This is a genomic window from Kitasatospora sp. SolWspMP-SS2h (assembly GCF_003259315.1).
Lineage (GTDB): Bacteria > Actinomycetota > Actinomycetes > Streptomycetales > Streptomycetaceae > Kitasatospora > Kitasatospora fiedleri.
Genome location: NZ_QLLT01000007.1, coordinates 43,281 through 158,623, shown reverse-complemented (window position 1 = coordinate 158,623; position 115,343 = coordinate 43,281). Strand labels below are relative to the sequence as shown.

86 protein-coding genes, 1 tRNA gene, 1 other RNA gene and 1 riboswitch (1 of these 89 only partly in view) are annotated in these 115,343 nt (G+C 74.2%); of the genes, 31 read left to right on the top strand and 57 right to left on the bottom strand.

Annotated elements, in window-relative coordinates; all coding sequences use genetic code 11:
- The 3 genes from K353_RS37150 to K353_RS10760 all read left to right on the top strand — a co-directional run.
- Nucleotides 1-194, top strand: the 3' portion of a protein-coding gene (locus K353_RS37150; RefSeq protein WP_370447585.1) for a hypothetical protein. The gene continues 352 nt to the left of window position 1, outside the view; 194 of the gene's 546 nt are visible here — the last part of the coding sequence; the start codon falls outside the window, past its left edge; its stop codon occupies nucleotides 192-194.
- 248 nt (nucleotides 195-442) lie between these two features.
- Entirely contained in the window at nucleotides 443-856 is a 414-nt protein-coding gene (locus tag K353_RS10765; RefSeq protein WP_111553358.1) for a hypothetical protein, read from the top strand.
- A 377-nt stretch (nucleotides 857-1,233) separates the two neighbouring features.
- Nucleotides 1,234-2,376, top strand: coding sequence for a DUF2332 domain-containing protein (locus K353_RS10760; protein ID WP_111553357.1), 1,143 nt, complete (start codon nucleotides 1,234-1,236; stop codon nucleotides 2,374-2,376).
- Nucleotides 2,377-2,383: 7 nt separating this feature from the next.
- Here the strand turns inward: K353_RS10760 and K353_RS10755 are convergent, their stop codons facing one another.
- The 7 genes from K353_RS10755 to K353_RS10725 form a co-directional block, all read right to left on the bottom strand.
- Nucleotides 2,384-2,932 carry a DinB family protein gene (locus K353_RS10755; protein WP_111553356.1) on the bottom strand — a complete coding sequence of 183 codons (549 nt, stop codon included), beginning with the start codon at nucleotides 2,930-2,932 and terminating at the stop codon, nucleotides 2,384-2,386.
- A gap of 82 nt (nucleotides 2,933-3,014) precedes the next feature.
- Nucleotides 3,015-3,197, bottom strand: coding sequence for a hypothetical protein (locus tag K353_RS10750; protein ID WP_199528062.1), 183 nt, complete (start codon nucleotides 3,195-3,197; stop codon nucleotides 3,015-3,017).
- A 44-nt stretch (nucleotides 3,198-3,241) separates the two neighbouring features.
- Nucleotides 3,242-3,385, bottom strand: coding sequence for a hypothetical protein (locus K353_RS34295; protein ID WP_158585389.1), 144 nt, complete (start codon nucleotides 3,383-3,385; stop codon nucleotides 3,242-3,244).
- Between the two features lie 240 nt (nucleotides 3,386-3,625).
- Complete coding sequence (locus K353_RS33745) at nucleotides 3,626-5,077, bottom strand: S8 family serine peptidase (RefSeq protein ID WP_146616441.1); 1,452 nt, start codon at nucleotides 5,075-5,077, stop codon at nucleotides 3,626-3,628.
- A 90-nt stretch (nucleotides 5,078-5,167) separates the two neighbouring features.
- Nucleotides 5,168-6,691 carry a WXG100 family type VII secretion target gene (locus K353_RS36500; RefSeq protein WP_158585388.1) on the bottom strand — a complete coding sequence of 508 codons (1,524 nt, stop codon included), beginning with the start codon at nucleotides 6,689-6,691 and terminating at the stop codon, nucleotides 5,168-5,170.
- Between the two features lie 55 nt (nucleotides 6,692-6,746).
- The gene (locus K353_RS10730; RefSeq protein ID WP_111553353.1) at nucleotides 6,747-7,175 is read right to left on the bottom strand and encodes a hypothetical protein; all 429 of its coding nucleotides are present in this window, start codon (nucleotides 7,173-7,175) and stop codon (nucleotides 6,747-6,749) included.
- Nucleotides 7,176-7,316: 141 nt separating this feature from the next.
- Nucleotides 7,317-7,994: an endonuclease V gene (locus K353_RS10725; protein ID WP_111553352.1), complete on the bottom strand. Its 678-nt coding sequence runs from the start codon at nucleotides 7,992-7,994 to the stop codon at nucleotides 7,317-7,319.
- Nucleotides 7,995-8,439: 445 nt separating this feature from the next.
- On the opposite strand from K353_RS10725, the gene K353_RS10720 reads away from it, so the two are divergent.
- Nucleotides 8,440-8,703: a hypothetical protein gene (locus tag K353_RS10720; RefSeq protein WP_111553351.1), complete on the top strand. Its 264-nt coding sequence runs from the start codon at nucleotides 8,440-8,442 to the stop codon at nucleotides 8,701-8,703.
- Nucleotides 8,704-8,859: 156 nt separating this feature from the next.
- On the opposite strand, the gene K353_RS36835 is transcribed toward K353_RS10720, so the two are convergent.
- A complete protein-coding gene (locus tag K353_RS36835) occupies nucleotides 8,860-9,564 on the bottom strand; it encodes an RDD family protein (RefSeq protein ID WP_111553350.1) in 705 nt (234 codons plus the stop codon).
- 132 nt (nucleotides 9,565-9,696) lie between these two features.
- The gene (locus tag K353_RS10710; RefSeq protein ID WP_111553349.1) at nucleotides 9,697-11,457 is read right to left on the bottom strand and encodes an RDD family protein; all 1,761 of its coding nucleotides are present in this window, start codon (nucleotides 11,455-11,457) and stop codon (nucleotides 9,697-9,699) included.
- A 405-nt stretch (nucleotides 11,458-11,862) separates the two neighbouring features.
- Here K353_RS10710 and K353_RS10705 point away from each other — a divergent pair, with 405 nt between their 5' ends.
- Nucleotides 11,863-12,282: an SsgA family sporulation/cell division regulator gene (locus K353_RS10705; RefSeq protein ID WP_111553348.1), complete on the top strand. Its 420-nt coding sequence runs from the start codon at nucleotides 11,863-11,865 to the stop codon at nucleotides 12,280-12,282.
- A 202-nt stretch (nucleotides 12,283-12,484) separates the two neighbouring features.
- On the opposite strand, the gene K353_RS10700 is transcribed toward K353_RS10705, so the two are convergent.
- From K353_RS10700 to K353_RS35480, 4 genes are all read right to left on the bottom strand, one after another.
- Entirely contained in the window at nucleotides 12,485-13,897 is a 1,413-nt protein-coding gene (locus K353_RS10700; RefSeq protein WP_111553347.1) for a glycosyltransferase 87 family protein, read from the bottom strand.
- A 328-nt stretch (nucleotides 13,898-14,225) separates the two neighbouring features.
- Nucleotides 14,226-15,614 carry a HAMP domain-containing sensor histidine kinase gene (locus tag K353_RS10695; RefSeq protein ID WP_111553450.1) on the bottom strand — a complete coding sequence of 463 codons (1,389 nt, stop codon included), beginning with the start codon at nucleotides 15,612-15,614 and terminating at the stop codon, nucleotides 14,226-14,228.
- Nucleotides 15,615-15,631: 17 nt separating this feature from the next.
- Nucleotides 15,632-16,336, bottom strand: a complete 705-nt coding sequence (locus K353_RS10690) for a response regulator transcription factor (protein ID WP_100838089.1) — start codon at nucleotides 16,334-16,336, stop codon at nucleotides 15,632-15,634.
- A 197-nt stretch (nucleotides 16,337-16,533) separates the two neighbouring features.
- Nucleotides 16,534-16,851 carry a hypothetical protein gene (locus K353_RS35480; protein ID WP_111553346.1) on the bottom strand — a complete coding sequence of 106 codons (318 nt, stop codon included), beginning with the start codon at nucleotides 16,849-16,851 and terminating at the stop codon, nucleotides 16,534-16,536.
- 1 nt (nucleotide 16,852) lies between these two features.
- Here K353_RS35480 and K353_RS35475 point away from each other — a divergent pair, with 1 nt between their 5' ends.
- On the top strand, nucleotides 16,853-17,074 hold the full coding sequence (locus tag K353_RS35475; RefSeq protein ID WP_111553345.1) for a hypothetical protein: 222 nt from the start codon (nucleotides 16,853-16,855) through the stop codon (nucleotides 17,072-17,074).
- A gap of 101 nt (nucleotides 17,075-17,175) precedes the next feature.
- Nucleotides 17,176-17,664, top strand: coding sequence for an Lrp/AsnC family transcriptional regulator (locus K353_RS10675; RefSeq protein WP_111553344.1), 489 nt, complete (start codon nucleotides 17,176-17,178; stop codon nucleotides 17,662-17,664).
- A gap of 46 nt (nucleotides 17,665-17,710) precedes the next feature.
- Here the strand turns inward: K353_RS10675 and K353_RS10670 are convergent, their stop codons facing one another.
- The 6 genes from K353_RS10670 to K353_RS10645 form a co-directional block, all read right to left on the bottom strand.
- Nucleotides 17,711-18,529 (bottom strand): hypothetical protein, encoded by an 819-nt coding sequence (locus K353_RS10670; RefSeq protein ID WP_199528060.1) that lies wholly within the window; start codon nucleotides 18,527-18,529, stop codon nucleotides 17,711-17,713.
- Nucleotides 18,530-18,608: 79 nt separating this feature from the next.
- On the bottom strand, nucleotides 18,609-19,259 hold the full coding sequence (locus tag K353_RS10665) for an IclR family transcriptional regulator (RefSeq protein ID WP_014135981.1): 651 nt from the start codon (nucleotides 19,257-19,259) through the stop codon (nucleotides 18,609-18,611).
- 388 nt (nucleotides 19,260-19,647) lie between these two features.
- Nucleotides 19,648-20,124, bottom strand: coding sequence for a DUF2752 domain-containing protein (locus K353_RS10660; protein ID WP_111553342.1), 477 nt, complete (start codon nucleotides 20,122-20,124; stop codon nucleotides 19,648-19,650).
- A gap of 1 nt (nucleotide 20,125) precedes the next feature.
- Nucleotides 20,126-20,362 carry a TM2 domain-containing protein gene (locus K353_RS10655; protein WP_233533498.1) on the bottom strand — a complete coding sequence of 79 codons (237 nt, stop codon included), beginning with the start codon at nucleotides 20,360-20,362 and terminating at the stop codon, nucleotides 20,126-20,128.
- Nucleotides 20,363-20,554: 192 nt separating this feature from the next.
- A complete protein-coding gene (locus K353_RS10650; protein WP_111553340.1) occupies nucleotides 20,555-22,378 on the bottom strand; it encodes a DEAD/DEAH box helicase in 1,824 nt (607 codons plus the stop codon).
- 251 nt (nucleotides 22,379-22,629) lie between these two features.
- Nucleotides 22,630-23,535, bottom strand: a complete 906-nt coding sequence (locus tag K353_RS10645; protein ID WP_146616439.1) for an RNA polymerase sigma factor — start codon at nucleotides 23,533-23,535, stop codon at nucleotides 22,630-22,632.
- A gap of 290 nt (nucleotides 23,536-23,825) precedes the next feature.
- Between K353_RS10645 and K353_RS10640 the strand changes: the two genes are divergently transcribed.
- Nucleotides 23,826-24,314: an SsgA family sporulation/cell division regulator gene (locus tag K353_RS10640; RefSeq protein WP_111553338.1), complete on the top strand. Its 489-nt coding sequence runs from the start codon at nucleotides 23,826-23,828 to the stop codon at nucleotides 24,312-24,314.
- A gap of 72 nt (nucleotides 24,315-24,386) precedes the next feature.
- Here K353_RS10640 and K353_RS10635 read toward each other — a convergent pair whose 3' ends face one another.
- Nucleotides 24,387-25,007 carry a class F sortase gene (locus K353_RS10635; RefSeq protein ID WP_111553337.1) on the bottom strand — a complete coding sequence of 207 codons (621 nt, stop codon included), beginning with the start codon at nucleotides 25,005-25,007 and terminating at the stop codon, nucleotides 24,387-24,389.
- 101 nt (nucleotides 25,008-25,108) lie between these two features.
- Nucleotides 25,109-27,664: a phosphatidylglycerol lysyltransferase domain-containing protein gene (locus tag K353_RS10630; protein ID WP_111553336.1), complete on the bottom strand. Its 2,556-nt coding sequence runs from the start codon at nucleotides 27,662-27,664 to the stop codon at nucleotides 25,109-25,111.
- Nucleotides 27,665-27,955: 291 nt separating this feature from the next.
- On the opposite strand from K353_RS10630, the gene K353_RS10625 reads away from it, so the two are divergent.
- Nucleotides 27,956-29,257: a hypothetical protein gene (locus K353_RS10625; RefSeq protein WP_111553335.1), complete on the top strand. Its 1,302-nt coding sequence runs from the start codon at nucleotides 27,956-27,958 to the stop codon at nucleotides 29,255-29,257.
- Between the two features lie 126 nt (nucleotides 29,258-29,383).
- Here the strand turns inward: K353_RS10625 and K353_RS10620 are convergent, their stop codons facing one another.
- The gene (locus tag K353_RS10620; RefSeq protein WP_111553334.1) at nucleotides 29,384-30,832 is read right to left on the bottom strand and encodes an MFS transporter; all 1,449 of its coding nucleotides are present in this window, start codon (nucleotides 30,830-30,832) and stop codon (nucleotides 29,384-29,386) included.
- Nucleotides 30,833-30,989: 157 nt separating this feature from the next.
- A complete protein-coding gene (locus K353_RS10615; protein WP_100838077.1) occupies nucleotides 30,990-31,304 on the bottom strand; it encodes a multidrug efflux SMR transporter in 315 nt (104 codons plus the stop codon).
- Nucleotides 31,305-31,338: 34 nt separating this feature from the next.
- A riboswitch (guanidine-III (ykkC-III) riboswitch) is annotated at nucleotides 31,339-31,406 on the bottom strand.
- Between the two features lie 294 nt (nucleotides 31,407-31,700).
- Between K353_RS10615 and K353_RS10610 the strand changes: the two genes are divergently transcribed.
- Together K353_RS10610 and K353_RS10605 are read left to right on the top strand one after the other, a co-directional pair.
- Nucleotides 31,701-31,775 (top strand) — tRNA-Cys (locus K353_RS10610).
- Between the two features lie 160 nt (nucleotides 31,776-31,935).
- On the top strand, nucleotides 31,936-32,658 hold the full coding sequence (locus K353_RS10605) for a DUF427 domain-containing protein (protein WP_111553333.1): 723 nt from the start codon (nucleotides 31,936-31,938) through the stop codon (nucleotides 32,656-32,658).
- A gap of 116 nt (nucleotides 32,659-32,774) precedes the next feature.
- On the opposite strand, the gene K353_RS10600 is transcribed toward K353_RS10605, so the two are convergent.
- From K353_RS10600 to K353_RS10590, 3 genes are all read right to left on the bottom strand, one after another.
- Entirely contained in the window at nucleotides 32,775-34,304 is a 1,530-nt protein-coding gene (locus tag K353_RS10600; RefSeq protein WP_111553332.1) for a WXG100 family type VII secretion target, read from the bottom strand.
- Between the two features lie 7 nt (nucleotides 34,305-34,311).
- A complete protein-coding gene (locus K353_RS10595; RefSeq protein ID WP_111553331.1) occupies nucleotides 34,312-34,635 on the bottom strand; it encodes a hypothetical protein in 324 nt (107 codons plus the stop codon).
- A 114-nt stretch (nucleotides 34,636-34,749) separates the two neighbouring features.
- The gene (locus K353_RS10590; protein WP_233533497.1) at nucleotides 34,750-36,165 is read right to left on the bottom strand and encodes a S8 family serine peptidase; all 1,416 of its coding nucleotides are present in this window, start codon (nucleotides 36,163-36,165) and stop codon (nucleotides 34,750-34,752) included.
- A gap of 290 nt (nucleotides 36,166-36,455) precedes the next feature.
- Between K353_RS10590 and K353_RS10585 the strand changes: the two genes are divergently transcribed.
- Nucleotides 36,456-37,982, top strand: a complete 1,527-nt coding sequence (locus K353_RS10585) for a hypothetical protein (RefSeq protein ID WP_111553329.1) — start codon at nucleotides 36,456-36,458, stop codon at nucleotides 37,980-37,982.
- Nucleotides 37,983-37,989: 7 nt separating this feature from the next.
- Here the strand turns inward: K353_RS10585 and K353_RS10580 are convergent, their stop codons facing one another.
- From K353_RS10580 to K353_RS10555, 6 genes are all read right to left on the bottom strand, one after another.
- Nucleotides 37,990-40,299, bottom strand: a complete 2,310-nt coding sequence (locus K353_RS10580; protein ID WP_111553328.1) for a xanthine dehydrogenase family protein molybdopterin-binding subunit — start codon at nucleotides 40,297-40,299, stop codon at nucleotides 37,990-37,992.
- The gene (locus tag K353_RS37145; protein WP_370447584.1) at nucleotides 40,296-41,288 is read right to left on the bottom strand and encodes a (2Fe-2S)-binding protein; all 993 of its coding nucleotides are present in this window, start codon (nucleotides 41,286-41,288) and stop codon (nucleotides 40,296-40,298) included. The genes K353_RS10580 and K353_RS37145 overlap by 4 nt, the downstream gene beginning before the upstream one ends.
- A complete protein-coding gene (locus tag K353_RS10570) occupies nucleotides 41,285-42,181 on the bottom strand; it encodes a xanthine dehydrogenase family protein subunit M (protein ID WP_111553327.1) in 897 nt (298 codons plus the stop codon). The genes K353_RS37145 and K353_RS10570 overlap by 4 nt, the downstream gene beginning before the upstream one ends.
- 229 nt (nucleotides 42,182-42,410) lie before the next feature.
- Nucleotides 42,411-44,048: a beta-N-acetylhexosaminidase gene (locus tag K353_RS10565; RefSeq protein WP_111553326.1), complete on the bottom strand. Its 1,638-nt coding sequence runs from the start codon at nucleotides 44,046-44,048 to the stop codon at nucleotides 42,411-42,413.
- Nucleotides 44,049-44,121: 73 nt separating this feature from the next.
- Nucleotides 44,122-44,397, bottom strand: coding sequence for a DUF3039 domain-containing protein (locus tag K353_RS10560; RefSeq protein ID WP_030459614.1), 276 nt, complete (start codon nucleotides 44,395-44,397; stop codon nucleotides 44,122-44,124).
- Between the two features lie 60 nt (nucleotides 44,398-44,457).
- Nucleotides 44,458-45,027 carry a YqgE/AlgH family protein gene (locus K353_RS10555; protein ID WP_111553325.1) on the bottom strand — a complete coding sequence of 190 codons (570 nt, stop codon included), beginning with the start codon at nucleotides 45,025-45,027 and terminating at the stop codon, nucleotides 44,458-44,460.
- Between the two features lie 226 nt (nucleotides 45,028-45,253).
- Here K353_RS10555 and murA point away from each other — a divergent pair, with 226 nt between their 5' ends.
- Nucleotides 45,254-46,609 (top strand): UDP-N-acetylglucosamine 1-carboxyvinyltransferase, encoded by a 1,356-nt coding sequence (murA, locus tag K353_RS10550; RefSeq protein WP_111553324.1) that lies wholly within the window; start codon nucleotides 45,254-45,256, stop codon nucleotides 46,607-46,609.
- 77 nt (nucleotides 46,610-46,686) lie between these two features.
- Here the strand turns inward: murA and K353_RS10545 are convergent, their stop codons facing one another.
- From K353_RS10545 to ftsE, 11 genes are all read right to left on the bottom strand, one after another.
- The gene (locus tag K353_RS10545; RefSeq protein ID WP_030459611.1) at nucleotides 46,687-46,968 is read right to left on the bottom strand and encodes an HU family DNA-binding protein; all 282 of its coding nucleotides are present in this window, start codon (nucleotides 46,966-46,968) and stop codon (nucleotides 46,687-46,689) included.
- A 441-nt stretch (nucleotides 46,969-47,409) separates the two neighbouring features.
- A complete protein-coding gene (locus tag K353_RS10540; protein ID WP_111553323.1) occupies nucleotides 47,410-48,885 on the bottom strand; it encodes an NAD-dependent malic enzyme in 1,476 nt (491 codons plus the stop codon).
- A 323-nt stretch (nucleotides 48,886-49,208) separates the two neighbouring features.
- Complete coding sequence (locus K353_RS10535; protein WP_111553322.1) at nucleotides 49,209-51,503, bottom strand: UvrD-helicase domain-containing protein; 2,295 nt, start codon at nucleotides 51,501-51,503, stop codon at nucleotides 49,209-49,211.
- 148 nt (nucleotides 51,504-51,651) lie between these two features.
- Nucleotides 51,652-52,824 (bottom strand): uroporphyrinogen-III synthase, encoded by a 1,173-nt coding sequence (locus K353_RS10530; protein ID WP_233533496.1) that lies wholly within the window; start codon nucleotides 52,822-52,824, stop codon nucleotides 51,652-51,654.
- Between the two features lie 206 nt (nucleotides 52,825-53,030).
- On the bottom strand, nucleotides 53,031-54,404 hold the full coding sequence (locus tag K353_RS10525; protein ID WP_111553321.1) for a NarK/NasA family nitrate transporter: 1,374 nt from the start codon (nucleotides 54,402-54,404) through the stop codon (nucleotides 53,031-53,033).
- Nucleotides 54,405-54,592: 188 nt separating this feature from the next.
- Nucleotides 54,593-54,971, bottom strand: a transfer-messenger RNA (tmRNA) gene (ssrA, locus tag K353_RS10520).
- Between the two features lie 127 nt (nucleotides 54,972-55,098).
- Complete coding sequence (locus K353_RS10515; protein ID WP_111553320.1) at nucleotides 55,099-56,364, bottom strand: alpha/beta hydrolase family protein; 1,266 nt, start codon at nucleotides 56,362-56,364, stop codon at nucleotides 55,099-55,101.
- A gap of 67 nt (nucleotides 56,365-56,431) precedes the next feature.
- On the bottom strand, nucleotides 56,432-56,914 hold the full coding sequence (gene smpB, locus K353_RS10510; protein WP_030911641.1) for an SsrA-binding protein SmpB: 483 nt from the start codon (nucleotides 56,912-56,914) through the stop codon (nucleotides 56,432-56,434).
- A 44-nt stretch (nucleotides 56,915-56,958) separates the two neighbouring features.
- Nucleotides 56,959-58,209: a S41 family peptidase gene (locus K353_RS10505; protein ID WP_111553319.1), complete on the bottom strand. Its 1,251-nt coding sequence runs from the start codon at nucleotides 58,207-58,209 to the stop codon at nucleotides 56,959-56,961.
- A gap of 54 nt (nucleotides 58,210-58,263) precedes the next feature.
- Nucleotides 58,264-59,169: a permease-like cell division protein FtsX gene (ftsX, locus tag K353_RS10500; RefSeq protein WP_111553318.1), complete on the bottom strand. Its 906-nt coding sequence runs from the start codon at nucleotides 59,167-59,169 to the stop codon at nucleotides 58,264-58,266.
- A gap of 11 nt (nucleotides 59,170-59,180) precedes the next feature.
- On the bottom strand, nucleotides 59,181-59,870 hold the full coding sequence (gene ftsE, locus K353_RS10495; protein ID WP_035863161.1) for a cell division ATP-binding protein FtsE: 690 nt from the start codon (nucleotides 59,868-59,870) through the stop codon (nucleotides 59,181-59,183).
- Nucleotides 59,871-60,131: 261 nt separating this feature from the next.
- On the opposite strand from ftsE, the gene K353_RS10490 reads away from it, so the two are divergent.
- Nucleotides 60,132-60,320 carry a hypothetical protein gene (locus K353_RS10490; protein ID WP_100838058.1) on the top strand — a complete coding sequence of 63 codons (189 nt, stop codon included), beginning with the start codon at nucleotides 60,132-60,134 and terminating at the stop codon, nucleotides 60,318-60,320.
- A gap of 78 nt (nucleotides 60,321-60,398) precedes the next feature.
- Here the strand turns inward: K353_RS10490 and prfB are convergent, their stop codons facing one another.
- The 3 genes from prfB to K353_RS10475 form a co-directional block, all read right to left on the bottom strand.
- Nucleotides 60,399-61,502 (bottom strand): peptide chain release factor 2, encoded by a 1,104-nt coding sequence (prfB, locus tag K353_RS10485; protein WP_100838057.1) that lies wholly within the window; start codon nucleotides 61,500-61,502, stop codon nucleotides 60,399-60,401.
- Between the two features lie 34 nt (nucleotides 61,503-61,536).
- Entirely contained in the window at nucleotides 61,537-62,790 is a 1,254-nt protein-coding gene (locus K353_RS10480) for a serine/threonine-protein kinase (protein ID WP_111553317.1), read from the bottom strand.
- A gap of 142 nt (nucleotides 62,791-62,932) precedes the next feature.
- The gene (locus K353_RS10475; protein ID WP_111553316.1) at nucleotides 62,933-64,708 is read right to left on the bottom strand and encodes a serine/threonine-protein kinase; all 1,776 of its coding nucleotides are present in this window, start codon (nucleotides 64,706-64,708) and stop codon (nucleotides 62,933-62,935) included.
- 343 nt (nucleotides 64,709-65,051) lie between these two features.
- Here K353_RS10475 and K353_RS10470 point away from each other — a divergent pair, with 343 nt between their 5' ends.
- Complete coding sequence (locus K353_RS10470; RefSeq protein WP_111553315.1) at nucleotides 65,052-67,787, top strand: FHA domain-containing protein; 2,736 nt, start codon at nucleotides 65,052-65,054, stop codon at nucleotides 67,785-67,787.
- 79 nt (nucleotides 67,788-67,866) lie between these two features.
- Here K353_RS10470 and K353_RS10465 read toward each other — a convergent pair whose 3' ends face one another.
- The 7 genes from K353_RS10465 to K353_RS10435 form a co-directional block, all read right to left on the bottom strand.
- On the bottom strand, nucleotides 67,867-72,804 hold the full coding sequence (locus K353_RS10465) for an NAD-glutamate dehydrogenase (protein WP_111553314.1): 4,938 nt from the start codon (nucleotides 72,802-72,804) through the stop codon (nucleotides 67,867-67,869).
- A gap of 293 nt (nucleotides 72,805-73,097) precedes the next feature.
- Nucleotides 73,098-74,729, bottom strand: coding sequence for an L-glutamate gamma-semialdehyde dehydrogenase (gene pruA / locus K353_RS10460; protein WP_111553447.1), 1,632 nt, complete (start codon nucleotides 74,727-74,729; stop codon nucleotides 73,098-73,100).
- Nucleotides 74,730-74,823: 94 nt separating this feature from the next.
- Nucleotides 74,824-75,489 carry an HAD family hydrolase gene (locus tag K353_RS10455; RefSeq protein WP_255410714.1) on the bottom strand — a complete coding sequence of 222 codons (666 nt, stop codon included), beginning with the start codon at nucleotides 75,487-75,489 and terminating at the stop codon, nucleotides 74,824-74,826.
- A 76-nt stretch (nucleotides 75,490-75,565) separates the two neighbouring features.
- Nucleotides 75,566-76,933 carry an aldehyde dehydrogenase family protein gene (locus K353_RS10450; RefSeq protein ID WP_111553312.1) on the bottom strand — a complete coding sequence of 456 codons (1,368 nt, stop codon included), beginning with the start codon at nucleotides 76,931-76,933 and terminating at the stop codon, nucleotides 75,566-75,568.
- Nucleotides 76,933-78,033: a phenazine antibiotic biosynthesis protein gene (locus K353_RS10445; protein WP_158585387.1), complete on the bottom strand. Its 1,101-nt coding sequence runs from the start codon at nucleotides 78,031-78,033 to the stop codon at nucleotides 76,933-76,935. The genes K353_RS10450 and K353_RS10445 overlap by 1 nt, the downstream gene beginning before the upstream one ends.
- Nucleotides 78,034-78,088: 55 nt before the next feature.
- Nucleotides 78,089-78,403 carry a hypothetical protein gene (locus K353_RS10440; protein ID WP_146616438.1) on the bottom strand — a complete coding sequence of 105 codons (315 nt, stop codon included), beginning with the start codon at nucleotides 78,401-78,403 and terminating at the stop codon, nucleotides 78,089-78,091.
- 33 nt (nucleotides 78,404-78,436) lie between these two features.
- Nucleotides 78,437-78,634, bottom strand: coding sequence for a hypothetical protein (locus K353_RS10435; RefSeq protein WP_111553309.1), 198 nt, complete (start codon nucleotides 78,632-78,634; stop codon nucleotides 78,437-78,439).
- A 274-nt stretch (nucleotides 78,635-78,908) separates the two neighbouring features.
- On the opposite strand from K353_RS10435, the gene K353_RS10430 reads away from it, so the two are divergent.
- From K353_RS10430 to K353_RS10400, 7 genes are all read left to right on the top strand, one after another.
- Nucleotides 78,909-80,879, top strand: coding sequence for a carbamoyltransferase C-terminal domain-containing protein (locus K353_RS10430; RefSeq protein ID WP_111553308.1), 1,971 nt, complete (start codon nucleotides 78,909-78,911; stop codon nucleotides 80,877-80,879).
- A gap of 34 nt (nucleotides 80,880-80,913) precedes the next feature.
- Nucleotides 80,914-82,494, top strand: a complete 1,581-nt coding sequence (locus K353_RS10425; RefSeq protein WP_111553307.1) for an AMP-binding protein — start codon at nucleotides 80,914-80,916, stop codon at nucleotides 82,492-82,494.
- A gap of 70 nt (nucleotides 82,495-82,564) precedes the next feature.
- The gene (locus tag K353_RS10420) at nucleotides 82,565-83,029 is read left to right on the top strand and encodes a PhzA/PhzB family protein (protein ID WP_111553306.1); all 465 of its coding nucleotides are present in this window, start codon (nucleotides 82,565-82,567) and stop codon (nucleotides 83,027-83,029) included.
- A 20-nt stretch (nucleotides 83,030-83,049) separates the two neighbouring features.
- Nucleotides 83,050-83,670: an isochorismatase family protein gene (locus tag K353_RS10415; RefSeq protein WP_111553305.1), complete on the top strand. Its 621-nt coding sequence runs from the start codon at nucleotides 83,050-83,052 to the stop codon at nucleotides 83,668-83,670.
- Nucleotides 83,660-85,537 (top strand): chorismate-binding protein, encoded by a 1,878-nt coding sequence (locus K353_RS10410; RefSeq protein WP_111553304.1) that lies wholly within the window; start codon nucleotides 83,660-83,662, stop codon nucleotides 85,535-85,537. The genes K353_RS10415 and K353_RS10410 overlap by 11 nt, the downstream gene beginning before the upstream one ends.
- Complete coding sequence (locus tag K353_RS10405) at nucleotides 85,534-86,385, top strand: PhzF family phenazine biosynthesis protein (protein WP_111553303.1); 852 nt, start codon at nucleotides 85,534-85,536, stop codon at nucleotides 86,383-86,385. Before K353_RS10410 ends, K353_RS10405 begins: the two co-directional genes overlap by 4 nt.
- Nucleotides 86,382-87,032, top strand: coding sequence for a pyridoxal 5'-phosphate synthase (locus K353_RS10400; RefSeq protein WP_158585386.1), 651 nt, complete (start codon nucleotides 86,382-86,384; stop codon nucleotides 87,030-87,032). The genes K353_RS10405 and K353_RS10400 overlap by 4 nt, the downstream gene beginning before the upstream one ends.
- A 28-nt stretch (nucleotides 87,033-87,060) precedes the next feature.
- On the opposite strand, the gene K353_RS10395 is transcribed toward K353_RS10400, so the two are convergent.
- Nucleotides 87,061-88,023, bottom strand: a complete 963-nt coding sequence (locus tag K353_RS10395) for a YafY family protein (RefSeq protein WP_111553446.1) — start codon at nucleotides 88,021-88,023, stop codon at nucleotides 87,061-87,063.
- Nucleotides 88,024-88,156: 133 nt separating this feature from the next.
- Here K353_RS10395 and K353_RS10390 point away from each other — a divergent pair, with 133 nt between their 5' ends.
- From K353_RS10390 to K353_RS10350, 9 genes are all read left to right on the top strand, one after another.
- Nucleotides 88,157-89,473, top strand: a complete 1,317-nt coding sequence (locus tag K353_RS10390) for an FAD-binding oxidoreductase (protein WP_111553301.1) — start codon at nucleotides 88,157-88,159, stop codon at nucleotides 89,471-89,473.
- Between the two features lie 31 nt (nucleotides 89,474-89,504).
- Nucleotides 89,505-91,232 (top strand): ABC transporter ATP-binding protein, encoded by a 1,728-nt coding sequence (locus tag K353_RS10385; protein WP_111553300.1) that lies wholly within the window; start codon nucleotides 89,505-89,507, stop codon nucleotides 91,230-91,232.
- Entirely contained in the window at nucleotides 91,229-93,028 is a 1,800-nt protein-coding gene (locus tag K353_RS10380) for an ABC transporter ATP-binding protein (protein WP_111553299.1), read from the top strand. The genes K353_RS10385 and K353_RS10380 overlap by 4 nt, the downstream gene beginning before the upstream one ends.
- Nucleotides 93,029-93,099: 71 nt before the next feature.
- Complete coding sequence (locus K353_RS10375) at nucleotides 93,100-93,498, top strand: phosphopantetheine-binding protein (protein WP_158585385.1); 399 nt, start codon at nucleotides 93,100-93,102, stop codon at nucleotides 93,496-93,498.
- Entirely contained in the window at nucleotides 93,491-95,971 is a 2,481-nt protein-coding gene (locus K353_RS10370; protein WP_111553297.1) for a type I polyketide synthase, read from the top strand. Before K353_RS10375 ends, K353_RS10370 begins: the two co-directional genes overlap by 8 nt.
- Before the next feature lie 13 nt (nucleotides 95,972-95,984).
- Nucleotides 95,985-97,847, top strand: coding sequence for an alpha/beta fold hydrolase (locus K353_RS10365; protein WP_111553296.1), 1,863 nt, complete (start codon nucleotides 95,985-95,987; stop codon nucleotides 97,845-97,847).
- Nucleotides 97,848-97,852: 5 nt separating this feature from the next.
- Nucleotides 97,853-99,697 (top strand): FAD-binding protein, encoded by a 1,845-nt coding sequence (locus K353_RS10360; RefSeq protein ID WP_158585384.1) that lies wholly within the window; start codon nucleotides 97,853-97,855, stop codon nucleotides 99,695-99,697.
- 11 nt (nucleotides 99,698-99,708) lie between these two features.
- A complete protein-coding gene (locus K353_RS10355) occupies nucleotides 99,709-100,566 on the top strand; it encodes an aldo/keto reductase (RefSeq protein ID WP_111553294.1) in 858 nt (285 codons plus the stop codon).
- 94 nt (nucleotides 100,567-100,660) lie between these two features.
- Nucleotides 100,661-102,046 carry a condensation domain-containing protein gene (locus tag K353_RS10350; RefSeq protein ID WP_111553293.1) on the top strand — a complete coding sequence of 462 codons (1,386 nt, stop codon included), beginning with the start codon at nucleotides 100,661-100,663 and terminating at the stop codon, nucleotides 102,044-102,046.
- A gap of 120 nt (nucleotides 102,047-102,166) precedes the next feature.
- Here the strand turns inward: K353_RS10350 and K353_RS10345 are convergent, their stop codons facing one another.
- From K353_RS10345 to K353_RS10335, 3 genes are all read right to left on the bottom strand, one after another.
- Nucleotides 102,167-102,991, bottom strand: a complete 825-nt coding sequence (locus tag K353_RS10345) for an ABC transporter permease (protein ID WP_111553292.1) — start codon at nucleotides 102,989-102,991, stop codon at nucleotides 102,167-102,169.
- Nucleotides 102,988-110,205 carry a non-ribosomal peptide synthetase gene (locus K353_RS10340; protein ID WP_233533495.1) on the bottom strand — a complete coding sequence of 2,406 codons (7,218 nt, stop codon included), beginning with the start codon at nucleotides 110,203-110,205 and terminating at the stop codon, nucleotides 102,988-102,990. The genes K353_RS10345 and K353_RS10340 overlap by 4 nt, the downstream gene beginning before the upstream one ends.
- An 11-nt stretch (nucleotides 110,206-110,216) precedes the next feature.
- A partial coding sequence (locus K353_RS10335) for a non-ribosomal peptide synthetase (protein ID WP_146616436.1) occupies nucleotides 110,217-115,343 on the bottom strand: 5,127 nt, incomplete at its 5' end.

Below are 115,343 nucleotides of genomic sequence, written 5' to 3'. Positions count from 1 at the left end.
CCGCCGTGCGGGTGAGGGTGGTCGTGGGGCTCGTGACCGGGGCGGTCCGGCCGGTCCGGTGTGTGATGGTGGTCATGCCCGTGACTCGGGATTCGCCCGTGAAGGTGAGACCGGTCACCGATTTCGCGTTCACCCATAGGGCCTACGGTGGCACACCAACTGGCTTGCAGCCACTGCCGATGTACCACCTCTGACCAGGTGCGATGCCCTCGCAACTGCACCGGACGGGCGACGTCTGCTGACGGGCCGTCACACAACGACCCGAATCCGACCCGACCCCGGGCATCTCAGCAGACTTGTCACCCGCAGCACCCGCCCGAGGGCCTAGAGTGAGCGCTGACGCTCCCGTCCGGACCCAGATCGAGAGGCAGCTGATGTGACTGAACGTCATGTCCCGGCCGCAGACTCGGCATCTGCTGATCGGTCCGCCGAACTTCCGTACGTGTCCGTCGAGTTCGCCGCCTTCTGCGAGCTGCACGAGCCGCGCTACCGGAGCTACGCCCGGGTCTGGTTCCAGGAGCCCGGCGCCGCCCACCGGGTGGTCCGGCTGGCCCTGCACGCGATCGCCGCGGTGTGGCCGGCCGTCCTGGAGAGCCCCAACCCGGCCGCCGCGGCCTGGCAGATCCTCCGCGAGACGGTCACCGAGCAGCACGGCACCGCCGTGGCGGCCGGAGCCGCCGGGATCGCCGGGACTGCCGGACTGCGGCCCGACGTGGAGGGCGACGAGGACCTGGCGATCCTGCACTACGTGGTCGGCCTGGCCACGCCCGAGATCGCGGACGTGATGGGCGGCGACACCGCCAGCATCACCAGCCAGCTCCGCCAGACCCACCGCCGGCGCACCACCGACTGGTGATCCCGCGGGGCCACCGAGCAGCCGAGCCGCCGAGTCCGATCGGGTCCGTCCGGCGTCCCGGCCGCCCGGCTCCGCGCACACCTCGTCGACGGCGCCGACAGGGCGTGCGGGGCGGCACGCACGCCTCCGGACCGTTCCGCCCGCCCGTGGCGCACCCCCGCGAACCGGGCGCGCCCGCCCAGGCCGATCGCGCTCGATCGCACCCGGAGGACCGGTGATCGACATCACGGCCGGTCGCCCTACCCCCGCGGAGCGGGTCGGCGAAGGATGGGGCCGTTCGATCACGCCCGGCGCCCGCACTCGACACCCGCACCCGTACCCGACCCACGTGCCCGGCGCCCCGTGCGCGGCGCCCCGGACCCAGACGGAGACCCCGGATGTCCTTCGACCACGCCGTGGCCATGTTCCGCCACCAGGCGGACTCCTGCGCCGAGTTGGGCTCCCCGCTGTCCGCCGCGCTGCTGCGCCGGGCCACCGGCGACCTGGCCGCCGGCGGGCCGTGCGCGGAGGCGATCGCCGGGCACGAGGACGCCCCCGGCCCGAACGCCATCGCCCTGCGGCTGCTCGGCGCCGTCCACGCCCTGGTGCTGTCCGGCCGGGCCCCCGATCTCGCCGCGCACTACCCCGACGCGGGCGGCCACTTCGACCCCGCCGACCCGGACGCCCCCTGGCCGGCCTTCCGCGCCGCCGTCGCCGCCCACCTGCCGTTCGTCCGCGAGTGGCTCACCCGCCCGCCGCAGACCAACGAGGTCGGCCGGTCCAACCTGCTGCTCACCGGCCTCGCCTGGGCCCAGCGACAGCTCGCCGACGCCGCCGGTGCCACCGCCACCGCGCCCCCGTTCCCGCTCCCCGTCCGGCTGTACGAGCTGGGCTCCAGCGCGGGCCTCAACCTCCTTGCCGAGCAGTTCCGTTGCGTCTCGGAGGGCTTCTCGTACGGGCCGCCGGACTCCCCCGTCGTCCTCGCCGACGCCTGGCGCGGCGAGCCGCCCGCCTGGCTGCGCGACGCCCCGCTCCAGCGGGTGACGGAGCGGCGCGGCTGCGACCCGACGCCGATCGACCCGCGCTCCGCCGACGGCGCCCTGGCCCTGCGCTCCTACCTCTGGGCCGACCAACTCCCGCGCGCACGGCGGCTGAACGGCGCACTCGCCCTCGCCGCCCGGACGCCCACCCCGGTCGAGACGGTCGGCGCGGCCGTGTTCCTGCGCGGCCTCGAAACGGTGCCGGGTGCGCTGACCGTGGTCTGGCACTCGGTCATGCGGCAGTACGTGCCCGCCGACGAATGGCGTTCCGTGGAAGGCGAGTTGGCGCGGCTCGCGGCCGCCTCGACCCCGTCCGCACCCTTCCTCCACCTCGCCTTCGAGCCCCGCCGGGTCGGCACCGGGCACCGTTTCCTGCTCACCGCCCGACTCAGCTCCGGCCCCGGCCCCACGATCACCACGACGCTCGCCGAGTCCGTACCGCACGGCCTGCCCGCGTGGACGCCGGCACCGGACGACCCGGCCCTCCGACAGTCGGACTGACGGGTGATCAGATTCCCTGCTGCTCGCCGGTGACGTCGTACCGGTGGTGGTGCACGTCGTGGAGGACGTAGCGGCCGAGGGACGCCACGGTGAACCGGGCGCCGTCGCTGCGCTCGCCGGTGCGCTCCCGGCCGGCGTCCGGCACCTCTTCGTAGGCGCGCGCCAGCAGCTCGGCCGCCACCCCGACCTCGGCAGCCACCGCGGCCGGGTCCTGCTCCCGGTAGCGGTCCTCGACGGCGGTGGCGTCCTGGTCCCAGTCGGGGAACACCGGGTCGTCCTCGGTCAGCATCAGCCGCAGCCGCCCCTCGATCGTCCGGAACACGTCCCGCACGTGGCAGGCGTACTCGAGCGGCGACCACACCTCCGGCGCCGGCCGCTCCCGCAGCCCCCTCCCGTCCCCGCCCTCGCCGTCGGCCAGCAGCTCGGACCAGAACCGCCCGTTGCCCCGGATCAGGCCCGGTACCGCCTCGAAGGGGATCGCCGAAGTGTCCAACCCGCATTCGGCGCAAGGACGTTCGAGGACCCAGGTCCAGTCCTTGGTGTCAGGAGTGATCATGCCCCCAGGATGGCCGCCCGGACGGCCGCCCGACCAGCAGCAGGAATGCCACCGCCCGTCGAGATCCCGCCAAACCCGCCGCTCAGCCCCCCCCCAGCGACGCCGCCTCCGTCCCGGTCAGCTCCGCCATCGACTCCAGGTGCCGCCGGGGCAGCAGCACCAGCCGCCCCGGCAGCGCGCAATCCACCGCGTGCACCACCCGCCCGTGCTCGTCCACCGCGATCCGCCGGTACCCCGGCAACCGCTCGAACTCAGCCTCCCGCACGCACGCGTCACACCCCACCCCTCACCCGGCCGATCCCCCTCCGCTCAGCCCTGCCCCGTCACGTTGACCCGGCAGACCGAGGAGGTCGGCACCAACCCCGGCAGCAGCCCGTCCAACAACCGCGCACACACCTCCTGCTGCTGCTCGTCCCGCACCCCCTCGGCCCCCGCCGTTCCCGAAGCCCCCACCACTCCCGCCACCGCCACGGCCAACCCCGCCAGCGCACACTTCCACCGCACCACAGCAACCGCCTCCGGACATCCGACGACACAGTCCCCTCTCCCTACCCAGCCGCCCCCACCCCCCACGCCCCCGCTCCCCCATCCGTGGGCGTGTCGCCCCCGCCCACGCCAACGGCCCCCCGCCGGCCACCGGGCACCCGCCCCGTGACCCCCGCGAGGGGCCGTTCCTCCTGCGCTCCCGCCCACTCAACTCCGGTACGGATTACCCCCGGCCGGCGGCTGCTGCTGCGGATACCCCGGCTGCCCGGCTTGCTGCTGCGGCGGGTACCCCGGCTGCCCCGTCTGCTGCGGCGGCGGATACCCGTACCCGGCCGGCTGCTGCTGCGGCGCCTGCTGCTGGTACCCGTACCCCGGACCACCGGGACCGCCGGGCGCGCCCGGACCGCCCGGGCCCCCGGGGCCGCCACCGTTGCCACCGCTGTTCTTCGAACGACGCACGAGCACCACGACCACCACGATCACGATCACGGCGAGCACACCGCCACCGACCGCGACCAGCATCCCCGTGTTGCTCTTCTTGTCACCCGCGTCACCGCTCGCCTGCGGAGTCGCCGAATTCCCGGCACCGGCCGAAGGCGCCTTCGAAGCCGGGGACGCCGGCGCGGACGACTTGCCACCCGTCCCGCTGTAGTCCGGCTCCGCCCGGCCCAGCAGCGGGTTCTCCTTCGGCCCGTTGTCCACCGCCGGGTTCGCCGCCAGCGCCCCGGACGGGGACGCGATGCCGTACCCGTACTTGTCGTTCGGGAACGAGCCCTGGCCGTCGGGCTTGAAGGCACCCTTGGTGATCCGGTTGATGACCTGACCCGCCGACAGGTTCGGGTACTTCGACCGCACCAGCGCCGCGATCCCCGACACGATGGCCGCGGATTCGGACGTACCGGAAGCCGTCGTGTACCCCTGCTTGAGGTCGGCCCGGTGGATGCCGTCGGCCGGAGCCGCCAGGGTCACCTGCGGGCCGGTGGTCGACTTCGGCCAGATGCTTCCGTCCTCCGCGACGCCCGACACCACCACCACCCCCGGGAAGCCCGCCGGGTAGTCGATCGGCAAGCCGGCGTGGTTCCCGGAGGCCGACACCAGGACGACGTCCTTCTGGATGGCGTACTCGATGGCCCCCCGGTATCCGCTGTCGCTCGGATTCCCGCCGTAGAAGGACATGTTGATGACCTTGGCACCGTGGTCGACGGCGAACCGGATCCCCGCGCCGAAGTCCACGTTGTCGACCGAGCTGCCCAGGTCGTCGCTGAAGTCGAACTTCACCGGGAGGATCTTCGCCTTGGGCGCGATGCCCATGACGCCGGCGTTGTCGCCGTGCCCGTGCGCGGCGATGTCGGAGGCCATCGCCGTACCGTGGCCGTCGCTGTCGGTCCGGCCGTCCCCGCCCTTGCCGGTGAGGTCGAGACCGGGGAGGACCTGTCCGGCCAGATCCGGGTGACCGGCGTCGACGCCGCTGTCGATGACCGCGACGATGACCTGGTCGCCCTGGCTGACCGGCCAGACGTCGCCGGCCATGCCGTACTTGTCCAGCACCCACTGCTGCTGGCGGTCCTGGTCCGCCGCCGCCGGGCCGGCGCTCACGCCCCACAGCAGGGCTCCCGCAGCGAGCGCGGCCAGACCGCGCACGGTTCGGCTGGTCGTCAAGCCTCGTCACCCCTCGTTGAGCGGCCGCCCCGCAGACCCTCGAGTCTGCAGGGCGGCCAGGTAATGTCCGACTGTTCTACTGACCGAACGTCATTCCACCACGTTCGGATTGGCGTTTCCCCCGGAGGCCCAGGTCTCCTCGTCCTCCACCAGGTAGTCCGGGCGTTCCGAGGTGCCCTTCTTGGCGCGCTTGCTCGACTGGCCGTGACCGGCCGTGCCGGCGCCGTGCCCGGCCGCGCCGCCCTGGCCCGTGCCACCGGCGTGACCGGCGCCGGCGGCTCCGGCGCCCTGGCCGAGGCGGCTGCGGCCGATGCCCGACCCGCCCTCGGAGAAGGCCCGTCCGCCGGCGCCGCCGTGCGCCGCCTCGCCGACCATGCCACCGGCCCGACCCGCCAGGCTGCCGCCGGAACGGCCGCCCCGGAGGCCCGTGCCGCCACCGGCACCGCCCGCTCCGGCGCCACCGCCGGGACCGCCGCTGCCCACACCACCGGCCCGGCCGCCGGCACCGGCCGCACCGCCCGCTGCGGAGCCGCCCGGACCCGTGCCACCGCCGCCCAGACCGTTGGAACCGAACGTTCCGGCCTTGGACACGCTGTTGCCGCTGAACCCGGCACGGGCACCGATGCCGGTGCCACCGGCCAGGGTCCCGCCGCCACCGCCGATCAGCCCGCCGGCGGCACCACCGCCGCCGAGGCCGCCACCGCCGCCACCGGTTCCGGGCGCACCGCCGGACACGGTGGGGCCGCCGATCGTCGTGGTGCCGCCGCCGCGGACACCACCGGTACCGCCGTGGATGCCGTCGATACCCGTGCCCGGGCCCTTCGGCTGCGGAAGGGCGTTGGCCGTTCCACCGGAGATGCCCGCGTCCGTCGGACGGACCACCGCGGGCTTGACCTGCGGTGCCTGCGGCGCCCGGCTGCTCGACGTGCTCTTGAGCGAGGTCTGCGACCCGGAGGAGGAGGAACCGCTCACTCGTCCGGTGCTCTGGGAGATACCGGCCCCGACACCGGCGATCGCCGCGATGAATCCCGATGCGCCGCCGTCACTCGGGGGGGCTACCTGATTGTCCTTCGAGTTGTCGTCGAGTCCGGTCCTGAGGCTGCCCAGCCGGCTGCTGGCCGTGCTGTACTTGGCCGCCAGCACCTGCATCACGCCGACCGCCTCCTCCTTGCGGGTGTCGGCGATGCCCTGCCGGGCGTCGGCGTCGTCGTCCCCGACGGACTGCTTGGCGGCGTCGCTGATCCCGTCGCCCACCTTGTCCCAGAAGCCCGGCTCCTCGGGCATCGCGGCCTTGGCCTCGTCGATCGACGCGGACAGCGTCTGCAGCGCGGTGGCGGTGTAGTTCACGTGCTCGGCCGTGGCGCTGACCTTCGCGGCGAGCTGGGTCATGTGCGCGTGGAAGGCGTCGCTGGTGCTGCCCTGCCAGGTGCTGGTGGCGTCACCGGTGGCGGTGGTCAGCGCCGAGTGGATCTGGGTCAGCGTCTCGTGGGCCCGCCGCCACGGATCGGCCGCGGCCATGACCGAACCGGAGTCCAACGAATGGACCATGGAGATCAGTTCGGCATGGCTGTGAACGGAGAAGTCGGTGCTCCCCGAGCCACCGCCCTGGTCCATCATCCTCACTGTGCACCCTCCAGCCCGTTGTCCGTGTCCTTGGTCTTCAGCACCGTCACCACTGTGGCTTCACCGTGTTCGTCGACTGGGCCGACGTGGTGGTCCCAGCCTTCCTCGCGTCCAGTTCGGACTGGCTCCAGGTCGTGGTCCACCCGTCCTTCGACAGGGTCATGTTCTTGCGGGTGTCCTGCTCGTGTTCCTCGTAGTTCGTCGCCGTGTGGTCCGCGTTCCGCTGGGCCAGGTCGATGGCGCTCTGGATATCGGCCAGGAGGGTGCTCAGCCGAAGGCGCAACGCGTCGTACTGCGTGTACAGACCCTGCGCCTCGGCGAAACTCCCGAACGCCGCCGACCCGACACCACTCGGGCCGTACACCGCGCCAGTACCCGCACCACTCTCGAACTCACTCAGCAGACCGCGCACTTGGGCCGCGAACGCCCGCAGGCTGTCGACCTCGACTTCGAAGCCCTTACCGCTGGTGCTCATGTGTCTCGTACCTCCCCCGTACCTGCTGCCCCGCGCGACTGCCGCTCGACCGCCTGGGGCCTGAAAGAAAGTTGGCTCCAACCTCTATGTCTAACACATGGAACGGGCCGTCAACACGCCCCCTGGTGGGTGCGGGTGGGGTCAGGTCGCGGCGAGGGCCCGGCGGCAGAGGGAGTCGGCTCGGCGGGTGGTTTCGGGGAGGCGGTAGGAGGGGGTGAGAGCGAGGGTGACGGCGGTGGCTTCGTCGAGGCCGATGCGGTGGCCGACGGAGAGGAAGACGGGTTTGACGCCCTGGCGGGTGCGCAGGGCGCGGCCGACGGTTTCGGGGCCGTCGAGGAGGGGGGTCCAGGCGCCGCGGTGGTCGTCGGGGGGCCGGTGGGTGAAGGTGAAGGGGTTCTTGGCGATGCCGAGGGTGGGGAGGCCGGTGTGGACGCCGAGGTGGCTGGCGAGGCCGAGGCGGCGGGGGTGGGCCAGGCCGTAGCCGTCGCAGACGACGAGGGCGGGGGTGCGGGTGAGGCGGGAGAGGGCGTCGAGGACGGCGGGGAGTTCGCGGAAGGCGAGCAGGCCGGGGAGGTAGGGGAAGGCGACCCGGCCGACGGCGGTGGCCTCCTCGACGACGTCGAGGGTGGTGCAGTCGAGCAGGACGGCCGCGGCGGCGACGACGTCGCGTTCGTCGTCGTAGGCGACGTCCACGCCAGCGATCAACGTGCCCGGGCGGCGCGGGGGTTCGGGCCCTTCGGGGACGACCAGGGGGCGCAGGCGTTCCTGTTCGGCGCGGGCGGCCTCGGCGGTGGTGGGCCAGTCGGCGGGGACGGTCATGGCGGCTCCGGGGGGCGGGTTCGGGGTCGGGAACGGGCGCGGCGGGTGGTGGCGAACGGCTCCCGGCGCGTTCCGCGGTGCTCGGCGCCGCCCCGCCCGCACGTGATCTCCGCACGCCATCCCCGTACGTGATTTCCGTACGCACGTTAGCGGGCGGCCCCGGGGAGCCGTCCGGCCGGTACGGCGGCGCGCTGCCGGGGTGTGAGTCCGTGCGCCCCCCGTGCCCCGGGGCAGGTCAACTTCCGACGGTTAGCCTGTACTTACTGTTCCCGTTCCGCACCGTTCCCGTCGAGCCGGGTCCCCGCCCGCCGCTCACCCGCTGTTCCCCGTCGCTCTCCCCGCTCCGCGCGAAGGGTCGTCCGCCATGCCGCGCCCCGCCGTTCCGTCCCGTGCCGTCACCGCGTCCCGGGCTGCCGGGCTCGTGTCCGGGAGCCGTTTCAGTGCCGTGCAGTTGGGGGTCGGCACGCTGATCGCGGTGGTCGCCGCGGTGGCGCTGCTGGCCGTGTCCGGGGAGACGGGGGTGTGGCGGATCGCGGTGCTGATCGGCTTCGCCGTCGCGCTCGGGACGCTCTCGGCCGTCCTGCTCTCCCCCGCCAGCCACCGCCGTCCGCCGCAGGCGCCCGCGGCCGGGAAGGCCCCGTGGGCCGCCGAACAGCCCGCCGCGGCCGGCGCCGCCCGGCAGCCGGTGTACGCGCACCAGTCCCGCTGAACCCCCGCCGCTCCTCCGGTCCACCGGAGGCGTCCGGAGCAGAGCGGGGCAGAGCAGGGCAGGGCAGGGCAGGGCAGGGCACGTGAAGACTCCCGGGCCGGCGGCAGGTGAACGACTGCCGCGGGCCCGGGGCCCAGGGGGACGCCCGTCCGGTCGTCAGGCGGTGGAGACCACCACGGTCTTGGCCGCCTTGTCGTGGACGCACTGGCGGTAGGGCTTGTCGAAGACGCCGAACAGCCCGTCGATCGCCCACCAGAGGCCGCCGCAGCAGATCAGCGCGGGGACGATGAAGGTCGCGGCGCGGGTCCAGGCCGCCGCCGAGGTGGGGGCGGAGCCGTCGGCGAGCATCGCGACCCGGACCTTCATCAGCTTCTTGCCGAGGGTCTGGCCGTCCCGGCTGAGCATCAGGCCCTCGTAGACCAGGTACAGCGCGCAGCTGAACCAGAAGGAGCCGATCCAGCCGCTCTGCTTGTTGAAGTGCAGGAACGGCAGCAGCACCGCCACCGCGATGACCTGCACCATGACGTAGTCGACCAGCCGGGCCAGGATGCGCGCACCCCAGCCGCCGAGCGCGGGCATGCCGGGGACGGGTCCCGGGCCGGGGCCGGGCCCGCCGTAGGGCGAACCGTACGGGTCACCGGGGTCGCCGGGGCCGCCCGGGCTGCCGGGAGCACCGGGCGGGGGGCCGTAGCCGGGGGGCTGGTCGCGGTCGTAGGGGGAGCCCGGGCCGTCCGGCGCACCGTACTGGCCGCCGTAGCCGGGCGGGCTGTCGTACGGGCTGCCCGAGGACGGGGGCTGCTTGTCGAAGGAAGGCCGTCCGCCCTCCTCCGGCTCGGTTCCGGAGGGGTCGCTGGTGCTCATGGCACGAGTAGACCACCGCGAATACTACGATGTTGGGATATTCGATCCGTTTCCGACCGTTTCGCCGCGTGCGACCACGTTCCACCCGGACAGGCGGCGGACCACGGCGGACCACGGGCGGCTGACGGCGGGTCAGCCGCGTTCCACCCGCACCACCCGGGTCCGGGCCGCCCGGTCGTGCCAGCCGCGCCGGGCGGTGCGGTCCAGCAGCGCGGCGGCGGGGCCGAGCAGGACGGCGGTGCCCAGGCCGCGCACCAGCCAGCGGACCAGCGAGCGGCCGAACCCCGGCGCGCCCGCCCCGCCCGCGGCGACCACCCGGACCCGGGCCAGCCGCTTGCCGAAGGTCTGCCCCGTCCGGGCGGTCGGCAGCACCTGGTAGAGCAGCCCGAACACCAGCAGCACCCCTAGCAGCACGCCCACCCGGCCCAGCACCGTCCCGTCCAGCAGCCACACCTGGTGCTGACGCCCCGTCATGCGCGCGGCCAGCTCCGCCTGGTCGATCTTCTGCTGGACGTGCGCGCGCACCGTTCCGGCCAGCGGCACCGCGACGGCCGCGCCGACCACCGCCGTGACCGCGCCGTCCACCAGCCAGCCGAACGCCCGCGCCCCCACCCCGGCCGGTACGGGCGCCGGGGCCGCCGGCCGCCGCTTCCCCGCCCCGGCGGCCGGAGCGGGACGGCGGGCGGACGCCCCGGCCCGGGCCGCCGCGGGCTCCGCGGCCCGGCGCGGCGGACGGACCCGCTCGCTGCTGACGTGCGCCGTCCGCGGCTCCCGCCCGGGCTGCTGGGCCTTGGCGGCGGTCGGAGTCCGTACGGGCTCGGGCTCCGGCGCGGGCTGAGGCGTGGACGCAGGCTCGGGTGCGGGCTCGGATGCGGATTCCTGCTCGACGCCCCAGGACACCCAGCGCGGCGCCCCGCCGGTCTCCATCAGTCCGCGCTGCGCCTGCGGATCGGCCCGCCAGCCCGAGGCGGGGTCGGCCGAGGACGGCTCCGGCTCCGGCTGCGACTCCGACAGCGCTTCCGTCCACCGCGGTGGCGTCGGCACCGGTTCGAACAGCGCCTCGGGCCCGGCGGACAGGCCCACCGAACCGTCGCCGCCGTCACCACCGGTCCCGTGCCAGGGCGTACCGCCGAGCGGCTGCGCGGCCCGCGGTTCCGGCTCCTCCGCCACGGGCGCGGGCGCGGGCAGTTTCAGCGGCCGGACGGCGGGCTCCGCCTCGTGCACCCCGCGCACCTCGCGCACCTCCCGCCCGCTCTGCGGCGCGACGACGGCACCGGCCGGGGCGCCCGGCCCCGCACCGGTACCCGCACCGAGGTTCAGCGCGGCGGCGGTGGCCCATGACTCGGCGGTGACCGGTGGCAGCCCGCTCCCGGCGACCGCCCACGGGGCCGCCTCGACCGGGCGCAGCGGCTCCATCGCGTTCCGGGGGCGGACCTCCAGCTCCCCCGGCCCGGCGGTCGCCGCGGACTCCCCCGCCTCGGAGCCGGCGCCGGAGCCCGCGCCGGGTCCGCCGCCGGGCCCGGTCGGCTCCGGGGGAACCGGTTCCGGGAGAACCGGTTCCGGGTGGATCGGCACGGCGAAGACGGCCTGGGCGGCGGTCTCGTCGAAGTAGATCGGTCCGGTCTCGACCAGCGGGCCGGCGGGCACGGCGGGGACGAGGCCGGGCGGGGGGCTGTAGGGGGGTGCGGTGAGGTAGCGGGCGACGAAGCGCGGCGGGTCGAGCGGTTCGCCGGGGGCGGGGGCGGGACGGCTGGTGCCGGGGACCCAGGCGTGGCCGGCCCAGTAGCGGAGGAATCCGGGGACCGAGGGGTCGGGGTAGTAGCCGGGCGTTCCGACCTCCCCGGCCAGGGTCGCGCCGAGAGTCGAGCCTGCGGTGGAGGGCCGGTCCGTCATTGCGTCGCGTCTTCCTTCGTACCGGCACCGCGGCGTGCGGGTCTGCGGACGTGCGTGGGGGGAGCCGCGGGCGGAGAGTCGCCGGGCAGTCACAAAGGGTAGTACCTGGAGCGACCTCGTCCCCCTGGTTCACCGGAACTCGTGAAACGAGCGGAGACACGTGGTACCGCAGGTGCCCCCGGTGGTGGTGGGGCGGCCCGGGGTGGTGGCGGGCGGTGGTCGGTGCGGTCCCGGGTTCCGGTGTTCTCGTCCGGAACAACCGGGGCGGGGCGGAAAAGGTTCTGGAGGTTCGGCGGGAAAAAGTTCGCCGGAAAGTCGCGGAACCCGTGTAAGAGTCCGCGGCGGCCCCGCTCTCGGCTGGTGCGGGGCCGAACGGCGGCCCCGGGTGGCGGAGAGGTGAGGGCGATGGCCGGACAGTCGACCGGAGTGGTGGAGCAGGAGCTGGAGCTGAGCCTGGTGCTGTCGCCGGAGCGCAGCGTCCCGGTGGCGGCGCGGCTGTCGTACGGGAGCCACGACCCGTTCGCGGTGCACGTGACGTTCCACCTGGACAGCGGGACGCCGGTGACCTGGGTGTTCGCCCGGGAGCTGCTGGTGGAGGGGACGTTCCGGCCGTGCGGTCAGGGCGACGTGCGGATCTGGCCGATCCGGTCGGGGCGGCGCGGCCTGCTGTGCATGGCGCTCAGCTCGCCGGCCGGCGACGCGCTGCTGGAGGCGCCGCTGCCGACGGTGGCGGCCTGGCTGGAGCGGGCGCACCGGCTGGTGCCGCCGGGGGCGGAGCTGGAGGCGATGGACCTGGACGGTTCGCTGGCGGAGCTGCTGGCGTGAGGGGGCGTGCGGGCCGGCCCCGGGCGCTGGCGGCGGCGCACGCACGACCGGCCCACGGACCCGCGGCGGGCCCGACCCGTCCGCCCGGCCGTCCGCCGGAGCGCCCGCCCTCGGGGCGTCCGGGACGGGCCGAGGCGCCGGGACGGGCGGAAGGAACAGGACGGACGGAGGGGGCAGGACGGACGGTCGGCGCCGGGGTTGTTCAGCGGGCCGCGGGGGCCTTCTGCGCACCGGCGCTGCCGAGCCCGTCCACGCCGGTGCGCGGGGCGGGGAGGCGCACCAGCGAGGCGCCGGCCGCGCGTCGCCGGGAGCGGACCCGCAGGGCGGCGACGGCCAGGAAGCAGAGGCCCATCAGCGGGTAGACGCCCGCCGGGAACTGCTTGAGCGGCGTCAGGTGCAGGTCCAGGTCGCCCTTGTGCGGGACGAGCCACATCGCGAAGGAGAGGAAGCCGAGCAGTGTCAGGCCGAAGATGACCCGCCAGCGCCGGTGCCGGACGGCGGCGGGGCGGGAGCGTTCGTGCGCGGCCTCGGCGGCGAGCAGCACGAGCACGGGGACGCACCACACCCAGTGGTGGGTCCAGCTGATCGGGGAGACCAGCACGGCGGTGACCAGGGCGGTGCACACGCTCCAGGCGTCGGCGCGCGGCGACCAGTGGGCGCTGCGGTGCGCCCAGACCGCGACGGCGAGGCCGGCGCCGGCGACCAGCACGCCGAGCAGGGTGGCGGCGGCGCCCGGGGTTTCGAGGTGCGTCAGCCGGGCGACCAGGCCGCGCAGCGACTGGTTGTCGACGATGACGGTCTTGCCGACCCGGCTGGAGTCGAACATGTAGTTCGTCCAGAAGCCTCGGGTGGCGTCGGGGAGGAACAGCGCGCCGATCAGGAAGGTGCCGACGAAGGTGGCGCCGGCCACGAACGCGGCCCGGACCCGGCCGGTGATCAGCAGGTAGACGGCGAACAGGCCGGGGGTGAGCTTGATCCCGGCGGCGATGCCGATGGCGACGCCCTTGCTGCGGACCCGGTCGGGGCGGGTGAGGTCCCAGAGGATCAGGCAGGCCAGCGCGAGGTTGATCTGGCCGTAGCGCAGGGTGGTGAAGACCGGCTCCAGCCAGACACCCAGTCCGGTGACCAGCAGGATGCCGATCGGCCGCAGGTCGCGGCGCGGCCAGCCGACCAGTTTGAAGGACAGGTGGGCGAGGGCGGCGAGCAGCAGCACGTTCCCGGCGGTGACGGCGACGCGCAGGAACGGCAGGCCGAACCAGGTGGTCGGCACGAACAGCATCGCGGCGAACGGCGGGTAGGTGGCGGGCAGGCTCCACTCGGTGACCCGCAGCGCGTACAGGTCGTGGCCGTCGGCGACGGCGGCGCCCTCGGCCCGGTAGACCACCATGTCGACCATCGAGGTGCCGGCGAAGTGCCGCACCGTGGCGTAGGCGAGCAGCGAGACCAGGGCGACCGCGCCGGCCAGCAGCAGCGGGCGCCGGGGGGCGGCGCGCAGGGCCTCGACGGCGGCGGTGAGCTGTCGGCCGGGGGCGGTCAGGGCGCGCTGCCAGGCCGGGACGGGCGGCCGGTCGGGGCTGCCGGGGGGCGTGCCGCGTTCCGCTTGCACCGTGCTCACTGTCTTGCTCCGTCCGCCGTCGACCTCAGCTGGGCCAGCAGCCGACACTACCCGAACGGCCGTCGGCCGCCACCGGTCGCGGTCGTCCCGGGCTCCCCTCCCGGGCCGCCGGGCGCCCTCGTCCGGGCCGGGGCGTCATGAGGAAGCGTTGGCCGACGCTTAGGACGTGCTTAAGGGAGGGGAGCGGCACCGAGCTGTCGCCCCCGCGGTGACGGCTGCCGCATCGGCACCGGTGGCCCCGGCCTCCGTCCCCCGACCCTCGCGGAGGGCCGCAGTCCTCGCGGAGTGCTTCAGTCCTTGCGGAGTGCCGCAGTCCTCGCGGAGCGCTTCAGTCCTTGCGGATCAGCCGGCCGGCGCGGCGGCGCTGCTGCCGGGGCAGTTCGACCGCGGTGCGGGTGTTGAGCCGCACCGCGATCTCGGCGCCGCCGAGGACGGCGGAGCGGCCGAGGAGGATGTCGCCGCCGGTGCCCTCGGCGAGCTTGCGGACGATGTCCAGGCCGAGGCCGGTGGAGCCCTCGCCGCCGTGCCCGGCGCCGCGGCGGATCGCGGTGTCGGGGTCGGTGAAGCCGGGCCCGCCGTCGCCGACCAGGAGGATGACCGCGTCCTCGGCGGTGACCACGTCGACGGCGAAGGGGGTGCCGACGGCGGTGTGCCGGAAGACGTTGCCGAGCAGCGCGTCGACGGCGGCGGCCAGGTCGCCGCGCTGCACCAGGACGGGCGCGGGATCCTCGTCGCCGGCCAGCTGCCAGGGGCGTCCCTCGTCCTCGGCGAGCGCGGACCAGAACGCGACCCGGTCCCGGACCACCTCGACGGCGTCGCAGCCGAGCACGACGGGCGGGGCGTCCACCGGGTCGCGGCGGGCGGAGCGGATGATCTGGTCGACCTCGCGTTCGAGCTGGGAGACGGCGTGCCGGGTGGCGTCGGCGGCGTCGCCCCCGCCGAGCGCGGCGGCGTTGAGCCGGAGCACGGTGAGCGGGGTGCGCAGCCGGTGCGACAGGTCGGCGGCGAGTTCCCGTTCGGCGGCGAGCAGGTGGACCACCCGGTCGGCCATGGCGTTGAACGCGTAGGCGGCCTCGCGGAGTTCCTCGGGCGCGCCGGCCGCCTCGCGCCCCTCCACCGGGATCCGGACGGTGAGGTTGCCGGAGCCCAGCGAGCGGGCGGCGGTGGCCAGCCGGCGGGCGGAGCGGATGATCCGGGTGCCCATCCGGTCGGCGACCGCGACGGAGACCGCGACCAGGGCGAGCGCGACGCCGGAGAGCACCAGCCAGGCGGTGCCGACGCCGCGCGACAGATCGGAGTCCGGGACGAACACCTCGACCATGGCGACCCGGCCGTCGTCGACGGCGACCGGCTGGAGCAGCGCGTAGCCGCCCTCGACCCGGACGGTGCCGGCCCGGACGGTGCGGGTCCAGCCCTGGCTGTCGGCGCTGGGCAGCTGGTCGTTGTCGGTCCGGGCGCTGCCGACCGTCGCGCCGCCGGGCAGGTGGACGGCGAGCCGCTCCCGGGCGCCGGAGTCGGTGGAGGCCATGGCCTTGGCGACGGCCTCCTGGTCGGTGGTGATGGCCAGCGCCGGGCCGAGGGCGGCGGCCTGCCGTTCGGCGGCGGTGAACGCCCGGTCGCGGGCGGTCTGCTGGACCATCAGGCCGAGCGGGATGAGGAAGGCGAGCGCGACCATGACGGTCCCGGCGATGGCCGCCTTGACCATCGCCCAGCGCAGCGAGCGGAGGACGCGTTTCACGTCGCGCCCCCGACCGGCCCGGCGGGAGCCTCCAGCCGGACGCCGACGCCGCGCACGGTGTGCAGGTAGCGCGGGCTGGAGGCGGTCTCGCCGAGCTTGCGGCGCAGCCAGGACAGGTGGACGTCGATGGTCTGGTCGCCGCCGTAGGTCTGCCGCCACACCTCGGCCAGGATCTCCTTGCGCGGGACGACCACGCCGGGGCGGGCGGCGAGGAAGGCCAGCAGGTCGAACTCGCGGCGGGTGAGGTCGAGCCGCTGTCCGTCGAGCAGGGCCTCGCGGCGCTGCGGGTCGATGGCGAGGCCGCCGACCCGGAGGATCTGGGGGGCCGTCAGGGCGCCGCCGCCCAGTCGGCGCAGGACGGCGGCCATCCGGGCGGTCAGGTGTTCCCCGGAGAAGGGTTTCACCAGGTAGTCGTCGGCGCCGTCGTTCAGCAGCCGGACGATCTCCGCCTCGTCGTCCCGCGCGGTGGAGATGATCACCGGGACGTTGGTCAGTCCGCGGATCATCTTGAGCGCCTCGCTGCCGTCCAGGTCGGGCAGGCCCAGATCGAGGACCACCAGGTCGCAGCCGACCTGGGCGACCTCGCGCAGGGCTTCCAGCGCGGTGCCGACGGAGCGCACGGCGTGGCCGGTGTCGGCCAGATGGCGGATCAGGGCGGAACGCACAAAGGGGTCGTCCTCGACCACGAGCACTGTTGCCATGGGGCTGCACGGTACGGCATGGCGGCCGACTGGTCTGTACCTCGGGGGGGTCCGTGAGCGGCCGGTCCGGGGCCCGGCTTGAGCTTCTCTGAAGCCGGACGCGCTTTTTCCACAAGGTTTCTGCGAATTGCCCGGCCCACTGACCTGCCCGTGACCTTCGTACGGCAGGATGGGCCCGCGATGCGGAGCGGACTGGTTCAACTGGGCGCCTGGACGGCGGCCACCGGAGCAGCGGTGGCGTTGTCCTGGCTCGGCGTGCACGCGGTGCTCGTCGACACGGTGTTCGAGCAGCCGGTGGCGGTCCAGCTGCCCTCGGTGGCCTCCTCGACCCCGGCGGGGACGTCCCCTCCGCCCTCCCCCGGCGGCGCGCCGCCGCCGTCCGCGGCGGCGCCGAGCCCGAGTCCGGACCCGGACCGGGCGCCGGGGACGACCGCGCCGGCCCGGTCGACGGCGTCCGCGACGGCGTCCGCGACCGCGACCGCGGCGGCCCGGAAGAGCGCCAGCCCGCCGGGCACGGTGCACAGCTACCCGATGCTGGGCGGCCGGGTGGCGCTCGACGTGCGGCCCACCGAGGCCCGGCTGGTGTCGGCGGTGCCGGAGGCCGGCTGGTCGATGCAGGTCTGGCACGGCGACCAGTGGCTCCAGGTCAACTTCTCCCAGGACGACCGGGTCTCCACCCTCATGGTGACCTGGAACGGGACCGAGCCCAACGTGCAGACCTTCGTCGTGGGCAACTGACCGACCCCGGCCCGGCCGCACCGTGTCGCCCGACAGAATGTCGCTCGACGCCCGACCGCCCGCACCGCCCGACCGCCCCGCCCCGCCCCTGGAGCCGCCCCGTGCCCCCGCAGCCCGACGCCATCGACGCGCTGGACGGAAAGCTGATCCGGCTGCTCGCCGAGGAGCCGCGGATCGGCGTGCTGGAGTGCTCGCGCCGCCTGCAGGTGGCGCGCGGCACGGTGCAGGCCCGGCTGGACCGGTTGCAGGCGCGCGGGGTGATCGGCGGCTTCGGCCCGCAGGTGGACCCGGCGGCGCTCGGCTACCCGGTGACGGCGTTCGCCACCCTGGAGATCTCGCAGGGGCAGGGCGCGGACGTCCGGGCGCACCTGGCGGCGGTGCCGGAGGTGCTGGAGCTCCACACCATCACCGGCCACGGGGACATGCTGGTGCGGATCGTGGCCCGGTCGAACGCGGACCTGCAGCGGGTGATCGACCGGGTGGTGGGGTTCGACGGGATCGTCCGGGCGTCCACCGCGATCGCGCTGGAGAACCCGGTGCCGTTCCGGATCCTGCCGCTGGTGGAGCAGGCGGCCGGGGACGGGTCCTGACCGGAGCGGTGCCCGCGCCGTGGCGCCCTCCTGACGCGACGTCCCGTCAGCAGTGCGGGACGGCGGTGCCGTTGTTCAGGGCCTGGAGCGCGGCGATCGAGTCGGCGAGGGTGTCCACCGGCACCAGCTGCAGGCCGTCGGGGGTGTTGACCTTGCCCTGCGCGCACTCGCTGCGCGGCAGCAGGAACACCGTGGCCCCGGCCGCGCGCGCCGCCTGGGTCTTGAGCGGGATGCCGCCGACCTGGCCGACCCGCCCGTCCGGGTCGACCGTGCCGGTGCCGGCCACGTCCCGTCCGCCGGTCAGGTCGCCGCCCCTGCCGTCGCCGGCGATCTTGTCGACGATGCCCAGCGCCAGCATCTGGCCGCCGCTCGGGCCGCCGATCCGGCCCAGGTCGATGTCGACCTTCACCTGGTCCGGCGACAGGTGCAGGTAGGTGAGCGCGGCCAGGGTGGCGCTGTCCTGCGACTGCGTCATCTGCTGCTGGGTCGCCTCGTCGGCCTCGCCGCTGTCGCTCTCCGGGTAGACCTCCTCGGTGGGCACCACGGCCTGCTTCGGGTCCGCCCAGGCGGTCAGCGAGTCCCAGAGGGTGTTGCGCCGGCCCGGGTTGGTGGCCTCGACGGTGACCACCCGCAGCTGCCCGGTGGTCGGGCGCTGCGGCGTCCCGCTGATCCGGATCACCGGGTTGTCCCCGTTGTACGCGCCCAGGGTGTCGGCGGTGTCGCCGGGCGACTCCAGGGTGTAGGGCAGCGGCACGAACGCGGCCACCGCGAGCAGCGCGAGCACCGGCAGCGCGCAGAGCGCGAGCGCGCGGGTGCGCGGGGCGGTCAGGGCCGGGGGCAGGTTCTGGGAAGGCACACCCCGCATCCAAACACACCGCGCCGCCCGGTACGGACGGCCGCGCGGATCGGCCCCGGTCACGCGGCCGGGACCGGGCCCGGCGGGTTCAGCGCAGTGCGTCGGCGACCTCGGTGGCGGCCTCGATCACCCGGGGGCCGACCCGCTCCGGGACGAGGCCGTTGAGCATCACCACGCCGACGCTGCCCTCGATGCCGCTGAGGCCGATCAGCGCGGCGGCGGCCCCGCTGGCCCCGGACTGCTCCTCGGCCCGGGTGATCACGCAGCCCTGCTCGGGGCGGCGCTGGCCGGGGAAGCTGCGGGCCTCCAGGATGGCCCGGCCTGCCGCGCTCTCGGAGAGCGGGTGGCGCAGGCCGGTGCGGTAGGCGACGTGGAAGTCCGTCCAGGTCGGTTCGACCACGGCGACGGCCAGCGCCTCGTTGCCGTCGACCAGGGTGAGGTGGGCGGTGGCGCCCAGGTCCTCGGCGAGCGAGCGCAGCGCGGGCAGCGCGGCCTCGCGCAGCAGCGGGTGGACCCGGTGGGCGAGCCGGAGCACGCCGAGGCCGACCCGGGCCCGGCCGCCGATGTCCCGGCGGACCAGTCCGTGCTGTTCCAGGGTGGCGAGCAGGCGGTAGACCACCGTCCGGTTGACGGCCAGCCGGGCGGCCAGCTCGGTCACCGTCAGCCCGCGCTCGGAGTCGGCGAGCAGTTTCAGTACCCGGACACCCCTGTCCAGGGTCTGGGAGGTCTCAGCAGTCACGAGGCGCCAGGTCCTTTCCGCGGCAAGTCCGACCCTACGACACAACTGCCGTGGGCCGCACCGGAATTGGTCGCGCGCAGGAAGGGTGTCCGGCGCGGGAGTCCGACCTCGGCGACGTCGACGGGGGGCGGGGCTCCGCGGTACCCGTCCGAACCGGTGGGTGGGGTCCGGACGAGTGTGGGGAGACGCTAATGAACGGGGACGCCCGGTGGAAGTGGTTGTCCAAAATTCGGGCAGCATCGATGAAAAGTCGTGATGAAAAATCGGATAAGGCGCCCATAACTCGCGCCGCAAGCGCTCAAGCGTCCGCTATCTGTGCGCCGCCGGGCCGAGTGCGCCGCCGCGGGCCGACTGGCCGGACGTTCACCGGCCGGGCGGCCCGGAGCGCTCAGAGCAGGTTGCGGCCGACCGTCCAGAGCGCGGCGCCCGCGAGCAGCGCGGCCACCGCGCGCGGCCCCATCCGGAGCCGCCGGCGGCGCCCGGCCAGCCCGTGCCGCAGCCGCACCGCGCACCAGGCGGCGACGAACGGCAAGGTCAGCAGCAGCGCGGCGTTGTCGTGCCAGGCGGCGGCGAGGTCGCCGTGCAGCAGGTCGTACGCCATCCGGGTGCCGCCGCAGCCGGGGCACTGCAGGCCGGTCAGGCGGTGCCAGGGGCAGAACGGCAGCAGCCGGCCCGGCCGGTGCGGGTCGCGCGAGTAGAGGTACGCCGCGCCGACCGGACCGGCGGCGAGCAGGCCGAGCGGGGCGGCCGCGGGGTGGCGCAGCAGGGCCGCGAGGCGGCGCGGGCCGGTGAACGGCCGCCGGCCGGCGCCCCCGTCGCGGTCGTCCGCGGGACGGGGGTGCCGGCCGGCCGGTTCGGTGGGCACGTCAGGGGCGCAGCAGGCGGCCCTGCGCGTCGGTGCGGGTGTCGCTGACCAGGAAGATGATGCCGTCGATCAGCGCCCAGAAGCCGAGGCCGCCGCAGGTGAGCAGCTGGGCGACGCCGATGCCGACGTGGCCGGTGTAGAAGCGGCCGATGCCGAGGCTGCCGAGGAAGATCTGCAGCAGGCCGGCGACGAGCTTCGACTTGTCGGACAGCTGGGGGTTCTGGGCGGGGTTCGCCACGGTGGTGCTCCTCAGGGGAATGCGCGGGCCGGCCCGCCGCGTGGGCGGCGGTGTCGGCAGGTGTGACCGCATGCCGGGGCGTCCCCATGCATGGCGTCCCCCCAGCACCGGCATGCGGAAGATTAGCGGATCATGTGATCACATGTCTCCACACTTTCTTTGCCAAGTGTTGAAGGTGTGGCTGACGCCCCGTCAAACCCGGTTGGCCCACTCCCGGATCCGGCCGATCCGCGCCTTGAGCTGGTTGGCGGTGGCCTGCGCGGTGAGCGGGCCGCCGCACTGGCGGCGCAGCTCGTTGTGGATGGTGCCGTGCGGCTGGTCGGTGCGGTGGTGCCAGGCGGCGACCAGCGCGTTCAGCTCCTTGCGCAGTTCGCGCAGCTCCTGGTGGGTGACCACGGGCCGTTCGTCGGCGGGGAGTTCGAGCAGGTCGGCCTCCTCGGCGGGCTTGGTCTTGGAGCGCTGGATCTGCCGGTGCTGGCGCTTCTGCAGCAGCATCTGCACCTGGTCGGGTTCGAGCAGGCCCGGGATGCCGAGGTAGTCCTCCTCCTCCTCGCTGCCGGGGTGCGCCTGCATGCCGAACTCCATGGCGTTGTACAGCACCCGGTCGAAGACCGCGTCGCTGCCCAGCGCCTCGTAGGAGAACTCCTCCGTGCCGGTGTCCGCCCCGTCGTTGGCCTTCTCGGCCTCGGCGAGCAGCCGGTCCTCCTCGTCGAACAGGCCCTCGCCCTCCTTCTTCGGGCGGTCCAGGACATGGTCGCGCTGCAGCTCCATCTCGTTGGCGAAGCCGAGCAGCATCGGGATGGTCGGCAGGAAGACCGAGGCGGTCTCGCCGCGCTTGCGGGCGCGCACGAAGCGGCCGACGGCCTGGGCGAAGAACAGCGGGGTGGAGATCGAGGTGGCGTACACGCCGACGCAGAGCCGGGGCACGTCGACGCCCTCGGAGACCATCCGGACCGCGACCATCCAGCGCGAGGTGCCCTCGGCGTAGTCGGAGATCCGCCGGGACGCCTCGGCCTCGTCGGAGAGCACCAGGGCGACCTTCTCGCCGGTGATCTCGCGCAGCAGCTTGGCGTACGCGCGGGCCACCGTCTGGTCGGTGGCGATCACCAGGCCGCCGGCGTCCGGGATGCCCTTGCGGACCTCGGTCAGCCGCCGGTCGGCGGCCTGGAGCACGGCCGGGATCCACTCGCCCTGCGGGGAGAGCGCGGTGCGCCAGGCCTGGGCGATCAGGTCCTTGGTCATCGGCTCGCCGAGCCGGGCCTCCAGCTCGTCGCCGGCCTTGGTGCGCCAGCGCATGTTGCCGGAGTAGCTGAGGAAGATCACCGGCCGGACCACGTGGTCGGCCAGCGCGTGCCCGTAGCCGTAGGTGTAGTCGGCGACCGACTTGCGCAGGCCGTCGCCGCCGGCCTCGTACTGGACGAACGGGATCGGGTTGGTGTCGGAGCGGAACGGGGTGCCGGTGAGGGCGAGCCGCCGGGTGGCCGGTTCGAACGCCTCGAAGCAGGCCTCGCCCCAGGACTTGGAGTCGCCGGCGTGGTGGATCTCGTCCATGATCACCAGCGTCTTGCGGGCCTCGGTCCGGTTGCGGTGCAGCATCGGGTTGACCCCGACGCCCGCGTACGTGATCACGATGCCGTGGTAGTCCTTGGACAGCGGGCCCGAGGAGTACGCCGGGTCGAGCCGGATCCCTATCCGGGCGGCGGCCTCGGCCCACTGCTTCTTCAGGTGCTCGGTGGGCGCGACCACGGTGACCTGCTGCACCAGGTGGTTGTGCAGCAGGTAGGACGCCAGGGTCAGGGCGAAGGTGGTCTTGCCGGCGCCCGGGGTGGCGACCGCCAGGAAGTCCCGGGGCTGCTTCTCGATGTACGAGTCCAGCGCGCCCTGCTGCCAGGCCCGCAGGCGGCCGGCGGTGCCCCAGGGGGCGCGGCCCGGGAAGGCCGGGGAGAGGTGCGCGGCGGCGGCGGTGCCGCTCGGGCGGGGGTGGGCGCTGTCGGCGTGCGAGAACAGCGGGGACATCGCGGAGGAGGCGGCGGTAGTCACGGTCTCCGAACGGGGTCGTCGCAGGTCAGGGCCCAGGTGCGGCCCTTCCCCCGCGGGCGGCGGGCGGTCGTGGAACCTGCCCAGCCTAGCCCCTCCCGACACCCGGACGGCCGCCGCGGCACGCCCCGGTGGCGCGCGTCCCGTGATGATCGTCGGCTTGTCACCGGACCTTCACCGGGCCGGGCCGCCCGCCCGGGGCGGCCGCCTCCCCCGCTCCCGCGCGCCCCTCACGGCCGCCCGCCGGCGGGCGGCGGCCGGTCCGGTGCCCAGCCGGTGGTTGGGCGGCCGGAGGCGTCGCGCGGCACGGTCCGGACGGTGAACCGGTCGTCCTTCTGGCCGGCGACCCGCTGGCGCACCTCCCAGGCCTCCGCCGCGACCACCGCCTCCGCCCGCCGCTCCGCGCCGTCGAACGGGGCGAGCAGCAGCCCGGCCAGCAGCGCCACCGCGCTGCCCGCCAGCGCGGCCAGCCGCAGGTTGATCCGGCGCAGCAGCGCCAGCCGGCCCCGGCAGTCGGCGCAGCCCGCCAGGTGCCGCTGGACCCTCCGCCCGGCCCGGCCGCGGGCCTGGCTGGCCAGCGCCGCCCAGTGCCCGGCGCAGTCGGGGTCGCGCGGGTCGCCGGGATAGGCCCGCAGGTAGGCGAGCCGCAGCCCCTCGCGGGCCCGGTGCAGCAGGACGGCGGCGGCGCCGCGGCCCACCCCGAGCCGGGCGCCGACCTCGCCGGGCGGCAGGCCCTCGACCTCGGCGAGCCACAGCGCGCGGGCCCAGCGTTCGGGGAGTTGGGCGAGCAGTCCGCGCATCCGGTCGGTCTCGGCCACCCGGGGCGCCGGGTCGGCGGACGCCGCGCCGTCCGGTTCGGGCAGCACGCCGACGGCCCGCTCGCGCACCGGCGCGGCCGCCAGGTGCCGGACGGTGGCGGCCAGGTAGGCCCGCGGGTCCTCGATCCGGTGCCCGGCGGCGATCCGCCGCCACACCCGCAGGTGCGCCTCGGCCACCAGGTCCTCGGCCCGCCAGCGGTCGCCCCCGGTGAGGCCGCCGGCGTACCGCAGCAGGCCGGGGTGGTGGCGCCGGTACAGCTCGGTGTACGCGGCGAGCGGGGCACGCTCGGCCGTCGGTGCGCGTTCCTCGATGGCCACGGCCCTCCCCTGAGGTCGCCGGACGGGGGTTCGTGGGGGCCCGCGCGGCTCCCGCGATCCTGCCCGGGCGGCCCGCCCCTGCCCATGGGGTGGCCGCACCGTTGGCCCGGAATGCCCGGATTGGTCCGCCGAGGTGTGACGCAGATCACTTCGGGGAAGTGGGAAACCGGCGTAATCCCCGCCGCCCTTCCCGACTCTTCACCACCGGGGGGCGGCACCGGTCGCACCCGCACCCGCACCCGCACCAGCACCAGCACCAGCACCAGCACGCACCCTCGGGAGGAACCGCCGTGTCCGCAGCGCCCGCACCGGTCGAGCAGACCACGCACGCCCGGCTGATCGTCAGCACCCACCGCTCCGCGCTGCTGCGGGTCACCCTGCGCTACCGGGCCGAGGACCCGCTGGCGGTCCGGATGGTCTTCCCCACCGAGTACGCCCTGGACCCGGCCGACCCGGACGGCACCCCGCTGGACCTGCCCGCGCTGCCGGCCGGGCCGCCCACGGGGGACGGGCCCGCCGAGGGGGTCGAGTGGGTGTTCGCCCGTCAGCTGCTCGCCTCCGGCATCGACCTGCCCAGCGGCGAGGGCGACGTCCACGTCCGCCCCGCGCTCGGCGCCCGCACCGTGGTCGAGCTGCGCTCCCCCGAGGGCGTCGCGCTGCTCCAGTTCGACCGCGTCGAGCTGCGCCGCTTCCTGTGGCACAGCTACCTCGCGGTGCCCGAGGGCCGGGAGCTGAGCCACCTGGACTGCGACCGGGCGCTCGCCGAGCTGCTGGCCTGACCGGCCGCGCCGGGACGGCCGCCGACCGGGCCCCTGACGAGCCCCCGGACGAGCCCCCGGCCGGGCCCGCGCTCAGGCCCGCTGGGTGCGGACCAGGTGCGCGTACACCACCACGTTCCCGTCGTAGCCGCCCGACCGGGTGAAGCCGCCGCCGCAGGTGATCAGCCGCAGCTGGGCGTCCGGGGTGGCCGCGTACACCTTGCGGTCGGGGAAGTCGCTCTTCGGGTAGACCTCCACCCCGTCGACCTGGAACCAGGCGCCGGCCCCGTCCGCCCGGGCCACCTCCAGCTGGTCGCCCTTGTGCAGCGAGCCCAGCCGGTAGAACACCGCCGGGCCGTGCGCGTTGTCGACGTGCCCGGCCAGCACCGCCGTCCCGCTCGACCCGGGCGCGGCGCCGTCCCGGTACCAGCCGGCCAGGTTGCGGTCCTCCTCCGGCGGCGGCTGCAGCCGGCCCTCGCCGTCCAGCCCGAGCCGGGCCACCGGCGCGTCCACCCCGAGCACCGGGATCCGGACCCGCACCGGCTGCGAGGGCGGCAGCGCGGGGACGGCCGGGCCGACCGGGGTGCCGTCGTACGCCTGCGCGGCGACCGGGGCCGGCGGCAGGGTGCCGGTCAGGCCGCCGTTCAGCAGCCACGCGCCCGCCAGGACGGCCCCCGAGGCGGCCACCGCGCCCGTCCACGTCCGCTCGCCCACCGCACGCCCTCCGTCCGCCGACGACTCCGGACCCGACCCGCCCAGTTCACCCGGCGGCCCGGGTTCGGGCACCCGGTGGGTTCTGTCCGGGTGACCCGCCGTCAGCGGGTGCGGCTGCCCCGCCGCAGCCGGGGCCTGGTCAGGAAGCCCTCCGCCAGCGCGTTGGCCAAGCCGATCGCGGGCAGCTCGGAGGGCTTCTCGTACAGCACGTAGCGCGGCTCCCAGGCCGGCCGGTAGCGCGCGTTCGCCCGGTACAGCGACTCCAGCCGCCACCAGCGGGACAGGAGGCGCAGCACCCCGCGCCACAGCCGCAGCACCGGCCCGGCGCCCATCCGCGGCTCGAACGCCTCGCGGAACATGGCGAAGTTCAGCGACACCCTGGCCACCCCGAACTCCCCTGCGCGGCGCAGCAGTTCGGCGACGGTGTACTCGACCAGGCCGTTGTCGGACTCCCGGTCGCGGCGCATCAGGTCGAGCGAGAGCCCGTCCGCGCCCCAGGGGACGAAGGACAGCAGCGCGGCCGTCCGCCCGGCCTCGTCGCGGCACTCGGCGAGCAGGCAGTCGCCGTCCTCGGGGTCGCCGAGCCGGCCCAGCGCCATCGAGAAGCCGCGTTCGGTGCGGCCGTGCCGCCAGGCGTCGGCGAGCCGGACCAGGCCGGCGAACTCCTCGGGCGGGACGTCCCGGTGCCGGCGGACCACCACGGTGTACCCGGCCCGGGCCAGCCGGCGGCAGGTCTGCCGCAGGCCGCGCATCTCCCGGCCGTCCAGGGTGAAGCCGGCCGCGGCGACCACCGCCTCGTCGCCCAGGTGCAGCGCGCGCAGCCCGGCCGTCCGGACGTACACCGTGCCGGCCCGCTCGTCGGCGCCGGTGACGGCGGGGATCCAGGCGTGCGCGCGGGCCCGGCGCAGCCACTCCTCGATCGCCTGCGGCCAGGCCTCCGGGTCGCCGACCGGGTCGCCGGAGGCCAGCGCCACCCCGTTGACCACCCGGTAGGCGACGGCGGCCCTGCCGCTGGGCGAGAAGCACACCGCCTTGTCGCGGCGCAGCGCGAAGTAGCCGAGCGAGTCGCGCCCGCCGTGCCGCTCCAGCAGGTCGCGCAGCGCCCGTTCGTCCTCCGGGCGCCGCCCCTCGGTGCCGCGCGGGGAGCGCAGCAGGATCCGCAGGGTGAGCAGCAGCAGGGCGGTGGCCGGCAGGTTGAGGCCGAGGTCGAGCCAGCCCGGCACGTCCACGTCGGTGACCTCGACCGCGCCGGAGACGGTGACCAGCCGGAGCACCGCGTACCGGGCGGCGGCGCCCCAGCCGGGCACCGCGCCGGTGTGCGCCAGCCGGACGGCGACCGCGCCCAGGCCGGTCAGCAGCGCCCCGCCGAGCAGCAGCACGGCGGCGGCCAGCGACAGGTTGCCCCGCCCGCCGCGCACCCGGAACACCGGCCGGGCCGCCAGCAGGGCCAGCAGCAGCGCCACGGTGAGCCCGGTGGAGACCTGGTTGAACGGGTGGGCGCGGTACTGGGGGAAGGCCAGCGCCACCGCGCAGACGGCGGCGTGCGCGGCGGTGAGCGCCAGCGCGGCGATCCAGGCGGCCCGCTTGCGGCGGCGCAGCATGACCGCGAGCAGCCCGGCCAGCAGCGCGGTGGTGAAGCCGGAGGTGACCAGCACGGGGGTGAAGTACTCGCCCCGGTCGGCCCGCTCGACCTGGGCCCGGAACGGGGCGATCACCGCGCCGAGCAGGTTCAGCAGGGTGGCGATCCGCAGGTACCAGCGGGCCGCCGCGGCGCAGCGCAGCCGCCAGGGCGCGGGCGGGCGCTCGACGGGCGGCCCGACCGGCTGCTCGACCGGCCGCTCGACCGGCTCCGGGGCGGTCGGGGCGGTCGGGGCCGCCGGGACTGCCCGGGCCTCCGGGACCGCCGGGGTCTCCGGGTCGGCGTCGGGGGTGCCGGCCACCAGGTCGTACGCGGCGGTCTTGGCGGCGACCAGGCGGCGGTGGATCCGGTCCTCGCGGCGCTCGGCGCGGGCCAGTCGGCGGGGGCGGGAGCGGTAGCGCCAGCGGGCCCACGGGCTGGCGGGGCGGGCCAGCCGGACGGCGCCGACCAGGGCCAGCGGCCAGAGCATGATGCCCAGCAGCCCGGTCCAGGTCTTGCCCTTGAGCAGGGTGACCACGACCAGCGCGAGCAGCACGGACGCCCCGGCCAGGGTCGGCCCGTCGGGGTGCCGGGCGAAGCCGCCGAGCGGGAGTTCGCCGAGCAGCAGCAGCCCGATCGTCACGACGGCCAGCACCACGGCGTCCACCGAGGTGCGGCCCTGGGTGGACCAGTAGACGTCCTTGAGGTGCAGGACCAGCGCGAACTCGTCCAGCACCAGGCCGGCGCCGACGCCGAACCCGAAGCCGAGCAGGTTCCACCAGGCGCCGCCGTCCCCGCGCACCGCGAACGCGGCCACCCCGCACACCAGCAGCAGGGTCTGGCCGAACACCACGTGGTGGATGTGCAGCCCGCCCGGGGCGACGTTGCCCGGCCACCAGCGGACCCGGGCCCGGATCAGCCGGGTGCTGAGCCGGATGAACAGGAACGACAGCACCAGGCCGAGCAGCAGCAGGAACAGCGGCTCCCGCCCGGTGTCGACGATCCGGTCGCGGTAGGCGTCGAGCAGCGACTGCCACATCGGCGGGTGGGACCTCCGTGTCTGCGGGCGGGCGGTGCCGTCCTCGGCCGCTCCTGACGTCCAGTCAACTCTCCGGCGGCGCCGGGGCCCCGGTCCGGTGCTCCGAACAGGTGAGCGCCCCGGCGTGGCGTCCCCCGGTCATCCGTACCCGGGGCGTGCTTACCGGCGCGATGTGCGGGCGCGTGCCATGCTGAGCCCGACTCCCCCGGACGACACATATCGTCATTTCATCTGATGATCCGTTACTCCGGTCGGTGCCTCCCCTTACTCCCTGGTGAACGGATGTGAGACATGGACGCCCTCTCCCGCAGGACGCTGCTGGCCGCCGGTGCGGCGACCGCCGCCACCCTCGCCGCCGGCTGCGCGAGCTCCTCCGGGAACGGGGGCGCCGCCCCGCCGGCGCAGGCCGACGGCCTCGCCGCGAACGGCAGCCCCAGCGCCGTCCCCAAGCCCCCCGCCACCCTGATCGGCGACGGCTCCACCTCCGACACCGGGCCGCAGCCCCACCAGCCCCAGGCCGTCCCGCTGGAGGCCGGCCAGCGGCCCCCGCAGTTCGTGGTCTTCTCCTGGGACGGCGCCGGCGAGCTCGACAACCAGCTGTTCAGCCGGTTCCGGAAGCTCGCCAAGGAACACGACGCCACCATGACCTTCTTCCTCAGCGGCATCTACACCCTGCCCGAGTCGAAGAAGACGCTCTACCACCCCCCGCAGCACTCGATCGGCGCCTCCGACATCGGCTACCTCAGCGACCAGCACATCCGCGCCACCATCGAGCAGGTCAGCGCGGCCTGGCTGGAGGGCCACGAGATCGGCACCCACTTCAACGGCCACTTCTGCGGCGCCAACGGCGGCGGGAAGTGGTCCCCCGAGGACTGGGACAGCGAGATCCAGCAGGCCATGGACTTCGTCATGAACTGGCGCACCAACACCGGCAACACCGAGCTGCCCGCGCTGCCCTTCGACTACCGCAAGGAGCTGATCGGCGGCCGCACCCCCTGCCTGGAGGGCCAGCGCGGTCTGCTCCCCACCGCCGTCAAGCGCGGCTGGAAGTACGACAGCTCCGGCCCCGGCGGCCTCCAGATGTGGCCGCAGAAGTTCGCCGGCGGTGCGCTGTGGGACATGCCGCTGCAGTCCATCCCGTTCCCCGGGCACAGCTTCCAGGTGCTCTCGATGGACTACAACATCATGTACAACCAGTCCGGCGACAACACCAAGGGCGACCCCGGCAAGCAGGCGTTCTGGCAGAACCAGGCCCGCGACTCGTACCTGGCCGGCTTCGACCGCGCCTACAACGGCAACCGGGCGCCGTTCATCATCGGCAACCACTTCGAGCAGTGGAACGGCGGCATCTACATGAACGCCGTCGAGGAGACGCTCAAGCAGGTCGCCGACAAGCCGGAGGTCCGGATGGTCTCCTTCCGGCAGCTCGTCGAATGGCTGGAGGTCCAGGACCCGGCGGTGCTCAAGAAGCTCCAGGCCCTCGCCCCCGGCCAGGCCCCGGCCGGCGGCTGGAACGCCTACCTCGGCGGGTCCGGCTCCGGGTCCGGCGGCGCGGCGTCCCCGTCCGTCCCGGCGGTGGCGGGCGGCAAGTAGGCCCCGGCCCCGCGTTCCCTCCGGCCGGACCCCGGTGCTCCTCGACCGGGGCCCGGCCGGAGCGCTACCCGGCGGCGCCCCTGCTCCGCCCCTGCTCCGTTCCTGCTCCGTCCCCTCGACTCCCGGTCAGGACGTCCCGGCCGCCGTCGCCCGCCCCGAGAGCGCCGCGCCGGCCAGGGCCACCAGCGGCATGGTCAGGAACACCGCGGCGAACGCCCCCGCCGGCAGCGACGCCCCGCCGTGGGCCGCCGCGCCGACCGCGCCGCCGCCCAGGGCCGCGAAGAGCACCCCGGCCAGGCCGGTCAGCAGGACGTTGCCCAGCGCGTCGCTGAGTTGCAGGGCGGCCGAGTTGCCGCCGGTCTCCTCCGGCCTGGACAGCTTCATCATCAGCACGCTGATGCTGGCGATCGCCAGGCCCATCCCGGCACCGCCGACCGCCCAGAACGCGGCCGTCACCCAGACCGGCACCGCCGGGAACAGCACCAGCGCCGCCCCGCCGACCGCCACCGCCGTCGACACGAAGCCGATCCGGATCAGCGCCGCCCGGTGCCGGTCCGCGCCCGGCCGGCCCTGCAGCCAGGAGCCGAACGCCCAGGACAGCCCGCCGGGCGCCAGCGTCAGGCCCGCCAGCGTCACCGACAGCCCGCGCTGGGTCTGCATCATCAGCGGGATGAACAGCTCGGAGGCGAAGAACGCGCCCGCCGCGACCCCGCGCAGCAGGATCACCGTCGGCAGCCCGCGCGCCGCCAGCAGCGTGCCGCGCGGCAGCAGCCGCAGCACCGCCGGGCCCATCAGCGCGATCCCGGCCGCGGCCGGCAGCACGGCCCACCCGTCCAGCCGCTGACCCGCGTACTGCAGCAGCGCCGCGCCGAGCGCGACCATCGCCGCGTCCCCGGTCCGTCGCCAGTCGTACGGGGCGGGCCGGCGCGGCGGCCGGGACCGCTCCGAGCGGCGCAGCGCCGGGCCCATCACGGCGAGCGGCGGCAGCACCAGCACCGGCACCGCGAGGAACACCCAGCGCCAGCCGAGGTGCTGGGTGACCGCGCCGGAGATCACCGGGCCGAGGATCGAGGGCAGCACCCAGGCCGCCGAGAAGGCCGCGAACACGGCCGGCCGCAGCCGCTCCGGGAACGCCCGGCCGACCACCACGTACAGCGCGACGATCACCAGCCCGCCGCCCAGGCCCTGGACCGCCCGGCCCGCGACGAACATCCACATGTTCACCGCCGTGCCGGCCGTGACCAGCCCGGCGGCGAACACCGCGATGCCGCTGAACAGCGGGGCGATCGGGCCGCCGCGGTCGCACCACTGCCCGGAGACCACCAGGGCCAGCAGCGTGGTGGTGAAGTACGCGGAGAACGCGAAGGCGTACAGGCCGATGCCGTCGAGCTGCTGGGCGGCGGTCGGCATCGCGGTGTTCACCGCCGTGGCCTCGAAGGCCAGCAGCAGCACCACCGACACGATGCCGAGGGTCAGCGCCCGCCAGGGGCCGCTGAGCACCCCGCCGGTGCCGTCGTCGTCGGGGTGGAGGGGGTGCGCGGGTGCTGCCGTCTCGGCCGGGGAGGTGCTGGTCACCTCGACATGGTAAGTGCCGTGGCCGGGTTTCGATCCTGACCTGCGGGCGGAACGGGGGCTCCGTCCGGCGGCCTGGGACCGCCCCTCGGATCCGCCAGTGCCGATCTGTCAGTGCCGAGATCTGGTCGGCGCCGATCTGTTCTGCCAGTCGCCTGTGTCAGTGCAGCGCCTTGAGCCCGACCACGCCGGACAGGATCAGCACCAGGCAGGTGATCCGGGCCGCGCTCACCGCGTCCCCCAGCGCCACCATCCCGTACACCGCGGTGCCCACCGCACCGATGCCCACCCAGACCGCGTAGCCCGTCCCCAGCGGGATGCTCCGCATCGCGTACGCCAACCCGCCCATCGACAGCGCCAGCGCCACCACGAACACCGTGCCCGGCACCAGCCGGGAGAACCCCTTGGACGCCTCCAGTGCCACCGCCCACACGGTCTCCAGCACTCCGGCGACGATCAGAACGACCCAGGCCATGACGACAGACTCCTCCGCAGTAGTCGAACCACCTACCGCGCCGTCTTGTCGTGCCGGGTACGACGCACCTCGTCCGGGACGCGCCGCGAACGGCCGCCTCACCATCGACGGTAGCACGGCGGCGACACACGGAATTCATGAACGGATATTGACTCCGCCCCGCTTCCGCCCGCTATAGTGAATTCACCGGAGCGAAGGAACGAGCCGGTGCGAACCCGCTGGACGACAGGAGATGGCGATGAACAGGAAGACGGTGGCCCTCGCAGCGCCCCGCACCTGTGCCCCCTGTCCGGGTCGCACGCGTTCCTGTCGTCGCGGCCGCTGTTGCGCCTGATTCGCAACCTCCCTGCCCCGCAGGCCCGTTGACGCCCGCGTGTGCTCACCCGCCCCACCCCTGACCATGTGCCCGAGTGGCTGAGGGAACCGCCTGCAAAGCGGTTTACACGGGTTCGATTCCCGTCATGGTCTCCATGCACTCCGTCCGCGATTCACCGGTCGCCCGTCGTTCCCGCGCGGGCGGCCGGTGAATTCCATGCCGTTTTCCGGCTTTTCTGCTTCCTTTTGTTCCTTCTGTTTTCGACCGCTCCGGCCGCCCGGAAATTCCCCCGCCGGGCCGGCCGTTGTACCGGTCATGCCCTCCAGTGACCGCACCGTGCCGCGGGTCGAGCCCTGCGGCAAACGCATCCGCACCTACCTCGGCGGGCTGGCGGTGGCCGACACCACCCGCGCCCTGCTGGTCTGGGAACGCCCGCAGTACCCCGTCCACTACGTCCCGGCCGCCGACGTCCGCACCGACCTGCTGACCCCGGCCGACCGGGCCGCCGACCGTTCCGCACTCGGCGACGCGCTGGTCTTCGACCTCGCCGCGAACGGCCGCACCACCGCCCGCGCCGTCCGCCAGTACCCCGACTCCCCCGCCGAGGCGCTCCGCGACCACCTGCGCTTCGACTGGGCCGCGATGGACGCCTGGTACGAGGAGGACGAGCAGGTCTTCACCCACGCCCGCTCCCCCTACACCCGGATCGACATCCTGGCCTCCTCCCGCACCGTCCGGGTCGAACTCGACGGCACCCTGCTGGCGCTCTCCCGCTCCCCGCGGCTGCTCTTCGAGACCGGCCTGCCCACCCGCTACTACCTCGCCCCCACCGACCTGGTCCTCCCGCTCTTCGAACCGGGCACCCGCACCACCCACTGCCCCTACAAGGGCGCCGCCGCCGACCACCTGTCCGTCCGGATCGGCGGCACCCTCCACCCGGACGTCGCCTGGACGTACCCCACCCCGTTCGCCGAATCGCAGAAGATCGCCGGCCTGGTCGCCTTCTACGACAACCGGGTCACCCTGCACGTCGACTGAGCGCCCCCGCGGGCACGACGGCGGCGGCTACGACGACGGCGGGCGCCGTCGGTGGTCCTCCTGGACCGCGGACGGCGCCCGCCGCACACCCCTACCGGCTCCGGTGGAGCCGACCGCTACTCGATGACGCCGGGGTTGGCCTCGCCACCGCGCCAGGTGTCCTCGTCCTCGACCAGGTAGTCGGGACGGTGCCCCTGGTTCTTCTTCTTGCTGCCGCCGCTGCCCGAGCCGCCGTGCATCCCGGCCGCGCCCGCCTGCCCGGCACGCCCCTTCCCGATGCCCGACCCGCCCTCGGTGAACGCCCGTCCACCGGCACCGGCCGCCTTCGCACCACCGACCGTGCCACCAGCCTTGCGCACCAGGCCGCCGGCAGCGCTCTTGCCACCGGCCGCACCGCCCCGCGCACCACCGGCACCGCCGCCGTGCATGCCGCCCATCCCGCCGGCACCCGCGACACCGCGGGCCCCCGCGGCACCCGAACCCGAGCCACCGGCCCCGGAACCGGCGGCCCCACCGGCGGCACCCCGGCCGACCCCGCCCGCGGTACCCGAGCCACCGGCCCGACCACCACCGGCGCCACCGGCCCCGGACAACCCGCCGGTCGACACCCGGCCACCACCGCCGAGCCCGCCACCGGGCAGGTACCCACCACCCAACCCCCCGGGCACGTACCCGCCACCACCGGTCCCGCCACCACCGGACCCGCCACCGGGCAACGTCCCCACCCCACCGGGCAGCCCGCCGCCCGACCCCGGAGGCGTCAACCCCACGGACGGCGGGTCGACCCCCAGGATCCCCGTGGACGGCGGCACCGGAGCCGGCGTGAACGTCGGCGGAGTGAACGGCGGCAGCTCCCCGCCCGGCAGCACCGACCCCACCGGCGGCACCCCCGGCACCACCGGATGCCCGGGCTGCGTCGGCTGCGGCACCGAGGGCAGGCCCGGCGAGACGTTCGACGGAGTCGTCTGCTGCGGCGGCACCCCGCCCGGGTACTTCGGGTTGGGCATGCTCGGCGGCGTGTGCCCGGGAGGCACGACCGTGGCGGGCGGGTCCGGCGGGAAGTTCTTCGACGGGCTCGTGACCTCGTGGTCGCCAGTACCCATGTACGACGCGGCCTGGGTGTACTGCGGGCCCAGGTGCTCCATCACGCCGATCGCGTACTGGTGCGCGACCTCGGTGGCGGACAGGTCGTGCGCGTTCTTGTTGACCGCGTCGATCCGGTTCATGCCCGACGCGAGGTCCCGCTTGAACCCCTCGTCCGAGCTGGCGAAGCCGTCGCTCAAGGTCTTGCCGACCCGGTCCATGAAGCTCGGGACCTTGATCTGGTCCATGGTCGACTTGGTCTGCTCGAGCGCGGTCGCCGCGTAGGTCATCGCGACGGACGTGTTCTGTGCGTGCGCGGCGGTGGTGACCATGCCCTGCTGGATCTGCGAGCCCTTCGTGGCGAAGCCCTGCGAGGCCGCCCCGGTCCAGTTCGCGGTGGCGTGGTCGATCGCCGCCTGCAGATCGGCGGCGGCCTGGGTCAGCTCCTGGTGCACGTTCAACCAGTGCTGCCCGACTTCCTTGATCCGCTCGGGACTTGAGCCGGAAACCATGTTCTTGAGCGGGATCAGGGCGTAACTGTCGAATGGAGTCGTGTCGGCCATCTCTGACTCACCCTGCCTGAATCTGGTTCATGGTTGACTGGCCGTCGTCCTCACGCCCCACGTAACGGTCGTGGACGAGCTGGGTCTTGTCGCCGTACTCGCTGATGAGCGCGTCGATGGACGAGATCGTCTGGGTCAGGAACGCCTGCATGTTCCCATGCGCGCTGTACAGTGCTTGGGCCTCGACGAAGTCACCGCCGAAGGCATCCTGAGTGATGTCGGTCTTGTACTTGGTGTTGGTCCCGCAGGTGCTGATGTTCTGCTGGAGGGCCCGCAGTCGCTTGACGACTGCCTCCAGCTCTGCAGGGTTGACGCTGTATCCGTCGGACACGAGGCCCTCTCCCCCTGGAGTGTCGAAACTTCCCCGTGGTAACTCTCTGGCTGACGGGTTGTCCCAGTCAGAGCGTTCGATCGTATCGCGTTCGGACGATGCCCTAACACACCGTCAACGCGATTGGTTGCCGTCCTGGTACGGATTGTTGTAGGGCGGCTGCTGCGGCGGGTAGCCGTACGGCGGCGGCTGCTGGCCCGGTTGTCCGTACGGTTGCTGCTGGACTGGCTGACCCGCCTGACCGTACGGCTGTTGCTGGGCCGGGGGCCACCCCGGTGCAGCACCGTACGGGACCCCGGCCTGGGCCTGGAAGCCCTGTGCGCGGTTGCGGTTGCGCTTCCGGCTGCTGGACACCGCGATCGCGATGACCACGATGAGCAGCACGACCAGCCCGCCGCCGATGGCGAGGACCAGGGGCAGGGCCGATCCCGACGACGACTGCTTGACGCCCGGCACCGCCCCTGGAGAACCGAGCCCGCCCGTTCCCGCCCCGTCACTGCCCGGGTCCTTCGTCTCCTGCGTCGCCCCGGCACCGGCCGACGGAGCGGCGGCACCGGCCGCCGCCGCGAGCGGCCCCTGCGCGGAACCGGCAGGAACGTTTGCGGTCAGGGCCTGGTACGGGCGGACGACACCGTATCCGTAGTGGCTGTCGGGCAGTTTGGAGGCGCCCGCGGGAGCCGCGGCCGTCTTCACCAGCCGGTTGGCCACCTGGCCCGGCGTGAGATCGGGGTACTTGGCGAACACCAGGGCCGCCGCGGCGGAGACGTAGGCGGTGGAGTCCGAGGTGCCGTCAGCCATGCAGTACTGGGAGGTGCAGGAGCCCGATCCGCCGCTGCCGGCCATCACGATGTCGACACCCGGTGCCGTCAACATGACCTCGGGGCCGTAGTTCGACTGCGGCCAGATCCTTTGGTTCTTGTCCACGGCACCGACCGCGAGCACCCCGGGAACGTTCGCCGGAGGACGGACGGGCCCCCCGTCGTTGCCGGTGCCCGCCACGATCAGCACCTTGTGCTGGAGCGCGTAGGCCACCGCATCGGTGAAGGAGTCCTGCTCGACCAGATCCGTGACCTGGGAGATATTGATGACCTTGGCGCCGTGGTCGACCGCCCACTTGATGCCCTGCGGCATCGCGCCGCCGTCCCCGTGGAAGATCGGCAGGATCTTGGCTCCGGGCGCGAGGCCGGTCACGCCCTCGCCGTTGCCGTGTCCGTGACCGGCGATCAGGCTCGCCATGCCCGTCCCGTGTTCAGTGGTCGGCTTGATCTCGCGTCCCTGGCCGCCGGGGTCGTACCCGGGCAGCAGCGACCCCGACAGGTCCGGATGATTCGCCTTGACCCCGGTGTCGATCACCGCGACGATCACGCCGTCACCCTTGCTGACCGACCACACCTTGTCCAGGTCGAAGTACGCGTTCGCCCACTGCGCGTCCCGCACCTGGTCCGCCGACGCCGTCGGCGCGCCGACGAACAGCATGCCCGCTGTCAAAGCGGTCGCGCCGAGCGCGCCCGTCAGTCTGGCCAGCACCATCAAACACCCCGTCAGTAGACAGCCCGTTCGCTCTCGCAGCGCCCCCGGAACACAGGACGGTTCGATCGTATCGTCCGTCACCCGCCCTGGCACCGGCCTCTCGTGGCAAGGGCCGCTGCATTTCACCGCCCTGCGGCAGCGGCGGTACGGGGTCGGGTCGGGCGAAGGCCGCTGGGTGCCCGCCGCCGGGGTGTCGGTCTCGTTCGTGTGCCGTCGGTGGGGGAAAGGGCTGGTGGGGGTGGTCGGGGGCTGTGCTATGAATGGCGCGTCGTCCGTCCTTGGGGGAACTCTTGACGCATCCGCCGCAGTCCGGCGCGCCCGTGCCGGGGCAGCAGTCGTACCCGGGGTTCCCGCCCCCGCCGTACCAGGGCCAGGACTGGCAGTCCGCGTACCCGGCGCCGCAGCCGCCGGGGCGGGGGTCGCGGGTGCTGGGGGTGCTGGGGATCGCGCTGGTGGTGCTGGTGGTGGTGGCCGCGGTGGGGGGAACGGCGTACCTGCAGGTGGGGCGGAAGGGGGCGACGACGCCCGCGTACGTGGTGGAGCAGGAGAACTGGCGGCGGGTCGCGGACGGGTTGACGCGGGCGCTGGCGGCGGGGGACGAGGAGGGGTTCGTCCGGCCGTTCGCGGCGGGGGAGGTGAAGGAGCGGCAGCGGCTGGTGTTCCGGAACCTGCGGAAGGTGCCGTGGGAGACGGCGCGCTGGGAGGTGTCGAACTCGCCGTTGAACGGGCGGCTGCGGGTGGACTTCGTGCACCAGGTGAAGGACGTGGACAACCTGCCGATCGCCGAGGAGTACGGGTGGCAGGTGCTGCCGGTGGAGTCGGGCACCGAGGTGATAACCGGGGTCGGGGCGGTGCGGGACCACCAGGGCAAGAGCCTGGACGCCGGTTACTACCCGGCCCCGTGGGACGTGTACGACGACCTGTCGGTGCGGGTGCGCGACCACCTGGTGGCGATGGCGGACAGGGGCCAGGAGGCCGAGCTGGACCGGGACGTCGACGTGCTGGCCCGGGCGGCGGGGGACGACCTGGCGGCCTGGCAGCAGTACGCGCCGGCGCCGGTCGGCGTCCGACGGGGTGCGCGGGGGTTCTTCGTGGTGCTGGAGAAGAACCGGGAGGTCTACAACAAGCTGTACCAGGGCGACGGGAAGCAGGACGACAGCCTGGAGGCCGGCGTCAACATGCCGGTGGTGGCGGCCGAGGGGGCGGCCCGCGGCACGGCGAGCGGCGGCACGGCGAGCAGCGGCACGGCGGGCGGCGGGATGACGGTCGGCGGAATGACGGTCGGCGGCAGCCGGATCGTGATGGACACCACCGACAGCCGGTTCACCGGCTCGCGCTGGCAGGACGGCGTGACGGACATCGGCCGGCACGAGATGGCGCACGCGATCGTCGCGACGCTGCTGTCCGAGTGGCCCTCGCCCACCGGCAAGGGGCAGCCGCACGACTGGGTGGCGGAGGGCTTCGCCGAGTTCATGGCGCTGCGCGGTGAGGACGCGGCGGCCCGCGACGAGTTGGTCGGCGACCTGCGCGAGGTGCGCTTCGACGGCGGACTGCCGGGTGAGCAGGGCGAGTTCTACGCGGACACCGCCGGGGCCAGGGCCGCGAACTACGCGCTGAGCGGCGACGCCGTGCGCTACCTGGCGGCGACCTACGGGGAGGCCCGGGCGTTCGCCTTCGTGGCCGCGCACTACGCCAGGCCGAGCGAGTACGCCCAACAGCTGGCCGAGGCGACCGGCGGGAGCGCCGACGCGTTCCGGGCGGCCTGGGCGGAGCACGTCCGCACCACGACGGCGACGGCGGCCGCCCGGAGGAAGTGACGGTGCGTCAGGCGGGCAGCGTGGCGTCCTCCGGCAGGATCGGCAGCCGCCCGACCGGCAGCCCGGTCGCGGCGCGGACGGCGGCGGCGACCGCGGCGGGGGCGACCACGGCGGGCACCGCGCTGACGGCCTTGGCGCCGAACGGGGCGACCACGTCGCGCTCCTCCAGCAGGGCGGCGATCCGGACGTCGGGGGTGTCCAGGGCGGTGGGGAGCCGGTAGCCGGTGAGCGAGGCGTTGACGGGGACGCCGCCCTCGGTGCGCAGGTTCTCCAGCAGGGCGAGTCCGACGCCCTGGGCGACGGCGCCCTCAATCCGGTCCTCGATCTGCCGGGGGTTCAGCGCCCGGCCGACCTCCTGGGCGACGGTGACGTCGACGACCCGGACGGCGCCGAGTTCGATGTCGACGTCGACCACGGCGCGCATCGCGCAGAACGCGATGGAGACGAAGGCGTCGCCCTGCCCGGTCTCGGGGTCGAGCGGCTCGGTGGGGTGCGGCCGGCACTGGGCGGTGGCCCAGAGCTCGCGGCCCTCCAGGGCCTCGCTGACCGGCATGCCGAGCACGCCGTCGTACGAGGTGATCTTCCCGTCGGTGATGGTGAGCAGTTCGACGGACATCCCGAAGTCGGCGGCGATCGGCTGCAGCATCTGGTGCCGGACCATCAGCGCGGCCCGCTCGACGGCGCCGCCGGAGACCCAGGTGTGCCGGCCGCGGGAGGCGGGGCCGGCCGCGGACTGGTCGGAGTCGACGGGCGCGATGTACACCTCGCTGACGCCGAGCACCGACTGGACGATCTGCCGGGCCAGGGTGGCGAAGCCCTGGCCGGAGTCGACGGCCGCGCAGATCACGGTGGCGTGGTCGCCGGAGACCCGGACGGTCGCGGTGGAGACCTCGTCCTCGCCCTCCGCGCCGAGCATGTGCACCATGCCGACCGCGTAGCCGATGCCGCGGCGCACCGCGGTGGGGTCGCCCGCGCCGCCGGGGCCGCCGGGCAGCAGCCAGTCGGCCTGCGGGTCGTCCAGCGGGAGGGCGGGCAGCGGGGAGGCGTCGAGCGCGTCGAGCAGGGCCTCGACCGGGGCGGGGCAGGTGACGGCCTGGCCGGTGGGCAGCGGGTCGCCGGTGGTCATGGCGTTGCGGCGGCGGATCTCGACCGGGTCGATGCCGAGCTGCCTGGCGAGCTGGTCGAGCTGCGACTCGTACGCGAAGCAGGTCTGCAGGGCGCCCTCGCCGCGCATCCGGCCGGCCGGCGGGTTGTTGGTGCGCACCGCCCAGGCGTCGACGAAGACGTTGGGGCAGGTGTAGGGGCCGACCGAGAAGGCGACGGCGGCGGCCAGCGCCTCGGCGGAGACGTCGGCGTAGGCGCCGCCGTCGAGCAGGATCTGCGCCTCGACCTTGACCAGCCGGCCCTCGGCGTCGGCGTGGTGGCGGTAGCGCAGCAGGGCGGGGTGCCGGGTGGGGTGGGACTGGAAGGACTCGGCGCGGGTGAGGGTCATCTTGACCGGCCGGCCGCTGCGCAGCGCGAGCAGGGCGAGGGTGACCTGGAAGGAGAGGTCCTCGCGGTCGCTGGTGGCGCCGGGGACGCCGGTGACGACCAGGCGGACCCGGTCGGGGTCGAGGCCGAGGCGGGCGGCGGTGCGGTCGCGGTCGCCGTGCGGGTCGGTGGAGGACAGGTGCAGTTCGACGCCGCCGTCGGGGCGGGGCACGGCGAGTCCGGCCTCGGCGCCGATCGGGGCCGGGTCCTGGCGGCCGACCTGGTAGAGGCCCTCGACGACGATCGCGCCGACCGCGTCGGGGTCGCCGGTGCGCAGCGGCAGGTGGCGCAGCAGGTTGCCGTCGGGGTGCAGCGGGGGGGCGTGGAAGGCGGCCTCGGGGTCGGTGACGGGCTCCAGCGGCTCGTACTCGACCAGGATCGCGGCGGCGGCGAGCCGGGCGGTGTCGGGGTGGTCGGCGGCGACCGCGGCGACGGGTTCGCCGTGGTGGCGCACCACGCCGGCGGCGAGGACCGGGCGGTCTGCGGTGGCCGGCCCGGCGGGGCCGCCGTCGGGGCCGGGCGGGAGGTCGGCGGCGGTGACCACGGCGTGCACGCCGGGGATGGCGAGCGCGGGGGCGGTGTCCACCGAGACGATCCGGGCGTGCGGGTGCGGGGAGCGCAGCACGGCGCCCCAGAGCAGCCCTTCGGCCCACAGGTCGGCGGCGTAGGGGTAGATGCCCAGGGCCTTGGGGAGGGCGTCGGTGCGCAGCGGGGAGGTGCCGAGGCCGGTGGTGCCGGTCTCGTGGTCCGCGGGGGCGGCCGCCGGGAGCTCGGTGGCGGAGGTCATGCGTTCTCGTCCTCGTGGAGGCGGATGCCGTGGGCGGGGGTGGCGTCGTAGCCGGTGGCGTCGTGGCCGGGGTACTGGCCGTAGCCGTCGGTGGCGTAGACGGTGCCGTCGTAGGGGCCCGCGTCCTGGTAGGCCGGGGCGCCGAACGGTCCGGGAGCACCGCCGCCGCCGGGAGAACCGTGGCCGCCGGCCCATTCGGTCGGGACGGGGGTGCCGTGCGGCGGGGTGGGCGGGTAGGCGTAGCCGCCGGTGCGCAGGGTGCCGTCGTCCTGCCCGGCGGGGGGCGGGGGCGGGGCCAGCTGGTCGGCCTCGTGCCAGAGCTCGGAGTCGGCGTACAGCGGGAGTTCGCCGCCCTGGTCGGGGTGGGACGGCGGCCCGGCGGGAGCGGGCGCGCCGGCGGCGGGTGCGCCGGCCGGGGGCGCCTGTCCGGCGGCCTGCTCGGCGGCCTCCAGTTCGGCTTCGAGGGCGGCCTCGCGGGCGTCGGCGACGGCCTGGACGGCGGCCAGCGCGCCCCGGTAGCCGGTGCAGCGGCACAGGTTGCCGCACAGCGCCTGGCGGGCCTCGACCTCGCCGGGCCGGTGGTTGCGCTGGAGCAGGTCGTGGACGGCCATCGCCATGCCGGGCGTGCAGTAGCCGCACTGGACGGCGCCGGAGTCGGCGAGCGCCTGCTGGACGTCGCTGGCGCCGCCCGCGCCGGACAGTCCCTCGACGGTGTTGATCTCGCTGTCGGCGGCGAGCGCGGCGGGCACCAGGCAGCCGTTGACCAGCTGGCCGTCGACCTGGATCGAGCAGGCCCCGCACTCGCCCTGCTCGCAGCCGTCCTTGGCGCCGGCCAGGCCGAGCCGTTCGCGCAGCACGTACAGCAGGCTCTCGCCGATCCAGGCGTCGGTGACGGGCCGGTCCACGCCGTTGACCCGCAGCATGTACGAGGCGGTGGGGCGCACGTCGGCGGTGAGCGCCCCGGGGTGGTTCAGCAGTTCGTCCGTCACTTGAGCGCCCTTCCCAGTGCCCGGCGGGCCAGCACCGCCACGGTACGCCGCAGGCGGGCCGCGGCCGCGCCCGCCCCCTCGCCGTGTGTCCCGTTCTCGGGGACGCACGCGCCCGCCACGTACTCGCCGAACGCGGCGAGCGCGGCGGGGTCGATCAGCACCGCGCCCTCGGCGCCGCGGGCGTCCCAGTCGATGCAGCCGGCCACCCAGCTCTCGGCCTCCAGCGGCCGCAGCGGGACGGGGGCGACGGCGCCGACGGCGCAGCGCACGCCGCGCCGGGCGGGGTCGAGGACCAGGGCGACGGAGGCGGTGGCGCGGGCCGGGCCGCTGCGGCCGGTGGACTTGAGGAAGACCTGGGGGGCGTGCAGCAGCGGGACCCGCACCCAGGTGAGCAGTTCGCCGGGGCGCAGCGGGTCGAGGCCGGTGAGCAGGTGGCTGATCGGCACGTCGCGGACGGCGCCGGCCCGGGCGAGGGTGGCGGTGGCCTCCAGGGCGGCGAGCACCGGCAGGGTGTCGCCGGCCGGGTCGCCGGCGGCGATGTTGCCGCCGAGGGTGCCGACGTTGCGCACCTGCGGGGGCCCGGCGGTGCGGGCCGCGTCGGCGAGGGCGGGGATGAGCGCGGCGAAGTCGGGGCGGTCCATCCGGGCGTGGGTGAGCCCGGCGCCGAGGACGGCGGTGCCGCCGTCCTCGTAGCGCCAGCCGCGCAGTTCGGTGATCCGGCCGAGTCCGATCAGGGCGGCGGGCCGCAGCCGCCCGGCGTTGACGGCCTCCATCAGGTCGGTGGCGCCCGCCACCGGCACCGCCCCCGGGGTGGCGGCCAGCGCTTCGACCGCCTCGTCCACCGAGGCCGGCAACATGATCGTCCGGTTCACCAGGTTCCCACCGTGCTCCATTTGCAGTGCGGACTGCCGCCCGTAGGGTACGGGCGATCGGTGCGGGTTGGGCAACTCTGGCACACAAAGACCGCTGATCATTTCCCGGGTGGCGGACAGGTCCGAACAACTCGGGACAACTCCGGGCGCGACCGCGATCAGGTCGTGGCCGGGGTGATCGGTTGTTCACCCGGTCATGACGAGCGGTCCTCGCCCGGAGTTCCCCCCTGCTGACGCTCCGTCACCGGCGTCAGGGGGCGGTGTGCTCGCCGGACGGTCCGGGCGGGCCGTCCAGCGGGCGGCCGACGATGCCGGGCTTGCGCTGCCAGGGGAGCGGGCCGCCGGGGCGGCGGTACTCGATGCCGAGCGCGTCCAGCCGGGGGTAGTGGCCGGCCATCCGGCGCTCGAAGTCCGCGAAGTCGCGGTCGGCCGGGTCGCGCGGCAGGTCGGACCAGGCGACCTCGGCGAACGCGGCCAGCCGCGGGAACGCCTTGTAGTCGACGTCCCGGCCGTCGTCCATGAACTCGGTCCAGAGGTTCGCCTGGGTGCCGATGACGTGCGCGGCGGCGGCCGCGTCGAGCTGCGGCGGGACGGGCTCGAAGCGGTAGACGTCCTCCAGCGTGCGCACCCAGCCGACCGGGACGGGCTCGTCCGCGCCGTCGGCCTGCCGGTGGTCGAGGTAGACGTGCTGCTCGGGGCACATCACCACGTCGTGCCCGGCGTTCGCGGCGGCGATCCCGCCCTCGTAACCGCGCCACGACGACACGGCCGCGCCGGGGGCCAGACCGCCCTCCAGGATCTCGTCCCAGCCGATCAGCCGGCGGCCGCGCTCGGCCAGCCAGCGGTCGAAGTGCCGGATGACGTGGCTCTGCAGCTCGAACTCGTCCTTCAGGCCGAGTTCGGCGATCCGGGCCTGGGCGGCGTCGGACTGCTTCCACTGGTCCTTGGGGCACTCGTCGCCGCCGAGGTGGACGAAGGCGGAGGGGAAGATCTCCAGCACCTCCTCCAGCACGTGCTCGTAGAAGCGCAGGGTGGCCTCGGAGGCGTTCAGGATGTTCGCGCTGACGCCCCAGTCGGTCCAGGTGCCGAGCGCGGCGGTGTCGACCACGTCGGTGTTGCCGAGCGCGGGGTAGGCGGCGATGGCGGCCTGGTTGTGGCCGGGCAGGTCGACCTCGGGGACGACGGTGATGTGCCGGGCGGCGGCGTAGGCGACGATCTCGCGCAGGTCGTCCTGGGTGTAGTAGCCGCCGTGCGGCTGGTCGTCGTGCCGGCCGCCGGCCCGGTAGCCGATCATCGAGCGCTCGCGCCAGGCGCCCGCCTCGGTGAGCTTCGGGTAGCGCCGGACCTCGATCCGCCAGCCCTGGTCGTCGGTCAGGTGGAAGTGGAAGACGTTGAGCTTGTGGGCGGCGAGCTGGTCGATGAAGCGCAGCACGCCGGCCTTGGGCATGAAGTGCCGGGAGACGTCCAGCAGGGCGCCGCGCCAGCCGAACCGGGGCGCGTCGCGGATCTCCACCGCGGGGACCGTCCAGTGCGCGCCGGGCAGCGGGGCGCTGCGGTACGCAGCGGGGCCGAGCAGCTGGCGCAGGGTCTGCGCGGCGTGCGCCAGGCCCGCGGCGCTGCCGCCGGTGAGCCGGACGGCGGCGGCGTCGGCGTCCAGCCGGTACTCCTCCGCGCCGAGCTCCGGGTCGAGCGCCAGCCGCAGGTCGCCGTCCTGCCCGGCCGGGGCCGGGTCCAGGTCGAAGCCGGTGGCGGCGGACAGCTCGGCGCGCAGCCGGCGGGCGGCGGCCCCGGTCCCGGGGGCGGCGGCGATCCGGGAGCCGGCGTGCAGGACGAAGGGCGGGGCGTCGCTGCGGGCCTGGACGTGCGACGGGGCGGGGATGAGGTCCATGCGCCTCATCCTGCCCCGGACCACCCCGATTGGCATAGACCACTCGGGAGGTGTTCGCGCAGGTCGCGCGCCGTCAGTCCTTCTTGTCGTCCCCGCCGGGGTTGTTCAGCCCGTCGAAGATCTCCTTGCACATCGGGCAGACCGGGTACTTCTTCGGGTCGCGCCCGGGCACCCAGACCTTGCCGCACAGCGCCACCACGGGGGACCCGGAGAGCGCGCTCTCCATGATCTTGTCCTTCTGGACGTAGTGGGCGAAGCGCTCGTGGTCGCCGTCCCCGTGCGACGTCTGCGGGACGGGCTCGACCAGGGTGCCGGTGCCGAGACCGCGCTCGGGCTCAAGAGTGCTCATGGGTGCCAAGTCTATGGGGGCCGCCCGGAACCGGGCCACCGCGTGCACCGGGCTCCTCGGTCAGTTCAGCAGCGGGTCGTCGGGATAGGTGGCGAGCATCGCCAGCGGCCCGCGCTGGCGGCGCAGCACCTCGCGCCACAGCCGGTCCGGCTCGGCGCAGGAGACGTCCCCCGCCTCGCAGTCCACCAGGTGCCAGGCGCCCTCGGCGAGCTCCTCCTCCAGCTGCCCGGGCGACCAGCCCGAGTAGCCGGCGAACACCCGCATCCCGCCGAGCACCCCGGCCAGCACCTCGGGCGGCGCCTCCAGGTCGACCAGGCCGATCGCGCCGTGCACCCGGCGCCAGCCGAGCGGCGCGTCACCGTGCTCCTCCCCGGGGACGACGGCCACCGCCAGCGCGGAGTCCAGGGCCACCGGCCCGCCCTGGAAGAGCACCGGCGGGTCGCCCGCCAGCGGCGCCCAGCCGTCCAGCACGGCGGCCACGCCCACCGGCGTGGGGCGGTTGAGCACCACCCCGAGCGCGCCCTGGGCGTCGTGGTCGAGCAGCAGGACCACCGACCTGGCGAAGTTCGGGTCGGTCAGCACGGGCGTCGCCACGAGCAGTCGCCCGGTGAGCGAGGGGGCCGCTTCCATGTCTGACATCATGCCCCGTACCGGCCCTCCCCGGACACCCGGCGGACCAGCCCGCGGGCCACCCGTCCGGCCCAGTGGCGGTGCCGCGGCGCCTTCCGCACAGCATGATCACCACAGGGACACACCGGAACCAATCGCCCACCCCCTACCATCTAGGGGTGGTGAAGGGCCCTTCCCCCAACTCCGCAGCCGAAAACCTCTCCTGCGCACCCGGATTGCGAGAACGATGACCGACGACGTCCTGCTGGTCCACGGCGGAAACCCGCTCGAAGGCGAGATCCAGATCCGCGGCGCCAAGAACCTGGTCCCCAAGGCCATGGTCGCCGCGCTGCTCGGCCAGGGCCCCAGCAGACTGCGCAACGTCCCGGACATCCGGGACGTCAAGGTCGTCCGCGGCCTGCTGCAGCTGCACGGGGTCACCGTCCGCACCGGCGACGAGGACGGCGAGCTGATCCTCGACCCCTCGCACGTGGAGTCCGCCAACGTCGCGGACATCGACGCGCACGCCGGCTCCTCGCGCATCCCGATCCTGTTCTGCGGCCCGCTGCTGCACCGGCTCGGGCACGCCTTCATCCCGGGCCTGGGCGGCTGCGACATCGGCGGCCGGCCGGTCGACTTCCACTTCGAGGTGCTGCGCCAGTTCGGCGCGACCATCGAGAAGCACCCGCAGGGCACCTACCTGGTCGCCGCCCAGCGGCTGCGCGGCACCAAGATCGAGCTGCCCTACCCGTCGGTCGGCGCGACCGAGCAGGTGCTGCTGACCGCGGTGCTCGCCGAGGGCGTCACCGAGCTGCGCAACGCCGCGATCGAGCCGGAGATCGTCGACCTGATCTGCGTGCTGCAGAAGATGGGCGCGATCATCTCGCTGGGCACCGACCGCACCATCCTGGTCACCGGCGTGGACGAGCTGGACGGCTACACCCACCGGGCGCTGCCGGACCGCCTGGAGGCGGCCTCCTGGGCGTGCGCGGCGCTGGCCACCAAGGGCGACATCTACGTCCGGGGCGCCGAGCAGATCCCGATGATGACCTTCCTGAACACCTTCCGGAAGGTCGGCGGCGCCTACGAGATCGACGACGCGGGCATCCGGTTCTGGCACCCGGGCGGCGAGCTCAAGGCGATCGCCCTGGAGACCGACGTGCACCCGGGCTTCCAGACCGACTGGCAGCAGCCGCTGGTGGTGGCGCTGACCCAGGCCGCCGGCCTGTCGATCGTGCACGAGACGGTGTACGAGTCGCGGCTGGGCTTCACCGGGGCGCTGAACCAGATGGGCGCGCACATCCAGCTCTACAGCGAGTGCCTGGGCGGCACGCCGTGCCGGTTCGGGGCGCGCAACTTCATGCACTCCGCGGTGGTCTCCGGCCCGTCCAAGCTGATGGGCGGCGAGCTGGTCATCCCCGACCTGCGCGGCGGCTTCTCGTACCTGATCGCGGCGCTGGCCGCCGAGGGCACCTCCACGGTGCACGGCATCGACCTGATCAACCGCGGCTACGAGAACTTCATGGACAAGCTGCGCGACCTGGGCGCGCACATCGAGCTGCCCTCGGAGGCCGAGGCGCCCGAGGTCCGGCTGACCGCCTGAGCGCGGCGGGCCGGAAAGCCGGTGGCCGGCCTCCCCGCGAGGGGAGGCCGGCCACCGGTGCGTTCAGCGGCGGGGGGTCACTTGCCCTTCGCGGCTTCCTTCAGCTTCGAGCCGGCGCTCACCTTGACGCTGTAGCCCTCGGCGATCTGGATGGGCTCGCCGGTCTGCGGGTTGCGGGCGGTGCGGGCGGCGCGCAGGGTGCGCTCGAAGGTCAGGAAACCGGGGATGGTGACCTTCTCGTCGCCCTTGGCGACGACCTCGCCGGTGATCTCGGCGAAGGCGGCCAGCACGGCGTCGGCGTCCTTGCGGGTCACCTCGGCACGCTCGGCCAGCGCGGCCACCAGCTCACTGCGGTTCATGTGTACTCCTGTGGTCTGTTGCTCTGCCGTGCGCGGAGGCATGGCCGGTCCGCGCGACGGTGCTCGTTCAGGCGAGGGGTTGGTCAGGGGCCGGGCTCGCACCGCGAAGCGCCACAAACTGCCCGCCTGGGTACGAATCCTGCCCCGACCGGCACTGAGAAAGCCAATCGGGAACCGGCGTGGTTGACCCGAACAGCGCCCGCCGGACGGAGGTGTGACGCTCCGTCGGCTCCGGAGTGGCCGGAGCGGGCGGCGGCCGGGACGACACGCCGTGGCGCAACTGGGGACGTACCGTACTTGTCGGACACGCCTCCCCGTCGCAGGGCTACCGTACGCCCTGGCACCGACAAGCCCAAACACGCCCCTTGCCCTTGTGTCGCAAGGGCTCCGCGCGGTTCGCCGCGAGCGGGGCCCGGCGGGCGGGCCGGGCCCCCTCCGGGCTCAGAACCGGACGGCCGGGAAAGTGCCGGTGTCGAGCGTCCCGACGATGCCCGCGGTGGGCCGCTCCGGGGCGTCCTCCGCGTCGCCCCGGGCGGCCGTCGCGGCGTCCCGGACGGCCGCCGCGACGGTCTTGGCCACCCCCGGGTGGAAGACGCTGGGGATGATGTAGTTGGGGTTCAGCTCCTCGTCGGTGACGGTGGTGGCCAGCGCCCGGGCGGCGGCCAGCATCATCTCGGTGTCCACGCTGGCGCTCTGCGCGTCCAGCAGGCCGCGGAAGACGCCCGGGAAGACCAGCACGTTGTTGATCTGGTTCGGGAAGTCGCTGCGGCCGGTGGCGACCACCGCGGCGGTCTGCCGGGCCACCGCCGGGTCGACCTCCGGGTCGGGGTTGGCCAGCGCGAAGACGACCGCGTCCTTGGCCATGGTGGCCAGGTCGTCGCCGTCCAGCACGTTCGGGGCGGAGACGCCGATGAACACGTCGGCGTCGGCCACCGCCTCCTTGAGGGTGCCGGTGCGGCCGGAGCGGTTGGTGTTCTCGGCGATCCAGCGCAGGCTGTCGTTCAGGTCGTCCCGGCCCCGGTGGACCACGCCGCGGACGTCCGCCACGGTGGCGTGCTCGACGCCCGCGGCCATCAGCAGCTTGAGGATCGCGGTGCCCGCGGCGCCGGCGCCGCTCATCACCACCCGGATCTCGCCGATCTCCTTGCCGACCACCTTCAGCGCGTTGGTCAGCGCGGCCAGCACCACGATCGCGGTGCCGTGCTGGTCGTCGTGGAAGACCGGGATGTCCAGCGCCTCGCGCAGCCGGGCCTCGATCTCGAAGCAGCGCGGCGCGGAGATGTCCTCCAGGTTGATGCCGGCGAAGCCCGGCGCGATCGCCTTGACGATCGCCACGATCTCGTCGGCGTCCTGGGTGTCCAGGCAGAGCGGCCAGGCGTCGATGCCCGCGAACCGCTTGAACAGCGCCGCCTTGCCCTCCATCACCGGCAGCGCGGCCTTCGGGCCGATGTTGCCCAGGCCCAGCACGGCCGAGCCGTCGGTGACCACCGCGACGCTGTTGCGCTTGATGGTCAGCCGGCGGGCGTCCTCCGGGTTCTCCGCGATCGCCATGCAGACCCGGGCCACGCCGGGGGTGTAGATCATGCTCAGGTCGTCGCGGTTGCGGATCGGCAGCTTCGAGGACATCTCGATCTTGCCGCCGAGGTGCATCAGGAAGGTGCGGTCGGAGACCTTGCCGATGCTCACGCCGTCGATGGTGCGGAGCTTCTCGACGATCTCCTGGCCGTGCGCGACCGAGGAGGCCGCCACCGTGACGTCGATCCGCAGCGCCTCCAGGCCGGAGGCCGTGACGTCGAGACCGGTGACCGAACCGCCGGAAGACTCCACCGCGGTGGTGATCGAGCTCACCGCGTTGCCGGTGGCCGGGACCTCCAACCGGACCGTGATCGAGTTCGAGACACTGGGCACCGTCGCCATCGACGTCCTTCTTCCTGAATCAACAAACTGTTGAAGTTCCATGCCGCTCGGCATGCTAGACCTCGATGGTCGCACCGACCAAGGGCCCGCCAGAAATAACGGGCGCGGAGTGTGCGGACCCGACAAACCGGCCGGAGCGGGACGCGGCCTCCTTGCCCGTCGGCACGGATGCGTTACATTGGAACGGCACCGGCTCGATCCAAGCCCCCGGGCCCAACCTTCGTCCCTTCGAGGGACCACTTGCCGCGAGGCGAGCATGGCGGGCCGGTGCGCAACGTGGCGGAGGCCCCCACCCGACGGGTGGGGGCCTCCGTGCTGCCCGGCTACTTCAGCAGCGCGGGGACGCCCGCGGCGTCCGGCAGGTCGTCCGGGCCGGACAGCACGGTCAGCCGCTGGGTGGCCCGGGTCAGCGCCACGTACAGCACCCGCAGGCCCGCCTCCGACTCGCCCGCGATGCCGGTCGGGTCGGCCACCACAGTGGCGTCGTACTCCAGGCCCTTGGCCTCCAGGCTGCCCAGCGCCACCACCCGCCCGCCCAGGCCCTCGGCCCAGGACGCCGCCTCGGCCCGGCGGTCCATCGGGACCACCACCGCGACGGTGCCGTCCACCTCGGCCAGCAGCCGCTCCAGCTCCGCCCGGGCCGCCGCCCCGAACGCCGCCGGGTCCGGCTCGCGGACCGCCGCGAACCGCGGGTGCGCGCCGGTGGCCCGCACCGCGCTCGGCGACGGGGTGCCCGGAGCGGCCAGCTCCAGCACCTTCGCCGCCACCTCGGCGATCTCCGCCGGGTTGCGGTAGTTCACCGTCAGCGTGTGCCGGCGGCGCGGCTTGCCCGCCAGCACCTCGTCCATCGCCGCCTGCGCCTCCTGCGGGAACGGCCAGGACGACTGCGCCGGGTCGCCGACGATCGTCCAGGTCGCCATCCGGGAGCGCCGCCCGACCATCCGCCACTGCATCGGCGTCAGGTCCTGCGCCTCGTCGACGATCACGTGCGCGTACTCCCGGCGCTCCTCCGCGACGCGCTCGCGCCGGCCGTACGTCCGCTCGCCGTAGGTGGTGACCTCGTCCAGGCCGGTGAGCGCGTCCACCGCGTCCACCTCGCGGACCTTCGGGCGGGCCGGCTCGCCGAGCAGCACCTGGAGCTCGTCCACCAGCGCCACGTCGTGCGCCGACAGGGCGCCCGCGCCGCGCTCGTCCAGGTGCCGCCAGGACGCCGCGAGCAGCCGGGCCTCCTCCGGGGTGACCGCGCGGCGGGCGATCCGGTTGGTGTGCCGGTGCTGCCGGAGCGTGGCCAGCACCCGGCGCGGGGTGACGGCGGGCCACCAGGCGTCCAGGAAGTCCAGGAACACCGCCTCGTCGGAGACGTACTCGTCGAAGGACTCGCGCTCCTCCTGGCGCTGCTCGCGCTCGGCGTACGTGCTCGGCTTCGGCAGGTCCCGCACCGCCTCCGACCAGAGCGCGTCCAGCAGCAGGCGGCGGGCCCGCGGGCGCAGCAGGTTCAGCGGCGTGCCGCCGCCGCCCACCACGTTGCCGCGCACCGCCTTCAGCCGGCCCGCGTCCAGCCGCAGCGCCCGGCCCCGGGCGAAGACCCGCAGCTCGGCGGGCGCGCCCAGCTCCAGGGCCCCCCGGGCGGCCCGGCGCAGCAGCGGCACCATCCGCGCCGAGCCCTTGATCCGGGCCACCTCCGGGCTGTCGTACCGGGACGCCTCGATCCCGTCGACCAGGCTGCCGACCGCGCGGATCGCCACCTGGCCCTCCTCGCCCAGCGAGGGCAGCACGCCCTCGGTGTACGAGACCAGCAGCGGGGTGGGGCTGACCACCAGGATGCCGCCCGCGTACCGGCGGCGGTCCTGGTAGAGCAGGAACGCGGCCCGGTGCAGGGCGACGGCGGTCTTGCCGGTGCCGGGGCCGCCGGTGACCAGGGTCGCGCCCGCGGCGGGCGCCCGGATCACCTCGTCCTGCTCCTTCTGGATCGAGGAGACGATGTCGCGCATCGAGTGGCCGCGGGCCCGGCCCAGCGTCGCCATCAGCGCGCCGTCGCCGACCACGGCGAGCTCCTCGCCGTCCAGCGTCGGCGCCAGGTCGGGACGGAGCAGGTCGTCCTCGACGCCGACCACCTTCCGACCCTTGGACCGGATCACCCGGCGCCGGACCACCCGGCCGGGCTCCAGCGGCGTCGCCCGGTAGAACGGCGCGGCGGCCGGGGCCCGCCAGTCGATCACCAGCGGGCCGTACTCGGCGTCCAGGACGCCCAGGCGGCCGATGTGCAGGCTCTCGGCGACGGCCGGGTCGGCCGGGTCCAGCGGAGTCTGGGACGGGATCCCGTGCTCCTCCGGCGCGTCGGCCTGCTGGAGGTCGATCCGGCCGAACAGGAAGTCCTCGAACTCGTTGTTCAACCGCTGCAGGTGGGCACCGGCCCGGTACACCTGCGCGTCGCGCTCGGCGAGCGCGCCGGGGGTGCCGACCTGCACCCGCTTGGCGGCGTCCTCCAGGATGTACTCGGCCTCGGCCAGCTTCTCCTCCAACCGCCGGTAGACGGTGTCGAGGTGCCGCTGCTCCCCGGCGATCTCGCGGTCGCGGACAGTGTCGGATCGGTGCTCGGTAGAACCGTGCGCGCCCAAGGAGCCCCCAAAGGTGCGGAGAAAAAGGCGGACGGAAGATCCTACAGGGAACCGGGGGCCGCTCCGAACGGCGGGGCGGGGAGCGGGAGCGGACGGGGGCGGGGGCGGGGACGGGAACGGGGACGGGGAGCGGGCGGGGGCCCGGGCCTCAGTGGTCGAGGGTCAGCCGGTACCCCCGCTTGACGACGGTGGTGATCAGCCGGGGCGCGCCGAGCGCCTGGCGCAGGCGCGCCATCGCGGTCTCCACGGCGTGCTCGTCGTCGCCGCTGCCGGGCAGGGCGCGCAGCAGGTCGGCCCGGGGGACGACCCAGCCGGGGTGGCGGGCCAGGGTGCGCAGCAGGGCCATGCCGGCCGGGGGGACGGGACGCAGCCGGCCGTCGACCAGGGCGGCCTGGCCGCGCAGTTCGAGCAGGTGGCCGGCCACCCGGAGCGGGCGGGCCCGGCCGGGCAGCGCCGCGGTGAGGGTCTGCACCATCGCGCCCAGCCGCATCCGCTCGGGCCAGACGGTCGGGACGTCGAGCGCGTCGAGCGGGGCGGAGGTGACCGGGCCGACGCAGACCGCGAGGACGTCGCGGCGCAGGGCGTGCAGCAGCTCCTCGGTGCGGCCGCGCTGGGCGGCCCGCTCCAGCAGGCTGATCGCGGCGGGGGCGGAGGTGAAGGTGACGGCGTCGAGCGCGCCGGCGCAGGCCGCGTCGAGCAGGCGGTCGAGCGGGCCGAGGTCGACGGGCGGGAGCCAGCGGTAGACCGGGACCTCGACGACCTCGGCCCCGGCGGCGCGCAGCGACTCGACGAAGCCGGGCAGCGGGGCGCCGTGCAGCTGGACGGCGATCCGGCGGCCGTCGACGCCCTGGTCGAGCAGGTGGGAGAGCACCTCGGCGGAGGACTCGGTGGCCGCGGAGAAGGACTCGCGCAGCCCGGCGGCCCGGATCGCGCCCTTGGCCTTGGGGCCGCGGGCGAGCACCGCGGCGTGGCCGAGCGCCCCGCGCAGCTCGTCGCCCAGGTCCCAGCCCTCGGCGGCCTCCAGCCAGCCGCGGAAGCCGATGCCGGTGGTGGCGACCGCCAGGTCGGGCGGGTCGGCGATCAGCGCCCGGGTCGCGGTGTGCAGTTCGGTGTCGTCGGCGAGCGGGACGATCCGCAGGGCGGGGGCGCGCAGCACGCTGGCGCCGCGGCGCTGGAGCAGGGCGGCGAGTTCGTCGGCTCGGCGGGCGGCGGTGATGCCGACGGTCCAGCCCGCGAGCGGGCCGGCCTCGGTGCTCTCGGTGCTCCCGGCGGTCCCGGCGGTCCCGGGTCCGTCCGGCTGGCGTCGGTTCGGGTCGGCCATGCGGTGTCGTCCTTAGCTGCGCGGCCCGGGTGTCCTGGCTGGGGACGGGCCGCGGTCGGGTGGGTGATCAATCGTGTCCGGTCGCGGTGTCACCCCCGGGTCGCTCCGATTACCGGCGTGTTTCGCCGCTGGTCGGAGCGGCACCGGGGGCGGGGCGGTCCCGGGGGCGGGTGGTACCGGGGGCGGGGCGGTCCCGGGGCGGGGGTTCAGACCCGCGCGAGGGCGGCGCCGTCACCGGCGACGGCGGGGGCGCCGGCGGGGCGGCGGAGGTACACCGTCCAGGTGAGGGCGGAGCAGACCGCGTAGGCGGCCAGGAAGGAGGCGAAGGCCGGGGTGCCGGACCCGGCGACCAGGAAGGACTCCCGGAAGGCCAGGTTGATGAACAGCCCGCCGAGGGCGCCGACCGCGCCGATCACGCCGATCGCGGAGCCGGACATCCGCCGGGACCAGGCGGCGGCCTCCTCGGCGGTGGCCCCGGCGGCGATCCGGTCCTGGGCCTTGGCGTCGAAGATGCCGGGGATCATCTTGTAGGTGGAGCCGTTGCCCAGCCCGGCGAGGGCGAACAGGGCGACGAACCCGGCCAGGAAGACCGGCAGCGAGCGGATCGACGAGGCGTAGGTGACCACGCTCGCGGCGGCGGCCATCGCGGCGAAGTTCCACAGCGTGATCCGGGCGCCGCCGAACCGGTCGGCGAGCTTCCCGCCGACCGGGCGGACCACCGAGCCCAGCAGCGGGCCGAGGAAGGTGAGCTGGGCGGCCTGGAGCGGGGTGCGGCCGAACTGGTTCTGCAGCACCAGGCCGAAGGCGAAGGAGAAGCCGATGAAGGAGCCGAAGGTGCCGACGTACAGCACCGACATCAGCCAGGTGTGCTTCTCCCGGACGACCGCGGCCAGCGAGCGGGTGTCGGCCCGCACCGGGGCCAGGTTGTCCATGAACAGGGCGGCGCACAGCGCGGCGAGCATGATCAGCGGCAGGTAGACGCCGAGGACGATCCGCGGGTGCCCGGCCCCGGCCCCGGCGATCACGCCGAGCGCGACCAGCTGGATGACGGGCACCCCGATGTTGCCGCCGCCCGCGTTGAGGCCCAGCGCCCAGCCCTTGTGCCGGGCCGGGTAGAAGGCGTTGATGTTGGTCATCGAGGAGGCGAAGTTGCCGCCGCCGAACCCGGTGAGCGCCGCGACCAGCATGAACGCGGTGTACGAGGTGCCGGGGTGCATCACGTACCCGGCGGCCAGGGTGGGCAGCAGGAGCAGCAGCGCGGAGACCACCGTCCAGTTCCGGCCGCCGAAGCGGGCGACCGCGACGGTGTAGGGGATGCGGACGAAGGAGCCGACCAGGGTGGGCATCGCGACCAGGAAGAACTTCCCGGCCGGGTCGATGCCGTACTCCTTGCCCATGAAGAGCACCATCACCGACCACAGGCTCCAGATCGAGAAGCCGACGTGTTCGGAGAGCACCGAGAAGGCGAGGTTGCGGCGGGCGGTGCGGCGGCCGGTGGCCTCCCAGAACGCGGTGTCCTCCGGGTCCCAGTGCCGGATCCAGCGGCCGCCCGTCCTGCCGCGCGTGGTGGTGCCGTCCATGGGCTGCTCCTTCGCGTTCCGTTGCCCTGTGCCACTGACGCTAGGAGTCCACGATTTCGGAACCGTTGTGCGGTGTGAAGGGTGCGGAACCGTCCTCTCACCCGGGGCGGGGCGGGGGTGTGAGGGGCACCCCGGAACGCACGAGAGCCGCCCTCCGGGCGGAGGGCGGCTCTGCGGTGCACATGGGGCGGTGGAGATGCCGGGAATCGAACCCGGGTCCAGTGAAGTGGATTCAGGACTTCTCCGAGCGCAGTCCGCTGTGATTTTCTCGGCCCTGGCGGTCACGCGGACAAGCCGCCAACAGGCCCAGCCACTGTTTGGTTTCCCCACCACCCCCGTGGCCCGGGTGGCGGGTTGAGTTCCCTAGATTATGCCAGGATCCGGGTCGGGAACGCCCCGGGCTGACACCCATTCACTTTCGCAGATCAGGCTGCGAGAGCGAACTGCTGGGAATCGCGCTTAGAGTTGGCGATTATTTTTTTGCGACAGGTGGTTAACGAGATCATTGCCGCGTTCCTCGGCTCGCTTCTCCTGTTTCGACTGTCACTGTCGAAACCGATCATCCCCATGTTGTGTTGAGAAACAGCGCCGACGGGCGGGCCCGCCGGGTGGTGCGCTGCCATAGTACTCAACCCGCGCGTCAAGGGTCCAGCGCATTAGCGGTCGGCGCGGGTCCGGTGCCGGTCCGCGCCGGTCAGTTCGCGCCGGGCAGGCCGGTCCGCTGGGCCAGCCAGGGCAGCGCCAGCCTGAAGCCCGCGCCGCCGAACTGCCAGTCGTGCTTGCCGGGGTGCACCTCGACCTTGGTGTCCAGACCGGCCTGCCGGGCGGCCCGGTCCAGGGCCTGGGCGTTCTCCAGGTGCTTGCCGCCCTCGTCGGCGCCGACCAGGAAGTAGCCGCCGGAGCCGCGGTAGGCGTCCTTCGCGGCCCGGCCGAGGACGGTCAGCGGGTCGTGGGCCTCCCAGGCGGCGGCGTCCCCGCCGTAGAGGCCGTCGACGGTGGCCTGCCGGCCGCCGAGGTTGGGGCCGAGGTCGCCGGAGATGTCGACGAAGTGGCGGAACACCTCGGGGTGCGCCACGCCCAGGTCGACCGCGCAGGTGCCGCCCATCGACCAGCCGACCACGGCCCAGGAGCGCGGGTCGGTGGCGGTGCCGAAGGTCCGGGCGACGTACGGCGGGATGTCCTTGACCAGGTGGTCCTCGGCGTTGCCGTGCTTGCCGTTGACGCACTCGGTGTCGGTCTTGAAGTTCCCGGTGGCGTCCGCCATCACCAGCACCGGGGCGTAGCCGTTGTGGGCGGCGGCGTACGCGTCGGCGGTCTCGATCGCCGCGCCGGCCCGGATCCAGTTGTCGGGGGCGGCGAACTGGCCGCCGATCATCTCCACCACCGGCAGCTTGGGCCGGACCTTGCTGCGGAACCAGGCCGGCGGCAGGTAGACCAGTTCGCGCCGGTGCTTGAAGCCGCTCGGCTCGGCCGGGACGTCCACCGCGACCACCCGGCCCTCGGCGGCCCGGCCGACGGTGGCCAGGGCCTCCTCCAGGGTCATCTGCTGCGGCACCGGGGCGTCGGACAGGTCGCCGACCGCCGCCTCCACGTCGGGGTAGTAGCCGGTGGAGATGTTGATCGAGTTGGCCGCGCACAGCAGCGACATCGCCACCGCGACCGGGACGGCGGCCAGGTTCCACCAGCGGGAGCGGCGCACCCCGGCGGCCAGGCCGCCCAGGCCCAGTAGGGCGCAGCAGACCCAGAGCCAGAGGCCGGGCGGCAGCGGGTCCTGGACGTCGCCGAACGCCAGCACCAGCAGCGCGGCCAGCCCGGTGCCGGCGGCGGCCCCGCCGACCACCCAGGGCAGCCGGCGGCGGACCCAGAACGGGCTGCCCCGGAACAGCGCCGCCACGACCGCCACCACGGCCAGTATTCGGAAGGTCCACGGCAGCCAGCCACTCAACAGCGAGATGTCCACCCCGAGATGATACGGAGACGCTCCATCCCGCCGGTTGGCCGGGCCCCGTCAGGCGGTTGACGGCGGATCAGCCCTGGCCGGAGCGGCGGCGGGCGGCCGCCACCGCGCGGTCCGACTCGCGGCGGTCCTGGCGCTCGCGCAGGGTCTGCCGCTTGTCGTAGAGCTTCTTGCCGACGGCGAGGGCGAGTTCGAGCTTGGCGCGGCCGTCCTTGAAGTACAGCGACAGCGGGACGAGCGTGTGGCCGCTCTCCTTCGCCTTGGACTCGATCTTGCGGATCTCCAGCTTGTGCAGCAGCAGCTTGCGCTTGCGCCGCGCCGAGTGGTTGGTCCAGGTGCCCTGGGCGTACTCGGGGATGAAGACGTTGTCGATCCAGGCCTCGCCGCCCTGGATGTACGCGTAGCCGTCGACCAGGTTGGCCCGGCCCTCGCGCAGCGACTTGACCTCGGTACCGGTGAGCACCATGCCGCACTCGTAGGTGTCGAGAATGGTGTACTCGTGCCGCGCCTTCTTGTTCTGCGCGACCAGCTTCTTGCCCGTTTCCTTTGCCATAGCCCGGCCATTCTCGCACTTCGGCGGCGGACGCGGCAGCCCCTTTACGGCGCGGCGGGCGCGGGCGGCGCGGAGGGCGCCGCGGCGGGGCCGGGGCGGGGGCCGTCGGGGGCGGTGGCGGGCACGGTGGCGCCCGGGCCGGCGGTGGCGCCCGGGCCGGGGGTGGGCGCGGCGGCGGTGGGCGCGCCGGTGGCGTCGGGGGCGGAGCCGCTGAGCCCGGCCAGCACCTTGAGGGCGAGCGCCTGCGGGTCCTCGCCGGCGGCCGGCACGTCGGGCTGGACGCCGGTGCCGTCCGGGGAGCGGCCGGCCGGGGTCTGGTAGCGGCCGACGGTGAGCTCCAGCACGGAGCCGTCGGCGAGCCGGCTGGGCTGCTGGACGGTGCCCTTGCCGAAGGTGCGGCTGCCGACCAGGACGGCCCGGCTGCGGTCCTGGAACGCGCCGGCCAGCAGTTCGGCGGCGCTCATGGTGCCGCCGTCGACCAGCACCACCAGCGGGACGGCGGTGTCGCCGCCCGGGGCGGCGGTCAGTTCGCGGTGCTCGCCGTGCACCTGGTAGCTGGCCACCGGCCCGCCGTCGAGGAAGACCGAGGCGGCGGCGACGGCCTCGCCGACCAGTCCGCCGGAGTTGCCGCGCAGGTCGAGCACCACGCCCCGGGAGCCGGCCGCGGCGGCCCGCACCTGGCCTGCGACGCCCTCGGTGAAGGCGTGCACGGCGATCCGGACCACCCCGGGCGCCGGGTGCGCGACCTCGACCTCCCGGGTGGACAGCTCGGCCCGGGTCAGGGTGAGTTGGCGCACCGGCCCGGCCGCGTCCCGGACGCCCACCGCGACCGCGCTGCCGGCCGGGCCGCCGCGCAGCCGGGAGACCAGTTCGGTGACCGGCAGCTGCTCGGCGGCGGCGCCGTCCACGGTGACCAGCAGTTCGCCGGGCGCGATGCCGGCCCGGGCGGCGGGCGAGCCGGGCGCCACCTCGGCGACCAGGGTGGGCCCGCCGGCCTCCCGGTCCACGCTCAGCCCGACGCCCGCGTACCGGCCGCCGGTGAGGTCGGCGTACTGCTGCGGGCTCAGGTAGGCCGCCCAGCGGTCGCCGCTGGCGCCGACCAACTGCCTGGCCTGCTGCGGGGTGAGGTCCGCCCCCGCCAGGTCGGCGGCGGGCGGCGGTCCCTCGGACGACGAGGGGGCCCGGAGCGAGCCGTCCGGCTCCCCCCAGGCCCCCGAGGCCGCTCCGGCGAACAGCACCGCGCCGAACACCAGGCCCAGCGTCATCCCCTGGCGTACCCGCGGTGCAGTCGGCATGGGCCCGATTCTAGTGCCGCGGCGGGCGGTTGGGCCTGTGACGCCGACGACCCGTCAGACCTTCAGGTACTTGCGCAGGGTGAAGAACGCGGCCACGCCCGCCATCACCATGCCGACCACGACCAGCAGCGGGATCACCGCCAACACCGAGGACAGGCCGATGAAGTGGATGAACGCCACCTTCTTGGCCAGCCACTCCTGGACGAAGAAGTGCCCGCCCACCAGCAGCGCCGAGGCCAGCGCCGAGCCGAGCAGCGCGGCGAACGCGGCCTCCGCGATGAACGGCATCTGCACGTAGAAGTTGGACGCGCCGACCAGCCGCATGATGCCGGTCTCGCGGCGGCGGCTGAACGCGGACACCCGGACGGTGTTGACGATCAGCAGCAGCGCGACGAACAGCATCAGCACCATGATCACGAAGGCCGCGGTCTGCAGGCCGCGCAGCAGGCCGAACAGGTTCTCCAGGATCTTCCGCTGGTCCTCGACCGACTTCACGCCGGGCTTGCCGGCGAAGGCGCTCTGGATCACGTCGAACCGGGTCGGGTCGTTCAGCTTGACCCGCCAGGACTGCGGCATGGAGTCCGGGCCGACCGCCGCCAGCAGCGGGTTGTCCGGGTTGCTGTCCTTGAAGTGCTTGAACGCTTCCTGCGAGTTCTCGAAGGTGTAGCTCTGCACCAGCGGCATCTTCGCCAGGCCGTCCTTGACCGCCTGGATCTGGTCCTGGGTCGCCTCGCCGTCCGCGCACTGCGGCGAGTTGTGCTCCGCCTTGGTGCAGAAGTAGATGCTGACCTCGACCTTGTCGTACCAGTAGTCCTTCATGGAGTTGACCTGGTCGCGGACCAGCAGCGAGGCACCGGCGAGGGCGAGCGACAGCGCGACACTGACCACGACGGCGATGGTCATGGTCAGGTTGCGGCGGAGACCGACGCCGATCTCCGACAGAACGAACTGGGCGCGCATGCTTCTCTCTTCTAGCTCTGGTAGCCGTAGACGCCGCGGGCCTGGTCACGGACCAGCAGGCCCTTGTCGAGCTCGATGACGCGCTTGCGCATCTGGTCGACGATGGCCTGGTCGTGGGTCGCCATCAGCACGGTGGTGCCGGTCCGGTTGATGCGGTCGAGCAGCTTCATGATGCCGACCGAGTTCTGCGGGTCGAGGTTGCCGGTGGGCTCGTCGGCGATCAGCAGCATCGGGCGGTTCACGAACGCCCGGGCGATCGCCACGCGCTGCTGCTCACCACCGGACAGCTCGCCGGGCATCCGGTCCTCCTTGCCGCCGAGGCCGACCAGGTCGAGCACCTCGGGCACCACCTTGTTGATGGCGCTCTTCGGCTTGCCGATGACCTCCAGGGCGAACGCCACGTTCTGCCCCACCGTCTTGTTCGGCAGCAGGCGGAAGTCCTGGAAGACCGTGCCCAGTTGGCGCCGCATGTGCGGCACCTTCCAGTTCGAGAGCTTGCCCAGGTCCTTGCCCAGCACGTGCACCGCACCGGTGGACGGGCGCTCCTCGCGCAGGCACAGGCGCAGGAACGTCGACTTGCCCGAACCCGACGAGCCCACCAGGAAGACGAACTCGCCCTTCTCGATCTCCAGCGAGACGTTGTCCAGGGCCGGACGGTTCTGCTTGGGATAGGTCTTGGAGACGTTGTCGAATCTGATCACGGCTGCATCACGGGGGCCATCCTAGGTGGATCGGAGCCAGTGACCTTACGCGATGCCCATCCGCACCCGCAGTCGCGGGGCGCGCACCGAACGTGGTTTCGTCAGGTGTTGTTCGGGTTCGCCCCGGAAATTGCGAGGTACGTCACAGATCGATAACCCTTCTCCTCCGGGAGCCGAGGGGTAGGGAACCTGGCAGAGTGGTAGGCAGTCGGAACCGAATCCGCCTCCGGCGCGTTGGCTATGCAGCAAGGAGGAGATCGCATGACCTGCGACCAACTGGTGTGCGCCAACTGCAACGGCCGCGTGATCGACGGCCGCTGCCCGGTGTGCCGCGCCAACCGGGCCCGGCTCCAGCAGGAGCCGCACGGGCCGTTCGCGACGCTCAACCCCGCGGTGCTGCTGGGCCTGCTGTTCGTCGCGGTGCTCATGCTGGCCCTGCTGCTGCGCTGACCGACCCCGAGCGCTGAGACGGGAGGGGCCCCACCGCCGTGGCGGTGGGGCCCCTCCCGTCGCTGTCCGCGCGGGCGCTCAGCTCTCGCGCTGCTTGCGCCACCGGATGCCGGCCTCGATGAAGCCGTCGATGTCCCCGTCCAGCACGCCCTGCGGGTTGCCGACCTCGTACTCGGTGCGCAGGTCCTTGACCATCTGGTACGGGTGCAGGACGTAGGAGCGCATCTGGTTGCCCCAGGACGAGCCGCCGTCCTTGAGCGCGTCCATCGCGGCGCGCTCCTCCTGGCGGCGGCGCTCCAGCAGCTTGGCCTGGAGGACGTTCATCGCCGAGGCCTTGTTCTGGATCTGGGAGCGCTCGTTCTGGCAGGAGACCACGATGCCGGTCGGCAGGTGGGTGATCCGGACCGCGGAGTCGGTGGTGTTGACGCCCTGGCCGCCGGGGCCGGAGGCGCGGTAGACGTCGATCCGCAGGTCGCCCTCGTCGATGTCGACGTGGTCGGAGGTCTCGACGACGGGGAGCACCTCGACGCCGGCGAAGGAGGTCTGGCGGCGGCCCTGGTTGTCGAACGGGGAGATCCGCACCAGGCGGTGGGTGCCCTGCTCGACCGAGAGGGTGCCGTAGGCGTAGGGGGCCTTGACGGTGAAGGTCGCGGACTTGATGCCGGCCTCTTCGGCGTACGAGGTGTCGTAGACCTCGGTCGGGTACCCGTGCCGCTCGGACCAGCGCAGGTACATCCGCATCAGCTGCTCGGCGAAGTCGGCGGCGTCGACGCCGCCGGCCTCGGCGCGGATGTTGACCAGCGCCTCGCGGGCGTCGTACTCGCCGGAGAGCAGGGTGCGCACCTCCAGCTCCTCGACGGCCTTCTTGACCGACACCAGCTCGGCCTCGGCCTCGACGCGGGTGTCCGCGTCGTCCTCGGCCTCGGCCAGTTCGAACAGGACGCCCAGGTCCTCGACCCGGCCGCGCAGGGTCTCGAACTTGCGCAGTTCGCCCTGGAGGAAGGAGAGCCGGCTGGTGACCTTCTGTGCGTTCGCGACGTCGTCCCACAGGGTGGGGGCGGCTGCCTCCTCCTCCAGGGTCGCGATGTCGGCCCGGATCTTGTCCAGGTCGAGGACGGCCTCGATCGACGCCATGGTCGAGTCGAGGTTCTTGAGCTCTTCGGAAGGATCGACGGCTGCCACGCCTCAAGGGTAATGGTTCCGCGGGGGGGCTCGGCTACAACCGGGGGTACCAGGTGGTGCGCACCGCCGCGGAGGGGCCCGCGGGGGGCTCGGCGGCGAACGCCGTCCACGCGGCGGCGGCGCCCGCCAGCAGCAGGACGACGGCGATCAGCACGGCCAGGGTGCGGCGGCGGCGGATCATCTGGGCCCGGGTGCGGCGGTGCGGGCCGGAGCCGGGGCGGTCGCGCTGGGCCCGGGACTCCTCGGCGTAGGAGGCCAGCTCCTGGGCGGAGGGGCGGCGCAGGCTGGTGTGGGTGTCCCGGGTGGAGTCGGGCTGCGGGCCGGGCACCAGCGGGACGGCGGGGCCGCGGCGGCGGCGGTGGGCGCCGCCGCCGAGCGCGTCGCTCTCGGCGTAGACCGCCTCGCCGGGGGTGGGCACCTCCTCGGCGGCGGCGCGCTGGGCGGGCACCGCGAGCGGGCCGAGACCGGCCAGCTCGGGGAGCAGGGCGCGCAGCCGGGCGGCCAGCTCGGCGGCGCGCAGCCGGGAGGCGGGGGCCTTGGCCAGGCACTCGGAGATGATCCGCCACAGGCCGTCCGGCATGCCCTCGACCGGGGGGACGTTCTCGGTGACGTGCCGGCGCAGCACCGCGCCGGTGTGGCCGCCGCCGAACGGGGTGGCGCCGGTGAGCAGCTCGTACAGCACGGTGGCGGTGGCGTAGATGTCGACGGCGGCGCGCGGCTCCAGGCCCTCGATGATCTCGGGGGCGAGGTAGTCGGGGGTGCCGATGATCCGGGTGGCCCGGGTGCGGCGGGGGGCGTCGACCAAGCGGGCGATGCCGAAGTCGGTGAGCCTGGCGCGCGGGGCGCCGCCGGGGCCGGGCGGGGCGGCGAGGTCGAGCAGGACGTTCTCCGGCTTGACGTCGCGGTGCACGATGCCGGCCGCGTGCGCGGCGGCCAGGCCGTCGGCGACGTCGGCGATCACCGAGGCGGCGACCAGCGGGCTGAGCACGCCGTCGCGCTCCAGCCGGGTGCGCAGGTCGCTGCCCCGGACCAGGTCCATCACCAGGGCGAGGTCGCTGCCGTCGACCACCATGTCGTGGACGCCGACCACGTGCGGGTGGTCGAGGCCGGTGAGGGCGGCGCGCTCCTGGACGAAGCGGCCGACCAGCACCTGGTCGGCCGCGAGGTCCTCGCGCAGCAGCTTCACCGCCACCGGGCCGTCCGGGCCCTCGCCGAGCCACACGGTGCCGGCCGAGCCGCGGCCGATCACCTGGTGGACGGTGTACCGGCTGCCGATCTTGCGTGCCAATGCTGCTCCGTGGGCTCGTGAGGTCGGTGCTCGACGAACAACCTACGCGCCCGCGGCGGTCGCGGGGGCCGCGGAGGGCCCCCGGCGAGGTACCGATCCGGTGGAATTTCGCGGGATTGTCGACAAAGCGTCAATGGCCCGGTCAGGTGTGGCTGGTGACCCAGTTCCGGGCCGTGTCGTACCAGCCGACCACGTTGTCCCAGTAGTGCGGCAGCGGCGTGAAGTTCCACAGCGCCAGGCAGCCCACGGCCAGCACCACCAGCACCAGCAGGCAGCCCTTCAGGCAGCCCAGGCCGGGGATGCGCATCCGGTTGGGGCTGCGCCGCCGCGGCTCGCGCTCCCGCTCGCGTTCGCGCTCCCGCTCGCGGGGCGGCTCCGGGCGGCGCTGCGGGGCCGGCGGCTCGGAGCGGCGCTGCGGGGCGCCGTAGCCCTGCGGCTGCCCGCTGTAGGCGGCCGGCGGCTGCTGCTGGGCCTGGTACGGCGGCGGGGCGACCGGCGGACGGCCGCCGGAGCCCTGCGGGGAGCGCCGACCGCCCTGCGGCGGGTGCGGCTGCTGGGCCTGGTACGGGCCCTGCTGCGGGGCGTACCGGCCGTCCTGCGGGGCGTAGCGACCGTCCTGCGGGGGCCGCTGGTGGGGCTGCGGGGGCTGGCCGCCGTGCTGCGGGGGCCGGCCGGCCTGGTACGGGCGCGGGGCGACCTGCGGCTCGCCGGAGCCGTCCGGCTCGAACCAGCCGACCTGGGTCTGCGCGTTGCGGTCCCGGGCGGCGCGCAGCTGGGTCTGCCAGGGGTGCGGGCCGTCCGGCTGCGCGGGGGACTGCTCGGGGGCGGGCGGCACCGCGGGCATCACCCGGGTGCGCTCCGCGGCCGGGGCGGCGGGCGGCTGGCCGATCAGCTGGGTGCGGTCCTCGGCGCCGGGCGCGGGCGGCCGGTGCGCCATGACCTGGGTGGCGGCGGCCGGGTCGTACCCGACCCCGGGCAGGGTGGCGTCGTGCGGGGAGACCGCGGGGGCGGCCGGCACCAGCAGGTCGCCGACGGCCAGCGCGGCCTCCACCGCGGCCGGGGCGGCGTGCACGCCGACGCCGGCCGCGACCACCCGCAGCGCCTCGGCCAGCGCGACGGCGGTGGGGCGCTGGGCCGGGTCCTTGCGCAGGCAGCGCTCGACCACCGTCCACAGCGGCTCGGGCATGGTGCGGGGGCGCTGCGGCTCCTGCGCGAGGTGCGCCTGGAGGATCGCCAGCGGGTTGTCGCCCTGGAACGGCGGGCGGCCGGTGACCAGCTCGTACAGCATGATGCCGGCGCCGTAGACGTCCACCGCGGCGGTCTGCGGGCGGCCGCCGGCGGACTCGGGGGCGACGTAGGCGGGGGTGCCGACGAACTCGTGGGTGCGGGTGATGCCCGGGGAGTCGGCGAGCCGGGCGATGCCGAAGTCGGTGAGCATCGGGTGCATCCGCTCGTCGCCGTCCACCGCGAGGGTGGCCAGCAGCACGTTGGCGGGCTTGAGGTCCCGGTGCACGACGCCGTCGGCGTGGCTGGCGGCCAGCGCGTCGGCGATCTGGGCCATCAGCAGCGCGCCGGCGATCGGCGACAGCGGGCCGGACTCGCGCAGGTAGCGGTACAGGTCGGGGCCGTCGACCAGGTCCATCACCAGGGCGAGCAGCTCGCCCTCGACCACCAGGTCGCGGGTGCGGACGATGTTGGGGTGGGTCAGCCGGAGCAGGACGGAGCGCTCGCGCAGGAAGCGCATCACCACGTCCGGGTCGGCGGCCAGCTCCTCGCGCAGCACCTTGACCGCGACCGCCTGGCCGGGCACCAGGCCCGGCACGGCGGCGTCCTCGCGCACCCGGCCGCGCCAGACCGTGCCGGTCGCTCCGCGCCCGAGGCTCTCCTCCAACAAGTACTTGCTGCCGACAGGCCGCACCTGTGCACTCCGTTCGGTCACCCGGCGCCCGCTGCCGGGGGCCGCGTTCCGGCACTCCCCCGTTCCCGTGAACGGCGCCGGGGCCTGGGGAGTCCGCCCGGGCGGACGGGCTCCCGTGTGTTCGGCAACTCTAACGGTGCCCGAGCGGGTTTCCGAGGTGTTGCCCGGCCGGGGCGCGCGCGGTCGGCCGGCGAGGGTGCCCGGGGCGCCTTGACCTGACTCCCCGTCGGATTCACCATGGCGATGATCGCAAGATCGTCAAATCCGGTACCGTGCGCGGACTGTCCGTCCCGAGTGGCAGGATGGCACGCACCACACGTGTGCAGAAGGGACCCCGGGCGAGATGCAGATCCGGCTCACCGTCCTTCGACCGCGCAGCGGGCCGGCCGCCCCCGGCAGCTCCGGCAGCTCCGGCAGCTCCGGCAGCTCCGCCGACGTACTGGTCACCGCGCCGGCCGGGACCGCGCTCGGTGCCGTCGCCGCCGCGCTGGCCGGCGCGGTCGGCGTCCGCGGTCCCCGCTCCGCCACGCACGTCCACCTCTACGACGGGGAACGGCGCCTGGACGAGCAGACCCCGCTCGGCCACCCCCCGCTGGTGGACGGCGCGGTGCTCGCCCTCGGCGAGCCCGACCCGGACGCGGAGGGCGCCGACGGGCGCCCCGCCGCCGAGCTGCGAGTGGTCGGCGGCCCCGACGCGGGCGGCGTCCACCGCCTGCACGGCGAGCGGATCCGGATCGGCCGCTCCGCCGAGGCCGACGTCCCGCTCGACGACCCCGACGTCTCCCGGCTGCACCTCGCCCTGCACCTGGCCGCCGACGGCCGCGCCACCGTCCAGGACCTCGGCTCCACCAACGGCACCCGGCTCGACGAGCACTGGCTGCGCGAGGAGAGCGCCGACGTCGCCCCCGGCGCCCTGCTGCGGATCGGCGAGTCCACCCTCCAGCTCGCCCGCGCCCAGGACACGGCGGCCCGGCCCACCGCGCCCGACGGCGAGGGCCGCCTCCGGCTCGCCCCGCGCACCGGCGCCCGCACCGCCCCCGGCCGCCCGGCCGCACCCGGCGGGCCGCCCGAGCCCGCCCCGGCCCCCGCCACCGGGCGCGGCGGCCGCTGGCTGCGCCGCGGCCGGAACGAGCCGCCCGCCGCCGACACCGACCGCCAGCACGACGCCGCCCGGCTGCGCCAGGCCGCCCACCAGCGCGAGCGCTGGCCCGACCCGGCCGCCCTGCTGCTCACCGCGCTCGGCACCGGCCCCCGGCTGTGGGAGCGCGGCCCCGACCACCCCGACGCGCTCACCCTCCGGCTCGGCACCGCCGACCTGCCCGGCGGCCCCGGCACCGCCCCCGGCGGCCTGCTGCCCGCCGTCCCCGTCACCGTCGACCTGCAGACCGCCGGCAGCCTCGGCCTGGCCGGCCCGCGCCACCGCCTCACCGGCCTGGCCCGGGCCGCCCTCGCCCAGCTCGCCGCCCTGCACCCGCCCAGCGGCCTCGCCCTGGTCGTGGTCGCCGCCGAGCGGCCCGCCGAGGACTGGGCCTGGGCCCAGTGGCTCCCGCACCTGCGGCCCGCCCACGGCCAGTCCTGCCGCCTGCTGTACGGGCTCGGCCCCGAGCAGGCCGAGGCCCGCCTCACCGAACTCGCCGCCGCCACCGCCGGCCCGCCCGCCACCGTCGTCCTGGTCGACGGCGACCCGGGCACCGAGGCCGCCCGGCACGCCCTCGGGCTGCTGCTGCGCCAGGGCCCCGCGGCCGGCGTCTTCGCCCTCTGCCTGGCCGAGACCCCCGAGGAGCTCCCCACCGGCCTCGGCGCGCTGGGCACCGTCACCGGCGAGGTCTCCACCCGCCTCACCCTCGACCGCCCGGCCGCCGGCGCCCGCGAGCGCCTCACCGACATCGCCCTCGACGCGGTCTCCCCGGCCTGGGCCGAGCGCCTCGCCCGCACCCTCACCCCGCTCACCGAGGCCGACACCGGGGCCTCGCCGCGCGGCCCGCTCCCCGAGGCGCTGCGCCTGCTCGACCTGCTGCGCTCCGAGTCGCTCTCCCCGGCCCGGCTCGCCGAGGGCTGGCAGGCCCTGCCCGCCGGGGCCGGCGGCGCCGCCGCCCTGCTCGGCACCGCCCGCGGCGCCGGCGGCGAGGAGAACTGCGCCGTCGACCTCGCCGAGGACGGCGACCACCTGCTGATCGGCGGCGGCCCCGGCTCCGGCAAGTCCGAGCTGCTGCGCAGCCTGGCCGCCTCCCTCGCCGTCTCCGAACGCCCCGACCGGCTCGCCCTGCTGACGGTCGACGGGGACCGCGCGGAGGACGGCGGCCTGGCCGCCTGCACCGACCTCCCGCACGTCACCGGCCACGTCAACGCCGCCGAGGACCCGCGCGGCGCGCTGCTCGCCGCCGAGCGGATCAGCGACGAACTCGCCCACCGCGAAGCCCTGTTCGACGGCCTGACCTTCACCGACTGGCACACCAGGCGGGCCCTCGCCCTGGCCCGGACCCCGGCGCTGGTCGGCGGCCCGGCCGACCCGGCCGCGCCGCCCCGGGTGGTCGAACCCCGCCGCTCCCCCGACGCGCCCCCGGCCGACGCGGCACCGCCCCGGCTGGTCGTCCTGGTCGACGACTACGACGCGCTGCTCGGCCCGGCCTCCCCCGGCGGCCGTCCGCTCGCCCGCGCCCTCGCCGCCGTCGCGGTGCACGGCGCCCGGCTCGGCGTGCACGTGGTGGCCGCGACCGGCGCGCCCGAGAGCACCGCCGGCACCGAGCTGGACGAGGCCGCGCAGCTGCGGATCGCGCTGCGCACCGAGCAGGCCGGCGACTCCGACCTGCTGATCCACCTGCCCGACGCCGCCGCGCTCCCCGGGGCGACGCCCGGCCGCGGCTACCTGCGCCGCCCGGACGGGGCGGTCACCGCCTTCCAGGGCGCCCGGGTCAGCGGCCGCATCCCGCGCACCGCGACCCTGCGGCCCACCGTCGTCGCCCAGCGCCTGGAGGACCACGGCGCCGCGCCCTCGCCCCGCCCGGTGCGCGAACTCGGCAACGGGCCCACGGACCTGGCGCTGCTGGCCTCCGCCCTGCGCCGGGCGACGGAGAGCTGAGGACGGCCGGGCACGACGGCCGGGGGCCGGGGGCGGTCTCCCGCCCCCGGCCCCCGGCCGGCTCCGAACTACCGTTCCCTCACCTGCCGTTGCGCAGCAGGGTGCGGATCACCCGCATGGCGACGGAGAGGCTGGACAGCTCGTAGGTGCCCGAACCCCTTATGTCGTCGAGGGTGGTGCGGGCCCGGCTGAGCAGGGTGGCGTTGAGGTCGGCCCAGGCCGTGTAGCGCTCGTCGGTGCCGGAGCCGGCGGGCCCGGCGGCGAGCACGTCCGCGGTGAGGGCGGCGTGCGCGGCGAACAGGTCCTCGCGGATCGCGGCGCGGGCCATCGAGGACCACCGGTCGGTGCGCGGCAGGTCGATGATCCGGTCGAGCAGGTGGCTGATCTGGAGCCGGTCGCCGAGGTCGTAGTACAGCTCGGCGACCTCCATCACGTCGGCGTCCGAGCGGTCCGCGACGCCGACGATGTCGAGGGTCGGGAACGCGGAGGACAGGCCGGCGATCCGGGTGGCCAGGTCGTCGGGGACGCCGGCCTCGGAGAGCTCGCGGTGGACGGACTCGAACCAGGCCAGGTCCTCGCCGGCCAGCGGCTTGGGCAGCGCGTCCCAGACCTGGTTGACCCGGTCGTGGAAGAACGCGATGGTGTCGGCGATGTCCAGCGGCTGGCGGTTGTTGAGCATCCACCGGGTGGCGCGCTCGACCAGGCGGCGGGCGTGCAGCCGCATCCTGGTCTGGACCCGGGCGGCGACCCGGTTGTCGAGCCGCTCGACCTGGTCCCAGATCTGCTCCAGGCCGAAGACCGCGCGGGCGGCGGCGTGGGTGCGGGCGATCTCCTCCATGGTCGCGCCGGTCTCCTCGCGGAGCCGGAACGCGAAGGTGCAGCCGCCACGGTTGATCGTGTCGTTGACGATCAGGGTGGTGATGATCTCGCGGCGCAGCGGGTGGTGGTCGATCTGCTCGGCGAACCGGGCCCGCAGCGCGCTGGGGAAGTACTGGTGGAGCACGTCCCGGAAGTACGGGTCGTCGGGCAGGTCGGTGGCGAGCAGCTCGTCGGCCAGGGTGATCTTGGTGTAGGCGAGCAGCACCGACAGCTCGGGCTGGGACAGGCCGCGGCCGGCCTGCTGGCGGTCGCGGATCTGCTTCTCGGTGGGCAGGTACTCCAGGGCCCGGTCGAGCTGTCCGTTGGCCTCCAGCCGGTTGATCATGCGGGAGTGCACGTTGACCATGCTGGCGGCCTGGGCGACGGCGTTGGCGAGCACCACGTTCTGCGCGTAGTTGTTGCGCAGCACGAGGTGGCCGACCTCGTCGGTCATCTCGGCGAGCAGGGCGTTGCGCTGCTTGACCGTCAGGTCGCCGTCGGCGACGACCTGGTTGAGCAGGATCTTGATGTTCACCTCGTGGTCGGAGGTGTCCACGCCGGCCGAGTTGTCGATGGCGTCGGTGTCGATCCAGCCGCCCTCGCCGCGCGGGCCGCCGGTGGAGGCGAACTCGATCCGGCCGAGCTGGGTGCAGCCGAGGTTGCCGCCCTCGCCGATCACCCGGGCCCGGACGTCGCCGCCGTCGACCCGGATCGCGTCGTTGGCCTTGTCGCCGACCTCGGCGTTGGTCTCGGTGGCGGCCTTGACGTAGGTGCCGATGCCGCCGTTCCAGAACAGGTCGACGGGGGCCTGGAGGATGGCCTTCATCAGCTCGGCGGGGGTGAGCTTGGCGGTCTCGATGCCGAGCCGCTCGCGGGCCTGCGCGGAGAGCTGGACGGACTTGGCGGAGCGCGGGTAGACGCCGCCGCCGGCCGAGATCAGCGCCCGGTCGTAGTCGTCCCAGGAGCTGCGCGGCAGGTCGAACAGCCGGCGGCGCTCGGCGAAGGAGGCCGCGGCGTCCGGGTTCGGGTCGAGGAAGATGTGCCGGTGGTCGAAGGCGGCGACCAGCCGGATGTGCTCGGAGAGCAGCATGCCGTTGCCGAACACGTCGCCGGACATGTCGCCGATGCCGATGACGGTGAAGTCCTCGGTCTGGGTGTCGACGCCGAGTTCGCGGAAGTTGCGCTTGACGGACTCCCAGGCGCCGCGGGCGGTGATGCCCATGCCCTTGTGGTCGTAGCCCGCGGAGCCGCCGGAGGCGAACGCGTCGCCGAGCCAGAAGCCGTACTGCCCGGCGACGCCGTTGGCGATGTCGGAGAAGGTCGCGGTGCCCTTGTCGGCGGCGACCACCAGGTAGGTGTCGTCCTCGTCGTGGCGCACCACGTCCACCGGGTGGACGACGTCGCCGGCCACCAGGTTGTCGGTGATGTCGAGCAGCGCGGAGATGAAGGTCTTGTAGGAGGCGACGCCCTCGGCGAGCCAGGCGTCCCGGTCGACCGCCGGGTCGGGCAGCTGCTTGGCGACGAAGCCGCCCTTGGCGCCGACCGGCACGATGACGGTGTTCTTGACCATCTGGGCCTTGACCAGGCCGAGGATCTCGGTGCGGAAGTCCTCGCGCCGGTCGGACCAGCGCAGGCCGCCGCGGGCGACCTTGCCGAAGCGCAGGTGGACGCCCTCGACCCGGGGCGAGTACACCCAGATCTCGAAGGCGGGGCGCGGCGCGGGCAGGTCGGGGATGGCCTTGGGGTCGAACTTCATCGACACGTACGAGTGCCACCGGCCCTCGCTGTCGTGCTGGAAGAAGTTGGTCCGCAGGGTGGCCTTGATCAGGTGCAGGAAGGAGCGCAGGATGCGGTCCTCGTCCAGCGAGACGACCTCGTCGAGGGCGCCGGTGAGCTCCTCCAGGATGCCCTCGGTGAGCTCGCCGCTGCCGGACTGGTGGCTGGGCGAGAGCCGGGCCTCGAACAGGTTGACCAGCAGCCGGGTGGTGTGGGTGTTGTTGCGGAGCGCGTCCTCCATGTAGTCCTGGGAGAACGTGGAGCCCGCCTGCCGCAGGTACTTGGCGTAGGCGCGCAGCACCACGGCCTGGCGCCAGGTCAGCTTGGCGGTGAGGACGAGCTCGTTGAAGGCGTCGTTCTCGGCCTCGCCGCGCCAGGTGGCGGCGAAGGTGTCCTGGAAGCGCTCGCGGTCCTCCTCGGTGAGGTCGGTGCCCTCGCGCAGCCGGAGGCCGAAGTCGACCACCCAGGCGGTGCTGCCGTCGGTGCGGCGCAGCGCGTACGGGTGCTCGTCGAGGACCTCGACGCCCAGGCGCTGGAGGACGGGGAGCACCTCGGTGAGCGAGATCGGGCCGCCGACCCGGTAGATCTTGAAGCGGCGCTCGTCGTCGCCGGCGCCGACCGGCTGGTACAGGTTGAGCCGGAAGTCGCCCTCGCCGGCGAGGGACTCGATCTGCTTGAGGTCGGCGACGGCGGTGCGCGGCGGGAAGTCGGCGCGGTAGCCGTCGGGGAAGGCGGTGGCGTACTTGTGGGACAGCTCGGCGGCCCGCTCCTCGCCGAACTCGCTCTGCAGCTGGTCGTTGAAGCCGTCCATCCAGAACCGGGCGGCCTCGGCGAGCCGGTTCTCGATCCGCTCGATGTCGGCGTCGGACAGCTGCGGCAGCTCGGTGCCGGGGGCGACCCGGATCACGAAGTGCAGGCGGGTGAGCACCGACTCGGTGGCGTACACCGTGTAGTCGATGGTGTCGCCGTTCAGCTCGCTCTTGAGGATGTCGGTGAGGGCGAGCCGGATCCGGGTGGTGTAGCGGTCGCGCGGCAGGTAGACGTACGCCGAGTAGTAGCGGCCGTACTCGTCCTGGCGCAGGAACAGCCGCAGCCGGCGGCGCTCCTGGAGGTAGAGGACGCTGGTGGCGATCGACTGGAGCTCGGCGACGGCGGTCTGGAACATCTCGTCGCGCGGGAAGGTCTCCATGATCTGGAGCAGGTCGCGCCCGTCGTGGCTGTCGCCGGAGAAGCCGGCCCCGTTCATCACCTCCTGCACCTTGCGGCGCACCACCGGGATCCGGGTGACGGACTCGGTGTAGGCGGCGGAGGAGAACAGGCCGAGGAAGCGGCGCTCGCCGATCGGCTCGCCGGCGGCGTCGAACTTCTTCACGCCGACGTAGTCGAGGTAGGCGGTGCGGTGCACGGTGGAGCGGCTGTTGGCCTTGGTGAGGACCAGCAGCTTCTTCTCGTGCGCCTTGGCGCGGACCGGGGCGGAGAGCCGGCCGAACGCCCCGGAGACCGGGTGGTGGTCGCTGTCGTGGTTGAGCGGGTCGGCGCGCAGCACGCCCAGGCCGGTGCCGGCGACGGCGCGCAGCACGTCCTCGCCCTCGTGCTCGACCAGGTCGTACTCGCGGTAGCCGAGGAAGGTGAAGCGGTCGTCGGCGAGCCAGCGCATCAGCTCCCGGGCCTCGCCGACCTCCTGCTCGGGCAGGTGCGCGGGGGGCTGCTCGGCGAGTTCGTCGGCCAGCCGGAGCGCGGAGTCGCGCATCTTCGACCAGTCCTCGACCACCTCGCGGACGTCGCCCAGCACCCGGCGCAGGCCCGCCTCCAGGGTGCGCAGGTCGTCGCGGTCGGTCTCGCGGTCGATCTCGATGTGCATCCAGGACTCGACCACGGCGTCGGCGGGCCACTCGGTGCCGGCGGCCTGCGCGCGGTTGCACGCGTCGGTGTCGAGGATCTCCAGCAGCTTGCCGGTGATGTCGCGGCGCACCGCGAGCTGCGGGTGCACGACCAGGTGGATGGCGCGGTCCAGGCGGGTCAGCTCGTTGGTGACCGAGTCGACCAGGAACGGCATGTCGTCGGTGACGACCTCGACCACGGTGTGGCCGCAGGACCAGCCGTTCTCCTCGACGCTCGGGGTGTGCACCCGGACCTCGGCGGTGCCCTGCGGGCGCTTGAGGCCCAGCCGGTAGTGCGAGGCGGCGGCCCCGTACACGTCCACCGGGTCCCGGTGGACCACGTCCTCGGGGGCGGTGTGGAGGTAGTAGTGGTGCAGGTAGGCGGCCAGAGCACCGTTGCTCAGGCCCTCCCCCGGCGCCGCTCCCCCCACCTGGCTGTTCTCAGCGGCTGCTGCTGCTTTCCTGAGCAGGTCGGCCTTGGCTGCGTCCAGCTTGGTCTGCATGGCTGTTTCGGCTCCCGTCGCGCGCCGTTGCGTGACTCGGTGATGACTGTGGGTGCACCGCCGGGCCCCGTCGGCAATCCTCCCGTACGCGAGGGGTGAAAAGCGCTCACGGCACGCATGAGTCGCGTTTCGCCCGGGTATGACAGTACGTTTGGCCTGCCTGACCGATAACCGGCGACGTCGTCAGCCTAGCCTGACGAAACGAAGGTGTCAGGGGACACTGAGGAGCAAACCCGCAGGAAGATCAAGCCTTCCTGGACACCTTGTCCAACGCATGCCCACTCCGCCGTCCGTCATTCGGGAGACCACTCCATGTGCGGGTGGACGTAGTCGGTCGGCGGGGTGAACGTCTCCCGGATCGAGCGGGTGGAGGTCCAGCGCAGCAGGTGCTCGGCGGTGCCCGTCCCGCCCCCGGCCGCGGCGGACCGGCCGCCGGACGGCCACCGGCCCGCCGGTCCGGCCGGCTCGTCGTTGACGTGGAAGTCGCCCGCGGCGAACCGCAGCCGCTCCACCGCCCGGGCGATCGCCCGCCGGTCCCGGGCGACCACCGAGCCGCTCAGGCCCTGCGCCGCGCCCCGGCCGATCCGCTCCAGCGCCTCCTCCCAGCGGAGGTCGTCGTAGACCTGCACGGCCAGCAGCGGGCCGCCGTACGCGGTGGAGAAGACCTCGCCGTCGCGGTCGCCGCCGAGCAGCACGGTGGGCCGCACGAACCAGCCGATCGCGTCGTCGTACTGACCGCCCGCCAGCAGTTCCACCCGCGGGTCCGCCCTGGCCCGCTCGATCGCACCGGTGACCCTGGCGAACGCCCGGGCGTCGATCAGCGCGCCCATGAAGTTGCCCGGGTCGGTGGCGTCGCCCACCGCGAGCGCGTCCACCTCGCCGAGCAGGTCGTCCTTGATCCGCCGCCACAGGCTCCGCGGCAGGTACGCCCGGGACAGCGCCGCGCAGCGCTGGCCCTGGTACTCGAAGGCGCCGCGGATCAGCGCGGTGCGCAGCACCGCCGGGTCGGCCGAGGGGTGGGCGACCAGGAAGTCCTTGCCGCCGGTGGTGCCGACGATCCGCGGGTAGGCGCGGTAGCGGGCGATGTTCGTGCCGATCTCCCGCCACAGCCGCTGGAGGACCTCGGTGGAGCCGGCGAAGTGCAGCCCGGCCAGCGCCGGGTCGCGCAGCGCCACCTCGGTGAGGGCCTGCCCGTCGCCGGTGACCAGGTTGACCACGCCGGGCGGCAGCCCGGCCTCCTCCAGCAGCAGCACCAGCAGGTGCGCGGTCAGGGTCTGGGCGGGCGCGGGCTTCCACACCACGGTGTTGCCCATCAGGACGGGCGCGGTGGCCAGGTGCCCGGCGGCCGCGGTGGAGTTGAACGGGGTGACCGCGCAGACGAAGCCCTCCAGCGGGCGGTGGTCGGCGCGGTTCCAGCCCCCGGGCGGGGAGGGCGGCTGCTCGGCCAGCAGCCGGCGGGCGCGGTCCGCGTCGAACCGCCAGGAGTCGGCGAGTTCGCACACCGCGTCGGCCTCCGCCTGCCACACCGGCTGGGACTGGCCCAGCACGGCGGCGGCCACCAGGGTCTCCCGCCAGGGCCCGGCCAGCAGGTCCGCGGCCCGCAGGAACACCGCGGCCCGGTCGTCGAACGGCAGTTGCCGCCACTCCTCGGCCGCCGCCAGCGCCGCGTCCACCGCGGCCCGCACGTCGGCGGCCGTCGCGTTGCCCAGCACGCCGAGCCGCGCCGCGTGGTGGTGCGGCTGCACCAGCTCGGTGCGCTCGCCGCCGCCGAGCCGGCGCTCCCCGCCGATCACCATCGGCAGCGAGGTGTGCCGCCCGGCCAGTTCGGCCGTCCTGCGCTCCAGCCGGGCCCGTTCGGCGCTGCCCGCCGCGTACCCGCGCGGCGGCTCGGGGACGGGCGGGGGGACGTTGGTGACCGCGTCGATCGGCATGGTGCTGAGGTGCTCCGTAAGGGTGCTGGTGCCTGCTGGGACCTCCCCAGCCTGGACGCGCCTGCCCCCGCCGCGCGCCGTGACACGCCTACCCGTCGTACCCGGTGAGCTCCTCCGCCACCGCGACGGCCTCGGCGAGCGAGTCCACCACCGGCACGCCCAGGTGCGTCAGCTTCTCCCGGGTGTGCGAACCCCCGGTGTACAGCACCGACTTGATGCCCGCCGCGAGCGCCGCCTCGGCGTCGTCCGCCGCGTCGCCGATCAGCACCGTCCGCGCGCGGTCGATCCCGTCGCCCAGCGCGTCCAGGTGCACCGCCAGGTGGCCGGCCTTGCGCCCGCCGGACTCGCCGCGCCGACCGTCCACCCGCGTGAAGTGCGGGGTCAGGCCGAACGCGTCCACCGCAGGCACCAGCTGCTCGTGCGCGTACATCGACAGCAGCGACTGGCTGCGCCCGGCCGCCGCCCACCGCGCCAGCAGCGCCTCGACGCCCGGGGTCAGCCCGCAACTCGGGAACAGCTCGGTGTACTTGACGTGGAACGCGTCGTCCAGCGCCAGCCACTCCGCCGGGCTGGGCGCCCGCCCCAGCAGCCGCTCGTAGAACAGCGGGATCGGGATCTCGTACTGCGCCCGGTACTCCTCCAGCGTCAGCGGCGGCAGCCCGACCGTCGCGAACGCGGCGTTGCTGGCCCCGACCACGGCCGCCATGTCGGACAGCAGGGTGCCGTTCCAGTCCCAGACTATGTGTGTGCGCACCCGCCAAGGGTAAGCGGCGCCGTTGTCGGGCGGTACGGAGGATCGCCCTGCCGGGCGGAGCACGGGCCGCACCGGCTCACCCCCGGATGAATCCCTTGGTGCGCATGAGGAAGTGCGCGAGGTACCCGTCATGGGGGATGCCGGTGTCCGTCCAATGGGTCGGGTGGTCGCCGACGTAGACGTTGGCGATGGACGGCTCGTCCACGAGCGCGTCGACCAGTCGCTCGTCCTCGGTGTACACGCCCAGGACGAGCGTGTCGCGCAGGGGGGCGATCCCCTCCTCCGGCGACCACGGGGCGACCCACACGCAGGGGAACGGCAACTCGATGTCCGCCCTCGGGTCGTCCGGGCTCTCCAGCCGGTGCACCACCGGGCGGAGCACGGCGCTGCCGTCACCGAGTTCCTCCACGAACCCGCCTCCCCCCAGATGGGCCGGTGCCCCGGCCGCCCTGTCCCGTACGAACTTCTCCAACGCCCGCGCGGCGACGGCCGGTTGCACGGGGAGCACGGCCTTCTCGTCCTCGGGGGGAAGGCTCGGCAGGAGGGCGAGGCGGTCGGCCAGGGCTTCGGCCACCGGCGTCGGGTCGCCCTCGACGAGAACAGCGGTGGCGTTCACGCAACCGGTGCCCCCGTGGTGGCTGATGGAGCTGACGACGGTGTCGAGCTGCGCCGGCCAGTCCGTCCCCGCCGTGAGGAGGATCTTCGAACGGCCGGGCCGCAGGGGCAGGACGAACGGGTCGTCCGCGTACTGGCGGATCACCTCGTCGCTGCCGTAGGCCAGGTCGGCCCCCCGCAGCAGGCCCTCGGCCGCGGCGTGGTCGGTGGGCAGCAGCATGACGTGGTCGTCGGCGAACCCGGCCATCCGCAGGGCCGTCACCAGCCGGTGCGGGGTGAACGGTTCGCGTCGTGACGGTCGCACCGCCACCCGGTAGCCCAGGGCCAGGGCCTCCGGCCAGAGCGTGTGGGTGCCGGGGTGGTTCCCGGCGGCGTGCACCGCGAAGACCTCTCCGCGCCGGGACCACACCGCTCGGCCCGCCCGGGTGAGCGGGTCGCGCCAGTCGCCGACCGCACCCGAGGGCCGGGCGTGCTGGAGGTTGGTGTACAGCTGCTCGGTGCGGCGCAGTGCCGTCCCGGTGGCGGCTCGCACCACCTGGACCGGGATGCCGGCCACCCGGCTCACCGCGCGCTCGTACTCCCCGACCGTCTGTCCGTTGATCGTGCCGGTGGCGAACAGCCGGCCGGCGCGGGTGATGGCGGCGATCCGCTCGTCGAGCGGAAGGGGTGACGCCCTCCGCAGCGCCGACATGGCACGGTCGACGTACACCGTCGGCGCCAGGCTCAGCTCGGCCGCGGGCTGCCCGCTGACGTCCGCCACCGTGACCCGCCGGCGGGAGCGGTACGGGCCCGCGGGCCCGAGCACATCCAGCTGGAGCAGCTCCGTCATCAGTAGACCCCCTCGACGACCGCCTGGTCCTCGAAGTGGGTGACGGGCGCGACGTCGGCGACGGCGTCGCCGATGCGTCCGGGCAGCGCCTCGACGCGGGTGGCCAGGTCCCGTTCGAGGTTGTTGGGGAGGAAGAGCGCCTTGGAGACGTGGTTCATGACCACCTGTCCCCGTTCCCCGAACGGCACGGGCCGGCGGGTCCGCGGGTCCACCACCGAGAACGTCACGTACGGCGAGAACGTGTCGAAGACGCAGCTGTCCTCGTCGGCCGCGGGCACGCGCTGACCGGCGATGCCGAGGATCATCGTGCTGCCGTAGTGGCCGTACAGGGCGAGGCCGGGGAAGATCTCGGTGCGGTACAGGTGGTGGCTGTCGGGGTCGAGCTGGGTACCGCCCCACCGTATGGCGCGCACCTTGTCGTTGACGAGTGCCACCAGCTCCTCGCGCCGCACCAGCCGCTCCAGCAGCGCGGGAGTGATGGTGAGCACGCCGATGTCCTGGGTGCGCAGCACGAACTCCGCCTGGTCCACCACGTGTTCCGCGTACGCGTCCGCCTGGTCCTTCCTGCCCGACGCGATGAGCTTCTTCACCCAGCGCGGGTCCAGGTCGACCTGGAAGCCGTACCGTCCGTGCGTCGCCGCCGAGCGCCGGAAGATCTCCCCGACGATGTGAGGGCCGGACGGTACGAGCCCGAGCCAGTCGGCGCCGCGCGGGAAGCCGTGTTCGTCGAGGTTGGCGTTGCTCCAGGCGATCAGGCGGTCCAACCAGTCCTCGGGGCACACCACGCGCTTGGGCGCCCCGGTGGTACCGCCGCTCTCGTAGACGCCCGCGATGCGGGGGGCCGGCCCGTACCCCCGTGGGACCAGCGCTTGCGCCGGCACCTTCCGCATCTCGTTCGCGACGTTCGGGAACAGCCGCAGGTCATCGAAGGTCTTGATGTCGCGACGCGGGTCGAAATCCAGTGACTTCGCCCGGTCGATCCAGTAGGGCGATCCGGTGTCCGGGTGGAAGTGCCACTCCAGGGCGGCCCGGAGGAACTCCTCCGGGTCGGGCCGGGTGCCGTGTGGGAGGTCGAGTAACGGGTTGGCTGCGGTGGACACGGTTTCTCCTTGGGATGGCGTAGGGGCCTGGCCGGCGCCCGGGTACCGGGAAACGTCAGGCGGGGACTCCGTGCACGATCTTGGGCACCGCGAATTCCGTGCGGACATCGGCCGGGCGCCCGATCAATTGCGCGGCCCGGTTGACGGGCAGGTCAGCCGCCGGACGGCGCTCCCACACCATGACCCCGCCCCAGCGATTCCGTTCGCGGTCGGCCAGCCAGTACTTGGCCAACAGGCCGGGACAGGACGCCCAGTCGTCGACGCCCCGGGACAGATCCGCCTCCAGGTCCTGCACGGACGGATCGTCCGGGCCCAGTTCCCACCACGACACGATCATTGTCGGCAGGTCGCCCGATGCATCGGTCTGCATTTCTCGTGACCTTCGGCGGAGGCCCGGGGGCCGCTACTTCTCGGCGCCGATGACGCCGGCGATGGTCAGGTCGGTGATGAAGACCGGGGAGGGCGCTTCGAATCCGTTTCGTTCCAGATGCGCGAGCAGTTCCATCACCTGGAGGGAGTCGAGGGGGTCGTTGTCGGCGGTGCCGGGAAACAGTCGCCGAGCGAGATGGAGTGCGGTTTCAGGGCCGTGCGACTCGTTCATGCGGTCTCCTGGGGCGGTCGACTGTCGGTCTTCGGCTCGGCGCGATGCTAGCCCACCGCCGTCGGGCGGTGGAAGACCTTGACGAGATGTAAGCAAATTCTTGCTTCGTTATGATGCTAGTCGACTTCAAGGACTTCAAGAGACAGCATCATGTTGCAACCTCTTGACACTGTAGTGCAAGAAAACTACTGTCGCCCCTCGTGATCACGTCGAGCTACGCCCTCAGTGACCGGTTGTGTGGTTTTGTGCCACTCACCACTGATCCGAGTCGGAGATGACTGGCAAGATGGCACGCTATTTCCTTGGGTTGAGCGGCGGCCCATTCCGTGGGGACGAGACGTACGGAATGCCCGACATCTACTTCCATGACGCGAGTGCGGTGATCCTGGCCCCGGACGGCGAGGTGTTATGGGCCGCCGAAGAGGAACGGCACAGCCGCGTCAAGAAGACCACCTGGTTCCCGGCGAAAGCGGTCGCCGCCGGATTACGGGCGCTCGGGATCTCCGCGAACGACATCGACGCGGTCGGCTATTACTTCGACGAGCGGTTCTGCGACCACAGCCTGAACGACATCTACTTCTGGCGTTCCGACGTACCCCGTCGCACGGCCCGCGAACTGATCCACGAGCGGCTCTCCGAACTCGGCTTCGGAGTCGCGGCGGCGGACGTGCAGTTCGTCGACCACCACTCCGCGCACGCCGCCGCGACGCTGCACGGGTCCGGTTGGAGTGAGGACTCGCTGGTCGTCGTCATGGACGGTGGCGGCGGACGGGACTCGACGACCGCCTTCGTCCAGCGCGACGGCGGCCTGCACCGCGTGGGCCGGCTGCCGCTGGAGAAGTCCTTCGGCATGATGTACGCCTACGCGACGCACGCGCTGGGCTACCGCTGGGGCGACGAGTACAAGGTCATGGGTCTCGCGCCCTACGGTGATCCGGCGCGGTTCGGCAAGCTGCTCGACAGGGTGGCGCCGACGGATCCCGTCAACGGCGTACGGCTCAACATCGAAGCGTTCCGGCACGGGCTGTCCGAGAGCGGATGGAAGCTTCGGGCCGCCGACGATCCGTTCGACCAGATCCACAAGGACTTCGCCGCTGCCGTGCAGCTGTGGCTGGAGACCAACTCCCTGCGGCTGATCAGGCACTGGCGGGACGAGACGGGCACGAGGCGCCTGGCCTTCTCCGGCGGCGTCGCGCACAACTCGACGCTGAACGGCCGGATCCTGGCCTCCGGACTCTTCGACGCGCTGTACGTGCATCCGGCCTCGCACGACGCGGGCGCGGCGCTCGGTGCCGCGCTCATCCGGCGGGGCGACTTCCGGGCCCCGTCGTCGAAGCCGTTCGACCCGTACCTCGGAGCGGCGTACGGCGCCGCGGACACGGACCGCGCGGTGGAGGCGTTCCGCCCGCTCATCACGGTCCGTCCTGCCACCGACGCCGTGCGCGAGGCGGCCGCGCTCCTCGCGGACGACAAGATCATCGGCTGGTTCCAGGGACGCGGCGAATTCGGGCCACGCGCACTCGGCAACCGCAGCATCCTGGCCGATCCGCGGCCGGCCGCGAACCGCGACCGCGTCAACTTCGCGATCAAGGCCCGCGAGGGGTACCGGCCGTTCGCGCCGGCGACCACGCCGGAGGGCGGCGACAAGTACTTCGACCTCGGCGGGACCGAGACGTCCTTCGCCTACATGTCGCACGTCGTGCAGGTCCGGCCGGAGTTCAGGGAATCCCTGGGAGCCACCACCCACATCGACGGGTCCGCCCGCCTGCAGATCGTGGACGCCCGGCAGAACCCGCGCTTCCACGCGTTGATCGAGGCCTTCGGACAGGCGTCCGGGGTGCCGGTCGTGCTCAACACCTCCATGAACAACAGCCACGAGCCGATGGTCGAGACTCCCGGGGACGCGATCCGGCTGCTGCTGACGAGCTCGCTCGACGCGCTGGTCCTCGGGGACCTCGTCGTGACCCGGTCGGCGACGACCGGCCTGGCGGACTTCACGGTCGACCTTCCGGTGCAGGTCCGGCTCGAACGGCGGCTGCCGGAGGACCAGTGGTTCCTGGTGGACACCGCGGCGCGCACCTACCACCGGCAGCGGCGCATCAGCGCCGAGACGGCCGCCGTGATCGCGGAGCGCTCGGCGATCACCGCCCCGGTGACCGACGAGGTCAGGGAGTTGTGGCGGCTGCGCTGGATCGACGTCGTGAGGACCGGTGTCGCGACGGAGGGAACGACCGGTGCCGACTAGCGAACCGTCCGTGCTCAGGGGAGGAACCACGCAGATGGACAACGGACTGGTCGACTGGCCCGCGGACGTCGCCTCGAAGTACGTCAAGGCCGGGGCGTGGCGGGACGAGAACCTCTACGAGTGGCTGGTGCGCGGCGCGGACTGCTACCCGGAATCGCTGATCTGCGACGGTGAACGGCAGCTGACGAGACCGGAGTTCGTCGCCGTCGTCGACCGGATGGCGAACGCGCTGCACCGGGCCGGCGTCCGGGCCGGCGAGCACGTGGTGCTACAGATGTCCAACCAGATCAGCGGACTGGCCTGCCTCTTCGCCTGCGCGCGGACCGGCGTCGTCCCCCTGCTGGCCATCCCCCAGCTCGGAACCCACGAGCTGCTGTCGTTCATCGACAGGACCGGTGCGACCACGCTGGTGGCCACGCCGGACTGCCTGGAGACCTGCCGGACCGCCGGGGCGGCGAGGCCGGCCGTGCACCGTGTCCTGGACACCTCCGCGCTGCTCGGAGGCCCGGACACCGAACCGGAACCCGGCTTCCCGCGCACCGCGCCGGACTCGGTCGCGGCCCTGCTCGTCTCCGGCGGGACGACCGGCCTCCCCAAGATCGTTCCGGAGGTCCACCGGGCCTGGCTGTACCTGGGGCGGTGCGTGGCCGACCGCTGTCGCTTCGATCCCCGGAGCGTCTACCTGATCGCGATGCCGCTCGCGCACGGGTGGGCGATGTGCAACCTGCTCGCCGTCCTCGACGCGGGGGGATCCCTGGTCATCTCGCCGACGCCGGCTCCGACGGTGGCTTTCGCCCTGATCGCGCGGTACGGCGTCACCCGCACCGGCCTCAACCCCTCCCTGGCGGCCCTGTGGGCCGACGCGGCGGTGGGAACGCCCCACGACATCTCGTCGTTGCGCACGGCGCTGATCGGCGGGAGCACGCCGGCGGCCGAGGTGCTGATCGGCTTCGGCAAGGCCCTGAACTGCGGCGTCCACCAAGGCTTCGGGATGACGGAGGGGCTGTGCGGCATCCAGCCGCCCGACCTGCCGCAGGACCGGATGCTGGCCGACCAGGGGGTTCCCCTCTCGGCCCTGGACGAGCTGTTGGTGATCGACGAGGCCGGAGACCCGGTCGGGCCCGGCGAGGTGGGCCAGTTGCTGACCCGGGGGCCGTACACGATTCGCGGCTACTACGGCGAGGACCCCAACAACTCCACGGTGTTCACGGCGGACGGCTGGTACATGACCGGCGATCTCGTCCGCCTGGACGCCGACGGCGCGGTGTCCTTCGAAGGACGCATCAAGAACCAGATCAACCGCGGCGGCGAGAAGGTGTCGGAACGCGAGGTCGAGGAACTGCTGCGCAGGCATCCCGGGATCCGCGACGTCGCCGTGGTGGGGGCGCCCGACGACCGGTTCGGCGAAGCCGTGGTCGCCTTCGTCGTCGGTGAGGACCTGTCCCAGTCCGACCTCGGGCGGTTCCTCGTCGCCGCCGGGGCCGCCCGCTACAAGATCCCGACGACGGTCCACCCCCTGGCCGAGATCCCGCTGACCCCGGTCGGCCGGGTGAACAAGTTGGAACTGCGGCGGCTGGCAGCGTCTCCGAACCTCATCGGCGACGACCGCGAATGAGCCGAACGGCGGCCCGGTCCGGGAGCCGATCGTGTTGCGACGTGCGATACATCCGACGAAAGAGGACACCATGCTGCCTGACGAAGAGCGTGCCCGTAACCGCGACGTCGTACGGCGCTACCTCGCCTGCAAGGGCGAGGAGCAGCGGCGGGCCCGCTACGAGTTGTTCGCGGCCGACGGCCAAGCCGGCCTCTGGACGAGCGACAAGCCCCACCCGATCGCCACGCACGGCAGGGAGGGGCTGCGGGAGCACGGCGTCTGGTCCCTCCGGTGCTTCCCGGACTGGGAGTGGTACGACGTCCAGATCTTCGACACCCAGCACCCGACGTTCTTCTGGGCCGAGTGCGACGGGCGCGGCGCCATCCGGTTCGAGGGCTACCCGGACGGCCACTACGAGAACCACTTCCTCCACTCGTTCGAATTCAACGCCGACGGCTTGATCACCCGGCAGCGCGAGTTCATGAACCCGCTGCGGCAGTACGAGGCACTGGGCATCGCCGTACCGCAGATCGTCCGGACGGGAATCCCGACCTAACCAACGAGGGACTACACAGCATGCAACCCATTGCAGCCTACGAGCTGCCACGACTGCGGCCCGACGGTCCCGGCGACCGGTGGCGGGTGGAGCCGCGGAATGCCGCCCTGCTCGTCCACGACATGCAGGACTACTTCGTCAAGGCGTTCGAACCTCCCCTGCGGACGGCCCTGGTCGACGGGGTCGCCGGGGCGGTCGACTGGGCGCGCCGGGCGAAGATCCCGGTGATGTACACCGCACAGCCCGGCAGCATGTCGACGGACGAGCGCGGGCTCCTCTCGGACTTCTGGGGGGCCGGAATGGACCGGCGGGCCGGCGACACCTCGATCGTCGACCGGGTCCGGCCCGACGGCTCCGAGCCGGTCTTCACGAAATGGCGCTACAGCGCGTTCGTCGGGAACGGACTCGAATGGGCCCTGCGCCGTCAGGGCATCCACGACCTGGTGATCGCGGGCGTGTACGCCAGCGTCGGCATCCTCACGACGGCACTCGACGCCTTCAACCGGGACATCCGGCCCTTCGTGCTGTCCGACTGCGTCGCCGACTTCGACGCCGAGGGCCACGCCGCCGCACTCGACCACGTCGCGCGGTACTCCGGGCGGGTGCTCACCCTGAACGAGTTGAGCGCCAGTGCCGCCTGACATCGCCGGCCTGGTCTCCGGGCACGACTACGCGCTCCTGCACCGGGCGGAGTCGGGCCACGACCGGGTGACCTGCCTGATCGGCAGCACGTCCGCGTACGGGTCGGTGCGCTCCGCCGCGTCGTCCGCACAGGCCCACCACCTGCCGAGCCTGCTCCTGGTCCCGTTCCGCCAGCTGGCCGAGCGCGGCTTCGACGCGGTCGACGACGAGGAGGAACTGCTCCTGCTGACCGCCCGCGAGGTGCACGCGTTCTCGCCGGCCGATTTCGAGGGCCTGGCCGACGGGGCGAAGCCCAAGGCCGGCGGCGGCGCGTTCCTGGACACCGACGCCGAGTACCGCGCGGTGGTGCAGCGGATCATCACGGACGAGATCTCCCGGGGCGCCGGCTCGAACTTCGTCATCAAGCGGACCTACGTCGCCGAACTGGACGGTGTCGACGACCTCGCGATGCTGACGGCGTTCGCCGATCTGCTCCGGAACGAGCGGGGCGCCTACTGGACCTTCCTGGTCCGGACCGGCGACCTGTACGTGATGGGCGCCACCCCCGAGCGCCACGTCTCGGTGACCGGCCGGCGGGTGACGATGAACCCGATCTCCGGGACGGTCGCCCGGGACGCGGCCGACTCCGCCGCGGAGAAGGCGCGGCTGCTCGCATTCCTCAGCGACTCCAAGGAGTCCGACGAGCTCTCCATGGTCCTGGACGAGGAGCTCAAGATGCTGGCCTCGTTGTGCGAACCGGGCTCCCTGTCGGTGACCGGGCCGGGTCTGCGGCACATGTCGCGGGTCACGCACACCGAGTTCACCATCGAGGGGAGGACCCGTCACCCGCTGTCGGACGTCCTCGTGCACACCATGTTCTCCCCCGCCGTGACCGGGAGCCCGATCCGCAACGCGTGCCGGGTGATCGCCCGGCACGAGCCGCACGGACGGTCGTACTACGCCGGCTACCTCGGACTCTTCGAGCCGGCGGGGGACTCGACGTGCTCCTTCGACTCGGCCATCAACATCCGCTCGGCGCAAGTGCGGCGGCACGGTGAGGCGTGGCGGATGCGCGCCGACGTCGGAGCCACCCTCGTCCGCAACTCGTCCCCCCAGCGGGAACTGGCCGAGACCCAGGCCAAGGCGGCCGCCGTCCTGAGCGCCGTCTGCGGCAGGGCGGTGGTGCCCGGCGACCTGGGACCGACCCCGTTCGGCCCACCCGAGCCCCCTGCCGCCGACGATCCCGATCTGGCGCGGGCCATCGGCAACCGGCGCACCGACATCAACCCGCTGTGGTTCGGGGCCGCCGCGGCGCACGGCGCCGCCGCCCGGCGGGCGGTCCTGGTGGATGCCGAGGACGACTTCAACAGCATGCTGGCCCATCAGCTCAGCGCGTTCGGGTACGCCGTCGACATCGTGCCCAACGCGCACGCCGTCACGGCGCTCGACGACGACGCGCTCGTGGTCTTCGGTCCCGGCCCCGGCGATCCGTGCGACCGGGGCGACGCCCGGGTCGTCCTCCTGGAACGGGCGCTGACGCAGGCGCTGGCGACGTCGAGGCCGTTTCTCGCGGTGTGCCTCAGCCATCAGATCCTCTGCCGCGTCCTCGGCCTCACCGTCCGCCGGCTCGCGGTGCCGAACCAGGGAGTGGCCAGGAGCGTGGACTGGTTCGGCAGCCGCAGACGCCTCGGCTTCTACAACGCCTTCGCCGCCGTGCCCGGGAACGGTCCGCGGTACCCCGTCCAGGTCACGACGGATTCCGCCGGTGACGTCACCGGACTGGTCGGGCACACCTTCGTTTCCATGCAGTTCCATCCCGAGTCCGCCTTGAGCGTCGACGGTACGGCCGTCCTGGCGGATGCCCTGAGGCGACTGGAGAACCCGTGATCCGGCACCCCTACCTCCTGATCGACGTCTTCGCGCGATCGGCGTTCCACGGCAATCCGGTCGCGGTCTTCTTCCCCGGGACCGACCTGTCGGAGGGGGTCATGCAGGCGATCGGGACCGAACTCAACCTGTCCGAGGTCGCCTTCGTCATGCCGACCGGCTCGCCGGCCCGCTTCCGGGCGCGGATCTTCACACCCACCCGGGAACTACCGTTCGCCGGCCATCCGATGATCGGGATCCTGGCTGCCCTGCACACCCGGTTCGACGTGACGGGCGAAGTCACGGTTCACGTTCCGCGCGGCGAGGTGCGCGGTTGGGTGGAGCTCCGGGACGAGGAACTCTGGGCCGGATTCACCCTGCCGGTACCGCGGGCGTCCCCGGTGGAGGTCCCGACGGCCGAGATCGTCGCGGCACTGGGTGCCGAACCCGTCGCCCCGATCGAGCTGTACGACGTCGGCGCCCGGCATTTCGTGATCGCGCTCGACAGCCGTGACTCCCTGCGCGACCTGCGGCCGGACCACACCAGGCTGGCCAAGTTCCCCGACGTCGCCTTCAACTGCTACACCGGCTCGGGGACGACGTGGCGCAACCGGATGTTCTCCCCCGCCTACGGAGTCGTCGAGGACGCGGCGACCGGATCGGTCGCGGGTCCGTTGCTGGCGCACGCGCACACCTACCGGGACGCGCCGACCGGTCGTCCGTGCCGCATCGAACAGGGCGTCGAGATCGGCCGGTTCTCGGAGATGCACGTCCGGCTCGACCCCGGCGGCGACGGGCTGCGGTCACGGACGTGGGGCCAGTGCGTGACCGTCGGCAGGGGAACGCTCGAATACCCGGAGGACCAGTGAGCGCCCAGTACGAGAGCCTGTCCGGAGCGCACGACGTCCCCTTCCCGGAATGGGAGGGCGAACCGCCGCCGGGACCGTCGGAGCTGCTCGCAGGGTGGCTCGACGAGGCCGTGGAACGGGGCTGCGCCGAGCCGCGCGGGGCTGCGGTCTCCACGGTCGACGAGGGCTTCCGGCTGTCCTCGCGCATGATGACGATGGTCGGGGCCACCACGCGCGGCCTCGTCTTCGCCACGCACACCACCAGCCGCAAGGCGCACGACATCCGCGCGACGAAGTCCGGCAGCGCCCTGTTCTACTGGCGCGAGATCGGTCGGCAGCTGCTCGTCGCCGGGACCTTCGAGCCGGTCGACGGTCGGACGTCGGAGTCGCTGTGGCACGGCCGGCATCCGGCCCTGCACCCGATGAGCAGCTCGTCCCGGCAGAGCGAGCTCCTCGCGGACCCCGCCGAGCTGCGCGATCGGGTCCGTCTGCTGGAAGCCGGAGCGGCACGGCGACCGGCCCCGATGGCACGACCGGACAGGTATGTCGGATATGAACTGCGGGGAACGCACGTGGAGTTCTGGTCGAGTGCCTCCGATCGGCTCCACCGGCGACTCCAGTACACGTGGAGCGGGGAGCAGTGGTGCGTCCGCAGACTTCAGCCGTGACGGCGGGGGCACTCCCCCGGTGTCCCGGTCAGGATGTCGGCGGCGCGTGGTGGCGGGCGAGTTCGGCGGCGAGGTCGCGGAGGCGGTCCCTGGCTTCGGCGGGGCCGTGCACGGTGACGGCGCTCCCGAACGGCAGCAGTGCCCGCACGTCTTCCAGGTGCAGGAAGCGGATCGTCACCCGGTGGCCGTCGGAGGTGTCGTCGTGATCGCCCAGGACGAGTCGTCGGCCGAAGATGCGTTGCGCCCGCCCGACCTGGTGCCGGTCGATGGTGGCGCTGACCTCCACCGAGTGGTCGTGCTCCCACTGGTCCATCAGCGCCGCCGTGACGGTGGCCAGGGTCTGGCCCGGGCGCAGCCGTCGTGGCCGGCCGACCTCGGTCCACGTCGTGATCCGTTCCAGTCGGTACATCCGCGGCGCTCGGGCGCAGTCGGCGATGAGGTACCAGACGCCGGCCTTGGCGAACAGGCCGTAGGGATCGACGACCAGGTCGCGCGGGGCGGGTGAGCGTGCGCTGTCGTACCCGATCCGCAGCCGGCTGCCCCGCCGCACCGCGCCGATCAGCGAAGCCGGGGCCGTGCCGGATGCCTGTGCCTGGCGCCAGGGACGGCTGTCCACGTGTACCACCTCGGTGAGCGGCAGGAGTTCATGAACCCGACGCGTCCGTCCGGCAGCGATCTTGGAGAGGGCGCGGCGGCTCTCGGCCGAGGCGTCGAGCTCCGCGCGCTGCTTGTCGTCCAGCCCGGTGAGCAGCAGGTGGTCACGCTCGTCCGGGGTGAGTCGCGCGAGGTCGAGTCCGGACCCGGGCACCATGGTCACCCCTCCGAAGCGGCCCCGGTGCGCGGTCACCGGCAGGCCGGCGTCACGGAGCCAGTTGAGGTCCCGGGTGATGGTGCGCAGCGACACCCCGAGCGCGGAGGCGAGTTCCTGCGTGGTGGCACCCCGTCTCGATTCGAGGAGCAGCATCAGGTGGAAGAAGCGGTCCGGGGTCACGTCCTCGATCTTCACAGGAATTGCGACACGATGCGGCGCATATTCCGGCCAGGCTGGTGGCGGCGCGACGACGACCCGTCCGTCCGCCGGGCGGGTGCTCCCGCCCATCCCCTGATCCAGAAAGGCGCTCGCGATGAGTGACCGCACGACCGACGCCGGACCGCCGGTGCTGCACCGCCCGGGCTCTGCCGAGTACGACGGGCACCGGGCCGGCTTCCAACTGCGGGAACAGCACCGGCCGGCCCTCGTGGTGGCGGCGCGGGGCGTCGGTGACGTGGTGGCGGCCGTCCGGTACGCCGCGGACGCCCGCATGCCGATCGCGGTCCAGGCCACCGGGCACGCACTCGCCGGACCGCTGGCCGGCGCGGGCGTGCTGGTGTCGACGCGGGGGATGGACGGCGTCGACGTCGACCCGGACGCCGGCACCGCACGGGTGGGCGCCGGAGCGCGGTGGCGCGACGTGATCGACGCCGCCGCACCCCACGGCCTGGCACCGCTGTCCGGAAGCCTGCCCGGCGTCGGCGCCGTGTCCTACACGCTCGGTGGCGGCATCGGGCTGATGGCCCGTCGCTACGGCTTCGCCGCCGACCACGTCACGCGCCTGGAGCTGGTCACTGCCGACGGCTCGCTGTTGACGGTCTCGGAACACGAGGAGGCGGACCTGTTCTGGGCGCTCCGCGGCGGTGGCGGGAACTTCGGCATCGTGACCGAGTTGGAGATCGCCCTGATGCCGGTCGCCGAACTGGTCGGCGGCGCTCTGATGTTCGACCTGCGCAAGACGCCCGACGTGGTGCCCGCCTGGCTGCGCTGGACGGCAACCCTGCCCCCGGAGATGACCTCGGCGTTGACCGCGCTCGGGTTCCCCGGTCAGCACCTGGCGCACGTCCAGATCGCCTACCTCGGCTCGCCCGCGGAGGCCGACGAACTCGTGGCCCCGTTGCGGGCGTTGAAGCCCGTGCACGACAGCCTCCGGACGATCCCCTACCAGCAGTCGCACACCGTGTTCGGTGAGCCGGACCAGCCGCACGCCTATCTCGGCGACAACGTCCTGCTGCGGGCGGTCGACGAAGCGCGCCTCGGCGACGCCGTCGCCCTCTCGGCGCCGGACCAGCCGCTCCCCTCCATCCTCACGGTGCGCCACCTCGGAGGGGCGCTGTCGGCTCCGCCGGAGGTGCCGAACGCGGTCAGCCACCGCGAGGCGCAGTACCTGCTGTGTGCGGTCACCCCGACGGCCGGGCCGGACGCGGAGCGGGCGCGGGCGCTGCACGGCGAACTGTTCGCCGACTGGTCCGCGGACGCCCTGGGCAGCTCGCCGAACTTCACCTTCGGACGCCCCGACCGGCGTACCGCCGCGGACCGGTTCGATGCCGCGCACCGGGACCGGCTGCTGCGACTGGCGCACAGGCACGACCCGGCCGGACTGCTGCACCCCGGCTTCGTCATCGCCTGACCACCTCCCACCTCCTACGAAAGGCCGGCCCATGGGCCTGGTTCACGCTCGGATCGGCAAGCACCGGTGGTGGTTCGCCGGCCTGATCGCCTTCCAGTCGGTCAGCGTCGCCGCCACCCTGTACCTGCCGGCGATCAACGCGGACCTGATCGACAACGGTCTGCTGCGCACCGACGTCGGACACATCTGGACGGCCGGCGGGTGGATGGTGATCGCCAGTGTCGTCCAGTTGCTCGCGGCGGCGCTGTCGTCCTACGCCGGAACGCGGGCGGCCACGGACGTCGTGCACGACCTGCGGTCGGACGTCTACGACAAGGTCGCGACCTTCTCCAACCGGGAGCACCAGGACTTCGGCACGCCGACGCTGATCACCCGCAGCACCGACGACCTGCAGCAGATACAGACCTTCCTGCTCGCCTTCGGCGCCGTGGCGGCCGCCGCGCCGCTCACGGTACTGGGCGGGGCCTGGATGGCCTTCCGGACGGACACCGGGCTGTCCCTCGTCGTCGTCGTGGCGGTCGTCCTGCTGGGTGCGGTGCTGGGGGTGGTCCTCCGTTGGACGGCGCGGGTGTCGCGCCGGATCCAGGACCGGCTGGACGCCGTCAACCGGGTCCTGCACGAGCAGTTGATGGGGCTCACGGTGATCCGCGCGTTCACCCGCGAGCGCTTCGAGACCGAGCGGTTCGGGCTCGAGAACGCGGAACTGGCCGTGGCGACCCGGTCGATGGGGCGGCTGAACGGGACGTTCGTCCCGGCCGTCATGCTGGTCACCGATCTGTCGATCCTGGCCGTGGTGTGGTTCGGTGGCCACCGGGTCACGTCCGGACACCTGCCGATCGGCGGCCTGACCGCCTGCATCACCTACCTGGTGCTGATCCTCGGGGCGGCCATGACGGCCGCCTGGGCGCTGATGATGCTGCCCAGGGCGCTGGTCGCGGCGGAACGCATCCGGGCGGTGCGGGACGCCGCCCCCGTGCTCCGGCCGCCGGGCCGCCCCACCGGCTCGGTCCCGATCCGCGGCGGGCTGGAGTTGCGCGGTGTCACGCTGCGGTACCCGGGCGCCGACGCCGACGTCCTGTCCGGCATCGACCTGACGGTCGAGCCCGGCAGCACGGTGGCGATCGTGGGATCGATGGGCGCCGGCAAGACGACCCTGCTCTCCGTCGTCGCGGGGCTCCAGGACGCGACCTCGGGATCGGTCCGGCTGGACGGCGTCGACCTGCGCAGCGTGGATCCCTCCGTGCTGCGCGGCCACCTCGCGATCGTCCCGCAGCGTTCGCTGCTCTTCCGGGGTACGGTGGCGAGCAATCTGCGGCTGGCCAGGCCGGACGCCACGGACGCCGAGCTGTGGGAGGCCCTGGAGGTCGCGCAGGCCCGCGAGTTCGTCGCCGCGATGGACGACGGGCTCCGGTCACCGATCGTCCAGGGCGGGACGAACGTCTCCGGCGGCCAGCGGCAGCGGCTGTGCATCGCCCGTGCACTCGTCGCCGCCCCCCGGCTCCTGCTCCTCGACGATCCGGTCTCGGCGCTCGACCCCGAAACGTCCGCGCGGCTCCTGGAGGCGCTGCGTACGGCCACGGCCGGCACGACGGTCCTGCTGGCGTCGCAGCGGACGACCGGTGTCAGCGGCGCCGAACGGATCGTGGTGCTCCACGAGGGCGGCGTCGTCGGCGACGGGACGCATCCGGTACTGCTGGACAGCTGCCGGACGTACCAGGAACTGGTGGCCGCGCAGGACACGATCGGGGCGTCGGCATGAGCCGCCGGAAGCGCGGACCCGGCGCGGACGGCGCGGGCTTCGCCGCGACGTCGCGCCGGCTGGCCGGTCTGTTCCGGCACCTCCGGGTGTCGGTGGCCGGATCGCTCGCCCTGGCCGTGGCCGGCGTGCTGGCCAATCTGGCCGGCCCGCTGATCTGGGGCCGCGCGATCGACGCGGTGCTGGCCGGCACCGGCTTCGACCACGTGCAGAACCTCCTGCTGACGGCCGCCGGCCTGTACGTCCTCGGCGCCCTGGCGGGATTCGCCCAGCAGTACCTGCAGAACAGCGCGATCGCCCGCGTCGTGCAGACCCTGCGCGACGACGTCGAGGAGAAGCTCAACCGGCTCCCGCTCCGCTACCTCAACGGTTCTCCGCGCGGCGAGCTGCTGTCACGGATGACCAACGACATCGACAACATCGCGACCTCGCTCACCCAGACACTGACCCAGGTGCTCTTCGGCCTGCTCACCGTCGTCGGCGTCCTGGTCATGATGCTGGGCATCTCACCCCTGCTGACCCTGCTCGCCCTGGTCACGGTGCCGCTGACCTTCGTCATCGGCACCGTGGCGGCGAAGCGGAGCCAACGGCTCTTCGACGACCAGTGGCGACTGACCGGGGAGCTCAACGCGCACATCGAGGAGTCCTACTCCGGCCACGAGCTGGTCACCGTGTTCGACCGCGCGGGCGCGTTCCGCGAGACGTTCGCGCACCGGAACGCCGAGGTGAGGGAGGCGAGCCGCCTCGCGCAGTTCACGTCCGGCCTGCTCGCCCCGCTGGTGCTGTTCATCGGGAACCTGGGGTACGTCCTGCTCTGCGTGGTCGGTGCCCTGCGGGTGGTCAGCGGGCAGTTGACGCTGGGCGGCGTCGTCGCGTTCGTCCAGTACTCGCGGCAGTACTCGCAGCCGCTCGGCATGCTCGCCTCGATGTCCAGCCTGTTCCAGTCGGGCATCGCGTCGGCCGCCCGGGTGTTCGCCCTGCTCGACGAGCCGGAGGAGGCCCCCGACCGGCCGGGACGGCTGCCGGCCGTCCGGCCGCGCAGGATCGCCTTCGAGCAGGTGTCCTTCGGCCACGGCCGCGAACTGACGATCAAGGGCCTCGACCTGGTGATCGAGCCGGGACGGACCGCGGCGATCGTCGGAGCGTCGGGCGCCGGGAAGACGACCCTGATGAACCTGGTGATGCGGTTCTACGACGTCGGCGGTGGGCGCATCCTCATCGACGGCGAGGACATCGCCTCGGTGTCACGCGAGGCGCTGCGCTCCGAGATCGGGCTCGTCCCCCAGGAGCCGTGGCTGTTCAGCGGCACCATCCGCGACAACATCGTCTACGGGAGACCGGACGCCACGCCGGAAGAGATCGAGCAGGCCGCCCGGGTCTGCGGGGTCAGCCACATCGTGCACGCCCTTCCGCACGGGTACGACACGGTGGTCGACAGTGCCGACGAACGCCTGAGCGACGGCGAGCGACAGTTGATCTGCATCGCGCGCGCGTTCATCGCCGACCCCGCCGTGCTGATCCTCGACGAAGCCACCAGCGCGGTCGACGCCCGCACCGAACTCCTCCTCCAGCGGGCGACCTCGCGCCTGCGGGAGGGCCGCACCTGCCTGGTGATCGCCCATCGGCTCTCCACCATCCGCGACGCGGACGTCATCGTCGTGCTGCGGGACGGCCGGATCGTGGAGCAGGGAACACATGCGCAGCTCGTGCGGGCCGGCGGCGAGTACCACCGGCTCAGCCGGTACCAGTTCCACGCACCGACCGCCGTGCCGGCGCCCGACCAGTACTCACAGCGATGAGGAGCACACGTGACACCCGACCTGCCGACGACGCCGGACCAGGCGTGCCCCGCCCGTGCGGGAGGACAGCCGTGAGCACAGAGCCGATGCCCTCCGCCGGCGCCGCCCCCGGCCCCCCGCTCACGGACACCGAGCGGGCCCTGGCCGCCATCTGGTCCGAGGTGCTGGAAGTACCGCACGTCAGCGTGGAGCAGAACTTCTTCGACCTCGGCGGCCACTCCGTCCTGCTGCACATGGTTCTCGACCGGATCACCACCAGGCTGGGCACGAACCCCCCGCTGATCGAACTCTTCCACCATCCGACCGTCCGCAGCCTGGCGGCCTACCTCGACGGGCACGTCCCGGGGCCGGGGACCGGCGCCGGTCGTGCCGAGGGCTCCCGCGCCGGCGGCCGGGCCCGTCTCGCCGGGAGGCGGAACGGGCGGATCGGCCGGCCGACCGCGTTCGGGGAGGGGGAACGGCATGAGTGACCGCGTCCACGACGACGTCACGGCCCCGCGGGAGGACGACGGTTCGTTCGTCGCCGTCATCGGCATGGCGTGCCGTTACCCCGGGGCCGCCGACCCGGAAGAGTTCTGGCAGAACCTGGTCCGGGGCCTGGACAGCGTCACCCGCTTTCCCCCTCGCCCCGTTCCCGGGCCTGCCGGACCGGCGGGCGCCGCGGAGTACGTTCCGGCCCGGGGGCTGCTCGAGGACCCCGAGTGGTTCGACGCCGCGTACTTCGGCTTCTCGCCCCGGGAGTCCCGCGTCATCAGCCCCCAGCACCGGGTCTTCCTGGAGTGCGCGGTGGAGGCGCTGGAGGACGCGGGCTGCGACCCGGAGCGCTTCCCGGGGGCCATCGGCGTCTACGCGGGCAGCACCGACACCTCGTACGCGGAGGTCGTCCGGTCCCGCCGCGAGGAGCTGGGCCCGTTGACGGACATGGAGATCCTGGTCGGCAACGCGCCGGACTACCTCGCCTCGCGGGTCGCCTACAAGATCGGTCTGCGCGGCCCCGCGGTGGTGGTCCAGGCAGCGTGCGCCACCTCACTGGTCGCGGTCCACACCGCCGCGCAGGCACTGCTGGCCGGTGACTGCGACGTGGCTCTCGCGGGCGGTGCGGCGGTCCGCGTCCCCGCGAAGGAGAGCCCCTACGTCGAGGGCGGCATCCTCTCCCGCGACGGCACCTGCCGCACCTTCGACGCCGGGGCGGCCGGGACGGTGGGCGGCGACGGCGCCGGGATCGTCGTGCTCAAGCGCCTGTCCGATGCGCTGGCGCACGGCGACACCGTGCGCGCGGTGCTGCGCGGCTCCGCGGTGAACAACGACGGAGCCCACCGCATCGGCTTCACCGCGCCCAGCGTGGAGGGGCAGGCAGCGGTGATCCGCGACGCGCAGCTGATCGCCGGTGTCGATGCGGCGACCATCGGCTACGTAGAGGCCCACGGCACGGCCACCCCGCTCGGCGACCCGATCGAAATCGCCGCGCTGACCAGGGCGTTCCGCCAGGACACCGACCGCCGCGGCTTCTGCCGGATCGGCTCGGTCAAAACGAACATCGGCCACACCGACGCGGCCGCCGGCGCGGCCGGACTGATCAAGGCGGTGCTCGCCCTCCAGCACGGAGTCATCCCGGCGAGCCTCAACTTCACCGTCCCGAACCCTCGGATCGACTTCGCGGCGAGCCCGTTCGTGGTCGCCGCCGACACGCAGGAGTGGCGCGCCGACGAGGGCGTGCCGCGCCGTGCGGGGGTCAGCTCCTTCGGCATCGGTGGAACCAACGCCCACCTCCTGCTGGAGCAGGCTCCCGCCCCGGCGCCCGCGGACCCCGCGCAGCCCTGGCACCTGCTCGTGCTGTCGGCCCGCACGCCGACGGCCCTGGACGCGGCGACCGACCGGCTCGCGGCCCGGCTGCGGTCGCCCGGCCGGGAGTCGCCGGTCGCCGACATCGCCTGGACGCTGCAGACCGGACGCCGCGAACACGCGTGGCGCCGATGTGCGGTGGTCCGCGATGCCGACGACGCCCTCCGGGTCCTGACCGGCCTCGCCCCGGGCCGGCTGGTCGACTCCGGCGGGCAGGACCCGGCACGGCCGGTCGCCCTCTTCTTCCCCGGCAGCGTCGACTCCTCCCGGACACGTGACCTGCACGCCACGCAGCCGGTGTTCGTCCGGGCCTACCAGGAGTGCCTGAGCGCCGCGGACGCCGGGCACGTCCGCGCGGACGTCGACGTCCTGGCCACCGAACTCGCGCTCGCCCGGCTCTGGCAGTCCTGGGGCCTGCGTGCGGCGGCCGTCGCGGGCAGCGGTACCGGCGCCGTGGTGGCGGACGTCGTGGCCGGGGTCTGCACGGTGCGAGAGGCGGTCCGCCGGACCGTCACCGGAGCCGTGGCGGAACCCCGCACCCCCGGGCTCCCCGTGCTCACCCGGATGCCCGGCCCCGGCGAGGCGACCGACCACCTCTGGATGCCGGTCCTCCCGGAGGGCGGGCGGCAGGACGCGCTGCCCGCCTTGCTGGAGGCCGCCGGTCGCCTCTGGCTCGCCGGGACCGCGGTGCGCTGGGAGGGGCTCCACGCGGGAGCGAAGCGGCGCCGGGTCCCACTGCCGTCCTACCCGTTCGAACGGCAGCGGTACGTCGTGGAGCCGCTCCCGGGCGGGGTTCCCGCGACCGCTGCCGCCGACCCGCCGGGCGGGACGGCCGTCGGGGGGCCGTCCGACCGTGCGGAGGACTCCGTCCCCCGGACCGTCGCGGACCTGTTCGCCGAAACGCTCGGCCTGGAGGCCGTCGAGCCCGACGAGAGCTTCTTCGACCTCGGTGGCGATTCGCTCGTCGCCGTCCAACTGCTGGGCCGCGTCCGCGAATTCTTCCCGGCCGCCGCCCGGCTCGATGCCGCCGTCCTGTACGAGGCGCAGACCCCGGCGGAGTTGGCGGCCCTGATCACCGGACAGACCGTCCCGGCACCTTGAGGAGGATGTGAGGATGGAGAAGACGTCGCGGCGTGCCGGTCCGGCGCGAGGAGGCCGCTGGATCGTCACCCGCAGGCCTCGCCCGGACGCCGCAGCCGACCTCTTCTGCTTCACCCACGCCGGAGGATCGCCCGGCGAGTACCTCCGGTTCGAGGAGGAGCTGCCGGAGATCCAGGTGTCCGGCATACAGTTGCCCGGCCGGGGGTCCAGACTGGGCGAGCCGCCGCTCACCTCGATGGATTCGGTGGTCGGCGCGGTCCTGGACGTCCTGCGCCCCGAGCGGCCGTTCGCGCTCTTCGGGCACAGCCTCGGCGGCCTGGTGGCCTTCGAGGTGGCCCGCGCGCTCCGCGACGCCGGGCGGGAGCTGCCGCGGCGGCTGTTCCTGTCGTCCAGCGCCCCGCCGCCCCTCGACCGCGGCGGGCAGCCCGTCCACACCTTGGACGACGACGCGCTGCTGGCCGAGGTCGAGCGGCGCTGGGGCGGACTGCCCGCCCAGGTCCGTGCCGATCCCCGGCTGCTGCGGATGGCCCTCGGCACCATCCGCGCCGACATCACGGTCTACGAGACCTACCGGTACCGCCCGGGGCCGTTGCTGGACGTCCCCGTCACGGCGTTCGTCGGCGACCTGGAACGCGACGCGCTGCAAGTGTCGGGGTGGAGTGCCCACACCAGCCGCGCCTTCGAACTGTCGTGCCTGGCAGGGGGTCACTTCCCCTTCCGGGACGCGGGGCAGCGGCACCTGATGCTCCGGCGGATCCGGCAGGCCGTGGCGGTGCCCGACGCCGCCCCCGCCCCGGCCCCGGCCACGCCGGTGCCCGTGCCCCGGAACAATGGGGAGCGGCCCCGGGTGGCGTTCGTCCTCCCCGGCCAGGGATCGCAGTACGCCCGCATGGGAGTCGCCCTGCGCCAGGAACTCCCCGTCTTCGCCGAGGAGTTCGATCACGGCCTGGAAGTGCTGCGGGAGGTGGGCGGACCGGACCTCCGCGCGGTGCCGGCCGACCCGGACGGGGAGGACGCGGAAGCGCTGCGGCAGACCGTCGTCGCCCAACCGGCCGTCTTCCTGCTGGAGTACGCGCTGGCGCGCACCTGGCAGCGGCTGGGTGTGGAACCCGTGGCGTTGATCGGGCACAGCCTGGGGGAGTACGTCGCGGCCACCCTCGCCGGGGTCATGCCGCTGCCCGAGGCCCTGGAGTTCGTCTGCCTGCGGGCCCGGCTCATGCAGGAGGCCCCCACCGGGGTGATGCTCGCCGTACCGCTGCCGGAGGACGGACTGGCGCCCTTCCTGGAGCTGGGCGCGGACCTGGCCGCCGTCAACGCCCCCTCGTCCTGCGTGCTCGCCGGAACCGAGCGGGACATCGTGCGGATCGAGGCCCGGCTCACCGCCGCCGGGACGCCGGGCCGGCGGCTCCCCGTCTCGCACGCCTTCCACAGCAGGCTGATGGAGGGCTGCGTCGACCGACTGCGCGCGGCCGCCGCGCGACTGACCCTCCGCCCGCCCACCCGGGAGTTCCTCTCCTGTGTCACGGGTCGGTGGATCACCGCGCAGGAGGCGACGGACCCCGACTACTGGGCCCGGCACCTGAGGCAGACCGTGCGCTTCTCCGACGCGGTCGGCACGCTGCTGGCCTCCTCGCCGGACGTGTTGCTGGAATGCGGGCCCGGCCGGTCGCTGACCGGTCTGCTCAAGCGCCGCCCCGGCCTGCCCGCGAACCTGCTCGTCGTGTCCTCCCTGCCGCATCCCGGCGGCCGACTCTCCGAGCCGGCCGGTCTGCTATCCACCCTCGGCGAGCTGCGGGAGGCGGGTGCCGTGGCACCCGCCGGCGCCGCCGGCCGCGCGGTCCTGCCCGCCGCCCCCGTCACGAAGAGCAAGGAGTGAGGACCGTGCCGCAGCCCACCGCCCCGTCCACGGCAGGCGACGGCATCGCCGGTGTCTGGCGGCTCGCGTCCTACCACGACCTGGACCAGGACGGCGCCCGCCACGAGGGCCCGCTCGGACCCGCGCCGGAGGGTCTGCTCTTCTACGCACCGAACGGTCGGCTCTCCGTCACCATGATGCGCACCGGCCCGGCCCGGCCGGGCGACCAGACCTTCAACAGCTACGCGGGGACCTGGCGGCGGGAGGGGGCCCGCGTCGTCCACACCATCCAGCTCGCCCCGGATCCCGCCTGGATCGGAACGGAGCAGGTCCGGGAGCTGGTCCTGGAAGGGGACCGGCTCCGGCTCTACGGCACGGCTCTGATCGGCCCGCCGCGCCGCCGCGTCCTGGAATGGCACCGGACGGAGGGGGGCGAGGCGCCACGGGGAGGGACGACCGGTGACGCGGGCGCGCCCCTGGCCGCGAGCGTCCAGGGCCCCGTCCTGCGGCCCGGCAGCGAGGGCTACGACACCGAGTGCGCCGGCTTCCAGACGGCCTACCGGCACCGTCCCGCCCTCGTGGTGGGGGCCGCGACGGCGGACGACGTGCGTGCCGCCGTGGGTTTCGCGGCCGCGCGGCGGTGGCCGATCGCGGTACAGGGCACCGGTCACGGCATCTCCGCGCCGCTCCGGGGGGAAGGGGTGTTGATCACCACTCGGCGGATGAACCGCGTCGAGGTCGACGCCCGGGCCCGCACGGCACGCATGGAGGCGGGCGCCCTGTGGAAGGACGTGATGCGCGAGGCGGCCCGGTACGGGCTGGCCCCCCTCAACGGCTCGTCACCCGGCGTCGGTGTCGCGGGCTACCTGCTGGGCGGCGGGACCCCGCTGCTCGGACGGGAGTTCGGCTACGCGTGCGACCACGTACACGGCGTCGACCTCGTCCTCGCCGACGGAACGCCGCGGCGCGTCACCGCGGAATCCGATCCGGAGCTGTTCTGGGCGCTGCGCGGCGGCGGCGCCAACTTCGGTGCGATCACGTCGATCGAGACGGAGCTCGTGCCGATCACCGGGGTGTACGGCGGAGGGCTGTTCTTCGACGCGGCGGACGACGCCACCGACATCCTGCGCGCCTACGCGGACTGGTCGCTCACCGTGCCGGAGCAGCTGACTTCCTCCATCGGGCTGATGACCTACCCGCCCGTGCCCGCCTTCCCCGAACCGCTGCGCGGGCGGTACGCGGCTCACATCCGGATCGCCTTCAACGGCTCCCGCGCGGAGGGCGAACGGCTGATCGCCCCGCTGCGGGCGGTCGGACCGCGTCTCGTCGACACCGTGGACGAGATGCCGTACGCCCGGGTCGGTTCGATCTTCGGAGACCCGGACTTCCCCCATTCCTACTACGGCAGCAACATCCTGCTGCGCGGGCTGGACTCCTCCGCCCCGCGGATGCTGTCGGACCTGACCGGCCCGGACGTCGTTCCGCGGTGCATCGTGGACCTGCGCCACCTCGGCGGTGCCATGTCGCGCCCCCCGGCCGTGCCGAACGCCGTGGGGGGCAGGACGGCGCAGTACCTGCTGCGCGTGCTCAACGGAGCCGTCGGCCCGACCGGTGAGGACCCGTTCGCCGACGCCCGCCCCGTGCACCGGCGGCTCCGGCGCGCCTTCGAGCCGTGGACGGTCGGACGCAGCCTCAACTTCGTGTACGGCGACGGCAGGCCGTCCCCGCCCGACGAGGTGCGGGAGTTCTACGACCCGGGGGCGTACGACCGCCTCACCCGCCTGAAGGCCCGGTACGACCCGGACAACCTGTTCCGCTCCAACCACAACCTGCGTCCCGCCTCCACCGGGCGCCCCGCACCGACGAACTGAAGGGCGACCTCGTGCAGCACGTGACCTTGAACAACGGCGTGCAGATGCCGGTCCTCGGTTTCGGCGTCTACCAGATCCCGCCGGAGCGGACCGAGCGGGCCGTGTCCGAGGCGCTGGCCGCCGGCTACCGGCTGCTGGACACGGCCCCCTACTACGGCAACGAGGAAGCCGTCGGCCGCGCCATCGCGGCCAGCGGCATCCCCCGGGCGGACCTGTTCGTCACGACCAAGCTGTGGGTGCAGGACGCCCCGGCCCAGGAGAACACCCGGCGCGCCGCCGAGGACTCGCTCGCCAGGCTCGGCCTGGACCACCTCGACCTCTACCTGATGCACCAACCCTACGGCGACGTCTACGGGCAGTGGCGCGCCATGGAGGACCTGAACCGGGAAGGGCTCGCCACGGCGATCGGCGTCGCCAACTTCTATCCCGACCGCCTCGTCGACCTGGTCGTCAACAACGACACGACGCCGGCCGTCAACCAGATCGAGACCCACCCGTTCTTCCAGCGCACCGCCGACCAGCGGCTCATGCGCGAGTGCGGAGTACAGCTCCAGTCCTGGGGCGGTCTCGCCGAGGGCAGGGCCGAACTGCTGACCCACCCGCTGCTCGGCGAGATCGGCAGGCAGCACGGCAGGTCGGTGGCCCAGGTCGTGCTGCGCTGGCTGGTCCAGCGCGGCGTCGTGGCGATCCCCAAGTCGGTGCGACCCGAGCGCATGGCGGAGAACATCGCCGTCTTCGACTTCGAGCTGACCGACGACCAGATGGCGTCGATCGCCTCGCTGGACACCGGCACCCCGCAGTTCCTCGACCACCACGATCCGAGAACCGTCGCCTGGCTGGCCAGGAGACGACTGGCCCGGACGGGTTGAACCGCTCCTGCCCCTCCGCCGACCCCCGCCCCACGCCCCACGCCCCACGCCCCACGCCCCTGCCGCGCACTGCCCCTCCCGAGGATGGAGCCCCATGCTTCGCGGTCACACCATTCCCCTGCGGTTCGACACCGATCGGGCCGGGACCGGGCCCCTCATCTGGGGCCAGATCGCCATCTGGGACGTGATCGGCTGGCTGCCGCCGGACGACGCCTCCCTCAACGCCCTCGTCGAGTGGCCGGTCCCCGACGGCCGCTCCGTCGACGACGTGCTCACCGCGCTGCGCACCCTGGTCGAACGCCACGACTCGCTGCGCACCCTGGTATCCGAGGGCCCCGACGGCCCCCGTCAACGGGTGCTCGGCACGGGCTCGTTCGACATCGGGGTCCACGACCTCGGCTCCGGCCCCGTCGCCGACGCAGTCGCCGAACTCGGTCCCGCCCTGCACGACGTCCCCTTCGACTACGGCACGGACCTGCCCCTGCGCGTCGTGCTGCTCACCAGGGGCGACGAGCCGTTGCTGCTGCTCCTGTCGGTCAGTCACATGGCCGTCGACGGTTGGAGCTTCACGATCGTCCAGAGCGACTTCGAGCGGCTCATCGCCGGCGAGACCCTCGACCCGCCCGGACAGCAGCCGTTGGAACGCGCCGAGTACGAGGCGTCCGCGCAGGCGATCGCCCGCGAGTCCAAGGCCCTCGACTTCTGGGCCGGGCACATGGCGACCGTTCCGGCCCGCATGATCGCCACGAAGCGCGGTGCCAACGACCCCGACTTCACCTGCGCGACCATCGACTCCCCGGCCCTGGCGGCCGCGACCCGCTCCCTGGCGATCCGCTGCGGCATCGACGCCGGCGCGGTCCTCCAGGGCGCGGTGGCGCTGCTGCTCGCCGCTTACACCGGCGAGCAGGAGGCGGTCATGCGGAAGATCGTCGCCACCCGCTTCCAGCCGGGGAGCCGGTCGATGGTCGCACCGTTCAACCAGAACGCGCTCTTCCGGATCGACATCACCGACGAGCCCTTCACCGCGTTCCTGGGCCGCTGCGTCAGGGCCGCCATGCTCGCCTACTGGCACAGCGAGTACCACCCCCGCAAGCTCGAATCCATGGTGGCCGCCGTCGCCGGCGGACGCGGGATCACCCCCGACGGCTACTGCTTCTTCAATGACGCCCGGTTCGCCGCCTCCAGCCCCGCCGCCCCCGACCCGGCCGCCGCCGACGCCGCCGCCGCGGGCCTCGCCGACCTCCTCCCCCGCACCACCGTCACCGAGGAGCGGATGGCCAAGACGCCGAAGGGCGCGAACTTCTTCGCCGACCTCTTCGACCTCGGCGACCGGGCCCTGCTGCACCTGTACGTCGAGAACGGGTTCTTCGCCCCGCGCGGCCCCGCCGACTTCCTCCGCGACGTGGAGCGGCTCCTGGCCCGGGCCGCCGCGGGCGGGGAGTCGACGTCCGTCCGCACGCTGTACGCCGAGTTCTCCTGACGGCGGGCGGCTTCGACGTGGTGGAGGCCGGCGGGCCGCATGCGGCCCGCCGGCGACGAGGCGTTCGGCGCCACCGCCCGAACGGTGGCGCCGGTCCCGGTCGGCCGGGCCGGGCCGGCCTCAGACGGCCGCCCGGCGGAAGGTCCGCAGGCTGAGCCAGGCGGTGCCGGCCAGCAGGGCGGCCAGCCAGAGGGCCGCCACCAGGTGGGGGTGCTGGCCGGGGAAGCCGCCGTCCGGGACGTAGGGGTTGCCCCAGAGGCGGCGGCAGGAGTCGGAGACCGCGCTGATCGGGTTCCACCGGACCACCGGGTGGAGCCAGGACGGCATCGCCTCGGCCGGGAAGACCGCGTTCGACAGGAAGGTGCAGACCACCAGGACCAGCGCGCCGATCGAGTCGATCGACTCGACGTTGCGGACCACCAGGCCGAGGGCGACCCCGACCGAGACCATCGCCAGCACGAACCCGGCCGCCACCGCGAAGCCGGCCAGCACCGACAGCGGGCTGCCGTGGGTGCGCCAGCCGACGGCCAGGCCGGCCGCGCCGACCACGGCCAGGACGGCGAGGCTGACCAGGAAGTCGCCGATCGCGTGCGCCACCAGCACCGAGGCGCGGGCGATCGGCAGCGAGCGGAACCGGTCCATCAGGCCGGCCTTGAGGTCGAGGGCGACGCTGATCGCGGTCGGGCCGATGCTCGCCAGGCCGACCTGCATCGCGATGCCCGCCATCAGGTACTCCTGGTAGCTGCCCCCGGCCGGGGCCTTGATCGCGTTCTTGAACAGGTAGCCGACGGCCAGCAGCATGACCATCGGGTTGAGCACCACGCCGATCAGCCGGCCGGGGGCCCGGCGCAGGTGGCGCAGCCGGCGTCCGGCCAGGGCGAGGGTCTCGACGGCGGAGCCGCCGAGCGGGGCCGCGGCGAGCGGTCCTGCGGCGAGAGTGCTCATGAGGTCCTTTCCGAGCGGGGGTTGCGGGCGAGCCGGCGCAGCCCGGCGTCGACGAGGGCGCCGATCTCGGCCTGCGGGGCGGGGTGCATCAGGTACTCGTGGGCGTGGTCGATCCCGTGGACCGCCACGCCTCCCGCCACGTGCGGGGCCCAGCGCCGGGCGGCGTCGGCGACCTCGCGGGCGGTGCGGCCGGCCGTCGCCACGAACAGCGTCATCTCGCCGTCGAAGCGGCCCGGGGTGAAGCGTTCGGCGAGTTCCACGTGGTGGCGCATGACCGCGACCAGCCGTTCCACGTCGGCCTCGGTGAGGGTGGCGAACGGTCCGCCGTGCCGGGACAGCACCCGGGCGACGGCGGCCGGGTCGACCGCGTCCGCGGCGGCCGCGGCCTGCTCCTCGCCGAGGTACTCCAGGAAGCTCGTCAGCAGCCCGTCGCGGCCCGGCATCTCGCCGTCGAGCGCCCGGTCGTACGGGAAGGCGTCCAGGTTGGCCAGGTAGGCCACCCGCTCGCCGGCGGCCCGCAGCCGCACCGCCACCTGGTGGGCCAGCAGCCCGCCGAAGGACCAGCCGAGCAGGTGGTAGGGGCCGTGCGGCTGGATCGCCCGGATCCGGGCCAGGTACGCGTCGGCCTGCTCCTCCAGGCTCGCCGACGGCCCGCCCGCGCCGCTGACCTGCGGCGCCTGCAGGCCGATGACCGGCCGCCGCTCGTCGAGGTACCCGGCCAGGCCCAGGTAGGGCAGGCTGGTGCCGAGCCCGCCGTGCACGCAGAACAGCGGCGGCAGTTCGCCGGTCGGGCGGATCGGCAGCACCGGTCCGAACGGGTCCGGGTCGTCGGCCAGGCCGCTCGCGCGCAGCTGGCCGGCCAGGTGGGCGGCGCCGTTGGGCCGCTCGCCCCGGTGGTCGAGCAGCGCGCCGAGCGCGGCGGGGGTGCGCTGGGTGAAGACCTCCGTCACGGCCAGCCGCAGCCCGCTCTTGGCGGCCCGGGCGACCAGTTGGACGCTGCCGATGCTGTTGCCGCCCAGCGCGAAGAAGTCGTCCTCGGCGCCGACCGACGCGCGGCCGAGCACCTCCGCGAAGGCGGCGGCCAGCGCCCGCTCGGTCGCGGTGGCCGGGGCGCGCCCGGGGCCGGCCGTCCGGTCGGGGGCGGGCAGGGCGTCCCGGTCGAGCTTGCCGTTCACCGTCACGGGCAGTTCCGGCAGCGTGATCAGCACCGGCGGCACCATGTAGTCGGGCAGCCGCCGGGCCAGCCGGCTGCGCACCTCGGCGGGGTCGACCGCGGCCCCCGGGGCGGGCACCAGGTAGCCGGCCAGGGTCTGCAGGCCCGGGTGGTCCTCCCGGGCGACCACCACGGCCTGGTCGACCAGCGGGTGCTCCAGCAGCACGCTCTCGATCTCGCCGGGTTCGATCCGGAAGCCGCGCACCTTGACCTGGTGGTCGGTCCGCCCGAGGTAGTCGACGGTGCCGTCGGGGCGCCAGCGGACCAGGTCCCCGGTGCGGTACATCCGGGCGCCGGGCGGGCCGTACGGGTCGGCGACGAAGCGTTCGGCGCTCAGCGCGGGCCGGTTCAGGTAGCCGCGGGCCAGGCCGGTGCCGCCGAGGTAGAGCTCGCCGGTGACGCCGACCGGCACCGGGGCCAGGGCGGCGTCCAGCACGTACGCGCGGTGGCCGGCCAGCGGGCGGCCGATCGGCGGGCGGCCCGCGGTGACCGGGTCGCTGACCAGGCAGACCGCGGTGGTCTCGGTCGGGCCGTAGATGTCGTGCAGCCGCACCGCCGGGCCCCAGCGCTCGACCAGTTCGGCGGTGACCGCCGCGCCGCCGACCGTCATCACCAGGTCCGCCGGGAGTTCGGCGTCGGCGGGGAAGGCGGCCACCACCACCGGCGGCAGCAGGCAGAGACCGATCCGCTGCCCGGTCATGAAGTCGGCCAGCGGCCGGCCGGCCCGCAGCTCGTCGGGGACCTGCACCAGGGTGGCGCCGGCCAGCAGCGAGCAGCACAGCTCCCAGACCGCCGCGTCGAAGCTGAAGGTGGCGAACTGCAGCACCCGGGTGTCGGGGCCGATCGCGAACCGCCGCCGGTGGTCGGCCGTCAGCTCGGCCACCGTGCGGTGCACGACCAGCACGCCCTTGGGCTGGCCGGTGGAGCCGGAGGTGTAGATCACGTAGGCGGGGTGGTGGTCGCGCAGCGGGCCCCGGCGCTCCCGGTCGGTGAGCGGCGCCGGGGAGCGCCCGGCCACCCGGGCGGCGGTGGCCGGGTCGTCCAGCAGCAGCACGGCGGCGGCCCGGTCGGCGGCCCCGGTGGGCAGCGCATCGGCGGGCAGCGCATCGGCGGGCAGCGCGCCGGCGGCGAGCGTCCCGGTCGAGGTGAGCAGCAGCCGGGCGTCCGCGTCGGCGAGCATGTGGGTGATCCGGTCGGCCGGGTAGGCCGGGTCGACCGGCAGGTAGGCGGCGCCGGACTTGAGCACGGCCAGCAGGGCGACCAGCAGTTCCTCGGAGCGGGGCAGCATCAGGGCGACGATCGCCCCGGGGCCGGCGCCCCGGTCGGCGAGTTCGCGGGCCAGCCGGTTGGCCCGGGCGTCCAGTTCCCGGTAGGAGAGGGTGCCGCGGGCGGAGACGAAGGCGGGGTGCTCGCCGCGGCGGGCCGCCCAGCCCTCGAACAGCTCGGGCAGGGTGGCGCCGGTCGGCGCGGCCGGGGGGAGGGCCGGGACGGCCCAGTCGTCCAGGATCTGCCGCCGCTCGGCCTCGTCGAGCACCGGCAGGCCGCTCAGCGGCGTCCCGGGCGCGTCGACGGCCGCCGCCAGCAGCCGCAGGAAGCGGGCCGCTATCCGCTCGGCGGTCGCGCGCCCGTACAGCTCGGTGGCGAACTCCAGCCGGCCGGCCAGTCCCTCGCCGGGGCCCTGCTCGGTGAACTCGAAGACCAGGTCGAACTTGGCCGCGGTGCTGCCGGTCTCCCGGAAGGAGGAGCGCAGGCCGGGCAGGTCGAACCGGGGGGCCTCGGTGTTCTGGAAGGCCAGCATCACCTGGAACAGCGACTGCCGGGCGAGCGAGCGGACCGGGGCGAGCGCGTCCACCAGCCGTTCGAACGGCAGGTCCTGGTGCTGGAAGGCGGCCAGGTCGGTGTCGCGGACCCGGTGCAGCAGCTGCTGGAAGGTGGGGTCGCCGCCGAGGTCGGTGCGCAGCACCAGGGTGTTGACGAAGAAGCCGACCATCGGGTGCAGCGCCTCGTCGGCGCGGCCCGCGACCGGCACGCCGATCGGGATGTCGGCGCCCGCGCCGAGCCGGCCCAGCGTGGCGGCCAGCGCGGCCTGGACCACCATGAACGGGCTCACCCCGGACGAGCGGGCCAGCCGCACCAGCCGCCCGTGCAGGTCGGCGGGGACGGCGAAGCGCACCACGTCGCCCCGGTAGCCGGCGATCGGCGGGCGCGGGTGGTCCAGCGGCAGGCCGAGCTCCTCCGGGATGCCGCACAACGCCCCGGTCCAGTAAGCCAGTTGGGTGTTCTGCAGGCTGTCGGGGTCGTCCTCGGCGCCCAGCATCCGGTGCTGCCAGAGCGCGAAGTCGGCGTACTGGAGCGGCAGCGGCTCCCAGTCGGGGAGGGTGCCGGCGGTGCGGGCCCGGTAGGCGAGGGCGAGGTCCGCGGCGAGCACCGGGGTCGACCAGCCGTCGAAGGCGATGTGGTGGACGACCAGCAGCAGCACGTGCTCCTGCGGGCCGGGCGCGAACAGCCGCACCCGCAGCGGCAGGTCGCGGGCCAGGTCGAAGGTCCGGTCGGCCTCCTCGGTCAGCCGCCGCTCCAGGTCGGCGCCGGCCACCGGCTCCGGCTCGGGCGCGGGGCGGGCCTGCTCGGCGGCGAGCACCACCTGGCCCGGCTCGTCCCCGAGGTCGGGGAAGACGGTGCGCAGGATCTCGTGCCGGTCGGTCAGGTCGCCCAGGGCGGCGCGCAGCGCGACGAGGTCCAGGGCGCCGTCCAGGTGGACGGCCAGCGGGACGTGGTAGCCGCCGGCCTCCGGGTCGAGCCGGTTGACGAACCAGAGCCGGCGCTGGGTGTGCGACAGCGGCAGGAGGTCCGGCCGGTCGGCGGCCCGCAGCGGCGGGCGGGGGGCCGCCGGGGCGGCGTCCAGCCGGGCCGCCAGCGCGGCGGGCGTGGGGTGCTCGAACAGGGTGCGCACCGACACCTCGGCGCCGAGCGCGCCGCGCACCCGGCCGGCCAGCCGGGTGGCCAGCAGGGAGTGGCCGCCGAGCTCGAAGAAGTCGTCCTCGGCGCCCATCGCGGCCAGGCCCAGGACGTCGGCGAACAGCCCGCAGAGGATCTCCTCGACCGGGTCGGCGGCCTCCCGGCCGGGGGCCGCCGCCGGGTCGGGGGCGGGCAGCCGCGCGCGGTCCACCTTGCCGCTCGGGTTGAGCGGGAAGGCGTCCAGCCAGACGAACGCGGAGGGGACCATGTACCCGGGCAGCGTGCCGCGGACGCCCTCGCGCACCGCCGCGGTGTCCGGCGCGGCGCCGGGCGCGGCCACCAGGTGGGCGACCAGCCGGGTGTCGCCGGGGGCGAACGCGCGGGCCGTCACGACGGCCCGTTCGACCTCGGGCCGGGAGGCCAGCGCGCTCTCGATCTCGCCGAGTTCGATCCGGTAGCCGCGCACCTTGACCTGGTGGTCGGTCCGGCCGAGGTAGTCCAGCGCGCCGTCGGGGCGCCAGCGGACCAGGTCGCCGGTGCGGTACATCCGGGTGCCGGGCGGGCCGTACGGGTCGGCGACGAAGCGTTCTGCGCTCAGCGCGGGCCGGTTCAGGTAGCCGTGGGCCAGGCCGGCGCCGGCGATGTGGAGTTCGCCGACCGCGCCGACCGGCACCGGGCGCAGCGCCTGGTCGAGCACGTACACCCGGGTGTTGGCGATCGGGCGGCCGATCGGCGGGGCGCCGGCCGGGGTGTCGTCCAGCCGCTCGGCGGTCGACCAGATGCAGGTCTCGGTGGGCCCGTAGACGTTGAACACGGCGCCCGCGCGGCGGCGCAGTTCGGCCGCCAGGGGTTCGGGCAGCGCCTCGCCGCCGACCAGCACCCGCAGCCCGGCCAGGCTCTCGGGGGCGGTGGCGACCAGCGCCTGCCAGTGGCTCGGGGTGGCCTGCATCAGGGTGGCCCGGCCGGTGGTGACGGCCGCCGCCAGCGCGGCCGGGTCGACCGCGGTGGCCCGGTCGGCCAGCAGCAGCCGGGCGCCGGCCAGTTGCGGGACGAACAGCTCCAGCATCGCGATGTCGAAGCCGAAGGTGGTCACCGCGAGGAAGCGGTCGTCCTCGGTGACCTGGAGCCGGCGGCACATGTCGTCGACCAGGTTGGCGAACGCGCCGTGCGGGACGACGACGCCCTTGGGCCGGCCGGTGGAGCCGGAGGTGTAGATGACGTAGGCGGGCAGCGCGGCGCTGAGCGCGGCGCCCCGTTCGGCGTCGGTGAGTTCGCCGTCGGGGAGCAGGGCGCGCTCGGCCTCGGCCACCGGGTCGTCCAGCAGCAGCGCGGTGCCCGTCCAGCCCAGTCCGGCGAGGGCGGGCGCGGTGCTCAGCAGGACGGCGGGGGCGGCGTCGGCGAGCATGTGGGCGATCCGGTCGGCCGGGTGCTCGGGGTCGACGGCGAGGTAGGCGGCGCCGGTCTTGAGCACCGCGAGGGCGGCCACCGCCAGGTCGGCGGAGCGCGCCAGGGCCAGGCCGACCACGCTGCCGACCCGGGTGCCGCGGTCGATCAGCTGGCGGGCCAGCCGGTTGGCCCGGGCGTGCAGTTCGCCGGCGGTCAGCCGTTCGTCGCCGCACTGCACCGCGACGGCGTCGGGCCGGGCGGCGGCCCGGTCGGCGAGCAGCCGGGGCAGCAGCGCGGCGGGCGCGGGCGCCTCGGTGCGGTTGCGGGCGTGCAGCAGCTCGTCGCGTTCGGCGGGCTCCAGCAGGTCCAGCCGGGCGAGCGGGAGGTCGGCCGCCGCGGCGATCCGTCCGAGCAGGGCGGCCAGCCGGTGGGCGAGCCGGTCGGCCTCGGCGTCCGCGAACAGGTCCGGGCGGTACTGGACCCGCAGTTCCAGTTCCCGGCCGGGCAGGGCGACCAGGCTCAGCGGGAACTCGGTGGCGTTGCGGATCTCGGAGCCGTGCAGGGTCAGGCCGGTCAGCTCGGCGAAGGCCGTCGCCGCGGGCATCGGGTAGTTCTGGAACATCACCGCGGTGTCGAACAGGCCGCCGAGGCCGGTGAGTTCCTGGATCTCGGCGAGGCCCAGGTGGCGGTGCGGGAGCAGCTCGGCCTGCTGGTCCTGGAAGTCGGCGAGCAGCTGCGCCACCGTCCGGGCCGGGTCCAGCCGCAGCCGGGTGGGCAGCGTGTTGGCGAACATGCCGACCATGGACTCGACGCCGGGCAGGTCGGCGGGGCGGCCGGAGTCGACCACGCCGAAGAGCACGTCGGAGCGGCCGGTCAGCTGGCCGACCAGCAGGCCCCAGCAGCCCTGCACCACGGTCCCGAGGGTGAGTTGGCGGGTGCGGGCCCACTCGGCCAGCCGGGCGGTGTCCCGCGGCGCCAGCGCGGCGACCGCCGTCCGGGGCAGCAGCGCGGCCCGGGCGGGGTCCGGCAGGACGGTGTGGGTGGGCTCCTCGACGCCGGCCAGCGCGGCGCGCCAGGCCGCCCGGGCCGCCGCGCGGTCCTGCCGGTCCAGCCAGGCCAGGTACTCCCGGGGGTGCGGGACGGGCGCGGTCGGCGCCGGGCCGCCCGCGTACCGGGTGAAGAGCTCCTCCAGCAGGATCGGCATCGACCAGCCGTCCAGCACGATGTGGTGGACGGTCAGCAGCAGGCGCAGCCGGCCGCCGCCGAGCCGCACCAGGGTGGCGCGCAGCAGCGGGGGGCGGGTCAGGTCGAACGGCTCGACCCGGTCGGCCTCGGTCAGCCGCTCCAGCGCGGCGGCCCGCTCGTCCCCGGCCGTCCCGGACAGGTCGTGCTCCCGCCAGGGCGGTTCGACGGCGGCGGGCACCACCTGCACCGGCTCGCCGGAGCGGCGGGCGCGGAAGCAGGCCCGCAGGCCGGCGTGCCGCTCCAGCAGGCCGGACAGCGCCGCCCGCAGCCGCCCGGCGTCCAGGTCCCCGGCGAGGTCGGCGACCAGTTGCAGCACGTGGACGTCGACGCCGCGCTCCACGAAGTCGGCGTGGAACACGAAGCCCTGCTGCAGCGGTGAGAGCGGCAGGAACTCGCTCGTGCGCCCACGTCCCACGGTGCGTCCCATCATGACTCCAGCTCGATGTCGAGTTCGTCCATCTCGTCCTCGCTCAGCTCCAGCAGCGGGGACGGCGCGGCGGCGCGGGCCGCTCCGGCCGGCGCGGCGGCGGCCACCGCCGCGAGGGCGGCGGGGGTGCGGTGCCCGAAGACGTCCCGGGGGGTGATCCCGAGGCCGCGGGCCCTGGCCTGGGCGGCCACCCGGATGGAGCTGATCGAGTCGCCGCCCAGGGTGAAGAAGTTGTCGTCGGCGCCGACCCCGGCCAGGCCGAGCACCTCGGCGAACACCTCGCACAGCACCCGCTGCGCCTCGGTGGCCGGCCGCCGGCCGGCGGCGGGCGCGGCCCGGTCGGGCGCGGGCAGCGCCTTGCGGTCGACCTTGCCGTGCGCGGTCAGCGGCAGGGCGGGCAGCGGCACCCAGGCGGTGGGCACCAGGTGGTCGGGCAGCACCCGGGCCAGCTGCTCCCGCACCTCGGCGAGGTCGCCGCCGCCCACCACGTACCCGACCAGCCGGGTGGTCCCCGACCGGTCCCCGACCGCGGTGACCGCCGCGTCGGTGACGCCGGGCAGGGCGCGCAGCGCGGCCTCGACCTCGCCCGGCTCGATCCGGTGGCCGCGCACCTTGACCTGGTGGTCGCGCCGCTCCAGGAACTCCAACTGCCCGTCCGGACGCCACCGGACGTGGTCGCCGGTGCGGTACATCCGGGCCCCGGGCGGCCCGTCCGGGTCGGCGACGAACGAGGCCGCCGTCCTGACCGGGTCGTGCAGGTAGCCGCGCCCGACGCCCGCGCCGCCCACGTACAGCTCGCCGGCGGTGCCCGGCGGGACGGGCCGCAGGTCGTCGCCGAGCACGTACAGGCGGGTGTTGCGCACCGGCGCGCCGATCGGCACCCGCGGGCCGACCTCGTCGCCGGCGCACAGCAGCGCGTGGGTGACGTCGTCCGAGCACTCGGTGGGTCCGTACGCGTTGACCAGCGGGATCTCCGGGTAGCGCTGCCACCAGCGGTGGCACAGGTCCGGGGGCATCGCCTCGCCGGTCACCACCAGCCGCCGCAGCCGGCCGGTGGCGGGGGTGGTGTCGGGCGCGTCCCAGGCGTCCAGGGCGGCCCGCAGCAGCGAGGGCACCACCTCCAGCACCGCCGCCCGGTCGGCCTCGGCCACCGCGAACAGGGCGTCCGGGTCGGCGGCCGTCGCCCGGTCGACCACCCGGACGGTGCCGCCGACCAGCAGCGGCGCGAGCATCTGCCAGACCGACACGTCGAAGGTGACCGGCGCGTTCTGCACCACCCGGTCGCCCGCGGCCAGGCCGAGGTCGTCGATCTTGGCGTCGAGGTGGTTGCGCAGGCCGTCGCGGTGCACCATCGCGCCCTTGGGCCGGCCGGTGGAGCCGGAGGTGAAGATCACGTAGGCCAGGTCGTCCGGTCCGCCCAGCGGCTCGGCCAGCCGGTCGAGCGGGACGGCGCCGGTGCTGAACTCCCCGTCCAGCGAACGGACGTGCGGTGCGGGGCCGTCGGCCGGGGCGGCCCGGTCGGTCAGCTCGGCGGCCAGCGCCCGCTGTCCGGGGCCGACCAGCAGGTGCCCGACACCCGCGTCGGCGAGCAGCGCGGCGGTCCGGGCGGGCGGCGCGTGCACGTCCAGCGGCACGTAGGCCGCGCCGGCGGTGAGCACCGCCAGCACCGCGCCGACGAAGGCGGTCCCGGGCTCGGCCAGGACGCCGACCAGGGTGTCCGGGCCGACCCCGTCGGCCGCCAGCGCGGCGGCCAGCTCGTCGGCCCAGCCGACCAGCGAGGAGTAGGAGGCCGCGGTGCGCCCGTCACTCACCGCGAGCGCCGCCGGGGTGCGCAGCGCGAACTCCCGCACCTGCTCGACCACTCCGGCGCGGATCGCCCCGGTGGCCGGGCGGGCGGTGTCGTTCCACTTGCGCAGCAGGCCGGTCTCGTCCTCGGTCAGGACGTCCAGCTGCCCCAGCCGTGCGGCGGTTCCGGCCGCCAGGTCGAGCAGCAGCCGGCGGAACCGGTCGGCGATCACCGCGACCTGGTCCTCGGTCAGCAGGTCGGGGGCGTAGTCGAAGCGCACCTCCAGCCGCCGGCCGGGCAGGACCACCAGGCTGAGCGGGTAGTGCCGGGCGTCGCGGGCGGAGACCTCCTCGATGCGCAGGCCGGTGCCGGCCGCGGCGTCGGCGGCCCCGTCCATCGGGAAGTTCTCGAACACCAGGGCGGTGTCGAAGGGTTCGCCGGGGCCGGCCAGCGCGGGGTTGCCGTCGAGCATCTCGGCGAGCCCCAGGTGGTCGTGGTCGCGGAGCGCGGCCTGCGCGTCCTGGACCCGCTGGAGGTGGGCGTCGACCGGGTCGGCGGGGTCGAGCACGGCCCGCACCGGCAGGGTGTTCAGGAACGGGCCGACGATCTCCTCCACCCCGGGCAGCGCGGCCGGGCGGGTGGAGACGACGGAGCCGAACAGCACGTCCGAGCGGCCGGTCAGCCGGCCCAGCAGGATCGCCCAGCCGCCCTGGAAGACGGTGTTGACGGTCAGGCCGCGGCGGGCGGCGAAGCCGGTGACCGCGGCGGTCTCCTCCTCGCTCAGCAGCAGCGGCAGGCGGGCGGGCGGGGCCGGGCGCCGGTCGGGGGCGGCGGGGCGGAGCAGGGTGGGCTCGGCCAGTCCGGCCAGCGCGGCGCGCCAGGCGGCGCGGGCCCGGCCGCGGTCCTGGCCGGCCAGGTGCGCCAGGTAGCCGCGGAACGGGACGGCGGGGGGCAGCGCGTCGGCCGCGCCGCCGTGCCGGTAGCAGGTGAGCAGGTCGCGGACCAGCAGCGGCATCGACCAGCCGTCCACCAGGATGTGGTGGAGGGTCCAGATCAGCCGGTGCCGGTCCTCGTCCAGGCGCACCAGCGTCCAGCGCATCAGCGGCGGGCGGGACAGGTCGAAGCCGCGGTCGCGCTCCCGGTCGGCCAGCCGGTCCAGTGCGGCCGTCCGCCCGGCCGGGTCGAGCCCGGAGAGGTCGTCGGCGGCCAGCGGCACCCGGACGCCCGCGCGCAGCACCGCCACCGGGTCGCCGGCGGGCCGGTGGTGGAAGGCCGCGCCCAGCTGGGGGTGGTGTTCCAGCAGGGCGGCCAGCGCGTCCTCCAGCGCCGTCCGGTCCACCGCGCCGACCAGGTCGGCGGTGACCTGGAGGGTGTACGGGTCGGTGCCGTCCGGGTCGAACTCGGCCTGGAAGAGCAGGCCCCGCTGGAGCGCCGTCAGCGGCAGCACGTCGGTGACCGGGCCGCCCGCGCCCCGTTCGATCTCCTCGATCTCGGGCTGGCCGAGCGCCACCAGCGGCAGGTCGGACGGGGTGCGGCCGCCCGCGCCGGGCGTCGCGGCGTGGTCGGTCAGGGCGCGCAGCACGGCGAACCAGGTCTCGGCGAGGTCGCGGACCTCGACCTCGGTCAGTACGCCGTCCGCCCAGAGCCAGTCGGCCACCAGGTGCGGGCCGTCGGCGCGGTCCTCGGTGACGGGGGTGACCGCGAGGGGGTGGCGCAGCGGCATGTCGGGGTGCACGCCGGTGCCGACCACCGCGCTGCCGCCGTCCAGCGTCCACGGGCCGGTGCCGCCGTCGACCCGGAACCGGCCCAGGTAGTTGAAGCCGAGCGCGGGCGCGGGGGCGGCCGCCAGCAGGCGGGCGGTCTGCGGGTTGAGGTGGCGCAGCAGGCCGAAGCCGATGCCGCGGTCCGGGACGGCGCGCAGCTGCTCCTTGACCCGCTTGACCGCGGCGCCGAGCGCCGGGCCGCCGGCCAGGACCTCGGCGCGGTCGTGGCGGCTGGGGTCCAGCCGGACCGGGAAGACGGTGGTGAACCAGCCGACCGTGCGGGCCAGGTCCGCCTCCTCGGCGATCTGCTCGCGGCCGTGGCCCTCCAGCTCGATCAGCACCGGCGCGCCGCCGCCGGCCCCGTGCCGGGCGCGCCAGTCGGTGACGGCCAGGGCGAGCGCGCCGAGCAGCACGTCGTTGATCTCGCCGTGGAAGGCGGCGGGCACCGCGGTGAGCAGCGCCGCCGTCCGGTCGGCGGGCAGTTCCAGGCGCAGCCGGCCGGCCGTGCCGTAGGTGTCCCGGGCCGGGTCGGCGGCGCGCCGCCCGAGGAGCGGCTGGTCGTCGGTCAACTGCTCGCGCCAGTAAGGCAGTTCGGTGATGCGGGCGCTGCTGCGGGCCTGTTCGCCCAGGAGGGCGGCCCAGCGCCGGTAGGAGGTCGGGACGGGCTCCAGGACGGGCGGGCGGCCGGCGGCGAGGGCGGTCCAGGCGCGTTCCAGGTCCGCGACCAGGATGCGCCAGGAGACCCCGTCGACCACGGTGTGGTGGGCGAGCAGCAGCAGTCGGCCGTCCCGGGCGGGGCCGCCGTCCAGCAGCACCGCCCGCAGCGTCCCGGCCTCGGCCGGGGCGAGCCGGGCGCGGGCGGCCCGGACCTGCTCGGCGACCAGCGCGTCGAGCGCGGCCGGGTCGGCGAGCGCCCCGGCGGCGTCGACCGCGTCGACCAGCCGGGCGGCGTCGACGGCGCCGGGCGGCCGGGTGCGCAGCGTCCAGACGCCGGGCGCGGTCGCGGTGACGGCCATCCGGAGCGCGTCGTGGCGGGCGAGCAGCGCCGCCAGCAGCTCGGTGAGCCGTTCGACGGTCAGCCCGGGCGGCGTCCTGACCACCACGTACTGGCTGTACTCGGCGGCCGGGCCCGCGAGTTCGCCGAGGTCTTCGGTGAGCTGGGCGATGATCGGGGTCGGCTCGACCTCGCCGACGCCGTCCTCGGCGTCGGCGGCGGGGCGGACGGTCCGCCCGGCGGCGGGGCCGGCGGCGGTCGCGGCCAGCGCGGCGGGGGTCTTGAGGGCGAAGACGTCGCGCGGCAGGAGCACGACGCCCCGGGTCCGGGCCCGGCTGACCACCTGGATGGAGCTGATCGAGTCGCCGCCCAGGGTGAAGAAGTTGTCGTCGGCGCCGACCTCGGCCAGGCCGAGCACCTCGGCGAACACCTCGCACAGCACCCGCTGCGCCTCGGTGGCCGGCCGGCGGCCGGCGGCCGGTGCGGCGGCGGTGCCCCGGGCGAGGTCGGCGGGGGCGGGGGCGGGGGTGCCGGGGGCCGTCAGCGCCTTGCGGTCGACCTTGCCGTGCGCGGTCAGCGGCAG

Bases quoted from the DNA above. Each gene is read 5' to 3' on its own strand.
- K353_RS10385 (WP_111553300.1), top strand. From the start codon at position 89,505: ATGGGCCTGGTTCACGCTCGGATCGGCAAGCACCGGTGGTGGTTCGCC.
- K353_RS10600 (WP_111553332.1), bottom strand. From the start codon at position 34,304: ATGGCCGACACGACTCCATTCGACAGTTACGCCCTGATCCCGCTCAAG.
- K353_RS10555 (WP_111553325.1), bottom strand. From the start codon at position 45,027: ATGGAAGCGGCCCCCTCGCTCACCGGGCGACTGCTCGTGGCGACGCCC.
- K353_RS10570 (WP_111553327.1), bottom strand. From the start codon at position 42,181: ATGGAGCACGGTGGGAACCTGGTGAACCGGACGATCATGTTGCCGGCC.
- K353_RS10605 (WP_111553333.1), top strand. From the start codon at position 31,936: ATGCCCTCCAGTGACCGCACCGTGCCGCGGGTCGAGCCCTGCGGCAAA.
- K353_RS10370 (WP_111553297.1), top strand. From the start codon at position 93,491: ATGAGTGACCGCGTCCACGACGACGTCACGGCCCCGCGGGAGGACGAC.
- K353_RS10350 (WP_111553293.1), top strand. From the start codon at position 100,661: ATGCTTCGCGGTCACACCATTCCCCTGCGGTTCGACACCGATCGGGCC.
- K353_RS10470 (WP_111553315.1), top strand. From the start codon at position 65,052: ATGCAGATCCGGCTCACCGTCCTTCGACCGCGCAGCGGGCCGGCCGCC.
- K353_RS10525 (WP_111553321.1), bottom strand. From the start codon at position 54,404: ATGGACGGCACCACCACGCGCGGCAGGACGGGCGGCCGCTGGATCCGG.
- K353_RS10505 (WP_111553319.1), bottom strand. From the start codon at position 58,209: ATGCCGACTGCACCGCGGGTACGCCAGGGGATGACGCTGGGCCTGGTG.
- K353_RS10730 (WP_111553353.1), bottom strand. From the start codon at position 7,175: ATGAGCACCAGCGGTAAGGGCTTCGAAGTCGAGGTCGACAGCCTGCGG.
- K353_RS10580 (WP_111553328.1), bottom strand. From the start codon at position 40,299: ATGACCTCCGCCACCGAGCTCCCGGCGGCCGCCCCCGCGGACCACGAG.
- K353_RS10560 (WP_030459614.1), bottom strand. From the start codon at position 44,397: ATGAGCACTCTTGAGCCCGAGCGCGGTCTCGGCACCGGCACCCTGGTC.
- K353_RS10690 (WP_100838089.1), bottom strand. From the start codon at position 16,336: ATGGCAACAGTGCTCGTGGTCGAGGACGACCCCTTTGTGCGTTCCGCC.
- K353_RS10365 (WP_111553296.1), top strand. From the start codon at position 95,985: ATGGAGAAGACGTCGCGGCGTGCCGGTCCGGCGCGAGGAGGCCGCTGG.
- K353_RS10530 (WP_233533496.1), bottom strand. From the start codon at position 52,824: ATGGCCGACCCGAACCGACGCCAGCCGGACGGACCCGGGACCGCCGGG.
- ftsX (WP_111553318.1), bottom strand. From the start codon at position 59,169: ATGCGCGCCCAGTTCGTTCTGTCGGAGATCGGCGTCGGTCTCCGCCGC.
- K353_RS10440 (WP_146616438.1), bottom strand. From the start codon at position 78,403: ATGCAGACCGATGCATCGGGCGACCTGCCGACAATGATCGTGTCGTGG.
- K353_RS10565 (WP_111553326.1), bottom strand. From the start codon at position 44,048: ATGGACCTCATCCCCGCCCCGTCGCACGTCCAGGCCCGCAGCGACGCC.
- K353_RS10625 (WP_111553335.1), top strand. From the start codon at position 27,956: ATGGACGCCCTCTCCCGCAGGACGCTGCTGGCCGCCGGTGCGGCGACC.
- K353_RS10615 (WP_100838077.1), bottom strand. From the start codon at position 31,304: ATGGCCTGGGTCGTTCTGATCGTCGCCGGAGTGCTGGAGACCGTGTGG.
- smpB (WP_030911641.1), bottom strand. From the start codon at position 56,914: ATGGCAAAGGAAACGGGCAAGAAGCTGGTCGCGCAGAACAAGAAGGCG.
- K353_RS10435 (WP_111553309.1), bottom strand. From the start codon at position 78,634: ATGAACGAGTCGCACGGCCCTGAAACCGCACTCCATCTCGCTCGGCGA.
- K353_RS10540 (WP_111553323.1), bottom strand. From the start codon at position 48,885: ATGGCGACGGTGCCCAGTGTCTCGAACTCGATCACGGTCCGGTTGGAG.
- K353_RS10425 (WP_111553307.1), top strand. From the start codon at position 80,914: ATGGACAACGGACTGGTCGACTGGCCCGCGGACGTCGCCTCGAAGTAC.
- K353_RS10490 (WP_100838058.1), top strand. From the start codon at position 60,132: ATGACCTGCGACCAACTGGTGTGCGCCAACTGCAACGGCCGCGTGATC.
- K353_RS10465 (WP_111553314.1), bottom strand. From the start codon at position 72,804: ATGCAGACCAAGCTGGACGCAGCCAAGGCCGACCTGCTCAGGAAAGCA.
- K353_RS10420 (WP_111553306.1), top strand. From the start codon at position 82,565: ATGCTGCCTGACGAAGAGCGTGCCCGTAACCGCGACGTCGTACGGCGC.
- K353_RS36500 (WP_158585388.1), bottom strand. From the start codon at position 6,691: ATGGACCAGGGCGGTGGCTCGGGGAGCACCGACTTCTCCGTTCACAGC.
- K353_RS10710 (WP_111553349.1), bottom strand. From the start codon at position 11,457: ATGACGGACCGGCCCTCCACCGCAGGCTCGACTCTCGGCGCGACCCTG.
- murA (WP_111553324.1), top strand. From the start codon at position 45,254: ATGACCGACGACGTCCTGCTGGTCCACGGCGGAAACCCGCTCGAAGGC.
- K353_RS10755 (WP_111553356.1), bottom strand. From the start codon at position 2,932: ATGATCACTCCTGACACCAAGGACTGGACCTGGGTCCTCGAACGTCCT.
- K353_RS10590 (WP_233533497.1), bottom strand. From the start codon at position 36,165: ATGGTGCTGGCCAGACTGACGGGCGCGCTCGGCGCGACCGCTTTGACA.
- K353_RS10650 (WP_111553340.1), bottom strand. From the start codon at position 22,378: ATGTCCCCGCTGTTCTCGCACGCCGACAGCGCCCACCCCCGCCCGAGC.
- K353_RS10380 (WP_111553299.1), top strand. From the start codon at position 91,229: ATGAGCCGCCGGAAGCGCGGACCCGGCGCGGACGGCGCGGGCTTCGCC.
- K353_RS10430 (WP_111553308.1), top strand. From the start codon at position 78,909: ATGACTGGCAAGATGGCACGCTATTTCCTTGGGTTGAGCGGCGGCCCA.
- K353_RS10345 (WP_111553292.1), bottom strand. From the start codon at position 102,991: ATGAGCACTCTCGCCGCAGGACCGCTCGCCGCGGCCCCGCTCGGCGGC.
- K353_RS10670 (WP_199528060.1), bottom strand. From the start codon at position 18,529: ATGCGGGGTGTGCCTTCCCAGAACCTGCCCCCGGCCCTGACCGCCCCG.
- K353_RS10630 (WP_111553336.1), bottom strand. From the start codon at position 27,664: ATGTGGCAGTCGCTGCTCGACGCCTACCGCGACCGGATCGTCGACACC.
- K353_RS36835 (WP_111553350.1), bottom strand. From the start codon at position 9,564: ATGAGCACCAGCGACCCCTCCGGAACCGAGCCGGAGGAGGGCGGACGG.
- K353_RS10705 (WP_111553348.1), top strand. From the start codon at position 11,863: ATGGCCGGACAGTCGACCGGAGTGGTGGAGCAGGAGCTGGAGCTGAGC.
- K353_RS10415 (WP_111553305.1), top strand. From the start codon at position 83,050: ATGCAACCCATTGCAGCCTACGAGCTGCCACGACTGCGGCCCGACGGT.
- K353_RS10725 (WP_111553352.1), bottom strand. From the start codon at position 7,994: ATGACCGTCCCCGCCGACTGGCCCACCACCGCCGAGGCCGCCCGCGCC.
- K353_RS10760 (WP_111553357.1), top strand. From the start codon at position 1,234: ATGTCCTTCGACCACGCCGTGGCCATGTTCCGCCACCAGGCGGACTCC.
- K353_RS10450 (WP_111553312.1), bottom strand. From the start codon at position 76,933: ATGACGGAGCTGCTCCAGCTGGATGTGCTCGGGCCCGCGGGCCCGTAC.
- K353_RS10545 (WP_030459611.1), bottom strand. From the start codon at position 46,968: ATGAACCGCAGTGAGCTGGTGGCCGCGCTGGCCGAGCGTGCCGAGGTG.
- K353_RS10390 (WP_111553301.1), top strand. From the start codon at position 88,157: ATGAGTGACCGCACGACCGACGCCGGACCGCCGGTGCTGCACCGCCCG.